The organism is Embleya sp. NBC_00888 (assembly GCF_045207655.1).
Lineage (GTDB): Bacteria > Actinomycetota > Actinomycetes > Streptomycetales > Streptomycetaceae > Embleya.
Genome location: NZ_CP108785.1, coordinates 3,280,881 through 3,396,223, shown reverse-complemented (window position 1 = coordinate 3,396,223; position 115,343 = coordinate 3,280,881). Strand labels below are relative to the sequence as shown.

The following is a 115,343-nucleotide window of genomic DNA, read 5'->3' as shown; positions in this document are numbered from 1 at the left end:
GAAGGCCAAGGTCACCTACGCCGGCGACATCGCGCCGACCGACCTGGTCGCGCAGGTCGAGGCCGCAGGCTACACCGCCGAGCTTCCCGCCCCGCCCAAGGCCGCCGGCAGCACCGGCGAACCGACGCCGGACGCGGACCCGGACGGGGGCAGGGTCCGCGCCCTGCGCGATCGGCTGCTCGTCTCCGCCGTGCTGACCGTGCCGGTGATCGCGATGGCGATGGTCCCGGCCCTGCAGTTCACCAACTGGCAGTGGTTGTCCCTCGCCCTGGCCTGGCCGGTCGTCGCCTTCGGCGCCTGGCCGTTCCACAAGGCCGCGTGGACCAACCTGCGACACGGCACGTCGACCATGGACACCCTGGTGTCGATGGGCACCCTCGCCGCGCTCGCGTGGTCGGTGTACGCCCTCTTCTGGGGCACCGCCGGCACGCCCGGAATGACCCACGCGTTCTCCTTCGCCATCGAACGCGGCGACGGAGCGGGCAACATCTACTTCGAGGCCGCCGCCGGGGTGACCACCTTCATCCTCGCAGGCCGCTACTTCGAGGCCCGCGCCAAGCGCCGCTCCGGCGCCGCGCTCAAGGCGCTGCTCGAGCTCGGCGCCCGGGACGTGGCCGTGGTGCGGAACGGGCGCGAGGAACGGGTCCGGGTCGAGGAGTTGGTCGTCGGAGACCTGTTCGTGGTGCGCCCGGGCGAGAAGATCGCCACCGACGGCGTGATCGAGCAGGGCACCTCGGCCGTGGACGCCTCGATGCTCACCGGCGAATCGGTCCCGGTCGAGGTACGCCCCGGCGATCTCGTCACCGGCGCCACCGTCAACGCCGGCGGCCGGTTGGTGGTCCGCGCCACCCGGATCGGCGCCGACACCCAACTCGCCCGGATGGCCCGCCTGGTCGAGGACGCGCAGAACGGCAAGGCGCAGGTGCAGCGCCTGGCCGACAAGGTCTCCGGCGTCTTCGTGCCGATCGTCATCGCGCTGGCCGCCGCCACTCTCGGCTTCTGGTGGGGCACCGGGCAGGGAGTCGCCGGCGCGTTCACCGCCGCCGTCGCCGTACTGATCATCGCCTGCCCGTGCGCCCTGGGCCTGGCCACCCCGACCGCGCTCATGGTCGGCACCGGGCGCGGCGCGCAACTGGGCATCCTGATCAAGGGCCCGGAGATGTTGGAGTCCACCCGCCGCGTGGACACCGTCGTCCTGGACAAGACCGGCACCGTCACCACCGGCCGGATGACCCTGCTGGAGACCCACCTCGCCGCCGACGAGCGGATCGAGGAGGTGCTGCGGCTCGCGGGTGCCCTGGAGAACGCCTCCGAGCACCCGATCGCCCAGGCCATCGCCAAGGGCGCGAGCGAGCGCGTCGGCGACCTGCCCGACCCCGAGGACTTCGCCAACGTCGAGGGGCTCGGCGTCCAGGGCATCGTCGAAGGCCACGCGGTGCTGGTCGGCCGCACCCGGCTGCTCACCGAGTGGGCCCTGGACCTTCCCGTCGAGCTCGAACGCGCCATGGCCGACGCCGAGGCACTCGGCCGGACCGCCGTCGCGGTGGCCTGGGACGGAAAGGCCCGCGCCGTCCTGGTCGTCGCCGACGCGGTCAAGCCAACTTCCGCCGAGGCCATCCGCCGCTTCCGCGAGCTGGGCCTGACCCCGATCCTGCTCACCGGCGACAACACCACCGTCGCACGCACCGTCGCCGCGCAGGTCGGCATCGATCCGGAGCACGTGTACGCCGAGGTGATGCCGCAGGACAAGGTCGACGTGGTCACCCGACTCCGGGCCGAGGGCCGGATCGTGGCCATGGTCGGCGACGGCGTCAACGACGCGGCGGCGCTGGCCACGGCCGACCTCGGGCTGGCCATGGGCACCGGTACCGACGTGGCGATCGAGGCCGCCGACCTGACCCTGGTCCGCGGCGACCTGCGGGCCGCCGCCGACGCCATCCGACTCGCCCGCAAGACCCTGGCCACCATCAAGTCCAACCTGTTCTGGGCGTTCGCCTACAACGTCGCCGCTCTCCCGCTCGCCGCCGCCGGCCTGCTCAACCCGATGCTCGCCGGCGCCGCGATGGCCTTCAGTTCGGTCTTCGTGATCAGCAACAGCCTTCGCCTGCGCGGCTTCAAGGCACTCGCCGACGAAGGCCCCGCCACGAACGCGGCCTGAACCACCCGCACGACCCGACCCCCGCCGGCATCCCGCCGGCGGGGGTCGGGTGGGTGCCGGTGTCCCGATCCTTCGACCGGCCGCCCACACCAGCGCGGCGCTCGGTGACCTCCGCTGCCGGCAGCACACCGGCCGAACGGTCGTGCGCCCGGCGTCCGTCGCGGACGCCGGGCGCACGACGCGGTGGTCAGGCCGGTGCGGGCGACGTCGCGTTGATCACCGCGAAGGCGCCGCCCTGCGGGTCCTGGACCACGGCCATCCGACCCGCCATCATGTCGAACGGCGGCTTGAGCACATTGCCGCCGGCCCGGATCAGCGCGTCCACCGTGCTGTCGGTGTCGTCGACGGAGAAGTACGTCAGCCAGTGCGCGGGCGTACCGGGCGGCAGCCGGTCCAGCCCCTGCATGCCGCCGATCACCCGGCCGCTCGCGCTCAGCGACGAGTAGCCCTCGGCACCCTCCATCTCGGCGGCCTCCAGGCCCACCGCGGCCGAGTAGAACGTGGACGCGGCGGCGGTGTCGGCGGTGTTGAGCTCGCTCCAGATCACCGCGCCGGGCTCGTTGACCACCTCCGCGCCGCCGAAGTCCCGTGCCTGCCAGATCCCGAACACGGCGCCCGTGGGGTCGGCGATCACGCCCATCCGGCCGAGCGTCATCACGTCCATCACCGGCATCACCACCGCGCCGCCGGCCTTCGTGACCGCCTGTTGGGTGGCGTCCGCGTCGGTGGTGGCCAGGTAGGTGGTCCACGCGGGCGGCGGAATCTCCCCGCCGTCCGGGGACATCGCGGCCATGATGCCCGCGACCGGCTTCCCGTTCAGCAGGCACACCGAATAGCCGCCGGTCTCCGGCGGCCCGACCTCGCCCTGCCAGCCGAACAGATCGCGGTAGAAGTCGAGGGCGGCCTGCTGGTCGGGGACCATCAGGTCGACCCAACAGGGGGTGCCGGGCACGTAGGGCTTGGTGACCACGGGCATGACGTGAACCTCCAGAGAAACCGACAAGGAACGCCCCCGTCCCCTCATCGTCGGCGCCCTCGACGCGGCCCGCCACCGACGTGACCCATTCGTCGACCCGGGGCATCGTGCGGGTGCGACGCGCTGTCAATACACCGTATCCTCTGTGTACATTGTCTACTACGGATACAACGTACGCAGCGTCGTCGCCGGCCATGAAGCGTCCGCCAGGGGTGCCGTCGGCCATGGGTGCCATCGGCCGTCGACGCCGCCGGCCATGCGTCGGCCACCGTTGTCGTCAGCCCAGGGAGAACACGTGACCAGCCACCCGCCGACCACGACCGTCGATCAGGTCCAGCCGCTGTTCCGCCCGTTCGCCGTCGGCGGCCTGGCACTGCCCAATCGCATCGTGATGGCGCCGATGACCCGCGGGTTCTCGCCCGGCGGGGTGCCCGGGGCCGATGTCGCCGACTACTACGCCCGCCGCGCCGCCGGTGGCACGGCGCTGATCGTCACCGAGGGCACGTACATCGACCACGCCACCGCCGGCTGGGGCGAGCGGGTGCCCCGCTTCCACGGCGAGCACGCTCTCGCGGGCTGGCAACACGTCGCGCGGGCCGTGCACGCGGCGGGAGGGCGGATCGCGGCGCAGCTCTGGCATGTGGGAACCAGGCTCGACCACGGGATGCGGCCACCCGCCGGCACCCGGATACTCGGCCCCTCCGGCCTCGGTGCGGACGGCCGACCGATCGCCGGTGGGCGGGCGATGAGCGAAGCGGATCTGGCCGACGTGATCGCCGCCTACGCACGGGCCGCCGGCGAGGCCGAACGGCGCGGCTTCGACGCCGTCGAGATCCACGCCGCGCACGGGTACCTGATCGACTCGTTCCTGTGGAGCACCACCAATCGGCGCACCGACGGGTACGGCGGCGACCTGCACGGCCGCACCCGCCTCGCCCGCGAGGTCGTCGCCGCCGTGCGCGGCGCGGTCTCCCCGACGTTCCCGGTGATGTTCCGTTTCTCCCAGTGGAAGATGGACGACTACGCCGCCCGTCTCGCGCACACCCCGCACGAGCTCGAACGCCTGCTCACGCCGCTGGTCGAGGCCGGAGTGGACGTGTTCCACGCGTCCACCCGCCACCACCTCGCGCCGGAATTCGAGGACAACGAGCTGACGTTGGCGGGCTGGACCCGCAAGCTCACCGGCCGGCCCACGATCGCGGTGGGTTCGGTCGGCCTGAACATCGACTTCATGCGGGCCCTGGCCGGGGCCGAGGACTCGCGCACCGACCTGGACGGTCTGCTCGCCCGCCTCGATCGCGACGAGTTCGACCTGATCGCCGTCGGCCGCTCACTCCTGGCCGACCCGGGATGGGCCGAGAAGATCCGTACCGGGAGACCCGACCGGGTCACCCCCTTCACCCGGCCCCTCCTGGGCACGCTGCACTGACCCGACATCGCCGGCGGCGCGCACCAGCAGGCCGGTGAAAGCGTGCGCCGGCTCGGTCAGCACGCGCCGCGCCGGGCCGTGTTCGACCACCCGCCCGTGCTCCAGGACCGCGATGCGATCGCCGAGCAGGCCCGCGGCCGCCAGGTCGTGGGTGATGAACACCAGGCTCAGCTCGGCGTGTTCGCGCAATCGCCCGAGCAGGTCCAGGATCGCGAGCCGGGTCGGCGCGTCCAGCCCGGAGGTGATCTCGTCGCAGACCAGCACCCGGGGCCGGGCGAGCAGCGCACGAGCCAGCGCGGCGCGCTGCACCTCGCCTCCGGACAACGCGCCCGGCCGGCGGCCCGCCGTGTCGGCCGGCAGCCCCAACTCGCCCAGCGTGTCCAGCGCCTGCGCGCGGGCCGCGTCCGGCTCGACACCGCGCAACCGGACCGCCGTGCGGGCCACCTGCTCGAACACCGGCCGAAATTCGTCGAAGGAGGTCCGCGCGTCCTGGAACACATATTGCACGGCGGCCAGTTCGGCGCGGGTACGGGCGCGCAGGCTGCGTCGCAACGGCGTGCCGTCGAGCAGCACCCGCCCGTCGTAGCGGCTGTGCAGCCCGGTCACACAGCGCCCCAGGGTGGTCTTGCCACTGCCCGAACGCCCGACCAGGGCCAGGCATTCGCCCGCTTCCACCGACACGCTCACCCCGTGCAGCACGGCGCTCGCCCGCCCGCCCGCGCGGTGCCGGGCGACCACGTCGCGCACCTCGAGGCGGGGCACGGCCGCCGCCCGGGTCGAGGGCACCGGCCGGTTCGGCCGATCGACGAGCCCGCCCGGCCGCCGCGCGGTGAGCGACACCCGGTCCGGCGGACCGGACTCGACCACCCGCCCGTGCGCCAACACCACCACGTCGTCGGCCAGTCGGCGCACCACGTCGAGGTCGTGGCTGAGCAGGATCACGGCGATGCCCTGTCCGGCCACCGCCGCCAACCGCTCGACCACCCCCTGCTTGGTGAGCGCGTCCTGCCCCGTGGTGGGCTCGTCGGCGACCACGGCGCGGGCCCCGAGCAGGAGAGCCTGGGCCAGCAGCACCCGCTGCTGTTGCCCACCGGAGAGTTGATGCGGGAAACGCCGCACCGTCTCCTCCGGATCCGGGATCCGAGCCGCTCGCAGCGCGTCGTGGACCCGCGCCCGGATCGCGGCGCGCCCGCCTCCCGCCGGCCGGGCGATGTCGCGCAGCAGCGCCCCGACCCGACGGGCCGGGTTGAGCGCGGCGGCGGGATGTTGCGGGATGTAGCCCACGGGACCCTCCCCGGCGACCCGTATCCCGCCCGTCACCCGGGCGCCGGGCGGGAATTCGCCGAGCAGGGCCAGACCCGTGGTGGTCTTGCCGCTGCCGGACGCGCCCACGAGCGCGGTGATCCGCCCGGCACGCGCGGTCAGGCTCACCCCGTCCACGATCGCCCGCCCGCCGACCTCCACCCGCAAATCGGATACCGCCACCACCGGCTCCGGATCACTCATCGGTGCTCTCCCGTCCGCTCTCGGGGGCCTTGCAGCGCCGCGTCGAACAGCAGATTCGTGCCCATCGACAGCGCCACGATCAGCGCCGCGGGTACCACCACCGCCCACGGCTGGAGGAACAGGCCGACCCGGTTGCGGTCCACCATCACCGCCCAGTCCGCGGCATCCGGTGCCACGCCCACGCCCAGGAACGCGGCGGTGGCCACCAGGTACAGCGCTCCCGCCAGCCGCGTGCCCAGGTCGGCGGCGAGGGTACGCCGCATCGACCGGGCGACGTGGCCGACGGCGATCCGCCACCACGACTCGCCTTGCATCCGCAGCGCCTCCACCACCGGACGCGAGGCGATCTCGGTGGCCGCCGAGACCACCACGCGTGCCGCGTCGGGCACGGTCACCAGGGCCACCACCGGCACCAGTTCGCCCGGTCCCGGGCGGAACAGCGCGGCCACCAGCAGCACGAACAGCAGCGAGGGCACCGCGAGCAGCACGTCCAGTGGGCGGATCAGCAGTTCCGCGAGCCAACTCCGTCCGGTCAACGCCGCGGCCAACCCCAGCGGGATCGCCACCAGATAGGCCAGCACGGTCGCGGCGACCGCCACGACCACCACCGAGCGCCCACCCAGCAACACCTGTCGCCAGACGTCGCGACCGGCGAAGTCGGTGCCCAGCCAGTGCCCTCGGCCGGTGGTGAAGGACACGGCCCGAGATTCGGGCGCACCCGCGAACAGCGGCCCGAGCACCGCGAACAGCAGGGGCACGGCGATCAGTCCCAGCGCGAGCGCGTACCGCCACGCCATCCGCCGGCGGGAGTCGATCCCGTCGCGAAGCCCGTCCCGGGCGGCGAGGTCGCTCATGCCGCCGCCTCCGCACGCGGGGCGAGTCGGCGGGTGACCAGGTCGGCGCCGAGGTTGACCACGACGGTGACCACCCCGAACACCACCGCCAGGCCCTGGACCACCGGGATGTCGCGCGCCGCGACCGCGTCGATCAGCACCGTGCCCAGTCCCGGGATCACGAACAGGGCCTCGACCACGATCACGCCGCTCAGCAACCAGTCGCAGGTCCGGGCGAGTTGCTGGCCCGCCGGGGCCAGCGCGTTGGGCAGGGCGTGGGTCCAGCGCACCCGGGCCGCGGACAGGCCCTGCCGCCGGGCGTGCGCGACGTAGGGCGACGCCATCGCGTCGATCATGCCCGCCCGCACCAGGCGACTGATCGTGCACACCGGCCGGGAGAGCAACACCAGCACCGGCAGCACCAACACGGCCGGGTGTGCCCACAGATCGCCGCCGGTGCCGACGGCGGTGGGCGGCAACCAGCCCAGGCGCAGCGCGAACAGCGTGGTCAGCAACACCCCCAGGGCGAACTCCGGGACGGCGTGCACGGCCGATGTCAGCGCGCTCACGGTCCGGTCCAGCGGACCGCCCTCGCGGCGCGCGGCGAGCACGCCCAGCCCCACCGACAGCGGCACCAGCAGGATCGTGGTGACACCGGCCAGCGTCAGGGTCGGGCCGAACCCGTCGGCGAGCAGGTCGGTGACGGGTCGGCCGGAGATCAGCGACGTACCCAGATCGCCGCGCGCCAGGGCGCCGCACCAGTCGAGCAGTCGTTCGGCGGCGGAGCGGTCCAGGCCCATGGACTCGCGGATCCGGGCGATCCGTTCGGGATCGGGCTGGTCGCCGGCCAGCGCCACCGCCGCGTCGCCGGGTAGCGCCTCGATGAGCGCGAAGATCAGTACGACCAACGCCGCCGTCTGCCCCACGCCCAGCAGCAGTCGGCGGCTCAGCCAGCTCCGGTCCGGGCTCACGCGAGCCAGACCCGGTCGAATCGGGCCCAGTCCAGGGTGTTGGCGGGCGCGGTCACCGCCACCCCGCGCACCCGGTTCGCGGTGGCCACGATCCAGTCCGCGAACCCCCAGATCAGGAAGCCGCCCTCGGCGTGCAGTCGGCGCTGCATGCGCTCGTAGAGCGCGGTGCGCAAGCCCTCGTCGTGGGTGGACTGGATCTGCTGGTAGAGGTCGTCGAAGTCCTTCGCGTGCCACTGCGTGGCGTTGGTGGTGGATCCGCTCAACAGCCGCTGGGAGACGTGGGATTCGATGGGCATCGCGCCCGAGCGGTAGGAGGCCAGGGTGCCGCCGGTCAGGATGTCCTTCCAGTAGGTGTCCTTGTTGCCGACCCGGACCTCGACGGTCACCCCGGCCTTGGCGGCCTGTTCCTTGAAGATGCCGGCCGCCTCGACGAATCCGGTGGCGGCCGGCGCGGTGTCCAGGGTGACCCGCAGTCCCTCCGCGCCCGCCTCGCGCAACAGCTCGCGGGCCTTGGCGAGATCCTGGGTGCGCTGCGGGATACCGGCCGCGTAGTAGCGGTATCCCTTGCCGAACAGGTCGTTGCCCACCTCGCCGGCGCCCGACAGCGCGCCGTCGACGAGTTCGCGACGGTCGGCGATCAGGAAGAACGCCTGCCGGACCCTGGGGTCGCCGAACGGCGGCCGGTCGGTCTTCATCACGAAGCCCTGCATCGCGCTGTTGCGCAGCCGCAGCACGGTGATCCGGCCCTTGCCCTCGTGTACGCGCGCGGTGGCCGGATTCAACTCGTGTGCGTACTCGACCTGTCCGCCCAGGAGCGCGTTGGTGCGCGCCGACTCCTCGCCGGCCACCACGAACTCCAGTTCGTTCAGGTGCGGCGCTCCTTCCCAGTACTTCTCGTTGCGCCGCAGCAGGAGCGAGCTCCCGGGCTTGAACGAGACGAAGGTGAACGGGCCCGAGCCCACCGGTCGTTCGAAGGAGTCCGTGTCCTTGGGCACGATGTAGGCGCCGAACGCGGCCAGGGTGTTGGGGAATTCCGCGTAGGGCCGTTTGAGGCGGAACTCCACCGTGCTCGGGTCCGGGGCCGAACTGGCGTCCAGGTCGATCGGTTCCAGGGAGGCCTTCGCGCGGAACGCCCGTTTGGGGTCGGCGATGCGGCGGAAGCTGTACAGCACGTCCTCGGCGGTGACCGGCCGGCCGTCGTGGAAGGCGGCCGGGCGCAGCCGGACCCGCCAGGTGACCAGGCCCGGGTCCGCCTCCCAGCCGGCGGCCAGCCGGGGCACCGGGGCCAGGTCCGCGCCGTAGTCGGCGAGTTTGTCGAACAGGGCCTTGGCCCGGGCCACGTCGACGAACAGATTGGCCAGGTGCGGATCGAGGTTTTCGTTGGCCCCGCCGCCGGGGAAGGCCGCGCGCAGTCTGCCGCCGCGCCTGGGGGTGCCCTCGGCCTGGGCGCCGGCGGCGCGCGGGCCGGGGTCGGCCGATCCGCCGCTCGCGCAACTCACCGCCAGGGTCAGCGCTCCGGCGCCGCCGGCGGCGAGGAGGACGCGACGCGAGGTGCCGGGCGGGCGCTCGCCGAACGGTATGGCAGGGCTGGTGCGACTCATGGGTTGTGCTCTCCGTGATGGTGATGGCGATGGTGGTGGGGCTGTGGCGGGGTGTCAGTCGAGCCGGCGGGCGACCACGTGCAAGCGGTCCGAGTCGGCGCTGTCCGCCGGCGGTGCGCCCTCGGTCCACGGCGGGTCGGTGCGCGGTCCCGGGCGGTCGTACAGGGCGAGCACCTCGAACCCGGCGACCGTGAGGAAGTACCGCAGTTCCTGCGGGAACAGCAGCCGCCACGCGGAGTACTGCGCGTGGGGCGGGGTGCCCCGGTCCGAGGTCCACACCCGGCGTCGGCGCAGCAGTTGCGCCGCGTGGTCGACCCACAGCGTGGTGTGCGAGGTGTGAGTGACGCCGTCGTGCACGACGGTGTCCACGCGGGGTGTCGCCGGTTGCCGGGCGCCGTCCGCGCCGCGCAGGAAGTAGGCGCCGTTGCGCAGTTCGGCGATCAGCAGGCCGCCCGGCGCCAGGTGTCGCCGGGACCGGTCCAGGAACGCGGTCAGTTCCGCGTTGTCGTGGCAGTACAGCAGGGCGCTGTCCAGGCAGACGACGGCGTCGAAGGTGCGGCCGAGGTCGAAGTCGCGCATGTCGGCAAGGCGGTAGTCGGGGCCGGGGTGCCGGCCGCGGGCGTGGTCGAGCATCGCCGCCGAGGTGTCGATGCCGACCACCTCGCGCGCCGCGTGCCGGTGCAGCCAGGCCGCGTCCCGCCCGGTGCCGCAGCCGACGTCGAGCACGCGCGGCCCGGCCCCGTGGCGGCGCAGCGTCTCCTCGGTCCAGCGGGCCGCGACCCGGTCCGGATCGGGGAAGCGCCGTTCGTAGAGTTCCGGCGTGTCGGTGAGGAGGTTGCGGGTGCTCATCGCGGCTCGCTCTCGGCTCGGGGGCGGTCGCCGACGGGCGCGGTGGTGGGCTCCTCGGCGGCGCCGGCGGGCGGGGTCGCCCGCCTCTCGGCGACGATCGTGGGCGGCGTGGGCAGCGCGCCCCTGCGGTGCAGCCAGGCGACCGCGAGGGCCGAGCCCAACCCGAGCAACACGCAGCACACCCACGGCAACCACGCGCGGTCGCTGCGCGCACCGCTGTCCATCGCCCATCCGATCCCGGCGTTGCCCACGGCGGCGGCGATCCCGGACGCCCCGTAGAACAGCCCGAATCCGGTTCCGGTCAGCCCCTCGCGGCCGAACGCGGGGATGAGTTCGAGCACGAACGGCTGGGCGATCATCACTCCGACGTGCAGCAGCAGCGCGCCCGCGAGCAGCGGCAGCAGGCGCAGCACCGCGTCCGCGGCCCCGTCCGGTCCGGTGCCGCCGGCCACCAGGATCGGCGGGAGGAAGGCCAGGCCCATCAGCGCGGTTCCGGCGGCGATCCAGCGGGCCCGGTCGCCGCGCGCCTGTAGGTACCGGGTGATCCGCAGTTGCAGGAGCAGATTGGCCGCGGTGCCGATCACGAAGAGCAGGCCGACCGCGCTCTCGCGCCCGGTGGCGTGCCGCACACCGTCCGGGAGCAGCAGGTAGAGCTGCGTCTGCAGGCCGTACATTCCGGCCATCGCGATCGAGAACGCCACGAACGCGCGGTTGCCCAGGACTTCGCGCCAGTCGGCGAGCACCGATCCCTGTGGCGCGGGGACCGGCCGGGCGGGCAGTACGGCGGCCTGGGCGAGGGTGAGCACGGCGAACAGCGCCGCCGCGGTGAGCGCCGCGGTGGTGAAGTTCACCAGGAGCAGCAGGCTGCCCAGCAGCGGGCCGAGCAGCGCGCCGGTGGTGGCGAACACGTTGAACAGGGCGAACGCCTCCGCCTTGCGTTCGCCCGCCTCCTGCGCGAGATAGGTGCGTACGGCGGGGTTGAACAGGGCCCCGGCGAGGCCGCTGAGCACGGCCGCCGCGATCAGGATCGGCAGGCCGTCGCCGAGCGCGAACAACGCGAATCCCACGGTGCGCAGCGCGCATCCGGCGATGATCACCCCGCGTGCGCCGAGCCGATCGGCCGCGGAGCCGCCGACCACGAACAGGCCCTGTTGGCTGAGGTTGCGCACGCCCAGCACGATGCCGACCACGGCCGCCGATTGCCCCAGGTCGTCGGTGAGATGGGTGGCGAGGTAGGGGATCAGCAGGTAGAAGCCGGTGTTCACGCCGAGTTGGTTGACCAGGAGCAGGCGCACCGCGAGCGGGAAGCTCGCCACCGCGCGCAGGGTCCTCATCGGCGCTCCCGCGCGGGTGCGGGTCGCACGCCCAGGCCGGCGGCGTCGGCGGCGCGTACGGTGCCGTCGAGGCCGCCGATCCCGGTCCACGGGTCGTGCGCCAGCAGCAGGTGGCCGTCCAGGTCGACCCAGCGGGCCCGGTCCAGGATCTGCACGGCCGGCGCCAGGCCCAGCGAACTGCCGGTCAGGCAGCCGAACATGATCTCGGTGCCGCTTCCGCGCAGCGCCTCGACCAGGCGCAACGCGGCGCGTGCGCCGCCGCATTCGGCGAGTTTCAGGTTGACTCCGGGCACCCGGCCGGCCAGCCGCAGGACGTCCTCGGGGGTGACCGCGTCCTCGTCGGCGATCACCGGGATCGGCGCGTGTCGGGCGATCCGGGCGAGCAGGTCGGGTCGCCCGGGTGCGATGGGTTGTTCCACGGCCTCGACGCCGAGCGCGGCGAAGCGCGGGAGCAGATCCAGGGTGCGGGCCTCGGTCCAGCCGCCGTTGGGGTCGAGCAGCAGCCGGGCGTGCGGGGCCGCCGCCCGCACGGCCGCGACCCGGTCCAGGTCGTGGACGGGGTCGGGCGAGCCGGCCTTGATCTTCAGGACGGTGAAGCCGAGCGCGGCCAGCCGGCCCGCCTGGGTCCCGGCGCGCTCGGGCTCGACGATGCCGATGGTGCGGGCGGTCGCGGCGGCGGGCGCCCGGTCGGCGCCGAGCAGTCGGTGGACGGGTCGATCGGCACGCTTGCCGACGAGATCCCACAGGGCCGCGTCCAGGGCCGCCAGGACACCGGCGGGCAGGCCGTCGGGAGCGGCGGTGTCCAGGAGCGCCGAGGCGCTCTCGGGTTCGGCGAAGCGCGCCAGCCACGGCCGGGCCACGCTCTCCAGCGCCGCCACGATGGTGCTCGCCGACAGGCCGAGCCGCGGGCTGCCGAGCGCCTCGCCGCTGCCGTACCCGCCCTCGTGTTCGATCGTCACCCACACCGCGTCGCGACTCGCCGTCACCGAGCGCGATATGCGCAGCGGTTCGGCCAGTTCCAGACGCGCGGTGCGCCACGTGAGCCTCATGCCGTTCCTCGGGTCGCGGTCTCGGGTGCGGGCGCGGACATCGGCGCCTGCGGGGTCGGCGGCGCGGGTGTGCGCCGGGATGGTCGCGGATCGTCGACCCTGCGGCAGCGGGCCCAGCCGGCGACCTCGACGGCGCGCGGGTGCAGGATCTCCACCGGATGGGTGGGGACGACGGCATGGTCCAGGCCGTGGGTGCGGCAGAAGTCGTCGTCGTAGACGGTGCCGAGGTAGCGGTGCGGACCGTCCGGGAAGACGCCGACCACGGTCGCGCCCCGGTGTACCCGGGCCGCCCAGGCGGCGACCAGGGCGACCGCCCCGGTGCTCCAGCCGCCGCTGACGAAGCTGCCTCGGGCCAGCCTGCGGCACGTGTCCACGGCGGCGGCCGGGCCGACCCAGTGCACCTCGTCGAACGCGTGGTGGGCGACGTTGCGCGGATGGATGCTGCTGCCCAGTCCGCGCATCAGCCGAGGCCGCGCGGGTTGGCCGAAGATGGTCGAGCCGACCGAGTCGACGCCGATCACGGTCAGCGCGGGCCAGCGCCGACGCAGCGGTCCGATCAGCCCGGCGCTGTGCCCGCCGGTGCCCACGCTGCACACGAGCACGTCCACGTGCTCCAGGCCGTCGACCAGTTCGGCCGCCATCGAGGCGTACCCCGAGGGGTTGTCGGGGTTGTTGTACTGGTCGGGCCAATAGGCGTCGGGCGTGCCGCGCAGGATCTCGCGCACCCGGGCCAGCCGGGCCGCCTGCCAGCCGCCGGTGCTCGCGGGTCGATCCACCACCTCCAGCGCGGCACCGTGGGCCCGCAGCAACTGCCGCATGGACGGCTCCAGTTCACCGTCGCAGACGAGCCGTACCGGGTGACCCAGGGCCTGGCCGGCGAAGGCGAGTCCGACGCCCAGCGTGCCCGAGGTGGACTCGACCACCAGCGCGCCGGGGCGCAGTTCGCCGCGCCGCCGGGCGCCGCGCAGCATCGACACGGCGGCGCGCGCCTTCATGCCGCCCGCGCTGAGGTATTCGAGCTTGGCCCAGAAGCCGGGTTGCGGACAGGGCAGTGCGGTGCCGATCCGGACGAGCGGTGTCCGGCCGAGCAGCGCCAGCAGGTCGGGGTTCGCGACGACCGCCTCGGCCGGGCCGGGCGCGGGACGCGGTGCGGGAACGGTATTCACGAGGCACCCTCGCCGTACCGGTGCACGATTCCCGGGCCGCCGTCCAGCCAGAAGAACGGGTACGGCTCGGCGCACACCGCGCTCACTCCGGCGCCGAGGAACAGCGGCAGCACCGCGCTGCCGGTCTGGGCGAACATCACCAGCGGCTTGCCGGTGCTCGCGGCATGCGCGCGCAGCGGCTCGAAGGTTCCGTTGCCCAGCGTCATCCCCGATGCCAGGATCGCGTCGCAGTACGCCAGTTCCGCGTTCGCGTCGCGGCGGATCGGCTCGCCCCACTCGGTCGTGCCGCCCTTGAGGTCGCACGGTACGCAGCGCAGGCCGAGCGCGCGCAGCCGTTCCAGGAGCGAGTTGACCACGCCCACCACCAGGACCGTGCCCGGGCGTTCCACCGGCAGCAGTTCCACCACCGCGTGGGCCCGGGCCCGCGACTTCTCCAACGAGGTGCCGGCGGGCAACGGGTGGGATCGGGCGCCGTGTTCGGCGGCGTGCGGACGGCAGCGCATCAGGTAGGCGTCCAGCGCGGCGATCCGGACCGGTGCGAGCGGGTGGGCCAGGAGTTCGGCCACGCTCGCCCCCACGCAGTCGTCGATCGTGTCGGCGGGCAGCGTGCCGGGTTCGGCCGCGCACGAGCCGACCGCCGCGCCCAGTCGCAGGCTGAGCACCTCGTTGCGATAGCCGCCGGAGCGCCCGGTGTGCCGAACCGCCTGGATGGTGCGGAACGCGGTGCTCACCCGCTCCCCGGCGGGGTCGGGTCCGTACCGGCCGGCGGCGACCCGGGCGAGCAACTCGTCCAACGAGCGCACGGGTCGGGACCGGGGCGCGCTCATCCGGACACCACCGTCGGGTCCGCGTAGCGCGGACGCAGTCGGGACAGCAGCCACTCGGCCGACTCGCGCGCGGCGCCGCCTTCGGTGTCGGCGGTCATCACGTGGCCCAGGTAGTCGTTGTTGCTGGTCGCGGCACGCACCGCGCGGCCCGGTTCGGTCAGGGTCAGTTCGACCACGTCGGGTCGGTGCCGGACGGCGTCCGCGCCGTCGATGCCCACGAGCGTGCCCTCGCCACCCGCGGGCAGGTCCTGCTCGTTCGGCAGCAGCAGGCCGATCGCCGCGCTGCGCATCCCGGTCGGGCGTTCGGCGAGGTCGGGTCGTCGGCCGAGGGCGACGTCCACGCACGCCGCGACCAGGTCGACGCCGGTGACGTGACGGACCAGTTCGGTGATGCGGTTGCCCGCCGGTCGCGGATTGACCTCCACCACCCGCGGGCCGTCCGGGGTCAGCTTGATCTCGGTGTGCGCGACCACGTGGTCCAGGCCGAGCGCCTCGACGGCCCGCACGGCGGTGTCCGCGGCGGCCCGGGCCAGGTCCGGGTCCACCGCCGCCGGGAACATGTGCCCGGTCTCGACGAACCACGGCGCGCCGCCCAGGCTCTTGTCGGTGACGCCGACCACGTGGGTGTGCCCGTCGAAGGTGACGGTCTCGACGCTGACCTCGGGGCCGGTGAGGAACTCCTCGACCAGCACGACGGGCACGCGTTCCTGTCCGCGCGCGTTCACCGGGAAGTCGACCGACGCCCGGTGGGCGTGCGCCGCCTCGGCGTCGTCGTGCACCTTGCGCACCAGCATTCCGGCGCACAGGTCCACCGGCTTGACCACCACCGGATAGCCGATCTCCCGGGCGGCGGTCCGGGTTTGCTCCCGGTCCCGACACAACGCGAAGCGCGGGCCGGGCACGCCCGCCTCGGCCAGCCGCACCCGGGTCAGGTCCTTGCGACAGGCCGCCTCGACCGCGACCGGGTCGGGGGCCGGCAGGCCCAGCCGAGCGGCGATCCGGGCCGTGCCGGGCAGGTAGTAGTCGCACGCGGAGACCACCCCGTCGAAGCCGAACACCTCGTGCAGCCGCTCCGCCAGGGACGGCAGTTCGGCCGTGTCGTTGGTTTCGGCGGTGACGATGTTGCGCGCGGCCAGCAGCGGATGGGGGGCCACGTCGGACCCGGGGCGCGCTCCGTTCGGCGTCGAGCGCAGGTAGTGGTGCAGGTCCCGGGTCAGGAAGGTGAACTCGTGCCCGCCCTCGTGGATCGCTCTGGGCAGCAGCCTGCTCATCGCCCCGACCCAGCTTTCGACAACCAGCAGATGACCCACCGAACTCCCTCTCCGACTGCGGCGACGGCTCTCTCGCAGAGCGTCGACCCGCCGCACCGTATCGGGAATGGTTTTCATTATCAATGCTTGACTAATGAAAGTCGTTTTCAGTTATGGTGGTCATCGAGCCGCGCCGGAACAGCCCGGAACAGCCCCGAAACGCCCACACCAGCCCTGCGCCGGGCCACCTCGGACAGGGACGGAGCAAGCCAGGGCGGAGCGGGCGAGGGAGTGACCGGACCGAATCGGCCCAGGCCGCCCCGTCAGCCCGCCCGCACCAGTTCGACGATCTCGTCGTGCCGCGCGCACGGCGGACACGGCACGCCGTCGATGGCGGTCACCCGCGCGGCGAGCCGGACGCTGGAGATCAGCCACACCCCGTCCCCGGCGCGCAGATCGGCCACCGACAATCGCGCGAAGCCGCACTCCCATCCGGCGCCCGCCGCCGCGTCGAACAGCCGACGCAGCGTGATACTCGGCAGGATGCCCAGGTCGAGCGCCGGCGTCAGCAGCCTGCGCCCCTTCGCGATCAGCACGGCCGCCGTCGGCGCCTCCAGGACCGTGCCGTCCTCGGTCAGGAAGATCGCGTCCTCCGCGTCGTGCGCACGGGCCCACCGCAGGGCGGCCGTGTTGACCGCGTACGACAACGTCTTGGCCCCGGCCAACAACCACGGCGCCCGCGCGGGCGGGGCGGTGACGACACCCCGGGTCAGGGTCACCGTACGCACCCCTTCGGCGCGCGCCCGCCAGGTGCTCGCCGGGATCGGGTCGACCAACACGTAGCCGGTCTGCGGGCCGCCGCCCTCCGGTCCCCGAGTCAGCACCAGACGCGCGTAGCACTCGCCCACCGCGCCGTGCCGCTCGATCGCGACGGCCAGGCAGTGCCGCCACGCGTCGGCGGCCGGCGCCGCCAACCCGAGCGCGGCGGCCGAATCGGCCAGTCGGGCCAGGTGTTCGTCCAGGTGCCTGGGTCGACCGTCGAGCACCGACAACGCCTCGAAGACGCCGTCCCCACGCAGCGCCCCCAGGTCGTCGGCGCGCAGCGCCGGTCGGGCACGGTCGGCGACGCTTCCGTCGAGGCGTACCAGCGTCCCCGGGGCGGGAGCGGGCGGCTCCGGCGCGGCGGTCACCGCAACGCCGCCGAAGTGAGCGTCAGGGTACCCGCGTCCGCGTCCAGGTCGGCCTCGACGCCCAGGGGCATGGTGAGTTGGCGCCGCCCGTGGCCGAAGTCCAGCCCCGTCAACACCGGGACGCCCAGCGGCGCCAGTCGATCGCGGAGCACGGCCTCGATCTGCTCGATCGGCCCGCAGTCCATCCAACTCCCGGTCGCGATCCCGGCCACCCCCGCGAACCATCCCGAGCGCAGCAGTTGGGTGAGCAAGCGATCGATGCGATAGGGCTGTTCCCCGATGTCCTCGAACAGCACGATCGCGCCGCCGGCGGACGACGCCTCCGGGCATCCCAGCGAGCAGGCCACCAGACTCAGCGTGCCACCCGTGGTGACCCCGCGGGCACGACCGGCCACCAGGGAACGGGCCTCCGCGGAGCCCAACTCCATCGCGTCCTCCGGGCTGAACAAGGTCGCGCGCAGGTGGGCGAGGGTGGCCGCGTCGGGCGGTACGCCGTCCACCGCGCCGAACCCGGCGGTGGCGGGCATCGGCCCGAACAGGGTGACCACACCCAACCGGGCGGCGAACGCGGCATGCAGCGAGGTGACATCGCTGGATCCCAGGAAGACCTTCGGCTCCACCGCCGCCATCGACTCCCAACACAGCAGGTCGAGTATCCGCGCGGCACCGTAGCCGCCGCGCGCGCAGACGATCGCGTCGATATCGGGATCCCGCCACGCGTCCTCCAGGTCGCGCGCCCGATCCCGGTCGGTGCCGGCGAGATACCCCGGCCCCCGCCCGTCGAGGACGTGCGCGCCCGGCACCACCTCCAGCCCCAGGTCGGCCAGTACCGCGCATCCCGCGCGCAACCGTTCGGCCTCGACCGGACCGGCCGGGCACACCACCGCGACCCGGTCGCCCGGCCGCAGCCGACGCGGTCGACGCGACGCCCGCCCGCCGGGCGACAACGGATCAGGCTCGACCGGCCGCGTCACCACGAGCCCCGCCCTCGGTCGGAATCGGCCGCCGGCCCCGATCGCCGCGCCCCCGCGACCACCTCCGACAACCACGGAGGCGTCCCTGCTCGTTCCCCGCGCGAGGCGCGCCGGTCGTGCTTGGCCAGGTCATGGCCCGTCCCGTCGTGGGTCGTCCGTTCAGCCTTCATACCTCGCATCATGCCCAGCGTGACCGGGGCAACCAGCCCGCGTTCATCTCATCGAGTGAATGGCCTCCGCGCCCGGCCCGGATGACCCGAGCGGGCGGGTGACATCGCGCGCCCTGATCGCGACCGCCACTCGTCGAGGTCGCTCGCCGACGGCGTTCGCGCATGCGCCCGCGCGCCCGCGGAAGTCGCCGAATCCATCGGAACACCCGCCGCCGCGACCCCGGAAAAACCCGTTCACGAAGCCGGCTTCCCTACACCATCGGAGGCCTGAGTTCATCACACTTGGATACCGCCGCCCCATGGAAACGGGTTTCGGTGGATCATGGGCGCAGTGCGGGTGGGAAGTCCCCACCCGCCGGAAGGGTACATGGCCGCCCCGACAACGGGTCGCGTTCGCCCTTCCAGCGTCCCAGTGGCATGAGAAGGAGTCGCCGGATGGTCGCATCGTCTGTGGACGAACTGCGGATTTCTTTGGAAGAGGAGGCAAGTGAACTGGCCGGGAAGCGAGACCGGCTGCGCGATGAACTGGCAGATGTGGAACGGCAGTTGGCGGCCCGGCTGAGCGCGGTGGAGCACCTCGCGCTGATCCGCCCGCTGGTGCCGCTGCCCCGAGCCGAGGCCGACCCGGTCGCACCGGTCGAGGTCGCTCCGGTCGAGGCCGAGCCCGTCGCGGAGGCGCCGGTCGAGGTCGCTCCGGTCGAGGAAACCCCGGCCGAGGAGGCTCCGGTCGAGGAGGCGCCGGCGGAGGAAGTCGTCGCGGAGGAACCGCCGGCTCCCGCTCCGGCCACGCGTCGCAAGCGCAAGACGGTTCCGGCAACGAAGGAAAAGACGCGGATACAGGCCGCGTCGGCGCGCAAGGCCCCCGCGGCCAAGCCCGCCGCCAAGCCCGCCGCCAAGAAGAAGACCACCCGCGCGAAGGCGGCTCCGGCCAAGGTGGCCAAGTCGGTCGCAGCGGTCGAGCCGGTCGCACCGGTCGAGCCGGTCGCGCCCGAACCGGCGGCGGCTCGCCCGGTCCGCTCCCACCTGCGCGACGAGATCGCCGCGTTGTTGGAAGGCACCGGCGAACCCATGAACGTCCGTCAGCTCACCGAGGCCCTGGGTGAGACCGCCACCAAGAGCCGCATGGAGAGCGTGCGTACGTCCACGGAGGGTCTGGTCAAGGCCGGCCGCGCGATCAAGGCCGGTCGCGGCCTGTTCACCGGCCCCGGCGCCTGAATCACCTCCGGGAACCCCCGGATTCACCGACCACCGCCGGCCCGACACCGCCCCCCGGGGCAACGTCGGGCCGGCGGTGTCGCCCACATGCGGAACATCCGCGGTCCCGCGGTGGAACTCATGCGGATCCGGTTGCCCGTCCAGCAGCACCTACCCGAACCCCTCACCTGCGGCCGGGAGTTCCGTTACACGGAGAAGAAGGCCTGACCTCGGCGACCCGACCGATCCGTCCCGACCGAACCGGCTCGGCGGCGCCCTTGTCGCCCCACGACGGATGCCGCCCCGGCGCGACCCGACGACCCCTGCCCCACCCGGCCGGCACGCGTCGGGTGTCGCCGCTCGGAAGGTTTGCCCAACGTGATGAAACGTTCACCGAGACGCCTGCCGGCCCGGTGTATGGGCCCCTAGATTGGCCTGGACCACCCCACACGGCATCCGGAGATGAGAGTTCGTGTCCGAGTCCATACTCGACGCAGAATCGGCTTTACCAGAGCGGAAGATCGACACCGAGGTGGCGCACACCGCCCGCGTGTGGAACTACTGGCTGGGCGGCAAGGACAACTACCCCGTGGACCGCGAGACCGGCGATCAGATCGCCGCGATCCACCCGGGAACGCGCGACTACGCCCTCGCCGACCGGCAGTTCCTGGGCCGAGCGATCCGCCATCTGGCCAAGGATCTGGGCATCCGTCAGTTCCTCGACATCGGCACGGGACTGCCGACCGCCGGGAACACCCACGAGATAGCCCAGGCCGTGGCTCCGGAATCGCGGATCGTGTACGTCGACAACGATCCGCTGGTCCTCGTGCACGCCCGGGCCCTGCTCACCAGCAGCCCGGAGGGGGCGACCCGCTACATCGACGCCGACCTGCGCGACGCCGACGAGATCCTGGTCCGCGCCGCCAAGACGCTGGACTTCGACCAGCCCATCGCACTCGTCCTGCTCGGCGTGATCATCTTCGTCAACGACGACGACGAGGCGTACGGGACGGTCCGTCGACTGCTGGACGCGCTTCCCTCCGGCAGCCACCTGGCGCTGTCGCACACGGTGACCAGTCCACCGGCACCGCCGGACGTGGACGACGCGGTGGCGTTCTGGAACGCGCACGGCACGCCCAAACTCAAGCAGCGCTCACCCGAGGCCATCGAACGTTTCTTCGACGGCCTGGAGTTGCTGGAACCCGGCGTCGTCTCCTGCTCCCGGTGGCGGCCCGATGCGGGTGACAAGACCCCGGACGTGGCCATGTACGGCGCGGTGGGCCGCAAGCCGTAGTCGCCGCGAGCACAGCTGCCACACGTGCCGGGGAGAGACTGCCGGACCGTCGAGGAGGGTGTCGATCGGTCCGGCCGGGGCGGCCCCTCGGATCCGTCCGTATCGGAGGGGCCGCCGGTTCAGCGGTGTCGAGCGCTATCGCCGGAGGACGAGCCGCGCCGACGCGTCAGCCCTGGTGGCCGCCGCCGTGCTGCTGCGGGGCCTGGTGCTGGGCGTGCCCACCCTCGTGGCCACCCTTGTCGTGGTCGCCGTCGATGTTCGCGCAGACGTTGCCGACCGTCGGGTTGAAGAAGCCGAGCAGGTTGAGGCTGTTGCCGCAGATGTTGATCGGCACGTGGATCGGCACCTGGAGGTTGTTGCCGGACAGCACGCCCGGCGAGCCGACGGCCGCACCCTTCGCCTCGGAACCGGCGTTGGCGACGCCCGCGCCCGACACGACGAGCGCGGTGATGCCGACGGCCACGGCCGCGGTCTTCTTGAACGTGTTCATGTGATCTCCGTTTCGGATGGCGCCGCGGGTGGCGCGACGTCCGGTGCAACGAGCCGAATCCCGCCCGGGCAACTGCTGATTCGCGGGTTTCACCCGGGTGGCGGCACCCGCCCGGACGCAGCGGGCGCCGAGTCCGGCCGGCGTGTTCGGCGCGGCCGGCGCGGGGTACTCACCGCCGAACCACGCCGGTCCCACCGGCGGGGGAAGCCTCATCGCGAGCCGACTCCAGGAAGCAGGGCCGCACCGTGCCTGTCCCGTCCCACCCGACCCGCCGCGCCCTGCTGTTCGGCGCGGTGGGCAGCGTCGCCCTGCTCGGCGCCGGCACCCGGGCGCCGCTGCGCACCGGCGCCGCGCCGCGACCCGCGATCCTCGTCGCCGACGCCGCCGTGCCGCTCGACGCGGCGCCGGTCACCGTCGACCTGGGCTCGCGTACCGTGCGCACGTGGGCGTACGGCGACCGGGTGCCCGGCACGGAGATCCGGGTCACCGCGGGCGGCACGGTCTCCGCTCGGCTGCGCAACGGCCTGCCGCACGAGACCACGGTGCACTGGCACGGCGTGCGGATCGATGCGGCGATGGACGGCGCCCCGGGACTCAGCCAGGTCCCGGTCGCGGCCGGCGACACCTTCGACTACCGCTTCACCGCGCCCGATCCGGGCACGTTCTTCTACCACTCGCACGTGGGCACCCAACTCGACCGCGGGATGTACGGCGTGCTCGTGGTCGAGGACCCGGCCGAACCGCTCGGCTACGACGCGGAGTGGACGGTCGTCCTCGACGACTGGCTCGACGGCACCGGCACCGACCCGGACACCGAACTGGGCACGATCCGCGACACGCCCCGGCCGGCCCGCACCCTACGGAGCACGCTGCTGGGCGGGACGGCGGGTCACATCGACTACCCGCACTACCTGATCAACGGCCGCACACCGCAGGCCCCCGAGGTGTTCACCGACAGCCCCGGTCGGCGGATCAGGCTGCGGTTGGTCAACGCCGGGGCGGACACCGCGTTCCGGGTCGCGTTGGGCGATCACCGGCTGACCGTCACCCACACCGACGGGTTCCCGGTGCTGCCGGTCACCGTGGACACGCTGCTGATCGGGATGGGCGAGCGCTACGACGTGCTGGTGACCCTGGCCGACGGGGTGTTCCCGCTGGTCGCCGCGGCCGAGGGCAAGGACGCCCGGGCGTTCGCCGTGGTGCGTACCTCGGGCGGGGACGCCCCCGATCCCTCGGTCGCGGTACCCGAGTTGGATCGCCGCCTGCTCACCCTCGCCGACCTGGTCGCCGACCCGTCGGTGGACCCGGGCGACGCGCCCGCCCGTGCGGTGGATCTCGTGCTGGGCCACGGCAGGAACGGGACGGGTTGGACGCTCGGTACGGCCGCCGCGCCGGACGTGACGCCGCTGCGGGTGCCGGTCGCCGTCGGCGAGCGGGTCCGACTGTCCTTCACCAACGCGACCCGCATGTGGCATCCGGTCCACCTGCACGGGCACACCTTCCAGGTGCGCGGCGACGAGGGCCGGGGCCCTCGCAAGGACACCGTGATCGTGCGTCCGAGGGAGCGGGTGACGGTGGACGTGCTCGCCGAGAACCCGGGCGAGTGGATGTTGCACTGCCACAACCTGTACCACAGTGAGCTGGGCATGATGGCCACCCTGGGCTACGGCGACACCCCACCCGCCGCACCCGATCCGTCCATGGGGGGCATGTCGGGGGCGGGCTGATTCCGGCCGCCACCAAGTCCCCTGCCTGCGCCGGGAGTCGAAATGGTCGAGCCCGGCGTCGGCACCGAGTCCGGTGCCGACGCCGGGCATCGCATCCGGTCAGCAGTGCCCTTCCGGCTCCGAGCGGCCACACACGTTCGCGGTGAACGTGTTGACCGCCTTGCCGTCCCGGTTCGCCAGGTCGGCCGGCTCGTTGCGCAACGCCTCGTTGTCCTGGATCACGTTGTTCGTGGTCGGGCCGCCGGCGAAGCTGGGCACCATCACGATGCCCCCGGACATCGGCGACTCGCCCCGGTTGTCCCGGACCTGATTGTCCGTCACCCGGGTCTCCTGGGCACCGGTGAGCACGATGCCCGAGCCCTGGATGTACGCCAGCCTCGAATTCCCCTCGCAATACTTGTTGTTCTCGTCGATCCGGTTGCGGCGGATCGCCAGCGACCCGGCGACCGGCTGCGTCTCGTCGCCGACCACGAACACCCCGGCGCAGTTGCCGGTCAGCTCGTTGTACTCGATCGACAACTCGCGCCCGCGCCGGATCAGCACGCCGAGCCGGTTGCCCGACGCGTGGTTGCGGGCGATGCTCGCGCCCAGGGCGTCGGCGGTGTCGGCCAGGAACAGCCCCGCCTGGGCGTTGTCGTTCGTGGTGTTGTCGGTGAACGCGCCGCGGGTGGAGTTCTCTTGGCCGATCCCGTGCTCGCCGTTGTCGTGCGCGAACACCCGGCGCACCCGCATGCCTTCGGTGGCGTTGCCCATCACCCCGGTCTTGCCGAAGCCGGTGACCGCCAGCGACTGGATCCGCACGTCGGACACCGGATCCTCGGCCGTGCCGAACACACAGATGCCGTGTCCGGCCGCCGCGCACGCGTTCGCCGTCGACTCGCCGGGCGTGATCACCGTACGCTCGCCCGCGCCGCGGATCGTCAGGCCGTCCGTGCCGATGAGCACACTGCCGGGGTAGGTGCCGGCCAACACCTCGATGATGTCCCCCGGCGCGGCCGCGTCCACCGCCGCCTGGATCGATTCGCCGGGATGGACCACGTGCCGATTGTCCGCGTGCGCGACCGGTGCCAGGATCGAGCCCAGCACGGTCAGGGCGGTGACGCCGGCGAGGGGAAGCAGCCGTTGTACGTGCATGAGCGCTGATCTGCCTTCGTGGGAGAGGGATGGGAAACGGTTCAGGAAACGGGTACGGGCGGCCGAGCCGGGGCGGTCTCGGCGACATCGGAGGTCATCGTTTCGACGAGCCCCGTGGTGTGCTCGCCCGCGCGGAACACGGGGTGGGCGAGCAGCCCGCGCAGGAAGTCCAGGGTGGTGTGCACGCCGCCGCCGGCCACTCGGAACTCGCCCAACGCCCGCTCGGCGCGCGCGATGGCCCGATCCCGGTCCGGCGCCCAGACGATCGCCTTGGCGAGCAGCGAGTCGTAATCGGGCCCCACCGTCCAGCCCGGGTACGCGTGTGTGTCGATCCGCACGCACGGTCCGCCGGGCGGCACGAACTCGGTGAGCCGACCGGGAGTCGGGGCGAACCCGCGGGTGGGATCCTCGGCATTGATCCGGCATTCGATCGCCACTCCGCGCGGCACCACATCCTCCTGACCGAAGGTCAGCGGCGCGCCGGCGGCGATGGTGAGTTGTTCGCGCACGATGTCGACGCCGGTGACCATCTCGGTCACCGGATGCTCCACCTGGATCCGGCAGTTGATCTCCAACAGATGGAAATGGTGCGTGGGGGTGACCACGAACTCGAAGGTCCCGGCGCCCACATAGCCGACGGCGGACGCGCCGCGCAGCGCCGCCGCGCACATCGCGTCGCGCACCTCGGCCGGCAGGTGCGGGGCCGGGGACTCCTCGACCAGCTTCTGGTGCCGCCGCTGTACCGAGCAGTCCCGCTCGCCCAGGTGCACCGCGCCGCCGTGCCGGTCGCACAACACCTGGACCTCGACGTGCCGGGCGTCGTCGATGTACCGCTCCAGGTAGAGCCGTTCGTCACCGAACACGGCCCGCGCACGGGCGCGGGTGTCCTGGTACGCCCAGGCCAGTTCGTCCGGGTCGCGCACCACGCTCATGCCGCGACCGCCGCCGCCCGCGACCGCCTTGAGGATCACCGGGTAGCCGATCCGGGCGGCGATCTCGGCCGCCTCGACCGGCGACGTCAACGCGCCGTCGCTGCCCGGCAGCACCGGCAGCCCGGCCGCGGCCATCACCGCGCGCGCCTCGCTCTTGTCGCCCAGGCGCTGCATGACCTGCGGCGGCGGCCCGATGAAGGTGATCCCGTGCGCCTCGCAGATCTCGGCGAAGTCGGGGTCCTCGGACAGGAATCCGTACCCCGGGTGGATCGCCTCCGCGCCGGTGCTTCGGGCCGCCTCGATCATCGCCGGCATGTTGAGGTAGCTGGATCGGGCGGGTGGCGGGCCGATGTGCACGGCCTCGTCGGCGAAGCGCACCACGGCGGAATCGCGGTCCGCGGTCGAGTACACGGCCACGGTGCGGATGCCGAGTTCGCGGCAGGTGCGGGCCACCCGCAGGGCGATTTCCCCCCGGTTGGCGATGAGCACGGTCGAGAACACGTGGACCACCTCGGTCGATGTCGGCGCTGGGTGTTCGGACCGCGACGGCCCGGACTGGGACTCGCGTCAGGGGGTGCGGTCGGAACCGCATGCGTGATCGGCGCTCCCGTCCGGGCCCACCGCGCGCGGTTCGATCGCGATCAGCGGTTGCTGGTACTCCACCGGGTGCGCGTCCGGCACCATCACCTCCACCACCTTCCCGGACACGTCGGCGGTGACGGTGTTCATCATCTTCATGATCTCCAGGATGCCCACCGTCTGACCGGGCCGGACGGTGTCGCCGACGCGGACGAAGGGCTTCGCGCCCACCTCGGGGGCGTGGTAGAACGTGCCGACCATCGGCGCGCAGACGAACCGCCGTCCGCCGTCCGGCTCGACCCGCTCCTCGACGGGCGTGGTGGCGACGGGGTCACCGGACGCCGCGTGCGCCGCGCCGCCCGTCGCGGCGGGTTCGGGCCACTCGATCTCGAGGGTGGTGTCGCCGCAGCGCAACCGGATCAGGCGCGGCGGCACCGAACCGGTGCGCGTCTGCCGCGGCTCGTCGCCCGAGACCTGCGGGGGCGACTGCGGGTGCGGCTGTGCGGGGTTCAGCGGCTTGACCCACCGTTCGTCCGCGTAGCCGGCGTGGTTGTTGAGGTGCTCGCCGGCGTGCGCGTCGCGCGCTTCGGCGGATCCGTGGGGTGGGGTCATGACGCACTTCCTTCGGCACGGGTATCCGGCGTGACGCCGAAGCTCCGGAATCGTTCACCGCGTTCGCGCAGGAGCCGGGTCTCGTCCAGCGCGAGCAGTTCCTCGACGACCGGGATCAGGGCCGCGCGCAGCAGCGCGGCGGCCCGGCCCGGGTCGGTGTGCGCGCCGCCGGGGGGTTCGGGCACGATGCGGTCGACCACGCCCAGGCGCAGCAGTTCGCGGGGGCGCATGCGCAGCGCCGCCGCCGCGGCGGGTGCGGCCGAGGGGTCCTTCCACAGGATGGCCGCGCAGCCTTCGGGGCTGATCACCGAGTAGACGCCGTGCTCGCCGATCAGCACCCGATCGGCCACCGCCAGGGCGAGCGCGCCGCCGCTGCCGCCCTCACCGGTGATCACGGTGACGATCGGGGTGGGCAGCCGGGCCATCAGGCGCAGGTTCTCCGCGATGGCGACCGCCTGTCCGTCCCGTTCGGCGTCCGGCCCGGGGTTGGCCCCGGGTGTGTCCACCAGCGTGATCACCGGCAGGCCCAGCTTGGCGGCGAGTCGCATCAGTCGGGCGGCCTTGCGAAAGCCCGCCGGGGTGGCCATGCCGAATTTGCGGTGTTGGCGTTCGGCGAGGTTGTCGCCGCCCTTCTGGTGTCCGATCAGCATCACCGCCAAGCCGTCGAGCCGGCCGATGCCGCCGACCACGGCGGGGCAGTCGGCGCCGATCCGGTCGCCGTGCAACTCGTGGAAGTCGTCCAGCAGTCGGCTCGCGTAGTCGAGCGTGGTGGGGCGGGCCGGGTGCCGGGCCAGCCGGACGGCCTCCCACGGGTCGCCCTCGTCCGACGCGTGCGCCGAGGACTCGGGCGGGGCGGATGTCTCGGCGGGCACGTCGTCGGAACGCTCCTCGCGGGGCTCGTCCAGGGCGAGGAACTGCCGGAAGGTCGCGCGCAGCGCCGGTCGGGGCACGATCACGTCGACCATGCCGTGCTCCAGCAGGAATTCGGCGGTCTGGAAGCCGGTGGGCAGCCGTTCGCCGATGGTGTGTTCGATCACCCGGGGGCCGGCGAAGCCGAGCCGGGCGCCGGGTTCGATCAGGATGACGTCGGCGAGCGTGGCGAAGGACGCGGCCACGCCGCCGTAGGTGGGGTCGGTGATCAGCGACAACACCAGGACGCCGGCCTCGTGCAGTTCGGCCAGGGCGTACGCGGTCTTGGCCATCTGCATCAGCGAGAGCACGCCCTCCTGCATGCGGGCGCCGCCCGAGGCGGTGACCAGCAGCAGCGGGGTGCGGGTGCGCAGGCTCTCGTCGGCGGCCTCGGTGACCAGCGCGCCCACGGCGCAGCCCAGACTGCCGCCCATGAAGCGGAAGTCCATCGCGGCCACCACGACCGGCCGGCCGTGGATGGTGCCGCGCGCGCACAGCACCGCCTCGTCCATCCCGGTCTCGGCACGGGCCTCGGCCAGTCGTTCCGGGTAGGGGCGCGAGTCCACGAAGCCCAGCGGGTCGGGTGGGGTGGGGCCGACCGTCAGCGGCGTCTCGGAGCCGGGGTCGAGGAGTTGGTCCAAGCGTTGACGCGCCGTCAGCCGGGCGTGGTCACCGCAGTCGGGGCACACCCGCAGGTCCCGGGTGAAGCGTTTGCCGTATACGAGTTCGGCGCAGCGCCCGCACTTGACCCAGTCGGGTCGGGTGCGGACGGTGGGCCCGAGGTCGGTCTCGATCATGGGGGCAGGTCCTTGGACGGAGGGGCCTTGGACGATGGGGCCGTGCGGCGCGGGGCCTTGGACGCAAGGGCTGCGGAGCGACAGGGACCCGCGGAAGGCGGGCTCCGGGGGCGAGAGTTCGCGTACGGGCCCCAGGTCGCTGCGCTACTCGGTCGTGCTGCGCTCCCAGCGGTAGAACTCGCGGGCCATCGCGTCCTGCGGCGACCGCCAGGTCTCCGGGTCGTACGCGTTCACGTGCTGGGCCAGTCGTTCGCTGATGTCGCGGAACTGCGGGTGTCCGGTGACCTTGGCCACGGCGGGCCCGGGCGGGCGGTCGGCCTCGATCAGATGCAGGTACAGGTCGCCGAATTGGAACAGGCTGCGGCCGGTGACGCCCACGAGGTGCGGGAGTTCGCCGGTGTCGGAGTTGGCGAAGATGTCCGCGATCCGGGTTGCCGATTCGGGCTTCATCCGGGCCACGATCAGGGTGCGGTGCATGCGTACGGGTCCTTCCCGGTGAGTGGGTGGGGTGGTCGGCGGGGTCGCGAAGCGCGCGGCCCCGCCGACGGGGCGCGTCGTCGTCGGCCGGGCCGTCGACGACGCGCGGGTCACCAGGTGCGCGCGGCGGCGGGCTCGCCGCCCATCTCCCGGGCGCGCTGCTGGATCTTGTCCCGGATCAGTTCCAGTTGCACGCGCGAGTTGCGGTTGATGTTGTCCGTCATCCACGCGTCGTCGACCGGGGCGGTCTCCTTCATCGCGAAGTCCTGCACCCAGCGCATCCGCACGCCGCCGGGGACCTCGTGGTACTCCCAGCGGATGTGCATGTGCGCGAACGGCCCGGTCTCCACCCGGCGGGCCCACACCGTGCGGGTCTCGCGGTCGGCCTCGCGCTCGGACACCCAGCTCCACACCTTGCCGTCCCGGTCCGGGTGCATGGTGAGGCGGAAGGTGACCTTGGCGTCCTCGCGGGAGAGGATCTCCACCGACGCGTACTCGCTGAACAGATCCGTCCAGTGCTCCACGTCGTTGGTCATGTCCCAGATCAGGTCGATCGGGGCCGCGATCACGATGTCGTTGTCGGTATGCCCGGCCATGTCACACTCCAGAGGTCAGTTGGGAGTTGGTGGTTTCCAGGAACTCGCGCGGGGTCTTGCACTGGTCCGCGTCCGCGCCGAGCGGGAACTTGTAGCGCCGCTCCACTTCGGAGACGATCCCGAGCAGGCCCAGCGAGTCGAGTCCGAACTCCTCGAACGTCGCGTCCGGGCGACTCATGTGGTCCGGATCGGCGGTGACGCCGGCGCAGGACTTCATCAGCGCGGCGAGTTCCTCGTAGGTGAATGGTCCGTTCATCGCAGACTTCCTTTCGGGGGGACGGCTACGGGGTCGGGAAGGGCGTCCCGGGCCGACCGTCGCCGCGGCGCAGCACCAGGGCGGCGTTGTGGCCCATCAGGCCGCGGCTGAGCACCAGGGCGGTGCGCAGTTCGGCGGTTCGGGCCCGACCGGTGACCAGGTCGAGGTCGTGGCAGACGTCGAAGACGCCCGGGGTGGGCGGCAGTACGCCGTGTTCCATCGCCAGGATCGCGGCGGCGCAGTCCAGGACGGGCGCGCCGCAGTAGGCGCGTCCGATGCCGGCCTTGGGGGCGGTGACCGGCACCCGGGCCGCGTACGGGCCCAACGCGTCGGCCAGGGCCAGTACTTCGGCGTGGTCGGCCTCGCGCACGCCGAGCGCGTCGGCGAAGACCACGTCGATGTCCTGCGGGGCGCACTCGGCCTCGGCCAGCGCGTCCCGGATCGCCCGGGCGAGTCCGTGCCGGGATGGCCCCCAGCCCGAGGTGCCGGTGAACGTGGCGCCGTGTCCGGCCACTTCGGCGTGCACGCGGGCACCGCGCCGGTGGGCCGCCTCCGCCTCCTCGACGACGAACATCGCGCCGCCCTCCGCGGGCGCGAATCCGCACGCGGCCGAGGTGAACGGGAGGTAGGCCTGCTCGGGTTCGCGGGCCAGGCTGAGCGCGTCGTAGCCGAGCTGGCACACCATGGAGTACGGCGCGAGCGGGGCCTCCGCCGCGCCGACCACGACCGCGTCGGTGCCGCGCCGGATGGTGCGGGTCGCGTGCGCGATCGCGTCCAGGCCGCCGGCCTCGTCGTTGGCCAGCACCGCGCACGGCCCCTTGAAGCCGCCGCGGATGGAGACCTGGCCGGTGGTGGCGGCGTAGAACCAGGCGATGGACTGGTAGGGCCCGACGAAGCCGGGACCCTGGCCCCACAGGTTCTGCAGTTCGCGCTGGCCGAACTCGCCGCCGCCGGAACAGCTCGCGGTGGTCACCCCGACGCCGAAGGTCGGCATCGGGCCGAGCGCGGCGTCGGCGAGTGCCTGATCCGCGGCGACCATCGCGAAGTGCGTGAAGCGGTCGGTCTGGACCAGGAAGCGCTCCTCGACCACGGTGGCCGGATCGAAGTCGCGCACCTCGCCGGCGACGGCCAACGGCAGTTCGCCGCAGCCCTCGCGGGTGATCCGGTCCAGGACGCTGCGGCCCTCCCGGGTGGCCTTCCAGAACACGTCGACGCCGACGCCGTTGGGCGCGACGACGCCGACACCGGTCACCACGGTGCGTCGGGGTGCTGAGGTCTTCACCGGGGTCTCCTTTCCCGGCGATCCAGCACCACGGCGGACTGGAAGCCGCCGAACCCGCTGCCGACCGACAGCACCGTCTGCAGTGCCATCGGCCGGGCCGTCCCCGGCACGTAGTCGAGGTCGCACTCCGGGTCCGGGGTCTGGTAGTTCGCCGTGGGCGGCACCGCCTTGTGCTCCATCGCCAAGGCACACGCGGCCAGTTCGATCGCGCCGATCGCGCCGAGCGAGTGGCCCACCATGGACTTGATCGAACTCATCGGGGTCTTGTACGCGTGCTCGCCCAGGGAGCGCTTGACCGCCGCCGTCTCGTGGCGGTCGTTCTGCTTGGTGCCCGAGCCGTGCGCGTTGACGTAGTCGATCGCGGTGGGGTCGACCTCCGCATCGGCCAGCGCGCGGTCGATCGCCTCGGACATCTCCAGGCCCTCGCGGGTAAGCCCGGTCATGTGGTGCGCGTTGCCCCGGGTGGCGAAGCCGCCGACCTCGCAGTAGACCCGGGCGCCGCGCCGCCGGGCGTGTTCGAGTTCCTCCAGGACGAGCACGGCGGCGCCCTCGCCCAGGACGAAGCCGTCCCGGTCCGCGTCGAACGGCCGGGAGGCGTGGGCCGGGTCGTCGTTGCGGGTCGAGGTCGCCTTGATCGCGTCGAAGCAGGCGACCGTGATCGGCGAGATCGGCGAATCGGAGGCACCGGCCAGGTACACGTCGGCCCGGCCCTCCTCGATCGCGTGCGCGGCGTAGCCGATCGCGTCCAGTCCCGAGGTGCATCCGGTGGACACCGTCTGCACCGGGCCCCGGGCGCCGAACTCCTCGGCCACCTCGGAGGCCAGGGTGCTCGGCGAGAACGCCCGGTGCAGGAACGGGTTGGCCCGCTTCGGCTCCACCGCCCAGTTCCGACCCGAGTCGCTGACCGCGACGTAGTCGTGTTCGAGCCGGGTGGTGCCACCCACCGCGGTGCCCAGCGAGACGCCGAACCGCCAGGGGTCCCCGCCGTCCCGGTCCAGGCCGCAGTCCGTGACCGCCTCCGCCGCCGCCGCGAGCGCGAACTGCACGTAGCGGTCCGCGCGTTGCGCCCGATCCTGGTCGACGCCGCAGGCGATCGGGTCGAAGTCGCATTCGGCGGCGATCCGGGAGCGGAACCCGGTGGGGTCGAAGAAGGTGATCCCCCGGGTCGCCGTACGGCCGGCCATCAGCAGATCCCAGAACGCGGTGACACCCACGCCGCCGGGCGCCACGACGCCGACGCCGGTGACCGCCACCCGGCGCCTCAAGAGTCGGCGCCCACGGTCTCGGCGGGCTCGATCCCCTCCGTGTCGACGTGCCCCAGTTCCGGTCGGGGCGCCAACGGGGCGATTTGGAAGACCATCCGCGCCTGGGTCCGACCGACGTTGCGGAACCGGTGCCGCATGTTCTTGGGCACCATCAGGCCCTGGTCGGGACGGAGTTCGTAGGTGACGCCGTCCAGGTCCACTTCCAGCGCACCGGTGACGACGTGGATGAACTCCTCGGAGTACGGGTGGTAGTGCTCGGTGATCATGTCGCCGGGCTCGATGATGGCCAGGCCCATGAAGCCGCTGGTGCACCCCACGGTCGCCGGACCGAGGGTGACCCGGAGTTCACCGCCCCGGCGCCGGTTGGGCTCGACCTCGTCGACGTTGACGATGCGTACGGTCTGCGTGGTCATGTGTGCCACCTCCAAGTGGCGGGCGGCGCCCGAAGGCGCCGCCCGGGGGATCAGGCGTCGCGGTCGGCGCGACGGTCGGTGACCAGGGTCGTCTCGGCCGAGGCCAGCAGGTGCCGCAGGCCCTTGTCGGTGTCCAGCGCGCCCTCCTCACCGAGGTCGAGCAGCCGGCTCAGCCGGGCCGCGGACTCCTCGCGGTCGATGCCCAGCACCATCGCCGGGTCGTTCGAGTCGCCGCGCAGGTCGAGCACGCGCACCAGGGTGTCTCCGCGCAGGAAGACCGAGCTGCTCGCGATCGGCCCGGATCCGGACGCGATCACCCGTTCGTCGTGCCGCTGGAGCACGGTGGCGGCCGATTCGCCGCAGCCGTGCCGCACCGGGTACAGCAGCGCGCGGCGGGTGGTCCGCGCCTTCGCCGACTTGCCGGAGGCGGGCGCGGTCAGGTGGTACACCTCGGCCAGCGAGGAGCGCATGAAGAACGCCCGTGCGGCCTCGGAGTCGTTCAGGTCGCGGGCCTCCTCCAGGTGCGGGTTCAGCGCCTCCTCGGCGGCCCGCACCTGCGGCTGCTCGGCCACGTGCCGCAGCGCGGCCCGCAGGTCGCCCTCGACCTCGATCGCGCGCACCACCCGGTTCCCGAGCATGAACACCGACGTGCGGCGCAGCGACGTGGTGTCGTTCACCCGGGCCGCGGGCGACTTGTAGCCCGCGAGGATCTTCGCCACCTCGGCCTCGCTGCCGGGCTTGACGGTGAAGGTGAGCGCGCAGCGGACCACGCCGGGCACCGCCGGAGCCGCCGCGCGGGCCTTGTCGCTCGCGCCCGCCTTGGCCTTGGCGCTCCCCGCCTTGACCTTGTCGGTCGCGCCCGCCTTCGCCTTGGCGCCGGCGCCCGCCTTCGCCTTCGCGCCCCGGGCGCCCTTGGTGATCACCGGGCCGGCCTGGTCCGCGTGCAGGTCGGTCTCGCGGGCCACCGCAAACCGCAGCGAACGGGTGCCGCGCACGCAGCCGTGCAGCGGCTGCACCATCATCTGGTGCTCGGGGCTGTCCACCCAGGCCAGGTATTCGGAACTGCCCTCCCACTCGCTGGTGATCAGCCACTGGGTCGGGTCCTCGATCGACTGGCAGAGCTGGTCGCGCAGGTGGCCCGGTACGGCGGCCACCTGGTGCCGGATGCGCTCGTAGGCTTCCAGAAAGCGCTGCTCCGAGTCTTCGTGCAGCTCCAGCATGAGCAACACCCGGAGCTTGGACGAAGTGTCGAGGGTGGGATTCGCCGCGGAGTGGACGAGGGTGTCCATGTCATTCCTTTGGTCTTGGGATTCGGCCTGCGTGGTGCTGCCCGATGCGGGCAATCCCGGGGGAACCGGGCCGCGCCGAAGCCGCCCGGGGGACGGGGATACGAGGGTGCCGGGATGCCTCCCGCCGGTCGCGCGAAGCACTCGGACAACCAACCGATCCGTCCGTCGGGACCCGGCCTCGACTTCGAGCGTGGCGGCGAATCATCACCCTCTGCATCTTTTGATGGCATATGAGTGACATTCGGCACAGCGAACGGCCCACCCGGGATCAGCGGGAACAGGAGGACACCCACGGACCATCGGCCGTCCACCGCGGCGGTCGGCGCGTCCGCAGTCCTCGCCAACGCAGGAGAAGAGAACTGATGAACCCCGAGATCGAACACCGGGTACCGGTCCTGGTCGTGGGCGGCTCGCTGGTCGGGCTGTCCACGTCCGTGTTCCTGGGCCGCCTGGGCGTGCCGCACATGCTGGTGGAGCGGCATGCCGACACCTCGCGGCACCCCCGCGGACGCGGCAACAACGTACGCACGATGGAACTGTTCCGGACCGCGGGGGTCGAGGACCGGGTACGCGCCGCGTCCGCGGTGCTGGCCGACAACCACGGCATCCTGCAGGCGGACACGATCGCCGGGGACGACCAGGAATGGCTGTTCAAGGAGATCGACCCCGGCGGCGGCCTGGCCAAGTTCAGCCCCAGTTCGTGGTGCCTGTGCAGCCAGAACGACCTGGAACCGGTGCTGGCCGACTACGCCCGCGAACTCGGCGGCGTGTTGCGCTTCGGCACCGAACTCGTCTCCTGCGAGCCGGACGAGGACGGGGTCACCGCGGTCGTGGAGACCCGGTCGACCGGCGAGCGGCAGACGGTGCGCGCGGACTACCTGGTGGCCGCGGACGGGCCGCGCAGTCCGGTACGCGAACGACTGGGCATCGAGGTGACCGGACCCGGCGACCTCTTCCACAACGTGAGCGTGACCTTCTCCTCCCGCCGGCTGGCCGAGTTCGTCGGCGAACGGCGGTTCATCGTCTGCTACCTGACGAATCATCACGGCGAGGGCGCGCTGCTCCCGGTGGACAACCGCGACCACTGGGTCTTCCACCTGCCGTGGCACCCCGAGCGGGGTGAGCCGATCGAGGCGTTCACCGACGAGCGCTGCGTCGAACACATCCGCGCCGCCGCCGGCGTGCCCGATCTGGACGTGGAGATCACCGGAAAGGCCCCGTGGCACGCGGCCGAACGGGTGGCCGAGCGCTACCGCGTGGGCCGGGTGTTCCTGGCGGGCGACTCCGCGCACGAGATGTCCCCCACCGGTGCGTTCGGCTCCAACACCGGCATCCAGGACGCGCACAACCTGGCCTGGAAACTCGCGGCCGTGCTGAACGGGCACGCGGGCGCCGACCTGTTGGCCACCTACGAGGCCGAGCGCCGGCCGGTGGCCAGGGCCACGGCCGCCCGCGCGTCCACCCGTTCGGCCGAACACAGCCACCCGGGATACGCCGCTCCCCCGGTGGCCGGCGGCGGCAAGCAGCCCGGTGTGCTGGGCGTGGTGCTCGGCTACCGCTACGCCTCCGACGCCGTGCTCGGCGCGGATCCCGAAGTCCCGGTGCTGCCCGAGCGGTTCCGCCCGCCCGGCGGCGACCCCGGCACCCGGGCGCCGCACGTATGGCTGCGCCGGGGCGACACCCGGGTATCCACGCTGGACCTGTACGAGACCTCGCTGGTGCTGCTGGTCGGCGCGGGTACGGCGGGCGAGGTGTGGCGGCAGGCGGCGCGGCGGGCGAGCGAGCTGCTCGGGGTGCCGGTGACGGTCCACCGGGTGGGCACCGAGGCGGAGTCCGCGATGGTGGACCTGGTCACCGCGCCCGACCTCGACTGGGCGCAACTGCACGGTGTCACCGACGAGGGGGCGGTGCTGATCCGACCGGACGGATTCGTCGCGTGGCGGGTGCCGGCCGTCGAGTTGGACCCCGAGGAAACCATGGTCACGGTGCTGCGCGCGGTGGCGTGTCGGGCCGAGGCGGACGCCGAAGTGGGCGGCGAACTCGACCGGTAGGCAGCCACGACCGGGTGGACGACCGCGACCGGCGGGCATCCGAAACGGCCGGCCCCGGAGAGGAATCCGGGGCCGGCCGCGGTGTGTTCGCGTTGCGCCGCGCGTGAGGTGTTCGCGGACCGTGTGTGCGGCCACGGGGTGCCCACCCGCGCGGCATCGGGCCGGCGCCTACGTGGGTGGCAGCAGGTGGGCGAACACGACCACGTTGTCCTTGTAGTCCTTGGACTTCTTGTCGTACACCCCGCCGCAGGTGATCAGCCGCAGTTGGGCGTCGGTGGTCTTGCCATAGACCCGCTCGTCCGGGAAATCGTCCTTGGGGAATGCCTCGACCGAGTCCACCGCGAACTTCGCCACGCTGCCGTCGAAGCGCTCGATCTCCACGGTGTCGCCGGGCTTGAGACTGCCGAGCCCCCAGAAGACCGCCGGGCCCATCATCGTGTCGACGTGCCCGAGCACGATCGCGTTGCCCCGGGCGCCGGGGGTGATTCCGTCCTGGTACCAGCCGGCCAGGTTGCGGTCCGCGGGGGGCGGCACCTGCAACACGCCGGAGGCGTCCAGGCTCAGTCCGATGAACGGCGCGTCCACCTTGATCCTGGGAATCTTGATCCGCAGCGGCTGCGAACGCTTCATCACCGGCGACCCCTGCTCGGGGCTCGGGCTCGCCGAGCTCGCCGAGGGCACCACCGGTGCGGGCGTGCTCGGTTGCGCGGCGGCGGGCATCGGCTGCGGCGGCGGGCCCGAGTCGGTGCTCAGGTCGTGCTTGATCATCAGGACGCCCAGCAGAACGGCCGTCGCGGCGATCAGCATCAGTTTCCCGGCGCTGGTGCGGCGGGGCTCCGGTTGTTGTTCGGACGTGTCCGTGGGCGGTGCCGGGTCTCGCAAGACGTTGCCTCTCTCCTGGGCGCTCGTGGGCCGCGGGTCGGGCGGCCGGCGACGACGACAGCCGTGGCCACCGCCCTGGTGAGGGCGGTGGCCACGGCGCGTGTTGCCTGGGCGAGGACGGGTCAGGCCTGGGCCGCCGCCGCCGCACCCGGACGACGACGCAGGGCGTAGACGCCCATGCCGATGCCGCCCGCGATCAGGGCCGCCCCCGTACCGAGCGCGGCGCCGTCGTCGAGGAAGGCGCCACCGATGCCGGTGTGCACGCCACCGTGCGGGCTCTTGTGCTCCTTCCAGGACTTCTCGTGCGAGGAGCCCTCGTTGCCCTTGCTCTCGTGGCTCTTGTCTTCGGAGCCCTTGCTTTCCCCACCCTTGTCCGACTTCTCGGTGCTGTGCTCGGAGTCCTTCTCGGGCGTCCACTTCTCCTCGCCGGACCAGGACTTCTCCGAGTCGGGAGCGGCCGGGGCGGGCTCCGGCTTCACCGGCGCCGGAGCGTCGGCGTAGGCGGACGGAACCGCCAGGGTCAGGGCGGCGAAGCCGAGGGCGGTACCGGCGACAAGAGCGCGTACACGACGCATCGTGATATTCCTTCCGGCGCTTCGCGAACTGCCGACGGGCATCGGCACACGGGGATCGGCGAGGCGCCTTAATCACCATCGAACGACCCCCGTGACCCCGCGACCCGCGTGACTGCATTCGAGGGCCGTCCCTGGGCCTCCCGAGCGGATATCGCGGCCGGCTTCACTCGCCGGGAGCAGTCCGAGGTTTAGCACAGGGTTATGGAATGTCACTTTAAGTGGCTTTTCGGGGGTTCGACGGGCCGTGTTCGAAGGTTCGGCAGGCCGCGCCGGGCGGACGGCTAGGCCGGCACCGTGCACTCGAACATGTGCAGCGACGGGTTCACCGCGCGGACGTCCCGACCACGCAGGCCCGCCTGCTCGATCAGGGTCAGCAGGCTGTCCTTGGTGTGCTTGCGACCGCCGACGTTGAGCAGCAGCAACAGGTCCATCGCGGCGGTGAACCGCATCGACGCGGTCTCGTCGACCAGGTTCTCGATGATCACGACCCGAGCGCCGGGGGCGGCCGTCGCGACGACGTTGCGCAGCGTGCGCAGGGTGCTGTCGTCGTCCCATTCCAGGATGTTCTTGATGATGTACAGGTCGGCGCGGACCGGGATGTCCACCCGGCAGTCGCCGCCCACCAGGGTTGCCCTGGAGGCGAGTTCGCCGCCGTCGCGGAGTCGGCGGTCGGCCGCGGCCACCACGCCGGGCAGGTCGAGCAGAGTGCCGCGCAGGGTGGGGTTGCGCTCCAGCAGGGTGGCCAGCACGAGTCCCTGGCCGCCGCCGATGTCGGCGACGCTGTCGATGCCGGTGAGGTCGAGCACCGCGGTGACGTCCTGGGCGGACTGCCGGCTGGACTGGGTCATCGCCCGGTCGAAGGCGGCGGCCGACTCCGGCGCGTCCTCGTGCAGGTAGTCGAAGAAGTGCTTGCCGTGCAGACCCGGGAAGACGCTCTTGCCGGTACGGACCGCCTCGTCCAGACGCGGCCACACCTCCCACGTCCACGGCTCCGTGGTCCACAGCGCGACGTCGCGCATGCTGCGCGGGGCGTCGACGCGCAGCAGCCGGGACGCCTCGGTGTGCGTGTACCGTCCGTCCGGCTCCTCGGCGAAGATGCCCTGGCACGCCAGCGCGCGCAGCAGTCGGTGCAGGGCGCCCGGGTAGGCGGACACCGCGGTCGCCAACTCGTCCACGGTGGCCGGGCTCTCGCCCAGCGCGTCCGGCAGGCCCAGGCGCAGCGCGGCGCGCACCGCGGCGGCGGACATCGCGCTGAACGCCAACTCGCGCAGCCGGGTGGCGGCCTGCGGGGAGCGGGTGACGTCGGTTTCGGTCATGCTGATCGCCTCTCAACCGGTGGACCATCCGGGCCGGGCCGGCGGAACTCGACCGCAACGACCCGCGCACCGACGTCCCGGCGGTCCGCGCCGGGGCTGCAACGACTGTGACCCACACTCGCCGACCCGCCGCCGAGGCGCGGCCGGTCCGGGCGAAGACTCGCCCGGGAGTCATCCGGATGGGTGCAGACCCGCGGGGCGGGCGGGCGCGGGCGCGGGGCCGGGCGGCACGGGGCCGGCTGCACAGGGCCGGATCGCACGATGGCGGGCCGCGCGGGGCCGCGGGGGGCCGGGCGGCCCGGGGTCGGATCGCACGATGGCGGGCCGCGCCGTGCCGGGTGGTGCGGATCCGCCGGGGTGCTCCGGAGTGGGCCTAAGGCACTTCCTTGAGGGCCAGGAGGAGTTCGCGGGCGGTCAGCGCTGCCTGGAGTTGGAGGGTGACCTCCGGGTCGAGCGGATTGGCGCCCAGGAGCTCGCGGATCTGGCCGATCCGGTAGCCCACCGAGTTGCGGTGCAGGTGCAGCAGTTCGGCGACCGCGGCGCGGCTGCCGTTGGTGGCCAGCCACGCGCTGAGCGTGGCCACCCACTCCTCGCGCTCCAGGATCGGTCCCAGGTGCTGGTCCACGAACGCCTGGAGCCGGGCCGGCGGCACCCCGAACAACAGCTGGGCCAGGCCCAGCGAGGAGAACATCAGTTGCACCTCGCCCGGGCGTCGGCGCAGCAGTCCGAGCACCGTCTCCGCGTCGTGGAAGGAGCGCGCGGTCCCGCGCGGGTCGCTGACCGTGGGACCGGCCGCGGCCAGGACGGGGACGTCGCCGACCATGCCCTGCAGCCGGATCCGGATCCGGCTGATCTCCCGCTCGATGTTGCCCGAGAGCACCGCGAGGCCCAGCTCGCCCTCCTGGCGCACCGGCATCTCCAACCACGACAGCGCGGTGGTCCAGGTGCGCTGGTTGGGTCCGGCGTAGGCGAACACCACAGCGGAGTGAGGGCGATCCAGATGCAGGCCGAAGCGCGCGGCGGTGCGGGTCACGTCGCCGAGGTTGCGCAGCGCGCCGTAGCGCAGTTCGTCGATCAGCCGGCCGGCCGTCTCCGCGGTCGCGGTGGCCACCGCGTCCCGGCGGATCGCCTCGATCGCCACCGCCGTCACCGCCGCCCGCAGCAGGGGTTCGTCGTCGTCGGCGCCGTCCGGCTCGCCCAACAGCAGCAGCCCGACCCGGCGTTGCGCCACCCGTACGGCGAGGGCGGAGGCCCGCCAGCCCTCGTCGCAGGTGACCTCGACCACCTTGTCGTCGACGAACACGTGCGCTACCGCGACCGGGGTCATCGACTCGGTGCCGTCGTCGGTCGCGGCGAGCACTCCGCCGTGCACGCCCACCAGTCGAGCGGTCCTACCGGTGCGTTGCGCCAGCGCTCGCAGGATCGCGAGCCAGCCGTCGCCGGAGAGGGCGAGCACGTTCAGTTCCCGCTCGAACGCCTGTGCGCGGTCCGGCACGGGGGTCCGGTTTTCCGTGACTTCTACCTTGTCGATCATGGATTTCCGCACCTTATCCGGTCGTTGTTACGCGGAACAGATACTTCGATCGGTCACTTCCCGTTACGTCTTTCCTGGGGCAGGATGCGCGCATGCGAGCCTTCGACCTCGCGGCCGGCGCAAAGGCCGCTGCCCAGGCGGCGGTGCAAGCCGCCGCCCCCGATCTGGTTGCACTCAGTCACCGACTGCACGCCCACCCCGAACTCGGCTTCGCCGAGGAACGCGCGTGCGGCTGGCTGGGCGAGCAATTGAGCGAGCACGGCTTCACCGTCACCCCAGGGGTCTGCGATTTGCCGACCGCCTTCGTCGCCGAACGCGGCAGCGGACCGCTGGTGCTGGGGATCTGTGCCGAGTACGACGCGCTGCCGGGCATCGGGCACGCCTGCGGGCACAACGTGATCGCCTCCGCCGCGACCACCGCCGCGCTCGCGCTCGGCGCGCTGGCCGACGACCTGGGCATCACCGTGCGGGTGCTGGGCACCCCCGCCGAGGAGAACGGCGGTGGCAAAGTGCTCATGCTCGAGCGCGGCGCGTTCGCCGGGGTGCACGCGGCGATGATGGTGCACCCCTCGCCGCGCGAGCGCCTGGACCCGACCTGCCTGGCCCGCGCGCAACTGCACGTCGAGTACGACGGTCGGGCCGCGCACGCCTCCGCGTGTCCCGAGGACGGCGTCAACGCCGCCGACGCGCTGACCGTGGCCCAGGTGGCGATCGGGCTGCTGCGCCAGCACATGACGCCGGATCAGCGGGTGCACGGGATCACCACGACCGGCGGGCAGGTGCCGAACGTGATCCCCGAGCACACCGAGGCCGCCTATTACGTGCGGGCCGCGACGCTGGCCGGGTTGACCGATCTGGAGGCGCGGGTGCGCGAGTGCTTCCAGGCGGGCGCGGTGGCCACCCGGTCGCGGCTGACCATCTCCTCGACCTCGCCCGCGTATTCCGAGTTCCGGCACGACGGCGACCTGCTGGCCGCGTACGAGCGCAACGCGCTGGCCGCGGGGCGCGAGTTTCCGCCGGTGACCGCGGCCGACGACCGGCAGGCGGGCTCCACCGACATGGCCAACGTGTCGCTGGCGATTCCCGCCATCCAGCCGCTGGTCTCGATCGACTCGGGCACCGTCGGGCTGCATCAGGCCGAGTTCGCCGCGTACGCCGCGCGGCCCGCCGCGGATCGGGCGCTGCTGGACGGCGGTCTGGCGATGGCCTGGACCTGCGTGGACGCGGCGCTGGACCCGGGCCTGCGCGAGCGACTGCTCGCGGGCGCGCCGGCCGGGGGCTGACCCGCCGATGGGCTCCGGGGCGATCGCCCCGGAGCCCATCGGTCGCGTGCGGCTCGACACCCACGCTCACGCGTCGGCGACGGTCACCGGCAGGGCCTTGAGGTACGCCTCGGCGTTGCGGCGGGTCTCGGCCACGCTGTCCCCGCCGAACTTCTCCAGGACGGCGTCCGCGAGCACCAGTGCGACCATCGCCTCGGCGACCACGCCGGTGGCGGGCACCGAACACACGTCGCTGCGCTGCGCGATCGCCTTGGCCGGGTCGCCGGTGCGCACGTCGAAGGTGGCCAGCGCCCGGGACAGGGTGGAGATCGGCTTCATCGCGGCGCGTACCCGCAGGAGTTCACCGGACGTCATGCCGCCCTCGATGCCGCCCGCGCGTCCGGTCTCGCGGCGCACCCGCGCGGGTCCGGGTCGGCCGGGGGCGACCGGGGTGATCTCGTCGTGCGCGACCGAGCCGCGCCGGGTCGCGGTGGTGAAGCCGTCGCCGACCTCGACCCCCTTGATCGCCTGAATGCCCATCAGCGCCGCGGCGAGCCGGGCGTCCAGGCGCCGGTCCCAGTGCACGTGGCTGCCCAAACCCGGCGGCAGGCCGTACACCACCACCTCGACCACGCCGCCGAGCGTGTCGGCGTCCTTGTGCGCGGCCTCGATCTCGGCGTTCATCGCGGCGGCGGTGTCGGGATCCACGCAGCGCACCGGGTCGGCGTCGATCGCGTCTCCGCTGCCGGGTTCGGGCACCAGCGCCTGGGGCAGCGCGACCGCGCCGATTCGCACCACGTGGCTGAGGATCTCCACGCCCAGCGTCTGGGCCAGGAACGCGCGCGCCACCTCGCCGATGGCCACCCGGGCAGCCGTCTCGCGCGCGCTGGCCCGCTCCAGCACCGGGCGGATGTCGTCGAAACCGTACTTCTGCATGCCGGCGAGGTCGGCGTGCCCGGGCCTGGGCCGGGTCAGCGCGGCGCCGCGACCGCGGTCCGGGAGCCGGCCCGGTTCGTCGTAGCGGCGGCCGTCGGCGTCGGTGGGGTCGGGGGCCATCACCTCGGCCCACTTGGCCCATTCGGTGTTGGCCACCCGCAGCGCGACCGGGCCGCCCTGGGTCACCCCGTGCCGGACGCCGCCGTTGAACTCGACCTCGTCGCGTTCGAAGCGCATCCGCGCACCCCGACCGTTGCCCAGACGGCGCCGGGCCAGCGCCCGGGCCAGATCGGCGGAGGAGATCTCCACCCCGGCGGGCAGTCCCTCCAGGACGGCGGTGAGCGCGGGTCCATGCGATTCACCTGCGGTGAGCCAGCGGAGCATGGGGGTCCTTCTTTCCGGGAGACGGATCGGTCGGTCGGCTGGGGGGTGCGGGCGGCGGGGGGGGTGGGTTGTGGGCGAGGGCGCGTTGTGGGCGGGCGGAGCCTTGTGGGGGGCCGGGTCGAGCGGGCGGGGCGGGCGGGGCCGCGGGGGACGAGAGGTCGGACGGCCGGGGAGGTGGGCGCTACGGGTGGCACGGCGCGTCGTGGGTGGGGGTGCGTCGTGGGTGGCCGGGTCGAGCAGGCGGGGTGGCTCGGGTGAGTGGGACAGGGCGGAAGGTGAGTGCACGGGCTCGCGGGTGCGTCTGGGGGTCGGGCGGCGGCGGCGTTGTGGGTGGCTGGGTCGAGCGCGTGGGACGGGTCGGCGCGTGGGACGGGTCGGCGCGTGGGACGGGGAAGGTGGGCGGACGGGGAGCGGGCGGATGCGACTGGAGGGCGGGCGGGCTGGATGCGTGGAGGGGACCGGGGGCGGGTCGGGGTTGGGTTGGGGGGTCAGGTGAGCAGCAAGGCGATCCCTACCGCCGTGCCGACTACGACCACCAGGGTGCGGAGAATCGGGGCCGGGACCCGGCGGCCGAGGAGTGCGCCGAGGCGGCCGCCGGCCACCGAGCCCAGGGCGAGCAGGAGGACCGGGATCCAGGCCACGTCGGCGGTGAGGGTGAACAGGAGCGCGGCCACCAGGTTGACCAGGGCCTGGAGCAGGTTCTTCAGGCCGTTGAGCAGGTTCAGGTCCTCGTCGAGCACGGTGGCCAGCAGAGCCAGCAGCAACACGCCCTGCGCGGCGCCGAAGTAGCCGCCGTACACGCTGACCGTGAACACCGCGGCGGAGAGGGCCGGGCCGACACCGGTGCCCGTGCCCGTGTCGTGCTCCGGGCCCGCGTGGCGCTCGCGACGGGCGCGCAGGCGCCGGGACAACCACGGCTGTACGGCCATCAGCAGCGCGGCGAGCAGTACCAGGGCCGGTACCACCGCGCGGAACGCCCCCGGTGGCAGGCCGAGCAGGAGCAGGCCGCCACTGGCCCCGCCGAGCACCGCGGCGATCGACAGCGGCAGCAACCGGGCCGACTGCGCGGCCAGTTCGCGCCGATATCCGAGCGCGCCGCTGATCGAGCCGGGGGTGAGCCCGACCGTGTTGGACACGTTGGCCACCACCGGCGGGTAGCCGAGCGCGAGCAGGACGGGAAAGGTGAGCAGCGAGCCGGAGCCCACCACGGTGTTGACCGTGCCCGCGCCGAGGCCCGCCACGAGCACGAGCAGGGCCTCGGCGGGGCTCATGCCGAACTGCCGGGCAGCAGCGTGATCTTGCCGAACGCGGCGCCGCTCGCCAGCCGGCGATGCGCCTCGGCGGCGTCCGCGAGCGGGTAGGTGGTATCCGGGACCGGGAACAGTCCCCGCTCCAGACAGAACCCGATCATGGTCTCGAAGTCCGCCGCGCCGCACGAGCCCGCGCCCAGCAGCGTGACCCCGGTGTGGAAGGCGTGCGGCAGGTCGAAGGTCGCCTCGGTGCCGGTGGTGTCCCCGCAGAACACCAACCGGCCGCGCGGGCGCAGCGCGTGCAGCGACGCCTGGAACAGCGCCGGACCGACATGGTCGAGCACCAGGTCCACACCCGCCCCGCCGGTCGCCGCCCGGGCCTGGGCGACCAGGTCCGACCTGCGGGTATCGATCAGCACGTCGGCACCGAGCGCCGCCATCCGGTCCAGTTTGGCCCGGGAGCCGGAGGTGACCACGACGCGGGCGCCCAGCGCTCGGGCCAGTTGTACCGCGGCGATGCTGACCCCGCTGCCCGCGCCGTGCACCATCAGCGTCTCGCCCGCGCGCAGGCCGCCGCGCACGACCAGGCCCTGCCAGGCCATGCCGTACGCGGTCGGCAGGCTCGCCGCGGCCTCGTGTGCCCAACGCGCCGGGATCGGGTGGGTGCGGCCGGCGGGCACCACCATCAACTCGGCGTAGCCGCCCGGCCGGTTGCCGCCGACCACGCGCAGCGCCGCGCACCAGGCGTCCTCCCCCGCCCGGCACGCGGCGCATCCACCGCAGTGCAGCGCCGGATTGACCAACACCCGATCGCCGACCCGGCGTTCGCGCACCCCTTCGCCGAGGGCGAGCACGTCGCCGGAGACGTCCATCCCGGGCACGTGCGGGAGGGTGAAGCCGGGCAGCAGGCCGGGACCGCGGCGTTGCAAGAGGTCGAGCCGGTTCACCGCGGCGGCGCGGACGGCGATCAGCACTTCGCCCGGGCCCGGTTCGGGATCGGGCAGTGACGTCGCTTCCAGGATCTCGGGGCCGCCGTGTCCCCGGTGCAGAACGGCCCTCACACGATCCCCCGCACGAACGGGGCCCCGAGTGCGGCCGGTTGGCGGTGGGTCTTGGCCAGGAACATCATCGCGAGCAACGCCAACAGGTAGGGCGCGGCGATCAGCAGTTGCGAGTTGAGGTGCACGCCCAGCGCGGGCAGCGCCAGCCGCATCGCGTCGGCGGCACCGAACACGAGGCAGCCGGCCATCGTGCCGCGCAGCGTCCAACCGCCGAAGATCACCGCGGCGATCACCACGAAGCCGCGACCCGCGGTCATGTTCTGGTTGAACGCGCCCACTTCGCCGACCGCGAGGTAGGCGCCGCCCAGTCCGGCGAGCACGCCGCACAGGAGCACGCTCTGCCGACGCCGGCGGCGCACGTCGATCCCGGTCACGTCGGCCGACTGGGGGTTCTCACCAGCGGCGCGCAGTTCCAGGCCGAAGCGACTGCGCTGGACCAGCCACCACACCAGCGGGATCACCCCCACCAGCAGGTAGGCGGGCCAGCGGTGGGCGAACAACACCGGTCCCAGCAACGGCAGGTCGGACAGGATCGGGATGTTCACCGCGTCCACCTGATGCCCGGTCAGGTCGACCGAGTCGAGCAGGAAGCTGGTCAGGCCGAGCACGAGCGCGTTCAGGGCGAGCCCGACCACGTAGGTGTTGACCGACAGGCGATGGCTGAACTCGGCGTGCACGAACCCGATGACCAGGCCGGCGACCATGCCGAAGGCCAGGCCGAAGGACGCGGATCCGGTCAACGAGGCACCCCATACGGCGTTGAACGCGCCGCCGAGCATCATCGCCTCGACCGAGATGTTGATCGTGCCGGCCCGTTCGGCGATGTACTCGCCGCACGCGGCGAAGGCCAGTGGCACGGTGAGTCGGACCGAACTGACGAGGACCATGGCAAGGTCGTCGATCATGTCAACCTCCCGGTCTCAGGCCGCACCGACGGCGCGCCGGCGGCGCACCTCGGCGTAGGCGGCGGGAAAGACCGTGGCCAGCACCAGGAGCGCGGTGACCACGGCGACGATGTAGCGCGGCACGCCCGTCGCGGACAGGAAGCCGCCGCCGGCGCGCAGTGCCCCGAAGAACAGCGCGACGGGCACGGCCAGCATCGGCTTGTCCCGGGCCACCAGCGCGACCAACAACCCGTCGAAGCCGACGTTGTCGGCGAAGCCGTCCTGCATGCGGTGGCCGCTGCCGGTGAGCATCACGCCACCGGCCAGGCCGGCGAACGCGCCGGAGGCGAGCAGCGCGCCGCCGCCGATCAGCACCGCGCCGACCCCGGCCCGGTGCGCGGCCTTGGGGTTGAGCCCGAGCATCCGCACCCGGAAGCCGAGCCGGCTGCGCACCAGGACCACCGAGGTGCCGACCGCGAGCACGAGCGCGATGAAGATGCCCGCGCCGATGTTGAAGTTCGGGTACTCGCCGATCCGGGGCAGCCAGACCGACTCCGCCAGCATGTCCGACTGCGATGTGGTGACCTGGCCGGGCACCGCCTTCTCGCGCAGCAGCGACGGTGAGTTGACCGCGTACGAGACGGCCTGGTTCGCCACGAAGATCAGCAGCAGGGTGCTGATCACCACGGCGACGCCGCGCCAGTAGAAGAGCAGGGCCGCGATGGCCGCCCACAGGGCGCCGCCGACCGCCGCGCCGAGCAGGGCCAGAATCAGTACGAGCGCGCCGGGGCCGGGGGTGAACAGGGCGATCGCGGCGCCGACGCTCGCGCCGACCAGGAGTTGGCCCTCCTGGCCGATGTTGAAGATGCCCGCGCGGGCGGCGATCACCGAGCCGATCGCGACCAGGAGCAGCGGCGCGGCCTGGTCGATGCTCTGCCCGATGGCCGCGCCGTCGGCCAGGCTGCCGTCGTACATCGCGCTCGCCGCGTCCCACGGGGACTGGCCGACCAGCGCGATCAGCAGGCCGGCCAGGACGAGTGCGGTGGACAACGACGCCGCGTACAGCAGCGGGGTGCCCAGGTCGGTGATCCGGGGTCGGCGGCGCGGGCCGGCCGGCGGGGCGGCGACGGCCGGGGCGCGTTCGGATGTCAGGGTCGGGGTCATGCCGCCTGGCCTCCCATCAGCAGGCCCAGTCGCTCGGTGTCGACGTCGGCGCGGTCCATCTCGCCGACGACGGCGCCTCGGTGGATGACCGCGACGCGGTGCGAGAGGGTGAGGATCTCGCCCAGTTCGGTGGACAGCAGCAGCACCGCGATGCCGGAGCGGGCCGCGGCGTGCAGCCGTTCGGTCATGTACTCGATCGCGCCGATGTCCAGGCCGCGGGTCGGCTGGGCGGCGACCAACACCTTGGGCTGGGCCGCCAGTTCGCGGGCCAGCACCACCTTTTGCTGGTTGCCGCCGGACAGTTGCCGCATCGGGGTGTCCGGCGAGGGGGTGGCGATCTCGAATTCCTCGATCAACTGCCGGGCGCGGGCCGCGATCCGGCGCCGACTCAGCAGTCCTTTGCGGGTGACCGAGGCCAGGTCGGCCAGGACCAGGTTCTCCGCGACGCTCATGTCCAGCACACAACCGGACACGTGTCGGTCCTCGGGCACGATGCCGACCCCGGCGGCGTGCATGGCGCCGGGCCGGCCGGCGGCCACCGGCGCGCCGCACACCTCCACCCGGCCGGCGCTGAGCGGAAGCAGGCTGGAGAGCAGGTCGCCCAGTGCCGCTTGGCCGTTGCCCTCGACGCCGGCGATGCCCAGGATCTCGCCGGCGCGCACCTCCAGGGTCAGCCCGCGCAGCAGCGGGCGTCGGTCGGTGGTGCTCGCGTGCGCGTCGCTGATCCGCAGCCGTACCTCGCCGGCCGGCGGCCTGGGCTCCGGGGCGGCCTCGGCGGCGGGTTCGCGTACGTCCAGCAGCGCTCCCCCGCCGGTCGGGGTGCCGGTGCCGGGCTCGATCAGCGCGTCCAGCGCGCCGACCGCGGACGCTGCGGTCCACTTGGACAGTTCGCGCCCGACCATCTCCCGGGCCAGCGAGCGCACATCGGTGTCGGCGGTGGCCCGCCGGGCCACCACGCGCCCCTGGCGCATGATGGTGACCCGGTCGGTGGCGTGCACGATCTCGTCCAGCTTGTGGCTGATCAGGATCACCGCCTTGCCCTCGTCCGCGACCACCCGGCGCAGCACGGTGAACAGTTCGCGCGACTCCTCCAGGGTCAGCACCGAGGTCGGCTCGTCCAGGATCAGCACGCCGGGGTCGCGGCGCAGGCACTTGACGATCTCGACGCGTTGGCGCTGGCCGGTGGACAGATCCTCGACGCACGCGTCGGGGTCCACCTCCAGGCCGTAGCGCCCGCCCACGTCACGCACCAGCGCACGGGCCCGATCCCGGTCCACCCGGCCCCGATCGCCGAGCACCACGTTCTCCCACACGCTGAGCCGGTCCACCAGGCTGAAGTGCTGGTGCACCATGGAGATTCCGTGTGCCGCGGCGGCCGAGGGGTCGGTGATCGTGGCGGGTTCGCCGCGCAGCAGGATGCGCCCGGTGTCCGGCACGACCAGGCCGAGCAGGATCTTCATCAAGGTGCTCTTGCCCGCGCCGTTCTCGCCGAGCAGGCCGTGGATCTCGCCGGCATGCACCCGCAGCGAGACGTCCTCGCACGCGCGCACCGCGCCGAACCGCTTGCCGATGCCGAGCAGTTGCACGACGGGGACGGTGAGCATGGACGGCAGGGCCGGGTGCTCGGCCGCGGCCCGGGGTCGTGGGTCGGGGGTGGTCACGGCGGTGTCACTTGCCTGCGGCGACGGCCTCATCGACCTTCACCTTCCCGCTGCCGATGTCCTGGATCAGGGTCTTGAGCTGCTGCTCCTGGTCGCCGGTGGGCTTGCAGAGCTTGACCGTGGGCACCGGGTCCTTGCCCAGGTGCCATTCGCGGGCCACGCCCATCCGCAGGGTGCCCTTCTTGAAGTCCTCCAGCGCGCCGGCGAAGTAGGCGCCGGGGCTGAAGATCACCGACACCGCGTACTGCGCGCCGGGCGTCGAGCAGCGGTCGGTGCCGGGGGTGAGCGCCGGGACGCCCTTCTCGTTGGCGAGTTGGGTGACCACGTCGGTGGCGCCGCCGAGGTAGGGGTAGATCACCTTGACACCCTGGCTGATCTGCGCCTGGGCGGCCTCCTTGGCCTTGCCGGAGTCGTTGAAGTCGCCGGTGTAGGTCTGCACCATCTCGGCGTCCGGGACGACCTTCTTGATGCCCGCCTCGAAGGCCTTGGCCACGTCCCGGGCGAACTGGAGGTCGGGGCCGGTGATGTAGCCGGCCTTCTTGCCGCCGTTCTCCTTGAGGATCAGGCCGGCCGCGTAACCGGCCACGTACAGCGACTCGTTGATGTAGTCGAGGGACTGGGTGAACTCGGGGGTCTGGGTCACGCCCTGGCCGCCGCTGATGTACCAGGTGATGCCCTTGCACTGCGGTTCCTTGGCCGCGCTGAGCGCGTCCTTGAGCTCGCTGGCGCCGATCGCGATCATGTCGACCTTCTGCCGACACAGGTTGCGGGCCTGCTGGACCGCGTTGGCCGGGTTGATCTTGTCGACCACGACCAGCTTCCACCCGTTGGCGTCGGCGTAGCCGTTCGCCTCGTCGACGAAGCTCTGGTAGTAGCCCTTGTCCTTGGTGTCGCCGGGGCTCATCACCCCGATGACGACCTTCTTGTCCTTGTTGACGTCGGGTTCGTTGGCGGGGAGGGTGCCGGCGCCGGGCGCACCGGCCGAGGCGGGCGCCCCGGCGGAGGTGGAGGAGGAAGAGGAGCCACCGCCACAGGCGGTGACGAGCAGTCCCGGTACGATGACCGAGGTTGCGATGACTCGAACCATGTTCTTCATCGGAAGGTCTCCAGACGAATCAGGGCGCGTTGGTTCGACACGGACCGACGGGTGCGCGGCGACCCGGGCGGGCACGGTGGGCGTGCCGGGCTCGGGTGTTCGGTGCCGCGGGCCGGGGTTGTGGGATGTCGGTCCGGCGGAGGGGCCCGTTCCGGTTGCGCGGGGGATTCCGGCCCGGAAGCGGGTGGGGGTCGGTGCGCGGCGCCTGGGGCGATCGCTACCGTCCGACAGTGGTGTGGTGGTGCGGAGTTGCCTGTTCGCGAGCCCGCGAGGGTGCGGGGCCGCGATCGCTGCCGTGGATCAGCCGTTGCGGTATTCGTCGCGCGGCGGGGTGAAGATGTCCAGGATCCAGGTCTCGCCGTGCTCGGGGTCGCCGATGAACAGGCTGTCCCCGTGGTCGCAGCCCTTGGGCGCCCAGTAGACGTCGCCCGGGCCGAGCACCTGCCGCTCGTCCGAGTCGATCCGGAAGTCCAGCTTGCCCTTGAGCACCATGCCGTACTGCTCGTGCTCGGGATGGTCGTCATAGGGGGTGGGTCCGCAACCCTCGCGGATCCGCCACAGGGTCAGCATCATCTCGTCGCCGGTGTAGACCCGGCGCCGGAATCCAGGCTTGACCTCGACGAACTCGCTGTCGTCGAAGGCCCAGACGCGTTGTACCTCGCTCATGTCGGGACCGTCCTCTCCGGTTGATGCGCGCAATGGTTCCTCGGGCGGGCCGGCCGTCGTGCCGACCGCGCTAGAACATCCGGGCGGTCATCTGCCGCTCCACCTCGCCGAGGTGGTCGGCGGCGGCGCGTGCGGCGGCGTCGGGGGCGCGGGCCGCGACCGCCTCGGCGATGCCGCGATGTGAGCGGCAGGACTCGGCGATCACCTGGCGCACCGCCTCGGCGTTGCCCTCGGCGTCGAGGAGCGAGGCGAAGTCGCCGGACGCGAATACCGCGTCGAGCACCTTCGCGTACAGCTCGCGCAGTGTGGTGTTGCCACACGCGCGGGCCAGCGCCGCGTGGAAGCGGCGGTCCTGGCGGCGGAACGCCTCCAGGGTCATCTGTGCGTCGAAGCCGGCCGCGAGTTCGCTGATCTCGGCCCGTTCGTCGGGTGCGGCCCGGATGGCGGCGAGGCGGGCGATGGCCACCTCGGTCACCTGCCGTACCTCGAACAGTTCGGACACGCGCAGCTTGCGGCCGTCGTCCTCGTCGAAGGACACCCCGGGCAGTCGCTCGGCAACGTAGAACCGGTTGCCCCGCTTGACCAGGCAACCCAGCGAAACGAGTCCTTGGATCGCCTCCCGCACCGAGGTGCGGGCCACTCCGAACTGCTCGCACAGGGTGCGTTCCGGGGGCAGTTGGGCGCCGGGGCGCAGGTCGCCCTCGCGCACGCTCGCCAGGAGCGCGTCACGGACCTCCTCGGAGATCGTGCGGCGTGCGACCTTGGCGAACGGGATCCGGTCCCCCGGTGCCCGCAAGGGCACTACGCGCCCGCCAGGGCCGCGAAGCGCTCGCGCTCGGCGTCCAGGTCCAGCGGCCGGATGATCGCCTCGTGCTCCTCGTCGCCCCAATACGCGGGCGGGACCAGCCACATCACCTCGAACTCGAGGCCGTCGGGGTCCTTGGCGTACAGGCTCTTGTTCGCGCCGTGGTCGCTCGCGCCGATCAACGCGCCCGCCGCCACCAGGCGTTCGCGGGCCTCGGCCAGTGCGTCGAGCGAGGGCACCTCCCACGCGACGTGGTACATCCCCACGGTGCGCCGGCCCGCCTGCGAGTCGCCCGCCTCGGCACCGATCGTGAAGAACGCGATGTCGTGGTGGTTCTCGGAGGCGGGGGCCCGCATGAAGACGTAACTGCCGGGCGGGCCGTCGATGACGGTGATGAAGTCCAGCACCTCGTTGTAGAACCGGGCGGTCCGGTGTGCGTCGCGCACGTACAGCACCGCGTGGTTCATCCCGGTAACGGCCACGATCGGGCCTCCTCAGGGTGTGGGTCAGGCTGTTGGTCTGACAATCAGAAGGTATGAAGCTCGGTCAGGTGTGGTCATTGGTCTCCCAGCACAACCCCACGCTTCACCCGCTGTGCACCTGGACGTTCACCGCCTTGGTGCGGGTGTACGCGTCCACGCCGGTCCGGGCGAACCCGCTGGCCCGGCGCGGCTCGCCGCGTCCGCCGTTCATGTCCGGCGCGAAATGGCAGTTCACGTTGACCTCGCCGCAGTCCAGCGCGTCCGAGAAGCGGAACGCGCGCTCGATGTCGCGGGTGAACACCGTGCCGTTGAGGCCGTACTGGGTGCCGTTCGCCAGGGCGATCGCCTCGGCCTCGTCGCGGAACGGCATCGCGGCCAGCACCGGACCGAACACCTCCTGCTGCTCCACCTCGCACCCACGGCGCACCCGGCCCAGCACGGTCGGCGCGACATAGGTCGGCAGGAGGCCGTCCGGAAGGGCGGGTTTGCCCACCACCGAGGCGTCGCCCGCGTCCAGTGCCCGGCTCACGAAGCCGCGGACCCGGTCCGCGTGGCGCTCGTTGATCAGGGGTCCGATGAAGGTGTCCGGATGCAGCGCGTCGCCCACCGGCAGCGTGGCAGCCGCCGCCGCGACCGCCTCCACGACCTGGTCGTAGACCGATTCCTCGACCAGCAGCCGGCTGCCCGCGACGCACACCTCGCCCATGTTCACGAACGCGGCCATCATCGCCCAGCCCACCGCCTGGTCCAGGTCGGCGTCGGCGAACACCACCACCGGCGACTTGCCGCCCAGTTCCAGATGTACGGGGGTGAGATTGCGCGCGGCGGCGGCCAGCACGTGTCGGCCGGTCTCGGTGCCGCCGGTCAGGCTGATCAGGTCGATCCGCCGGTCGGTGATCAACCGCTCGCCGACCGTCGAGCCCGGGCCCAGCACGATGTTCAACACGCCCGCCGGCAGCCCGGCGGCGGTCAGGATCCGGCCCAGCTCGACCAGCGTCACCACCGCGTCCACCGGCGGCTTGGCCACGATCGAGCAGCCGGCCGCGAGCGCCGAGGCGATCCGCTGGCTGCCCGTCATCAGCGGCCCGTTCCACGGCAACAACTCGGCCACCACGCCGGCCGGCTCGCGCAGCCGCAACGTCAACAGGTCCGGGCCGCCGCCGGGCAGCAGGTCCGGCGGGAAGGACGAGCGGCGCACGTCACCGTGCGTGGTGCGACAGATCGCCGCCGCGTACGAGAACGCGTTGGCCGCCTCGTACACGTCGTTGGTCAGCGCCCCCGAGACCGCCTTCCCGGTGTCCATCGCCTCCAGCGCGGCCAGCCGGGGCGCGTCCGCGCGGATCGCCGCGGCCGCCGCCTCCAACACCTCGGCCTTGCGCGGGCCCGGCATGCGCTGCCACACCTTCGCGTCGAAACTGGCCCGCGCCGCGGAGATCGCGCCCTCGACCTCGGCGTCGCTCGCCGCCAGATAGGAAGCGACCTGCCCGCCGGTCGAGGGGTCGAACACCGGCCGCGCCGCACCGTCGAACGACTCGCGCCCGCCGATCAACTGCGGATACGGGTCCGGGCGCAGCCAGTCGGCGCGGATGCGCGGCTCGCTGGTGGTGGTGTCGGACATGCGGCAACTCCCTGGACGCGGCGGACGAACCTTCGAGCCGTACGCCGTGCCGGGCGCCGCAACCTGGTATGCCTCGCCCGACACGGCACCGGTGCCGCGCCGGCGAGGGTCGCCCGGCGCCGGGCGCGGCACCAGGCCAGGTTTGCCCTCGTCGCCCTGTGCTCGCATTGTGTCCCCGGCATGTACTGGGCCCACTTGATTGTGCTCCCGGCCACGATGCCTGCGGACGGCGCCGGGCCTAGTGTCCCCAGACATGGTGAGTTCGCAGGTGAGAGCAACGTGAACGGCGCCGGGCCGACGCGGCCCGACCTGTTGGTCGTGGGCGGTGACGTGGTCACCATGAACGCGCGCCGCGAGGTGTTGCTGGGCGGCACGGTCGCCGTCGCGGGCGAGCGCATCCTGGCCGTCGGCGCCACCGGCGAGCTGCGGGCGCGCTGGCCGGGCACCCCCGAACTGGATGCGCGCGACTGCGTGGTCACGCCCGGCATGGTCAACGCGCACCTGCACCAGACCGGCGACCCGCTGGCGCGTGCGCGGATCCCGGACGACCTGCCGCCGGGCGCCTCCGTCGACACCTGGGCGGTACCGCTGCACGCGGCGCACCGACCCGCCGACGACACGCTGTCCGCGCTGCTGGCCGGCGTGGAGAGCGTGCGCAACGGCGTCACCACGATCATCGAGGCGGGCACCGTGGCCCACCCGCACCGGGTGGCCGCCGCGATGACCGAGGTCGGTGTGCGCGGCGGGATCGGCGCGTGGGGCTGGGACGTGCCCGGCGCCCCGTTCGCCGCGCCCGCCGCCGAGGTGCTGGATCGGCTCGCCGCGCTGGTCGACACCTACCCGGCGGGCGGCCCGGTCGAGGCCTGGGTCACCCTGGTCGGGCACGGCCTGGCCTCGGACGAACTGCTCGCCGGCGCGGCCGACCTGGCCCGCGGCACCGGCGCGCGGATGACGATGCACCTGTCGCCGTCCGGCGCCGACCCCGACGACTACCTGCGGCGCACCGGGCGCCGGCCCGTACTGCACCTGGCCGACCTGGGGGTATTGGGCCCGCACCTGCTGCTCGCGCACGCGGTGTGGCTCGACGACGCCGAGGTCGAGGCGCTGTTGGCGAGCCGTACCGCGGTCGCCTACTGCCCGTGGGCGTATCTGCGGCTGGGCCAGGGCGTCTCCCGGGCCGGGCGGCACGCCGAGTTGCTGCGCCGCGGCGGCCGGCTCGCGCTGGGCACGGACGCGGGCAACGCCGCCGACTCGGCCGACCTGCTGCGCACCGCCGCGCTCGCGGTCGGCCTGGCCAAGGACATGGCGATCGACCCCACCGGCCCCGGCGCCGCCGAGGCACTGGAATTGGCCACCATCGGCGGCGCCGAGGCGGTCGGCATGGCCGATCGGGTCGGCTCGCTGGAGCCCGGCAAGTACGCCGACCTGGTCGTGCACGACGCCACCGGCCCCCAGTGGACCCCGCGCGGCGACATCGCCCAGCAGTTGGTGTGGTCCGGCGACGGCCGCTCGGTCCGCGACGTGCTGATCGGCGGACGGGCCGTGGTCCGCGACCACGTGTGCGTCACCGTCGACGAACGCGCGCTGCGCACCGAGGCGGCGCGCGCGTCCCGGGCGCTGCTCGCCCGGGCGGGCGTACCGCTGCGGTCGCGGTGGCCGACGCTGCCCGCGTACTGAGTGCCGGCGCGACGCGAACCGGGTGCCGAAGCCGCCCGCGACCCGGGTTCCGACGCCGCCCGCGTACCGAATTCGCACGCCGCCCGCGTACCGATTTCCGCACCCGCCGTTGATCGCCACCGAATCCCCCACCGAGGAGCCCCACATGCGAGTTGCCGTAGTCACCGCCCCCGAGCAGGTCGATCTGCGCGAGGAGCCGGTCCCCGAGATCGGGCCCGAGGACGTGCTCGTGCGGGTCGGGCGCACCGGCCTGTGCACCATGGAGCGCCGGCTCTACCTGGGCACCAAGCCGATCTACCCGGTCGCTCCCGGCCACGAGGTCGCCGGCGAGGTGGTCGCGGTCGGCGACGCCGTCGCCGGGCTGCCCGGGGTCGCGGCCGTCGGCGACACGGTCACCGTCGACCTGCTCACCCGGTGCGGCACCTGCACGTCGTGTCGGCGCGGGCGCAGCGCGCTGTGCAAACGACCGCAGGGCGGTGCGCTGGCCGACGGCACCATATCGATGGGTGCCGGCTTCGCCGAGTTCGTCAAGGTCAAGGCGCTCCAGGCGTTCCGCACCGGCGACGCGCCGATCGCGCACGCCGCGATGGGCGAGCCGCTGGCGTGCGTCGCGCACTCGGCCCGTTTGGGCGGACTGCGCGCGGGCGACCGGGTGGCGGTGATCGGCGCCGGCTACATGGGTCGCCTGCACCTGGCCCTGGCCCGGTTCAAGGGCGCCGCGTCGGTCGGACTGATCGACATCAGTCGAGAGCGCCTCACCCAGGCCCGCGAGGCCGGCGCCGATTGGGCGAGCACCCCGGAGGAGGCCGCCGCCGGCGGGAAGCAGGACGTCGTCTTCGTCACCGCCGGTGCCCCGGGCGCGCTGGAGACCGCGCTGTCCCTGTGCGACGACGGCGGCACCGTGGTGCTGTTCGGCGCCTTCCCGAAGGACGTCCTGGCCGGGGTCGGCCCGGACCACGTGCACCACCACGAACTGAGCATCGTCGGCGTGTACAGCCAGGAGCCGCAGGACTGGACCGAGGCCGCCGCGATCATCGCCTCGGGCCGGCTCGCCGCCGAACTGGACGCGTTGGTCACCGCGACGTACCCGCTCACCGACGTCGACGCGGCCTTCCGACTGGCCGCCGAGTCGCCGGTCTATCGCGTCCTCGTGGGCGGCTGAGCGTGGCCGGCACCCCCGGGGTCGTCGTCGGCGTCGACGTCGGGAGCAATTCGGTACGCGCCCTCGCGCTCGACCCGGACGGCGCCGTCCTGGGCGCGACCACCGCCGGCTACCCCGGCGCGGCGACCTGGCGGCCCGGACACGCCGATCCGTACGCGTGGTTCGCGGCCACCGCGCAGGCGCTCGCGAAGTTGCGCGCGCTCGTGCCCGGCGCGGCCCGTCCCGCCGCGCTGTGCCTGGGCGGGCAGAGTCCGACCACCGTTCCCGACGGTGTGCCGCACACCGGTTCCGACGCCGCGCTGACCTGCCGGCACCCGGCGGGCGCGACCGGCTCACCGGTCGAACAGCACCACGCGCAGCACGCCGCGCTGCGCGCCGCGCACGGACCCGACGTGCGGGCCTGGCAGCTCTACGACTGGCTGGCCGCGCGGTTCGGCGCGGAGCGGGCGCAGGCCCGCTGGCCCGGCGATCCGCCGCTGATCGACTACGGACCGATCGTGGCGACCGGATCGGTGGTGGGCACGGTCGGCACCGGGCACGACGTCGCGGCGGGCACCCCGCTGGTGGCCGGCGCGCAGGACGCGTACCTGGCGTTCTGGGCGGGCGGCCTGGATCGGCCCGGCCGGGCGATGGACCCCGGCGGGCGCACCGGCGGCCTGGCCGTCGCGGTGGCCGCCGGCTCACCCGCCGCGGACGCCTACGCGCTGCCCTCGGCGGTGCCCGGCGTCGACATCGTCGGTGGCCCGGTCGCCGCGCACGGCCTGATCCTGGAGTGGCTGCGCGACCTGACCGGGCGCGACGTGCGCGACCTGCTCACGCTGGCCGCCGCGGTACCGCCCGGCGCGCGCGGCGTGCTGGTGCTGCCCTATCTGGAGGGCGAACGCGCGCCCCGATGGAACCGCGAACTGCGCGGCGAGGTCTTCGGGCTGAGCGCGGGCGCGGGCCCGGGCGAGTTGGCCCGCGCCGTGCTGGAGGGCACCGCGTACGGTCTGGCGCACATCGCGATGGGGCTCGGCGCGCAGGGCGCCCGCCTGGACACGCTGGTCTGCGCCGGTTCGCCCGCGCGCAGTCCGCTGTGGTGCTCGATCAAGGCCGCCGTGTTGGGTGTGCCGGTCGAGGTGCCCGCGGAGACCGACCTCGCCGCCTACGGCGCGGCGCTCGCGGCCGGCGCCGGGGCGCACTGGTGGCCCGCGCCCGGTGCCGGGTCGGCGGGCGACTGGCCGCGACCGGAGATGACCGTGCTCGAGCCCCGACCACACCCCGAGTACGCGGCCGGCCTGCGCCGCTTCCTCGAACTGGGCGACGCCGCACAGGCGCGCCTGGCCGCATCACCCGCATCGTCCGACACCCCCGTTCCGACCCCCTCCGAGGAGCCGACGTGCCCAATCCGGTGATCTTCATGGACCTGCCGACGCCCGACGTGGAGGCCACCTCCGCGTTCTACGCGGCGCTGTTCGACTGGGACTTCAAGCGGCGACCCGCAGGCGAGTTCAGCGAGGTGCTCCCGGGGGTCAAGCCCAACCTGGGGATCCGCCGCGAGTCGCGCCCGGCGGTGGGGCCGGTGCCGCGCATCTACGTGATGGTCGACGAGCCGCCCGTCTACCTCGACAAGGCGGTCGCGGCGGGTGCGAGCGTGTTGTGGGAGGAGAAGCCGTGGGCCGAGTTCGAGGCCCGCTACGCGGCGTTCCGCGACCCGTGGGGCAACGAGGTCGTGCTGTGGCGCGACAAGGGCACCTACTTCACCCACGGGCACGCCCACCAGGTCTGAGCCCGCGTCGGCTCCCGAGTCCGATGCCGCGTCACATCCCGTTCGGTACACCCGAGTTCCCCCCGGAAAGGACCCCCGCATGACCAACACCCTGGTCTTCGTCGACATGCCCACGCCCGACGTCGACGCGACCACCGAGTTCTACCGCGAGTTGTTCGGCTGGACCATCAACCCGCGCCCGCAGGGCGTCTTCCACCAGATAGTCCCCGGCGAGGGACTGCACCTGGGCCTGTACGACGAGGTCGCCCAGGTGCCCGACCCGGCGCCGCTGCCCCAGCAGGCGCGCGCCGGTCTGCACGCCCGCGTCTACATCCTGGTCGACGCGGCACCCAGCGAGTACCTGAACAAGGCCGTGCTGCTGGGCGCGACCGCGCTGTGGGAGCAGTGCTTCTGGGAGGAGTTCGGCGGGCACCACGCCTCGTTCCTGGACCCGTGGGGGAACCAGATCGTGATGTGGGAGAAGTGAGGTAACGCCGCACCCGGACGGCCGTACGCCCGTACCCGCGATCCGCACCGGATCGCGGGTACCGGCGTATCGAGGCCCCGCGGATGCACGCCCCGCGGATCCGTACCCCGGCAGGGTGCGGCGCCGGGCGTCGACGGTTCGCATACTCGACTGCATGAACACCAACGGGCATCTCGCCGACTTCCTCCGCGCCCGCCGGGGCCGCCTGCGACCCGAGGACGTCGGGCTGCGGACCTACGGTGAGCGGCGTCGGGTACCGGGGCTGCGGCGCGAGGAGTTGGCGCTGCTCGCGGGCATCAGCGCGCCCTACTACGCCCGCCTGGAGCGCGGGGAATCGCGCAACGCCTCGCGGGAGGTGCTCGACGCCATCGCACGCGCCCTGCGACTGAACGACTCCGAGCGGGCCCACCTGCACCTCCTGGCCACCGCCCCGAGCCGGAGCAGAACCGCCGGCCGGCCGCGCCCGGAACGCGTCACCCCGGCAACCACCGCGCTGCTCGCCGCCCTCGACGGCACACCCGCCCTCGCGATCGACCGGAGCGGCGACGTCCTGGCCTGGAACCGGCAGGGGCACGCGCTGTTCGCGAGCCATCTCGACCCGAACAGCCCGAACGAGCCGAGTCGACGGCCGAACATGACCGCCCTGGTGTTCCTCGACCCGCACACCCGTGACCTGTACGCCGACTGGCAGGCCAAGGCCAGGACCGTGGTCGGCAATCTGCGCCTGACCGCCGGGCGCCATCCCGAGGACGCCGCACTGGCCACCCTGATCGGCGAACTGACGATACGCAGCCGGGAGTTCGCCGCGATGTGGGCGGACCATCGGATCGTCGCCTGCCATGTCGCCGACTACGAGATGCGCCATCCCCTGGTCGGGACGCTGACCGTCACCCAGCAGACGTTGCAGAGCCCACAGGGCACCGGACCGGCGTTCGTGATGGCCACGGCCGCCCCCGACTCCCCGTCGGCGACCGCGCTGGCCCTGCTCGCGCACGCCACCGAACCTCGCGACCCGGCCCCGGCGCGCCGGGACACGGGCGCGGCCCGCACCGGCTGACCCGAGGCTTCTCCCTATCCGCCGTCTCCGCCGAGGGCGTCCGCGGCGAGTGCCATCTCGATGCCGCCGGTACGCCGGGCGGTCTCGCGTCAACCGGTCACCGGGCCCGTACGCCCGGCGATCCCGCTCACCCGACCGGCACGCCCGTGCGCCGGCGATGCCGCACTCGGCCACCGCCCCATCGCGTGCCATCCCCCGATCACGGCGCCGTACCTCGGCCGCCGCATGCCCGAAAACAGTGAAGGAACCATGTCCCAGCGAAAGTTCAAGCTCACCTTGGCGGCCGTCGCACTGGCCGCGACCACCTTCGTCACGGCCGCCCCGGCCGGTGCGGCGCCGGTGACCGGCAGGCCGCTGACCGATGTCCGGATCGCCGCGCACTTCGACCTGGCCGCAGGGCAGCAGGCGGAGAACATCAGCCTGTCGCCCGACGGCTCGGCGTACGTCACCTTCGCCCGCAGCCGCCAGGTCGCCCGGGTCGACGCACGCGGCACGACCCGCATTCTGGCGACCCTGCCCGCGCCCGCCGACGGCGGCGCACACCCGCCGGCCCTCGACGCGCCGATGGCCACCGGCATCGTGCGCACCTCCGACGGCACGGTGTACGTGTTGTACGCGGCCGGCACCGCCGACCTGACCGGGCTGTGGCGCATACGCCCCGGCGGCGCCCCCCGGCGCATCGCGGCGTTGCCCGCCGACGGCGTGCCCAACGGCCTGGCCCTGGATCCGCACGCCAAGCGCTTCTACATCGCCGACTCGGTGCTCGGCACGGTCTGGACCGTCCCGGTCGGCGGCGGCACGCCGACCGCGTGGTCCACCGCCCCCGAACTCGCCTCGGCCGGCTTCCTCGGGGCCAACGGCGCGAAGGTCCACGACGGCGCGCTGTGGGTGACCAACCTGGACCGGGGCACCCTGCTGCGCATTCCGATCCGCGCCGGCAACCGCGCCGGAACGCCGCAGGTCAAGGCATCCGGTCTGGTCGGCATCGACGACATCGCGTTCACCGGGAACGGCGACGAGCTGCTCGCCGCGGTCAACGCCCCGAACCGGGTCGTGCGAGTGCGATCGGACGGCGCCGTGAGCACCGTCCTGGTCGCCGGCGACGGGCTGCAGAACCCCACGTCCGTCGCGGTGCGCGGGCGCGAGGTGTATGTGCTCAGCGCGGCCTTCTTCACGGCCGCCGATCCCAACCTGCTGCGCGCCCGCCTGGGCGGTCGGCGGTAGACGGCCGGCGGTAGGCAGTCGGCGGTAGGAGGCTGCCGGACCGGCAGAGGCATTCCCCCCACCCGGGCGGGCCGGAACTCAGCCCCGGTGCAGAATCGGGCGCGGGTAGGGGGAATCCGCCGGGTTGACGTCCGTGCCGGGGGGCACCAGGGCGTCCAGGCGGGTCAGCGTCTGTGGGGTCAACCGCACGTCGCAGGCGCCGAGTTGGGACTCCAGTTGCTCCTCGGTGCGCGGGCCGATGATCGCCGACGTGACATTCGGGTGGGCCAGCGCGAAGGCGAGCGCCAGTTCCGGCAGCGAGCACCCGGCGTCCCCGGCGATCGCGGCGAACTCCTCGACCAGCGCGGTCTTCGCGGCTCGTACGGCGGCGTCCGCGTGGTCGAAGTGCTCGGCATTGCGCACCGCCCGTGAATCGGCCGAAACGGCTTGTCCCGCACGGTACTTGCCGGTCAGCCAGCCGCCGTTGAGCGGACTGAACACCAGCACGCCCAGGCCGTACCGCCCACACGTGGGCAGTGCGGCCGTCTCCGCGTGCCGGGCGAACGCCGAGTACGCGAGCTGCTCGACCGTGAAGCGCTCGTGCCCGCGCCGTTCGGCGATCCACTGCGCCTCGACGACGGCCTCCGCGGGCAGTGCGGAGGAGCCGATCGCGCGCACCTTGCCCTGGCGGATCAGGTCGCTCAGCGCGCCGAGCGTCTCGTCCGGGTCGGTGCTCGGGTCGGGGCGGTGCATTTGGTAGAGGTCGAGGTAGTCGGTGTCCAGGCGGCGCAGGCTGTCCTCGACCGCGCGGATGATCCAGCGGCGGGAGGCGCCGCGGCGCAGCGGCGCGTCCGGGTCCATCGCCTCGCCGAACTTGGTCGCCAACACCACGTCGTCACGCCGGCCCTTGAGCGCCTTGGCCAGGATCGCCTCGCTCTCGCCGAACGCGTACACGTCGGCGGTGTCCACCAGGTTGATCCCGGCGTCGAGCGCGCGATGCACCATCCGGACGCACGCGTCGTGGTCCGGGTTGCCCCACGCGCCGAACATCATCGTGCCCAGGCACAGCCGGCTGACCCGCATGCCGGTGCGACCGAGCGAGGTGTACTCCACGGGTGCCCTCCAAAGGTGATCATCGGACGTCCTCCCCCGAGGCTGGCACGGCGGCGCGTGTGCACCGATGTGGTCCCGGCGCAGCGCACCGGCCGTTTGTTCGTGCCTCAAGCACATATCGGGGCCGTTTCCCGGCGCCTACCTTCGGTCGTATCGCAAACATCCCAGGTGACGGGGAGGAAGCTGTGCCGACTGACCAGCTTGGGGCTGCGGAACTTGCCCTGGACGAGCGGGTGGCGGAACTTCGCCGGACCGCGGCGGCGCGAGAGGGCGACGGGCTCGTGGTCGCTCCCCTGCCGAGCGAGATGTTGCAGCCGTGGGAGGTCTGGGACCGGGACCTGTTCGACCTGGAGATGATCCGGGTGTTCGCCCGCTCGTGGGTGTGGCTGGGCGACACGGAGGACCTGCGCCGGCCCGGCGACTTCATCACCGGACGGATCGGCAGCCAGTCGGTCCTGGTGGTCAAGCAGCGGGACGGCTCGATCAAGGGCTTCCTGAACAACTGCCGGCACCGTGCCTCGGGCGTCGCGTTCGACGCGGCGGGCAACTGCGGCAAGGCGTTCGCGTGCCCGTACCACGCCTGGACCTACGGTCTCGACGGCAAGCTGCTGTCGATTCCGGACATGAACCGGATGTACGGTCCGGACTTCCCCGTGCAGCAGTACGGCCTGGTGCCGATCCGGGTGCACGTGGCCTTCGACAAGCTGGTCTTCGCGTGCCTGTCGCACAAGGCGCCGACGTTCGAGGAGTGGATCGCGCCGCTGCTGCCGCGCTACACGGCGTACAGGATCGGCGAGTACCACCGCTACCACCGCGAGTTGGACGAGGAGTACCCGTTCAACTGGAAGGCGTTCGTGGAGAACTCCAACGACGACTACCACGTGCGGTTCGTGCACCGGCGGCTGAACAAGGTGCGCAAGCAGATGGACACCATCGTGCGCTTCGAGGGTCGGACCACCAGCGGGTACAAGCCGCACAGCGACGCGTACGACATGTCGCTCGGGCGCACCGACCTGGGCGAGGAGGACCTGCGCGGCAGCTACGCGGAGTTCATCTATCCCAATCTGACGCCGCTGCCCTACGCGTCCCAGCTCATCATGGTCCGCGCGGACCCGCTCGCGCCGGACCGGACCCGGCTGTTCTCCCGGATCTACGGGCTGACCGACGACATCGAGCTCCAGGAGCGCGAACTGGTCAACCTGGAGCTGACGAACAAGGAGGACACGGACATGGTGACCGTGCTCATGGAGAACCTGCGTTCGCCGTTCTATCGGGTCGGTCCACCCAGCGCGTGGGAGGGCCGTGCCCAGCACATGATGCGGCAGATCCGGCAGGACGTGGCCACCCCGCTGGCGGCCGACGAGTTCGACGGGCCGATCGAGTGAGCGGTCGACGGTCTGCCGACCGATCGGCCGCCGGTCGGTTCGCCGATCGACTGCGGTGGGCTTAACCGATCGACCACGGTCGGTTTCACCGATCGGCTGCGGTCGGTTTGACCGATCGGCCGACGGACGATTGGCCCATCGACCGAGGTCGATGACGTCGACCGCCCCCGCGTGCGTCTCGCCGCAGAGTGCACCAACCCCGACACACCGGAACGTGAGAGGAGCCACCGCGATGGAACCGACGCTGACCGAGGCCCGCTGGACCCATATCGCGCTGCCGTCGTCCGACCTGGAGGCGGCGATCGAGTTCTACACCTCCTTCACCCCGCTGGTGGTGGTCTCGCGGCACAGCGATGCCGCCGGCTCGAACGCGTGGTTGTCCAACCCCAACCAGGTCCAGACCCCGTTCGTGCTGGTCCTGGTCGCCTTCGACAAGGACCGGGGCAACCCCCAGCCGCAACTGACGCCGTTCGCGCATCTGGGCATGGAGGTGGCTGCCCGCGAGGACGTGGACGCCATCGCGGACCGGGCCCGCGCGGCCGGATGCCTGCACTGGGAACCGATGGACGTGCCGCCTCCGGTGGGCTACATCTGCGCACTCAAGGACCCGGACGGCAACGTCGTGGAGATCTCGCACAACCAGCGGGTGTTCGCCGAGGTCCGCGAGCTGTGGGGCGACCGAGCGGACCGGGACGATCGGGTGGGCCAGGGCGACCGGGCCGACGCGTGAGCGACCCGGCGCGGACCCGGGAGGCCGTCGAGGCATATGTCGCGGCGCTCAACTCCGGTGATCCGGAGCAGATCACGGCGTGTGTGAGCGAGGACTTCCACAACGAGCACACCTCGGCAATGGGCCGGAGCCTGCGCGGGCGCGCCGCGTACCGCGCGCGACTGCCGGTGTTCCTGGCCGAGTTCGAGGGTCTGCGGTACGCCGTCGAGGACCTGCTCGTGGACGGCGATCGGGCCGCCCTCGCGTACACCATGACCTTTCGCCCGCGCGGTTCGGCGGCCGGTGAACCGGTGCGGATCCGTGGGGTGTTCCGACTGCGTGTCGTGGCCGGCCTGATCGCGCATCGCGTGGACTACTGGGACGGCGCCGAATTCGAGCGGCAGATCGCCGCTACCGAGAACCGCTGATCACTGCCGACAACCACCGACCATCGACTGTCGACCATCGAAGGGAACGATTGTGCACACCTTTTCCGCCACTGGGGCAGGCAAGCTCCGCCGGATGCGCCGGATGTTCGGCGCGGACGGCCGCGCCGTGTTCGTCGCGATAGACCACGCCGCCTACATGGGCGAGGGGCCGCCGCTGGGCGAGCCGATGGCGCAGATCGCAGCCGGCGGGCCGGACGCGGTGTTGGCCACCTGGCATCTGGCCCGGGCCTACGCGGACACGTTCGCCGATTCCGGGCTGGTGTTGCGGATCGACGGCGGGGCCTCGGAGTTGGGCGACTTCGCGCCCGGTGACGTCACCGACATCATGCACCTGCCCGAGCAGGCGCTGAAGCTGGGCGCGGACTGTGTGGTCGTGCTGGCGTTTCCCGGCGCGCCCGACGAACACCTGTCGCTGCAACGGCTGGCTCGGCTCACCTCGGAGTGCGAACAGCTCGGCCTGCCGGTGATGGCCGAGATGATCCCCGGCGGGTGGGGCAAGGCGGTGCCGTGGACCACGGAGAACGTGGCCCGCGCGGCGCGGATCGGCGCGGAACTGGGCGCGGACATCGTCAAGACGGTGTGCCCGGGCCGGCCCGAGGAGTTCGCCGCCGTGGTCGCGGCGTGTCCGGTGCCGGTCGTTGCACTGGGCGGGCCGAAGTCGGACAGCGAGGACGAGGTCGTCGCGCTGGCTCGCGGGGTGGTCGAGGCGGGTGGTGCGGGGGTGGCCTTCGGCCGGAACGTGTGGGGGTCGGCCAAGCCGCAATTGCTGGTGGAGCGGTTGCGCGATGCGGTTCACCGCGCAGCGGTGGGGGGTTGATTTTGGGCTGCGGGCCGGTTTGTCCTCAAACACGTGTCCTCACGCGCCGGACGGGCTGGATGGATGCCGGGCCGGGTGAATGGGCCGGCCTGCTTGTCCTCAAGCGCCGGACGGGCTGGGTGGATGGCCGGCCTGCGGCCTGCTTGTCCTCAAACGCCGGACGGGCTGGATGGGTGCCGAACCGGGTGAATGGGCCGGGCCGCATGGATGGCCGGCCTGCGGCCCGCTTGTCCTCAAACGCCGGACGGGCTGGATGGGTGCCGAACCGGGTGAATGGTGCAGGACCGGTTTGATGGGTGCAGGGCCACTTTGATGGGTGCCGGGCCGGCTTGATGGGTGCAGGTCGGCTTGATGGGTGCAGGGCCACTTTGATGGGTGCCGGGCCGGGTCGGTTGTTGTCGGGTGGGTTGGGTTTTGCCGGGGCGGCTCGGTTGTTGTTGGGGCGGGTTGGTGGGGCGGGCGGGTTGGGTTGGTTGGCCGTCCGGGGCTTTCTTTCTTTTGTGCCAGGTGTTGTTTTCGCCATGCCTGTGATCAGGAGTCGCGATCATGTCTCAACAGGTCATATCCGTATCCCGGGTGGTCGTTCGGTTCGCCGGTGACTCCGGTGACGGTATGCAGCTCGCCGGGGATCGGTTCACCGCGCAGACCGCGCTGTTCGGCAACGCCGTGTCCACGTTTCCCGATTTCCCGGCCGAGATCCGTGCCCCGGCGGGCACCTTGCACGGGGTCTCCGCCTTCCAGGTGCAGTTCGCCGACCATCGGGTCTCCACTCCCGGCGACGCGGCCGACGTGCTGGTCGCGATGAATCCGGCCGCGCTGCGGGTGAACCTGCCCGATCTCCCGCGCGGTGCGCAGATCATCGCGGACGCCGACGAGTTCACCTCGCGCAATCTGGTCAAGGCGGGCTACCCGGCGGGCACGAACCCGCTCACCGACGACTCGTTGGCCGGATACCGGCTGCACGCGGTGCCGTTGACCGGCCTGACCGTCGAGGCGCTGCGCACGTTCGAACTGCCGCGCAAGGACGCCGAGCGGGCGAAGAACATGTTCGCGCTGGGCCTGGTGTCGTGGTTGTACCACCGCCCGACCGAGGCCACCGTGGCCTTCCTGCGGCAGAAGTTCGCCGCCCGTCCGCAACTGGCCGACGCGAACATCGCGGCGTTCACGGCCGGTTGGAACTTCGGCGAGACCACCGAGTCGTTCGCGGGTGGATATCAGGTCTCGGCAGCCCCGCGCACTCCCGGACGGCATCGTACGATCACCGGCAACCGCGCCCTCGCCTACGGACTGATCGCCGCCGCCGACCGGGCCGAACTCCCGTTGTTCCTGGGCTCGTACCCGATCACTCCGGCCTCCGACATCCTGCACGAGCTGAGTCGGCACCGGCACTTCGGGGTGACCACGTTCCAGGCCGAGGACGAGATCGCCGGTGTCGGGGCGGCGCTCGGCGCGGCCTTCGGCGGCGCTCTGGGGGTGACCACCACGTCCGGCCCCGGGCTCGCGCTCAAGGCGGAGACGATCGGACTGGCCGTCTCGCTCGAACTGCCGCTGGTGATCGTCGACGTCCAGCGCGGCGGTCCCTCGACCGGGCTGCCCACCAAGACCGAACAGGCCGACCTGTTCCAGGCGTTGTACGGCCGCAACGGCGAGTCGCCGGTGCCGGTGCTGGCCGCCTCCTCGCCCGGCGACTGCTTCCACGCGGCGGTCGAGGCGGTCCGGATCGCGGTCACCTACCGCACGCCGGTCGTGCTGCTCTCGGACGGCTACCTGGCCAACGGATCCGAGCCGTGGCAGGTCCCGGACCTCGAGAAACTGCCCACGATCGACCCGGCGTTCGCCACCGGGCCGAACGCCGTCGACGCGGCCGGCCGGCCGTGCTTCCAGCCCTATCTGCGTGATCCGCACACCCTGGCGCGACCGTGGGCGGTACCCGGCACGCCCGGTCTGGAGCACCGGGTCGGCGGCCTGGAGAAGGCCGACCGCACCGGCGAGATCTCCTACGACGCGGCCAACCACGAGTACATGGTGCGCACCAGGCGGGCCAAGGTGGACGGGATCGCCCGCGATCTGCCCCCGTTGACCGTGGAGGACCCGGACGGGACCGCCGAGGTACTGGTGCTCGGGTGGGGCTCCACGGCCGGGCCGATCGCCGCCGCGTGCGCCGAGGTTCGCGCGGCCGGCGGCTCGGTGGCCCGGACCCACCTGCGCCATCTCGACCCACTGCCGGCCGACCTCGGCGACCTGCTCGCCCGGTACCGGCGGGTCTTGGTCCCGGAGATGAATCTGGGTCAGCTCGCGCAACTGCTGCGCGCCCGGTACCCGGTCGACGTCGAATCCCTCACCCAGGTGCGCGGCATGCCGTTCAAGGTGGCCGAACTGCGCACCGCGATCGAGAAGGTCGCCGCCGATGTCTGAGTCACCACTCCTGACCATCGCCGGGCCGACGGCAAAACCGTCGCTGTCCGCCCGCGACTTCCGCAGCGACCAGGAGGTGCGTTGGTGTCCCGGTTGCGGGGACTACGCGATCCTGGCCGCCGTGCAGGGCTTCCTGCCCGAACTCGGGTTGCGCCGGGAGAACATCGTCTTCGTCTCGGGTATCGGCTGCTCCAGCCGCTTCCCGTACTACCTGGACACGTACGGCATGCACTCGATCCACGGCCGCGCCCCGGCGATCGCCACCGGACTGGCCGTATCCCGACCGGATTTGAGTGTCTGGGTGGTCACCGGTGACGGCGACGCGCTCTCGATCGGCGGCAACCACCTGATCCACGCGCTGCGGCGCAACGTCAACCTGAAGATCCTGCTGTTCAACAACCGGATCTACGGCCTGACCAAGGGTCAGTACTCGCCGACCTCGGAAGCCGGCAAGGTCACCAAGTCCACCCCCGCGGGCTCGCTGGACCACCCCTTCAACCCGGTCTCGCTCGCGCTCGGCGCCGAGGCGGGCTTCGTCGCCCGCACCATCGACTCCGATCGCAAGCACCTGACCTCGGTGCTGCGCGCGGCGGCGGCGCACGAGGGCACCGCACTGGTGGAGATCTACCAGAACTGCAACATCTTCAACGACGGCGCGTTCGAGCAGCTCAAGACGCCCGGCATCCGGGACGACTTCCTGCTGCGGCTCGAACACGGCGAGCCGATGCGCTACGGGCCGGACGGCGCCCGCACGGTGGTGCGCGACCCGGGCGGCGGGTTGCGGCCGGGCGGTCCCGAGGACACCGCCGTGACGCACGACGCGCACACCGTCGATCCGGTGCCCGCGTTCGCGCTGTCCCGGTTGCCGGAGGCGGGCGGGCCCACTCCGATCGGGGTGTTCCGCAGCGTGCGGCGGCCCGCGTACGACCGCCAGGTGCTCGAACAGGGCCGGCGCGCGCTCGCCGAGCGCGGGCCCGGCAGTGTCGCCGACCTGCTCGGCGGCGGCGACACCTGGACGGTGCCCGAACCGAGATCGGCCGGAGGTGATCCCGCGTGACCTACGTCATCGGCGCGAACTGCGTGGACGTCAAGGACCGCACGTGCGTGGCGGAATGCCCGGTCGACTGCATCTACGAGGGCGACCGCATGCTCTACATCCACCCCGAGCAGTGCGTGGACTGCGGCGCGTGCGAGCCGGTCTGCCCGGTCGAGGCGATCTACCACGTGGACGACCTGCCCGCCGACTGGTTGTGGCACCTGGACGCCGCCGGGGAGGCCACGGCGGGCCGCGAGGACGCGGAGCCGGTATCCGACCCGCCGGCCGTGACCGCGCTGCCCGCTCGGGCGGCGAGCGCATGAACACCACCGGCTCGGGCGGCGAGCGCGCGAGCGGCACCCGCTCGGGCGCCGAACGCGTGGACCCGCCCCGACACACCGAAACAACACTCCGGACACACCGAGAAGAAGAGGAGGCCTGACGTGACCGACTGGCGCCTTGCCGTAGACATCGGTGGCACCTTCACCGACGTGGTCCTGTTGGATGCCGACACCGGCCGCGTGGTGGTCGAGAAGACGCTCACCACCCCGTCCGCCCCGCTCGGCGGGGTCCGCGTGGGCGTGACCTCCGCACTGACCAAGGCCGGCATCACCCCGGCCGACATCACCCGGCCCATCGTGCACGCGACCACGCTGATCACCAACGCCCTGATCGAGGGCAAGACCGGCCGGGCCGCGCTGGTGACCACCTCGGGCTTCGGCGACACGCTGGAGATCCGCAACGAGCACCGCTACGACATGTACGACCTCCAGATCGAGTTCCCCGCCCCGCCCATCCCGCGCGAACTGGTCTTCGAGATCGACGAGCGCACCACCGCGACCGGCGAGGTCCGTACCGCGCCCGCCGAGGCCGAACTCGACGCACTGGCGGTGCGGTTGGCCGCCGACGACGTCGAGGCCGTCGCGGTGTGCCTGCTCAACTCGTACGCCAACGCGGCCAACGAACGCGCGGTCGCCGAGGGATTGGCCAAGCGGCTGTCGGTGCCGGTGTGCGCGTCGCACGAGGTGACCCCGCAGATCCGCGAGTACCCGCGCATGGTCACCACCGCGTGCAACGCGGCCACCATGCCGGTGATCGGCCCCTACCTGGCCGAACTCCAGGCGTGGCTGAGCGCCGAGGGCTTCGGCGCGTCGGTGCTGATGATGCTCTCCAACGGCGGTGTGGTCTCCGCCGACGACGCCCGCCGGGTACCGATCCGACTGGTCGAGTCCGGTCCGGCCGCAGGCGCTCTGGCCGGCGTGTGGTACGCCCGACGGCTGGGCGAGGAGCGGCTGTTCTGCTTCGACATGGGCGGCACCACCGCCAAGTCCTGTCTGATCGAGGACTATCGGCCGGAGTTGACCAACGCGTTCGAGGTGGCCCGGGTCTACCGGTTCAAGAAGGGCTCGGGCTACCCGTGCTCGATCCCCTCGGTCGACCTGGTCGAGATCGGCGCGGGCGGCGGAAGTCTGGCCCGGGTGGACGAGTTGGGTCTGCTCAAGGTCGGCCCGGACTCCGCCGGCGCCGACCCGGGTCCGGTCGGTTACGCCCGGGGCGGCACCATCCCGGCGACCACCGACGCGGACCTGGTGCTCGGCCTGCTCGACCCGCAGTACTTCCTCGGCGGCGAGATGCCGCTCGATCTCCCCGCCGCCCGGGCCGCGTTCGCGCCGCTGGCCGAGCGGCTCGGCGCGGGCTCGGACGCGGATCACGTCGCGGTCGGGGTGTACGAGGTGATCAACCAGAACATGGCCGCGTCCGCGCGGATGCACGCGGTCGAGCGCGGCATCGACCTGCGTGGCGTCGCGCTGATCGCGTTCGGCGGCGCCGGACCGGTGCACGCGTGCGGGGTGGCCACGCTCCTGGAGGCGCCTCGGGTGATCTTCCCGGTCAACGCGAGCGTGTTGTCCGCGTTCGGCACCCTGGTCAGCCCGGTGCGCATCGACCTGGCCCGGAGCATGGTCCGCACCCTGGACGAGAGCGTGTCCGCCGACCGGGACACGCTGCTCGCGGACATGCGGCAGGAGGCGCGCCGGGTGCTCGCCGCCGCCGGTGCGCAGGCGGGCGACGTGAGCTTCCGCTACGGCCTGGACGCCCGCTACGAGGGCCAGGGCAACGAGATCACCCTGTGGGTCGGCGAGGGCGACGCGTGGCCCACCTCGCTCGCGGACACCGTCGAACAGTTCCACACCGAGTACCAGAAGATCTACGGCCTGCGGATCCCCGACGTCGGCGTCGAGGTGGTCACCTGGCGGGTCGCCGCGTGGTCGGACGCACCCGGCTTCGAGGTGCCCACGGTGCCGGTCGGCACGGGCAGCCCCACGCCGAACCGGCATCGCGCGGCCCGCTTCCGGCTCGGTACGCCCGCCGTGGACGTACCGGTCTACCGGCGCGCCGAACTGGGCGCGGGCGATCGTTTCGTCGGACCGGCGCTGGTCGAGGAGCGCGAGACCACGTCGGTCATCCCGGACGGCTGGTCCTGCGAGGTCGCGCCGGACGGTTCGATCATCGCCACCGCCACCACATCCGCTGCCACCACGACCGCCACGACCGCCACGACCGAGGAGGGATCCGCGTGACCCGTACCTTCGACGCGATCGAGCTGGAGGTCCTGTGGGGCTCCCTCGTCGCCACCGTCAACGAGCAGGCCAAGGCCCTCCAGCGGGCCGCGTTCAGCCCGATCGTGCGTGAGGCCGGCGACCTGGCGAACGCGCTGTTCGACCGGCGCGGCCGGATGGTCGCCCAGGCCGTCACCGGTACGCCGGGCCACATCAACTCGCTCGCGATCGCGTGTCGCAACATCCTGGACCGGCATCCGGTCGACTCGCTGACCCCCGGCGACGTGCTGGTCACCAACGACCCGTACCAGACCGCGGGCCAACTCCTCGACGTCACCGTCCTGGTGCCGGTCTGGCGCGGCGGGCGGGTGATCGCGTTCTTCGGCTCGACCATCCACCACACCGACGTCGGCGGCTACGGCATCGGCGCGGGTGCCCGGGACGTGTTCGAGGAGGGCCTGTGGATCCCGATCAGCAAGCTCATGGTCGGCGGCGAACGCAACGAGCCGGTCTGGGACTTCGTGCTCGCCAACGTCCGGCAGCCCACCCACATGGCCGGTGACCTGCACGCCCAGATGGCCTCCGGCGAGGTGGGCGCGGCGCGACTGAAGACGCTGCTGGACGCGTACGCGCTGGATGACATCGAGGACCTGGGAGACGAGGTCATCCGCCGCTCCGAGGAGGCCACCCGGCGGGCGATCCGAGCGCTGCCCGGCGGCACGTACGAGGCCGCGTCGATCCTCGACCTCGCGGACGGCTCGGAGATCACCATCAAGGTCGCGGTCACCATCGACCCCGACGCCGGCGAGATCCTGGTCGACTACGCGGGTTCGTCCGGCGCGAGCCCGTTCGGGATCAACGTGGTCAAGAACTACACGCACGCCTACACCACGTTCACCCTGCGCAGCCTGCTCAACCCGGACGTGCCCAACAACGCCGGCTCGCTCGCGCCGATCAAGGTGGAGGCACCGCTGGGCAGCATCGTCAACGCGGTGTCCCCGTCGCCGTGCACCGCGCGGCACGTGGTCGGCATGTTCCTGCCGATGCCGCTGCTCAACGCGATGTCGCAGGCGCTGCCCGAGGCGGTGATGGCCGAGGGCTCGGCGGCCGTGTGGACGATGCAGGTGAGCGGGCACGACGCGGAGGGCAAGCCGTTCATCACCGCGATGTTCACCTACGCGGGCGGCGTCGGCGCGCGGGCGGGCAAGCCGGGCCTGTCCACCACGTCGTACCCGACCGGCGTTTCCGCCGTGCCGCTGGAGGTGGTCGAGGCGTCCGCCCCGATTCGTTTCCTGCGCAAGGAACTTCGGCGCGGCTCGGGCGGCGCGGGCGCGCAGGAGGGCGGGATGGGGCAGACCATCGAGTTCACTGTCGACTCGCCCTCGCCGTGGGTGCTCAACGCGGTGGCCAGCCGCCTCGCCCGCGGCCCACGCGGAATCTTCGGCGGCGGCGAGGGCGCCACCGGTCGGTTCCTGGTCAACGGCGAACCGGTACGCACCCAGGCTCGGATCACCCTCCAGCCGGGAGACGTGGTGCGACTGGAGCTGCCGGGCGGGGGCGGCTACGGGCCCCCGGTCGGGGAGACGGGTGTTGTGGGTGCGCATGCGGGTGTGAGCGCGGTGTAGGACGCCGACGCGAGGGGATCGCGGCGCGCGGCTCGGGTCGCGCGCCGCGTGGTGCCCCGGCGGTCGGCCTGTGGTCGTCGGGGTGTGGGTCCGTGGGACGGGCGTTGGTTGGGGCAGGCGGGTGTGGATCCGGGTGAGTGTGGGCGGGGCGGGTATGGGGGTGGACTGCGAGGCTTGGCTGGTGTTGGTTTTCGGTTTTTCCCTTGCTTGGTCGATGTTCTGGAGGTCGACATGGCGTCCGTTCCGCCCACCTTCGCGGCGCGTTGGTCCGACACGGTGGCGGCCCACCCGTACGCGCCCTTTTTGATCTGGGAGGCGCCCGACGGGGCGGTGACGCGCTGGGATTACGCCGAGTTCGACGCCCTCGTCGCGCGCGTGGCCGGCGGGCTGATCGCGCGGGGCGTCCGGCCCGGCGACCGGGTCGGCATCGCGTTGCGCAACTGCCCGGCGTACGTCGCGCTGTGGCTCGCGCTGGTCCGCCTCGGCGCGGCGATGGTGTGCTCCGACCCTTCCGCGCGAACCCCGGAACTGGCCGCGCACCTGCGCCGGACCGAAGCCCGGCTCGGCTTCTGCGCGCCCGAACGGGCCGCCGACTACCGGGCGGCCGCTGCCGAGACCGGCACGACCGTGGTCGAGGTCGCGGAGGACGACACCGACCTGACGCTCCTGCTGGGCCGGCCCCCGAGCGCGGGTACGCCCGCACCCGGCCCGTACGACCTGGCCGGGTTGATGTTCACCTCCGGCACCACGGCCGAGCCCAAGTGCGTGATGGTCACCCAGGCCAACTACGCCTTCACCGGCACCGTGATGGCCGAGGCCGCCGAACTCGGGTCCAGGGACCGCCAGTTCGTCGTACTGCCGATGTTCCACGCGAACGCGCAGTACTACTCGTTCGCCGCGGCCATCACCGTCGGCGCGAGCGTCGTACTGCTGCCCGCGTTCTCCGCGAGCCGGTTCGTCGCGCAGGCCGCGCGGCACGAGGTGACCCACGTGAGCCTGTTCGCCGCGCCGATCCGGATGATCCTGGCCCGCACCGGCGCCCGGAACGCGCCGCCCGGGCTGCTGGTGCGGCACTGCTGGTACGCGCAGAACGTCACCGACGACCAGTACGAGCGGTTCGCGGCGCTGCTCGGGGGCTGCCGGCCGCGCCAGTTGTACGGGATGACCGAGACGATCCCGGCGGTGCTGAGCAATCCCGCCGGCGCGCCGGTCCCGGGGTCGATGGGTCGGCCCACACCCGGCTGCGTGGTGGCCGTGCACGACGCGGCCACCGGGGCACCGGCGGCGGACGGCGAGATCGTGGTCGGCGGCGAGCCCGGGGTGAGCCTGTTCGCGGGCTACCTCGACGACCCGGCCGCGACGGCCGCCGCCTTCCGGGACGGCTGGTTCGTCACCGGCGACCGCGCCCGGGTGGACCGGGACGGCCACTTCCACTTCGCCGGGCGGCGCGGCGACGTGCTCAAGGTCGCCGGGGAGAACGTCTCGGTCGTGGAGATCGAGGCGGTACTCGCCGAGCATCCGGCGGTGTTGGAGGCGGCCGTGGTGGGCGCGCCGGACGAGGTCCGCGACGAGGTGCCGGTCGCGTTCGTGGTGGCGGTGCCCGAGGCCGGCCCGGCTGCGCTCGACGATCTCGGCGACTGGTGCGCCGAGCGGCTCGCCAAGGCCAAGCGCCCGGTGCGCTTCGAGCGGGTGGCCGAGTTGCCGAGGACCTCCGTCGGCAAGATCCGCAAGTTCCTGCTGACCGAGAGGACCACACCGTGACCGGCACGTCGTCGCCGCCTGCCACCGCCGCACTCGCCGACCTGCTCCAACTTCGGGGCCGCGCGGGCTGGTTGACCCCGCCGCTGCGGCCGTTCCATCGTGGCGGCGCGGCGGTTCTGGGTGTGGCCCGCACGGTTCGGATCGCGGCCGGCGCCGGCGCGCACGGCCTCAAACCGCTGCACGCGCTGCTCGCGGAGGACCTGACCGGCCGGGTCGTGGTGATCGCGGGCGCGGACGCGGCTCCCGGCGCGGTGTGGGGCGAGATCCTCTCCGCCGCCGCGCTGGGCCGGGGGGCGGTCGGTGCGCTGGTCGAGGGCAGCGTCCGGGACGTACCGGCGGTGGCCCGGCTGGGGTTGCGGCTGTGGGCGCTGGCGGAGGCGACGGCGGGCCCGGGGGGCGCGGTGCACGTCGCGGAGATCGGCGGTCCGATCGAGATCGGCGACACCGCTATCGCGGACGGCGATCCCATCCTGCTGGACGACGGCGGCGCGGTGGCGCTGCCGGCCGCCGACGCGGACACGTTGCTCGCCGACGCGCTCACCTACCACCGGGCGGAGGAGGAGGTGCTGGCGGCCCTGACCGCCGGCCTGCGCCTGCCCCGCGCCTACACTCCGAAGGCCGAGGCGATCACCCGCCTCCGGAGCCGCTGACCCGGGCGAGGCGGTGCTCGCCGACGCGGCAGCGGCAGCCCGGTCGAGTCCGGCCGAACACAGGCGGGCCGGGCGGTGCTCCCGACCCGGCGGGCCGATCGAGTCCGGCCGCGCACGGGCCGGGCGCTCGTGCCGAGGGGCGAATTCTCGAACACGACGATTCCGCTCGCCCTTTGTCCGGCGACCCTGATCCGCGCACGCCCGCACGGCCAATGGCAAGCCGCCATCGCCGCGCGACGCCGATTCCGATGGCCGTCGCCGGTTTTCGGCAGTACGTCGACGCTTGCCGATCGGTGCCCTACGGTGAAAGCACGGCGTCATCGTGCGGTATATCCGGAGGTGGGGATCGTGATCGACGACCGGTTGAAATGCGCGGCCGAGAAGGTGGCCCGCGAAGTACCGACTCCGTTCCATGTGGTGGATCCCGGCGGCGTCGAACGGGATTTCGTGGCGATGGACAAGGCGTGGCGCGAATTCTTTCCTCGCTTCTCTCTCGCGTACTCGTACAAGAGCAATCCACTCGTGGCGTTCACCCGGCTGCTGCGTTCCCTGGGGGCGCTGGCCGAGGTTGTTTCGGGACCCGAATTACAGGCCGCGCTCGACGACGGTTTCGCGCCGCGGGACATTCTTTTCGACGGTCCGGTGAAAAGCCCCGCCGAGTCGGCGTTCGCCGTGGCGCGCGGCGTGGGACTGCAGATCGACTCGTCGGCCGAGGCCGAGCACCTGGCCGCCGCCACGCGCGATTCGGGCGGCGCGCCGCGGGTGTGTCTGCGGCTCGCGATGCCCACCGACTCGGGGCGGTGGTCGCGCTTCGGCCTGCTGCCCGACGAGGCGCCGTACGCGTGGCGGCTGCTCGCCGACGCCGGCGTCGTGGTGCGCGGCGTACACCTGGGCGTGGGCACGCTTGTTCGCGATCCCGAGACGTACCGCGCCGCGATCCGGCTGTGGCGGCGGACGATCCGAGCGTGGGCCGCGGCGTCGGACGAGCCGTTCGTCCTGAATCTGGGCGGCGGTTTTCCCCCGCGTCGGGAGGCCGCCGATCCCATCGCCCCCTGGCGGGACTTCGCGGCGGGTGCCGCCGAGGAGTGCCGGTCGATCGGTCTGCCGCCCGAGGACGTGCGACTGGTGATCGAGCCGGGGCGCAGCCTCGTCGAGGAGCACGGCGTGCTCGTCGCCCGCGTGGCTGTGCGCAAGCGGCGCGCCGAGGGCGCCGACCTCCTGGTACTCGACGCCGGCACCAACCTCGCCCGCACGGTCAAGTCGCGCCCGCACCCGATCGAGTTCGTGCGGGCCGATCCGCCGTCGCCGACCGGGGCGCCGCCCGGGACGGATGCGTTCGACCTGTACGGCAACAACTGCTACGAGGAGGACGTGTTCGCCCGAGGGATGCGCGGGCCCGCGTCGCTCGCGCCGGGGGATCTGGTCCTGGTGGGGTGTGTGGGTGCGTACGACATGCCGTTCTCCCACGTGTGGGTTCGTCCCCGGCCCCCGGTGTTCGCGGTGAGCGACTCCGATGACCACGTCGTGGTCCGGGAGAGGGGCACGCGGATCCGGTGATCGGGCGGCGTCCGGCCGGTCGGGGTCCCCCGATCGGCGGGGCGCCCCGCGATGCCTGGGTTCGCGCCTCACCGATCCGGGCTCCCTTCCCGCGCGAACGTCCGGTGGTAGTGGATGTAGCGCCCCAGCACGGCGGCGTCGATCACCGGCGGCTGCCATCCGATCCGGCGCGCGAGGCCCTCGGCGCGCGTGATCGAGAACCGCGTGGTGCCGTCCTGGAAGACGTCGGCCAGCCCGCCGGCGCGGGTGGGGTCGTGCCCGTTCGTGCGCCCCGCGGCGCCGGGCGCCGGCAGCAGCGCGAGTGCGCCGGCGAGTGTGCGGTCCTCGGGGTCGGTACGCACGGTCCGGGCCAGCAGGTCGTGGAAGGTCGCGTACTCGACCGGCCGCAACGCGAACGCGGCACCGAACTCCCCCAGCAACGTGCCCAGTCGCAGGGCTCGCGGGTGCAGCAGGTGGAACCAGCCGCGTTCGTGGCGGGTGACGGCCGCGGTGAGCAGCGCGCCGACGGCGTCCACCGGCGTGTAGTCCACGGACAGGGCCGCGTCGGCGGGGTGCGCCCCCACGCGCAGGCACGCGCGGATGAGCAGATCCGTGCGCGAGCCGGGGTTGGGCACGCCGGTGTCCGTCGCGGGCATCACCTCGCCGAGCCGGTGCACCGCCACCGGCAGGCCGCGCTGCGCGGCTTGGAGAACGAGCTGTTCGGCGACCCATTTCGAGTGCCCGTAACCGGTTCTCGCCGCGACCGAGGCGGGCCACGGAGCCTCGGGCACCCGGTCGTCGTCGCCCGGCGCGGCCGGTCGAAGCGGCGGGTCGGCACGTGCGGCGAGGGTGGAGACGAAGTGCAGCGCCTTGGGGTGGTGGACCGTCGCGAAGCGCAGGACCTCCACGGTGCCCGAGACGTTGGCCGGTCGATGGGCCGGGTAGCCGCGGACGAGGTTGACCAGCGCGCCCGCGTGCACGATCGTGTCGACGTGCTCGGCGAGGCGGACCGCGTACGCGGGCGCGAGGCCGAGTCCGGGTGCGGCCAGATCGCCGGTCACGGCCGTCAGGCGCGGTGCGTACTCGGGGCGCCACAGTCGATAGTGCCGCAGGGTCGCCTCGACGCGTCGCCGGGCGGCCCGCGCGTCGTGCGCGCGCACGAGGCAGTATGCCCGGACGTCGGGCAGCCGCAGAATGTCACGCAGCACGTGCGCGCCGACGAATCCGGTCACGCCCGTGAGCAACACGTGGCGTACGCGCGGCGGTTCCTCGGGCACCGCGGGCACGCGGATGCCCGGGTCCAGGACGAGGTCCGCGCCGACCCGGCCGCCGACATCCCGGCGCGCCTCGGACGCGGTGCCGGCGCTCGTGCCGACGTGCCGGGCTCCCGCCCGGTGCCCGGCGGGGTGGGCGAGTGTGCCCAGTCGCGCCAGTTGCGCGGCCACGGTCGGGGCCGCGACCACGTCGCGCACCGAGAAGCGGGCCCGGAAGCGGGCCGACACGGCGAGCGCGAGCCGCTGCGCGCTCAGCGAGTCGCCGCCGCTGTCGAAGAAGTCCTCGTCGGTGCCGGTGACCGGCTCGGGCAGCACGCGTGCCCACAGCTCCAGCAGCGCGGGCAGCTCCTGCCCGGGCGGGGGAACCCCGCGCGGGTCGGCGGAATCGAGTTCGTGCGCATCGCCGTTCGCCGGTCGGACGAGCAGGTCCGCGAGGGCGCCGCGATCGGCTTTGCCGTTGCCGTTGACCGGCAGCCGATCGAGGATCAGGAACCGCTTGGGGACCAGTTCGACCGGCAGCGCCGCACGCGCGTGCCGGGCCAACTCGGCGCCCGACGTGGCGCCGGCGACGGTGACGAAGGCCGCGAGGTACGTCGCGCCACCGTGTTCGTGGGCGATCACCTTGACCTCGCGCACGTGCGGATGGGCGGCGATCGCGTGCTCGACCTCGGCGGATTCCACCCGCACTCCGCCGATCTTGAACTGTTGATCGCGCCGACCGTCGAAGAACAGCACGCCGTCCCGGTCGTGGTGCCCGAGGTCGCCCGTGCGGTACATGCGCGATCCGGGCAGTTCGGGAAACGGGTTGTCCACGAACGCCGCCGCGGTGCGCGTCGCGTCGTCGAGGTAGCCGAGGCCCAGACACACGCCGCCGATGTGGATCTCGCCGATCTCGCCCGGCTCGACGGGCCGTGCGCGGTCGTCCAGGACGATGGCCCACGTGTTGTCGATGGGCCGCCCGATCGGCAGCGGCACGCGGTCGTCCCGGCTGACGTCGTGGAAGACCGACCCGATCGCGGCCTCGGTGGGACCGTACGTGTTGACGATCTCGACCCCGGGCAACATCGCGCGAAAGCGCCGCACGGCACGCGCGTTGATCTCCTCGCCGCCGATCAACAACCGGCGCAGGCAGGTTAGCGGCGGTATCAGCCGCGGTTCGGAGTCGAGGAGTTCGACCAGGCCGTTGAAGATCGTGGGCACGAAGTCGGTCATCGTGACCTGGTGGCGCTCGATCACGCGCACGGTGGCGGTCAGGTCGAGCATGTGGCCGGGCTCGGGGATCACGACGGTTCCGCCGTGCGTGAGGGGCCACAGGAGCTGCCACAACGACGAGTCGAACGTGTGCCGGCTGTTCTGGAGCACCCGGTGCGGGGCGCCGTCGACGAAACGTCGGGTCATGTAGAGGAAGCGGTTGAGCAGGCCCCGGTGCACGTTCAGGGCGCACTTGGGTACGCCGGTGGAACCGGATGTGTAGAAGCCGTAGGCGAGGTCCCGGGGACCCGGACGGGCGCCGCGTGGTCGGGCGTCGGCTTCGTCGAGCCGCTCGACGTCGACGACGAGCGTCGCGGGCCCGCCGTCGCCGTTCGACCAGGTCGTCGCGGGAGCGGGCCGCTCGCCCGGCGCGGCGATCGACACGACGACCCGGGGCGCGCACGCGCGCACCATGTCGTGCAGGCGCGGGGCCGGCCACCGCGCGTCCAGCGGGAGGAACGCCGCGCCCGCCGCCAGCACTCCGAGCATGGCCACCGGCAGAGCGGGGCCGTTGTGGGCGACCAGCGGTACCAGATCCCCCGGCCCGACACCGAGGTCGTGCAGATCGCGGGCCACCGCGTTCGCCGCCCGCGTCACGCGCCGGTAGTCGAGGGAGCGGCCCGCCCACTCGACCGCCGGCGCGTGCGGGGTGAGCGCCGTTCGGGCCTCGACGAGGTCCAAAACGGTGTGGTCCGCGGGCAGCGGGACGACCCGTCCGAGAAACCGTGCAACCTGTGTCTCACGCAACATACGCATGTCGTTGAAGCCCCTGTCGCATCGTTTCGTGGGCCGGGGCGTGCGGCGGCCGCGGTGTTCGACCAGGCGGGGGCGGGATCGCGGGTCGACGCGAATCGAGCCGCGATTCCCGCCACCGACGCCGGATCAGACCTCGGTCGCCACCCAGCTGATGTACCAGCCGTGGCTCACCGCGTACTCCACGCTCAGGGGTCGCCCGTCCTGCCAGCGCACGTAGATGCGAAAGCCCTTCGCGGTGGGCGTGTAGATGGTGTTGCCGCCGGTGGTCGTCCACATCGAGTCGCGGCCGCACAGGTTCGCCGTGTACACCGGGGTCTCCGCGAAGTTGCCCGCGCTGGTGTCCACGTCGATGTAGATCCCGGTGCCGTTGTCCTCTTCCACGTGCTGCTGCCAGTCCCCGACGGGCGTATTACCGGCGATAAACCTCGGATTGGTCACGTCGATCCTTTCGACGAAGAATGAACACACACCGGACCGGCGGCGTCCGATGTCGAGTCTCAGCGATCGGTTCCGAAGATCACAAGGCGCCGAAGTCAATCTTCGTGGAATTAAGTTGAATGATCTCCTCCGATATAAATGATCTCGACACGGAGACGATCATTCCCACGTCGGCGAACACACCGGGCGTCGCCCTGCCCCTTTTTCTCGAAATGCGAGAGGAGCCTTGACAGTACATCCGTGCGGTGTGAAGCATGGCTAACGGTCGAGCGCCGGGATCGAATTGCCCGATCGGCCGCTGCCGATAATCACGCATTTCCGAATGCGATGTCGCCGGACCGGGACATCGATTCGATCATCCCCTCTGTCTGTGAGGTGTGCCCGCTCGTGGATCAGACGCGCCTGCGTACCGAAGAATACGAATTCGGTGTCCCTGATTCCTGGGACCGATTCGCCGACGTCGTGGCACGGGCCTATGGCGGCTACGACGCCGCCCCCGCGTACCGGGCGGTCGTCGCCGAGGTGTTCGAGCCCAAACGCTCGCTGTTCGTGCGCCGCGACGGCCGGCCGTGCGCCACCCTCGCGCTCTACTCGTTCGACATGGGCGTCCCGGGCGGCCGTCGGCCGATCGCCGGTCTCGGCTACATCACCGTGGACCCCACCCACCGGCGCCGCGGGCTGATGCGCGGCATGATCCAACGCACACTCGCCGGCCTGCACGAACGCGGCGAGGAGCCGGTCGCCGCACTGCACACCACCGAGCCGGCGATCTACGGCCGTTTCGGGTTCGGCGGCGCCACTCGCGCCGTCCATCTGGAAATCCCGCGCCATGCACGGGAGTTGACGATCTCGCAGCTCGAACCGCTCCTCCCGGTACGCGTCGCGGAGCCCGCGGAATGCGTTGCGCACATCGCGCGCATCCACGACGGCGAACCGGACCGGCACCCCGGCACCTTCCACCGCGACGACGCGTGGACCCGCCGCGCCCTGTCGGACCTGCCCGAGCGTCGCGGCGGCGCCGGTCGCATGTTGTGCATGCTGGCCGAGGACTCGGACGAAGGCGGCCGGCCGCGCGGATACGCCCTGTACGCGCTGACCGCCCGCTGGGTGGACTCCTATCCCCGCTACGACGTGCACGTGCGCGAGGTGTTCGCCGAGGACTCCCTGGCGTACGCGAGCGTGTGGCGTGCGCTGCTCGACATCGACCTGGCCGGAACGGTGATCGCCGACCGGCCCGTCGACGACCCGATCCTGGCCCTGCTGGCCGATCCGCGCAGCGCGGTGCCCGTCGTGCGCGACCAGCTCTACACCCGCGTCGTGGACCTCGAACGCGCCCTTCCACAGCGCGGGTACGCGGCCGAGATCGACCTGGTGCTCGACCTCATCGATCCGGACTGCCCCTGGAATCACGGGCGTTGGCGACTACGCACCGGCGCGGACGGCGCCTCGTGCGCGCGCACGGCCTCACCGGCCGAGCTGTCCCTTTCGGCCCGCGAGTTGGGCGCCGTGTATCTGGGAGGCACCTCCCTCGTACAACTCGCCGCGGCCGGCCGGGTGATCGAGCACCGCGCCGGCGCGGTGCGGGCGGCCGCGCGGGCGTTCCGGCACGACCCCGCGCCGTTCTGCCCGATGGTCTTTTGACCCGGGCGAATCGGCGGCCACGTATACGACGTGAGGAGGCGCTCGCATGCCCGGTCCCGGGTACGCGTGGTTCGGTGACGAGGAACGCCGCAATATCGCGGAGGTCCTCGACGCCTGGCAGAGCACGATCTCGGTCCACTCCCAACCCCTGTCCGACGACTCGCAATGCCGCCGGCTGGAACGCGAGACCGCCGACCTGCTCGCGACCACGCACTGCCTGACGCTCAACAGCGGCACCTCGGCGCTGCTCGCCGCGCTCGCCGCCCTCGGTATCGGTCCCGGGGACGAGGTGATCGTGCCGGGATACATGTATGTCGCCTGCCTGGCCGCGATCGCCTACAGCGGTGCGACGCCCGTACTGGCCGAAATCGACGAATCACTCACGCTGGACCCCGAGGACGTGCTGACCCGGATCACTCCGCGTACCCGCGCGATCATGGCCGTGCACATGCTCGGCGCGGCGTGCGACATGGACGCGCTCACGCGCATCGCGCGAGAGCACGACCTCGCGCTGATCGAGGACGCGGCGCAGGCATGCGGTGGCGAGTACCGCGGCCGCCGCCTGGGCACACTCGGCGACGTCGGGGTCTTCTCCCTCAACGTGTTCAAGGTCGTCACCGGCGGCGACGGCGGCCTGCTCGTGACCGAGGACCCCGAGACGTTCCAACGCGCGTACTCCTTCCACGACCACGGCTGGTTCCCCTACCGCCGCCAGGACGGCCCCGGTGATGTGCTGCTGGGTCTGAACCTGCGCATGACCGAGTTCACCGCGGCGATCAGCCGTGCCCAACTCGCCCGCCTGGATGCCGTCCTGGCACACATCCGCGGGCTCGAACGACAGTTGACCGAGGCGATCGGCACGCGCGACGGACTCACCCGGCGGACCCTGCACGACGCCGACGGAAACTGCGCGACCGTCGCGGTCTACCTCTTCGACGACCGCGAAGCGGCCGACCAGGTCGCCGCCGGTTTGGGATCGAAGACGTTGCTGCACTCGCCCAAGCACCACTACGGCGGCCTGCCCGAGTTGCGCGCCCTCGCCGACCCGCGACACCCGTCCTGCCCCTTCCGGCCGGTCGAGTCGCCCGCGCGCGGGCACACGTATCGCCCCGGCGCGCTGCCGCGTACCGACGACGTGCTCGCCAGGTCGGTGGCTCTGACGGTCGGGCTCACCGACACCTACCTCGGTGCCGACTTCGGAGTCGACGTCTTCAGCCGCCCGCACGACATCGCCGCCGCCGCCGACAAGTTCCGGGCGACGGTCGACGCGGTCCTGGGCTGAGCCAACGGAGCGGAGTACGCATCGTGTCGCAACGAAACCCGGGGACGCCCACGGCGCCGCACACACCGCTGATCAGCGTCGTGGTGCCGTGCTACAACGAAGAGGAGGTGATCGCGCGCACGCATCGCCGGATCTCGAAGGTGATGGCGGCCCTGGAGGCCACCGAGCACGAGATCGTCTTCGTCGACGACGGCAGCCGCGACCGCACGTGGGACGTCCTGACCAGCGTCGCACGCGCGGATCCACGCGTGCGCCTGGTGCGATTCACCCGCAACTTCGGCCAACAGCCCGGCATCATGGCCGGTCTGCGCGAGGCGCGCGGCGACGCGGTGATCACCATCGACGCCGATCTGCAGGACCCGCCCGAACTCATCCCGGAAATGGTCGAGCGCTGGACCCAGGGCTGGGCCGTCGTCTCGGGCCGGCGTACCGAACGCCTCGGCGACTCCCGGTTCAAGGTCGGCACCGCGTACGCCTTCTACCGGGTGCTCGAGTTGCTCGCCGACCACCCCGTCGCGGTGGACACGGGCGACTTTCGCCTGCTCGACCGCGCCGTCGTGGAGACCCTGACCGGGCTGCCCGGCGACCCGAGCTACATCCGCGGGCTCGTCGGCTGGGCCGGCTACGCCGAGACCAGCGTCGAGTACGGCCGCGAACCGCGCTCGGCCGGCCGGTCCAAGTACACGCTGCGCAAGATGGCGGCCCTGTCCCGCTGCGGCCTGATGACGTGCAGTACCGCTCCGGCACGGCTGCCCGCCGCCGTCGGTGTCGCGTGGCTCGGCGGGACGGCGCTCACCAGTGTGCTGCGCCGTCGACCGATGCCGGTCGCCGCTTGGACGTTCGGGTGTGAGGCGGTGCTCCTGGGCGTGCTGGGCGAGTACCTGCGCATGGTCCACCAGGAGGCACGTGGACGCCCGGCGTACGTGGTCGGCGGGCGTATGTCGCAACCCGCCGTCAAGCCCGTCCCCGTGCTCGCCGACTCGGAAGGACAGGTGTCGTGACCCCCCGCGGCCCCCGCCGGTTCGACGTCGTGGTGGTGGGAGCCGGCTTCACCGGGCTCGCCGCGGCGCACGAACTGGGTCTCGCGGGCCTGAAGACCCTGGTGATCGAGGCCGAGGACCGCATCGGCGGCCTGGCCGGCACCTTCGACGTCGCGGGCGGGCGCCTCGAACGCTTCTACCACCACTGGTTCGAGTCCGACCACGACATGTTCGGGCTGCTCACCGAGCTCGGCAGCGCCCACCTGATCGAACGCCACCCCGCCCGCACGGGCTTCTATCACGCGAACACGATCCACCGGCTGTCGAGCCCACTCGACGTGTTGCGCTTCGCGCCGCTGCCGCCCGCGGACCGGGTGCGCCTGGGGCTGATGGTCGTGCGCGCGGCGCGCGTGCGGCACTGGCGCCAACTGGAGGCGCTCACCGCCGAGGAGTGGCTCGTGGGCATCGGCGGCCGGCGCGTGTACGAACGTGTGTGGCAGCCGCTCCTGGAGGGCAAGTTCGGCGCGTACGCCTCCCAGGTGGGCGCGACGTGGATGTGGACGAAACTGCACCTGCGCGGCGGCAGCCGGGGCAGGTCCGGCCGCGAGATGCTGCTCTACCTGCGCGGCGGATGCGGCGCGCTGCTCGACGTGTGGCGACCGCGGCTGTGCCAACTCGGGGTCGACCTGCGCCTGCGCAGTCCGGTCGGTGCCGTGGAGGTCGACCACACCGGAGTCACCGGCGTACGCGTGGGCGACGAGGTACTCGCCACCCGACGCGTCCTGGTGACCACCGCGCCCGGCCTGCTCGCCGACATGCTCGACGGTCAGGACGACGCCCACCTCGCGGTGCCCGCCGTGCGCCGACGACTGGGGAACATCCCCTATCTCGCGAACATCTGCCTCGTCCTGGAGAACACGCACGCGCTCTCGGACACCTATTGGCTCAACGTCGACGACCCCGAGTTCCCCTACGTGGGGGTCATCGAGCACACCAACTTCGACGACCCGGGACGCTACGGCGGCCGGCACATCGTCTACCTGTCCAAATACCTGCCCGCCGACGCGGAGCTGTATCGGATGAGCGACGCCGAGGTACTCGCCTACAGCCTTCCGCACCTGCGTCGGATGTTCCCCCGCTTCCGCGACGCCTGGATACACGACTACCACGTGTGGCGCGCGGACCACGCGCAACCGGTGATCACCGCGAACTACTCACGCGTCGTGCCGGAGGTGGAATGCGAGATCCCCGGTCTGTACATGGCCGGCATGGCTCAGGTCTTCCCCGAGGACCGGGGCACCAACTACGCCGTACGGCAGGGCAGGAACGCGGGCAGGCTGATCGCGGACCGGGCCCGCACCCGCCGGCGCACCGGCCTGGCGAGTGTACGAATCGGAGGCGACACGTGAGCGAACTGCTCGATGCGCAGGCGTGCGAGCGGCTGTCGATCGACGAGGTCCACGACCTGTATCGCCGCCACGTCAGCCGCAGTCAGGTGTCGCTCATCGGCGCCTTCGGGTTCGGCCGTGAACTCGTCGATCACGCCGAGGGTGCCTGGATCACGCTGCGGGACGGCCGCCGCGTGCTCGATTTCACCGGCGGTGTGGGCGTGTTGAGCCACGGCCACAACCATCCGCGTATCCTCGCCGCCCGGGAGCGCTTCGCCCGGCGCCGGGCCATGGAGGTGCACAAGAACTTCCTCTCCCCCTACGTGGCCGCACTCGCGCACAACCTCGCCGCGTTGCTGCCCGGTGACCTGGACATCGCCTATTTCCCGAACTCCGGCGCCGAAGCCGTCGAGGGCGCGGTGAAGCTCGCGTACAAATACCACGGCGGCCGGCGCGGCACGATCCTGCACACCGACATCTCCTTCCACGGCAAGCTCCTGGGCGCGGGCAGTCTGACCGCGTCCCCCGAGGTGCACTTCCCCTATCCCCGCCTTCCGGGCACCGACCACTTCGCCTTCGACGACCTCGACTCGTTCGAACTCGCCCTGGACCGGCACCGCACGCGCGAGGGCAGCGACGTGTACGCGGTCGTCCTCGAACCGTTCAGCGCCTCCGCCGTCCGCGAGTGCTCCGAGGAGTTCCTGCGCGCGGTACGCCGTCGGTGCGACGAACTCGACATCGTGCTCGTCTTCGACGAGGTGTTCACCGGCTGGGGGCGCACCGGCACGCTGTTCCACTTCATGCGCCATCCGGGTCTGATCCCCGACGTGGTCACGATGTCCAAGTCCTTCGGCGGCGGGAAGGCGTCGATCTCCGGCTACGTCGCGCGCGAACCGCTCTTTCGCCGGGCGTACGACAACCTGGCCGACGCGACCCTGCACAGCACCACCTACTACGGCTTCGGCGAGGAGACCGTCACCGCGCTGGAAGCCGTCGCGATCGCGGTCGAGGACGACTACCCCGCGCGCGCCCGCCACATCGGCGAGCGACTCGGGCAGGGTTTGGCCAAACTGGCCGATACGCACAGCACGCTCGTCGCCGCCACCACCGGGCGCGGCGGGCTGCACGGCGTGTTCCTGAACGCCGCGCCGACCCGCCTGGACCGGTTGGTGCGCCTGCTCCCCGCGTCCTTCGCGCGCGACCCGCAACTGCGCGCCAAACTCGTCACGGGAGCCGTGGTCGGCGCGCTGTACCGCGACCACGACGTGCTCACCTACTTCGGCTCCAACCACGGCCTGCCGTTGATCGTCGCGCCGCCGCTGATCGTCGAGGACCGCGAAATCGACCTGTTCCTCGCGGCCCTGGACAGCGTGCTCGACAAGGGCGCCGCCCGCCTGGTGGCCGCGTTCGTGAAGGAACGGGCAAGCGCGTGAGCCGGCTCGCGCGGGCCGCGCGGGCCCTGCGCGCGGGCGGCCTCGAACGCGTGTGGGCCGCGCGATATCCACCGCTGCGCGAACCGGACGCCGCCGAAGCCGCACGCACGCACGTCGTCGGCAGCGTCGCCGCGCTCTCACCGCCCTATCGCGGCGCGTTCACCCTGGCACTGCGCATGGTCCCGCTGTGCTTTCGGCTCGTGACCGGACGCCGCCTGGCCGGCGCGCCGGCGCAGGTCCTGCTGGTCGGAGCCACCCGTCTGGAACGGGTGCCGCTCGTGGGCACGGTCGTGCGCGCGAGCGGCACCCTCGCCTGCTACGGCGGCCTGGACGGGCTGCCGACCGCCGCGCGGGATCCCCTCCCCGCGGCCGGCACGCCCGACGATCCCCGGGAGCGGACATGGACCGACGCCGCACGGTGATCGAGTGCGACTCCCTCGTCGTCGGTTCGGGCGCCGGAGGTGCGGTCGCCGCACGCGAACTCGCGCTCGCGGGCCGCGCACCCGTCGTGGTGGAAGAGGGTCCCGAAGCGCCCGACTCCGATCTCGCCGCACGTTCCCCGGCCGAGAACATGCGCCGGCTGTACCGCGACGCCGGACTGTCCCCGATCCACGGCCGACCCGCGATCGCCTTCGGCGAGGGGCGCTGCGTCGGCGGCACCACCGTCGTCAACGGCGGCCTGCTGTGGCATCCGCCGGCCGACCTGCTCGCCCGCTGGGCGCGGCGCTTCGGCATCGACGGCTACCTGGCCGAACACCTCGCGCCGCACGCCCGGGAGATCACCCGTCGGCTGTCGGTGCACACCCACCCCGAACGCGCCCCCGCCAACCGCGACTCGCACCTGCTCGCCCTCGGGGCCGACGCCCTGGGATGGCACACCGACGGCGCCCGGCGCGCGATCCGGGAATGCCGGCACAGCAACCGCTGTGCCACCGGGTGCCCCACCGGAGCGAAACAGAGCATGGCCCTGACCTACCTGCCCGAAGCCCGGCGCGCCGGTGCCCGGGTGCACCCGAACACCCGCGTCGTCCGCCTGGTCCACCACGCCGGCGTCGTCACCGAGGTGCACGCCGTCGGCCCCGGCGGCCGACTCCTCGCCTACCGGCCCGAGGTGGTCTTCCTCGCCGCCGGCGCGCTGTGCACACCCGTGCTCCTGCAACGCAGCCGCGTGCACGAACGCACGGCCGGCCGGCACACCGCGTTCCACGTCAACGTCCGCCTGAACGCCCGTTTCGCCGAGCCCGTCCGGGCGCGCGACGCGACCATCTTCACCACCCAGCTTCGCGAGTTCGCCAAGCTGGGCATCCTGGTCATGCCCGCCAACCTCACCCCCGGCACGCTGGCCGCCGGATTCGCCGGTCATCCGCCGCACGTACTGGAAGGCATGCTCGCCGACATCGACCGCGTCGGGACGTACACCGCCCAGGTGCGCATGTCGGGGCCCCTGCGGATCCGCGCGCTGCCCGGCGGGGGCCGACTCCTGCGCCACCGCATCCGCGCGAGCGACCGCGACCTGCTGCGTTTCGCGGTGGAGCAGGCCGCGCGAGTGCTGTTCGCGGCGGGCGCGGTGGAGGTGTACGCCCCCGAGCGGCAGGTGCTGCGCGGCGTCGACGACGTGGACACGTTCGCGGCCCGCGCCGACCCGCGCCGGTGGGACCTGGTTTCGGTGCACGCGATGGCCTCGTGCCCGATGGGCGGCGCCGACCGCGGCGGGATGTGCGACCCGTACGGCCGACCCTACGGCCTGCGCAACCTGCACATCTGCGACGCCGCCGTGCTTCCCGGTGCGACCGGTGTGAGCCCGCAGGGCACGATCATGGCCTTCGCGCACGAGATCCTCGCCCGGCACATCTGCGCGCCCGCCCCCGTTTGGCGCTGACCCACCCGTACCCGTACCCGACGGCGCCGGCCGCACCACCCTCACGACGGAAGGGACCTCACCCGCATGCCGATTACCGCCACCTCATCCCTGCCCGGGCTGCTGCGACCGGACGGCGACCTCGTGCGCTGCGACATCGCGATCATCGGCTCCGGCATGGGCGGAGGGACCCTGGCCTACGCGCTGCGCGAGAGCGGAGCGAGCGTCGTGGTGATCGAGCGTGGCGACTTCCTGCCGCGCGAATACGAGAACTGGTCACCCGAGGCGGTGTTCACCCGGGGCCGCTACCGCAGCGACGAGCAGTGGTACGACGGTGCGCACCAACCCTTTCGGCCCGGCGTGCACTACTACGTCGGCGGCAACACCAAGGTGTACGGGGCCACGTTGCCGCGTTTTCGCGAACACGACTTCGAGGCCGTCGAACTCCACGAGGGCGTGTCGCCCGCCTGGCCGATCCGCTACCGCGACATCGAACCGCACTACACCGACGCCGAATACCTGTACAACGTGCACGGCACCCGCGGCCAGGACCCCACCGATCCCTGGCGATCCGGCGACTACCCCTTCCCCGGCGTCGCGCACGAACCCGCCATCGCGCGCCTGGCGGACGCGCTGCGTGCCCAGGGCCTGACCCCGTTCGACATGCCGATCGGCATCGACCTGCGCCCGGGCGGCGCGTGTGTGCGCTGCGCGACGTGCGACGGCTTCCCCTGCCTGCTCGACGCCAAGAGCGACGCCGACGTGTGCGCGATCCGCCCGGCGCTGGCGAGTGGCAACGTCGAACTGCTCACGCGCACCACCGTGACCCGGCTGCGGACCGACGCGAACGGCACCCGGGTCACCGAGGCGCTCGCCACGCGCGACGGCCGGCCACTGCGCATCGTCGCGCACCGCTTCGTGCTCGCCGCGGGGGCGGTCAACACGGCCGCCCTGCTTCTGCGTTCGGGCCCGGCGCCGGGGCGGGGCCTCGCCGACGGCTCCGGCCGCGTCGGCGCCCACTACATGGTGCACAACAGTACGTTCGCGGTGGCGGTGGATCCGCGGCGACGCAACGACACGGTGTTCCAGAAGACCCTCGGGCTCAACGACTGGTACGCCGACTCGAAGAGCGGGTACGGCCCGCTCGGCAACGTGCAGACACTCGGCAAGCTCCAGGCACCGATGGCCCGCGTGCTCGGTCGCGCGGTACCGAAGCCGATCCTCGCGCAGGTGGCCGGACACAGCGTCGACCTGTACCTGACCAGCGAGGATCTGCCCACCACGGCGAATCGGGTGGCCCTGGACCACGCCGGACGCGTCGTCGTGCACTGGTCGCCCAACAACCTCGCGCCGCACCGCGAACTCGTCCGGCGCACCACCGACGCGATGCGCCGGGCCGGCTACCCGCTCGTGTTCACCCGGCGCATGGGGGTGGCCGTCAATTCCCACCAGTGCGGCACGGCGGTCATGGGCGAGGACCCGGCCACGAGCGTCGTCGACCCCTTCGGCAGGGCGCACGAGGTGGCGAACCTGTGGATCGCGGACAGCGCGGTCTTCCCGTCCTCGGCCGCGGTCAATCCGGGTCTGACCATTGCCGCGAATGCCTTCCGCGTCGCCGCACACGGTCAACTGACCGCCTGAGCGGGCGAATTCAGTGCGCGGCGGGGCGGGCGGGCGCGGGCGGGGCGGCCAACAGGTCCCAGGCGAGCAACCCCGCGCCCAGCGAACCCGACTCGTCCGCGAAGCGCGCCGGCAGCAGCAGCGGCATCACCTGGAACGTCAGGCGCCGTTCGAGTTCCGCGCGCAGCGGGCGCGACAACAACTCGCCCGAGCGGGCGATCCCGCCACCGAGGACCACGGCGGAGGGATCGAGCATCGACACGGACGCGGCCAAGGTATCCGCGAGCGCCTCGATCATCTCGTCCCATACCCGACCCGCGATCGGGTCGTCGGCGGCGGCGAGGCGGGCCACGTCGGCGGCGTCGACGCCGCGCGTGGGGTCGTCGGTGAGTTCGCCGTATCGCCGCTCCATGGCGGGTCCGCCGGCCACGGTGCTGACGCACCCACGCTGCCCGCACCCGCACCGCCTGCCGCCCGGACGCAGGACCATGTGCCCCATCTCGCCCGCCTGCCAGTGCGCTCCGACGAACGGGCGACCGCCGATCATCACGGCCGCCCCCACGCCGGTGCCGATCGGCACGAACAGGAACACGTCGTGCCCGACGCCCGCGCCCAACCGCGCCTCCGCGACACCGCCGGCCCGTACGTCGTGCCCGAGGGCCACCGGCAGCCCGAGCCGCTCCGCCAGCCGCTCGCGCAGCGGCACGTCGCGCCACTTGTAGGCCGCCGAGAAGACCGCGACCCCCGCCGCCTCGTCCACCACTCCACACGAGGCGACCCCGACCGCACGCACCACCGCGCCCCGCCGGCCGGCCTCGGCCACGGACTCCGCCGCGTGGTCGAGGATGCCGGCCACGACCTCTTCGGGCCCCGCCGCGCGCTCGGGCCGGTGGCGGCCGACGAACTCGTGGGTGCCGTCCCGCTCGATGAGCGCGGACTTGAAGGTGGTGCCTCCGAGATCGAGCCCGACCACGACGTCACTGCCGTCGAATGTGCGCATGTGCGCGACCCCTCACTCGCAGGCGCTCGCCGTCGCCGCCGGTGCGCGCGACCCGCCGTCACGATACAAGGGGCCGCGACACGTGCGGCTCACCGCGCGCCGCGCAGCCGCGCGGTGCTGAAGGGCACCGGGACGCGGTGGCTGACCAGACCGCGGTGCACGGGATGACCGTCCGGGTGCAGCAGCGAATACGCGTCGATGTCGGCGCGGTAGAGCCGATTCGGCGCGGCGCCGCGAAAGTCGTCCGGCGGGCGCGAGCGCTGCGCCCGCACGGCCGGATCGGGATATCGCCGCTCGTAGTACGTCGCGCACCCCTGCGCCGTCTCCTCGTCGTCGAGCATCCGCGCCGTCCCGCTGCCGAACAGGGCCTGGTCCGCGCCGGTCGCGCCGAGGTCGAAGACCAGCACCGACACGGCGGGGTTCTCCTCGATGTTGCGCGAGTGTCGGGCGTCGGCCGGCGACATCCAGTAGAACGCGTCCCGGTGATCCCACGCGTGCGCGAGCGGCGTCATCCACGACGCGCCGCCGCGCGACGCGGTGCCGAGCGTCAGGTAGCGGACGGATCGCAGGACGTCCGCCGCGATGTCACACAGATCCTCATCGGACAACGACATTGGCGCCTCCGTCGACGAAAGGAAAAGGAAGGGCACCGGAAACCTCGTCCGCACCTCGGAACCCTTCCGCCACTGTAATGACGCACCAATATCCACAAAACCCCTTTCATCATTCGATAAGCGGAATAGGGGCATCCCTGTTCGCCCCACGACCGGACGTCGGGCGGGTCGGCTCGCCCCGTCAGGCGCCTCGCTGCGGCAGGGCGGGCCAGTAGTGCTCGGTGAACAGGCGCGCCACCAGCGCGCCCCGGCTGGAGACGGCGGCCTTGGTGAAGACGGTCTCGAGGTGGTCGCGGACGGTGTGCGGGGAGATGAACAGCGTCGCTGCGATCTCGGCGGTGGTCAGCCCGCGTGCGACGAGCCGGGTGATCTGGAGTTCACGTGAGGTCATGCCGTACGCCTCGGCGATCAGGACCGACAGGTCGGCGAGCGTGGCGGTCTCGATGACGAGCGCCACCGAACCGGGGCGGCCCCCGACACCGGCGAGGCACGAGGCATGGCAGGTCAGCCGGCGGCCTTCCACGGTCCGGATGCGGATGCGCGCGTCGCCGTGGTCGCGGCCGTCGGCGACGGCCCGCGCCTGGAGGGCCGTACCGATCACCCAGATGGGCAGCCGCAGACCCAGCGGTGACGGGAAGGACGGCCCCGCCGGCAGCAGGGCCAGGTGCTGCCGGGCCGCGTCGTTGATCGACGTGGCCTCCCCCGACTCGTCGAACAGGATCAGGCCGGGCCCGGGGGCGTCGGTGGCGCGTACGGACGCGGCCGGCCTGGCGAACCCGCGCAGCCGCTCGGCCATCGGGCGGGACAACTCGGCGAGCACCGCCGTCTCGTCGGGGCGGAAGGCGTCGGCGGTGCGGAACAGGCTCACCAGGCCCCACGGCCGATCCCCGATCCGCAGTACGGCGTGCAGTTCGTCGTGTACACCCCCCTTGGCCAACAGCCGTCGGAAACGGGTGCTACGGCCGGGCAGGTCTCCGGTGGCCGCGCGCAACGCGGCGGCCGGTACGGACGCGCGGGCGAGGTCGCGGAACGGCAGGACGTTCTCCTCCAGGAGCTCGCTCTCCCAGTACGCGGCGCAACCCTCACCGGAGCCGAGGTCCTCCACCGGCATCGGCGCGGTGATCAGGCCGGTCTCGGAGTCGGCGGCGGTCCACACGGCACAGTCGAACGGCACCCTCCGCCGCAGCCCGGCCGGCTGGGTGGTACGCCTCGTGCGTGCCCGGGTGACCGGGGCTGTGCGTTCAGCGGCCCGTCTCGTACTGCGTACACACGACGCGCAGGAACACGAAGTCACCGACGTGGCGCTGTGCGTGGGCGGTGGAACGCCCGCGGACCTGTACGGTCTCGCCGGCAATCCCGGCTTCACCGCCGACCCCTACCCGCTCGCCGACACACTCGACCGCGTTCGGGCCGAGGACGAGGTGGCGGTCATCGGCAGTGGCCTGACCGCCGTGGACGTCGTCGTGGCGCCGGCCGCACGCGGCCACACGGGCCGGATCACCATGCTCTCGCGGGGCGGTGTGCTGCCGCACGTCTGGCAGCGCCCGACCGACAGGCGCCCGCGGCACGTGACCGCCGACCGGGTGACCGAGCTGCGCCGGGCGCGGGGGCACGTCTCGCTCGACGACCTCATCGGCCTCCTGCGCGCGGAACCGGCGGAAGCGGGCGAGGATTTCGATGAGTTCGCCGCCGTGCTGGCCAGCTCCGCAACCGAGGATCCGGTCCGGCGCCTCCGACGCCAGATCGCGTCCATCGACGATCCGCGAGTCGGCCGCCGCGTCCTGCAGGAGGCGGCGCACAGCGTCGGCCCCTACGCCTGGCGGCTGTTGCCCGAGTCCGACCGCACGTGGCTGCGCCGCCACGTGCGCACGGTCAACAGCGTGGTGTCGCCCATGGTTCCGGTGAACGCGTCCATCCTGATGGGGCTGCTGGATTCCGGCCAACTCGCCGTCACACGCGGCGTCGACGCGATCGAGCCGGCCGACGGGCGGTTCCGGGTGCGCACCGGCAGCGGCGAGCGAACCGCGACGACCCTCGTCAACGCCGTGAACCCGGCACCGCAGGCCGTCCCCGCCGCGGCCCGGCAACTGGTGCGCTCCCTGGTGGACACCGGACTGGCCACGCGCCATCCGGCCGGCGGGCTGGCCCCCGTCGACCCGCACGTGCATGTGGTCGGGGACTTGGCGGGCGGTGGGTCGTTCATCACCTCGAGCATCCCCGCGATCGCCGCCCAGGCGTCCAGGACCGTCCAGGCACTGCGGGGACAGGGCCGCGAGGCCGCGCGGTCCTGAAGCCGCGGATGATCGCCGGGCATCCGAGGCGCGGTCGTGGGACTCGGGCCGCCTGGGACGACGCGGCCGGTGAGCACGCACGACTCGTCCCGTACGGGACCACCCGGCCGCGCGGCGCAGCGGGCGGGTGGTTGGGCCGATCGGTCCGATTCCGGCCTTCGTCGGCGGGCCGGGTGCCTCGGACACCGCCGGTGTGCAACAGGGTCGGACGATGAGCACAGCCTCGGCCACGCGCACTCGCTTCGCGGGCGTCCTTGCCGCCACCCTCGTACTGACGACCGGCGTCGCGGGCGCCGGAGCCGACTCCGCCGCACCGGGCTCCCGATCCGCGCCATCCGCCGCACCGGCGCCGACACCCGCACGCGTCACCTCGGCCTGGCTGCCCTACTGGGGCGGCGGACCCGGGATGCCGGGTTCGAGGTGCGATTGGGGGTGCGGACGCCGGATCGGGACGGGAGGTCACGGCGCGGTCGAGGGGTCGGTCGGAGGGGGCGGTCGGTCAGTTGTGGGCCTCGGCGGCGAGGAAGGTTTGGATGGCTTCCGTGACGCGGTCGGGGAAGTGCACGTGGGCGTAGTGGCCCGCGCCTTCGACCAGTTCGAGCCGACCCAGGCCCTCGGGCATGGCCGCGACGATGCCCGCGCCCTCGGCCTCGGCGGAGGGCCAGTCGGGGTCGAGCGTGCCCTCGATCACCAGGGCCGGGCAGCGGATGTCGCCCAGCACGGCGCCGGCATCGGTGGGCGCGGACTGGCCCATCTTGGCAACCACGGCCATCCGGCCGGGACGGCTCAGTTCGGTGTCCAAGGTGGCGACGTGTGCGGCGTAGCCGGCGGGCTTGGGGTCCGGGTAGGCGTGGTCGAGGTAGCGCTTCCACAGGCCGACATTGCGCAGTACGGCGGTGCCGATGAGCAGGGTCATGCCCTTGCGGTAGCGGCCGTTGCGCAGCAGGGCCTTGGCGTCGACCTTCTGGGCGCGGGTGAAGGGGGCGATCTCCACGATCGCGTCGACCAGTTCCGGCTCCCGCGCGGCGGCGATGGTGGCCGAGCCGCCGGAGAAGGAGTGGCCGACGATCACGGCGGGGCCGCCCAGGTGCCGGATCAGCGCGAGCAGGTCGCCGGCGGTGTCGGTACGCGTGTAGGAGGCCCATCCGACGGTGGATTCGCCGTGGCCGCGCAGGTCCGCGCAGGCGACCCGATATCCGGACGCCTTCAGTCGCTCGGCGACCGCACGGTAGGCCGATCTGTTGTCGCCCATGCCGTGTGAGAGCACGATCAATCGACCCTGCCCGCTCACGTCGTAGGCGAGCCGGCCGCCGTCGACCTCCAAGAACTCCGTCATGTCTTCCCCCGTGCGTCCGTGTGGTGATGCCTTCCGCCGCAGAGCTAACACCGTTAGCCACTGCTCTGTCAAGCAACCACCCGCCGGGTGTCGGGGAGGACGCGTCCGTGCACACCCCCTCCCCGACACCCGGTCGGATCACCCGAACCGCACGCTGTGCGGCACCGGCGGACCGAAGTCCCCCGCCGTGCCCGGCGGGAGAGATGCCATGGGTTCCTCACAACCCCGATCGCCGTACAACTGCGCGAGGGTGTCCGTGCCGTTGTCCACCCACGTGGCCCCGTGCAACAGCAGGTAGCACTCCCCGTTCTCCGGATCGGACAGGGTGAAGTCGTCCCCGGTCACCGACACATAGGTCAGCGTCCCGGTGGCGGCCTGGGCACTCGTGACGCAGGTGACGCCCAGCGTGAGGGCGACACCGACGGTCAGGGTGATGCGGCCGAAGTGTTCGAGTAAGCGCATCGATGCTCTCCGATTCCCGGGCAACGAACCCTCCACACAGGCGAGTTCGAGATCAGTGGAACCCCGCCCTCGATCGGTCGGCGAGACGACCCGGGCGCGGTGGAACCTCGTTCCGATGGGTCCCTCCCCAACTGGTCGGCCGGGCAACAAAAGTTCACCCGTTCAGCGGCCCATCTCGCACCCGACCCGCGATCGCACCATCGGCGCCCCCTCGGGGACCGGCCCATCCGACACGACACACCGTCGACGGCACCCCAGCCGGGGCAGATCCCGCCCAACCACGACCCGCAAGACCGAATGGGCGTCGCCGGCGCGCGTTCCGGTCCGACCCCGGGCCAAGGACACCGCCGGCGGCGCGGACTCGGCCGCGGACGGGTCGGTCCTGGGCGGCTGCGCTCCGGGAGGTCGAACGGGCTGCGCCGGCCGGGGCGCCGGCGTGCGGCTCGGGTGTCCGAGCCCAACAAAACCGGCGGCGCGGGCGCGGTCGCGGCGAGGCCGGTGCCGGGCGGCTGCGGTCCGGTGGAGCCGACGCTCGGACCGACGAAGCTCTATCCGGGTCGGGGCACCCGGGTCGCGCTCCGGGCGACCAGGACCGCGGCGTTCCGGGCTCGTGGTGCCGGCAGTGGGACGCCTCCCGCATCCATCGGGGCGAGCACGTGGGCGGAGACAGCGATTTGAGCGAGCACGCACAGCGCGGCGTCCGCAGAGTCGGCGCGGAGGGGGTGATCACGGCGCGAACCTGCGCGTGTGGGCCTCGACCGGGCGCTGACGCGAGATCCCGATCATCAGATCGGCCCGACCCAGGGATCCCCAGGCCCCGATCCCGCCGGCGGCACGCGCACCATCCGCCCCGTCGCGCCGGTCCACTCGGGTGGCGCGGTGCGACGGGGCGGGTGGGGTCAGGCTGCGGCGGCCTCGGCGGCGGCCAGCTTGACGCAGATCGCGACGGCTCGCATCGCGCGGCGGACCTCGTCGACCGTGGGGTAGCTCGGCGCCAGCCGGATCTGGTGGTCCCGCGGGTCGTTCCCGCCGGGGAAGGCCGCACCCGCCGGGGTCAGCGCGACGCCGACCTCCTTGGCCAGCCGCACCACCTCGGCGGCGCAGCCGTCCGGCACCTCCAGGCTGACGAAGTAGCCGCCCTCGGGGCGCGTCCAGGTGGCGATACCCAGCGGGCCGAGCTCGCGCTCCAGCTCCTCGTAGACCGCCCCGAACCGCGGCGCGAGCAGGTCGCGGTGCAGCCGCATGTGCGCCACCACGCCCTCGGTGTCGCCGAAGAAGCGCACGTGCCGGAGCTGGTTGATCTTGTCCGGGCCGATCGTCTGCTTGGCCAGCAGCCCGGTCAGCCAGGCGACGTTGGCCTCGGACGCACCGACGAACGCGACGCCGGCGCCCGCGTAGCTGATCTTCGACGTCGAGCCGAAGACGAACGCCCGGTCCGGGTTCCCGGCCTCGGCGCACGCGTCCAGGATCGACAGCAGCTCGACCGGGGTGTCGGTCAGATGGTGCACGGCGTACGCGTTGTCCCAGAAGAGCCGGAAGTCCGGCGCCGCCGTCGGCATCGCGGCCAGCCGACGCACCGTCTCGTCGCTGTAGGTCTCCCCGGTGGGGTTGCTGTACTTGGGCACGCACCACATGCCCTTGATCCTCGGATCGGCGGCGACCAGCGCCTCCACCTGGTCCATGTCCGGACCCGCGCCGGTGAGCGGAACCGGCACCATGCCGATGCCGAATCGCTCCAGCACCCCGAAGTGCCGGTCGTAGCCGGGCACCGGACACAGGAACAGCACCTCGGGCTCGTCCACCCAGCGGCGCTCCGCCCCGGGCACCCGGGACAGCAGTGCGTTGGCGATCACGTCGTGCATCAGCGTCAGGCTCGCGTTGCCCAGGGCCAGCAGTTGCTCGGCCGGTACCTGGAGCAGGTCGGCGAAGATCGCGCGCAGCTCGGGCAGACCGTTGAGCCCGCCGTAGTTGCGGCAGTCGGTACCGTCGGCGGCCTTGAAGTCCTCTCCGCCGGGCAGCGTGAGCAGGTCGTTGACCAGGTCCAACTGCTGCGGCGAGGGCTTGCCTCGGGTGAGGTCGAGGCGCAGTCCCTCGGCCGCCAGGGCGGCGTACTCCGCCCGAGCGGCCGCGAGGTCGATTTCCGGAATGGACACGGTGGTGCTGTGCGGCACGGGATCCCCAAAATAGGCGGAAGCCGCAGTCACTTGCGGCGGGGCCAATCTAGCAACACGCCGAGGTGCGCCGGAGCCGGCGGCCTTTCCCGGCCGGGCGTTCCGTTCACTCCACGTTCACCGCGGCGTCGACTCGGCTGCTCACTCCGCCTGCCTGCTTCGCGGTCGACGCCGCCGTGCACTCCTTCGGCCATGGTCCGGTCGTGCTTCCGGTCATTCCTCCGACCGGTGCTCCGGACAGTCCTCCGGGCATTCCTCCGGCCAGTGCACCGAACATTCCTCCGGTTCGTCCGGGGTCCACCCGGTCGTCGGGAACTCCGTCGCCACGAAACGCAGCTCCAGATGCGCGCGGTGATCGTTGATCAGACTGTGCGAGTCCAGGGTGAGACTCTGCGCGTCCCCGCCGACCCGGCCCGCGTAGCGCACGGTGCCGCTCGGGCTGGTCACGTCGAACGAGATCGACGTACCGCGCAGCTCGTAGGTGCCCTGGCTGCACCCGGCGTGCTCGGGCCCGAACCAGCGGGCCACCAGGTGCTCGGCGCCGGCGACGGAGGTGACGGCGGACACCAGATCGGGGGCGGTGAACCGGATGTAGCGGCAGTAGCTCTCCTCCGCTTTGTCCGCACCGGATGCCTCACTCGCACCGGACGCTCCACTCGCACCGGATGCTCCACTCGCACCGGACTCCTCATCCGCATCGGAGACCCCGCCCGACCGGTCGACGCCGTCCGGCCGGATCGCCACGTACAACCCGTCGTAGCGCGGGTGCGTTCCGGTCGCCGGGATCGACGCCGCCTTCGGGTCCTCGGCCGCGGATCCGTCGAACTCGCCTGCGGTGCGCACCGGTTGCCTCCTCGGTCGATTCGGGCTCGCGGGCCCGACGGGCGAAAGCGTCGAGCGTACGTCACCCGACCGACGGCAGGTCGCTTCGTCCCGGGCGTGCCGACCCCGTTCCCGTACGACCGGGGCGATCCCGTACGGCCACGACGCCCGCGCCCGACCGCACCAGCCGGCCCGCACGATCCGCCCGCACCGATCCGCCGCTCCCCGCACCCCAGGCGTCGGCGGCGCCTACCATCGGCGGGGACACCCTCGATCCGGGAGTAGGACCCATGAGCTCGTGGCGCACGCCCAGGCGATTCCGGCAAGGCGGCGGCGCGGTACCCGCGCCCGACGCCGGGGCCTCGCGCGCGCCCGTCGTGGTGGACTGCGCGCTCTACGACAAGGGCGTGCGGCGTCCGGGCAAGGTGGCACTGCGCGACGCGCTGGACGCGGCCGAGGCCGGCGAGGACACGTTCGTGTGGATCGGGCTGTACGCCCCGCTCGCCGAGGACCTCGCCGGCATCGCCGACGCGTTCGACCTGCACCCGCTGGCCGTCGAGGACGCGGTCGAGGCCCACCAGCGACCCAAGCTGGAGTACTACGACGACACGTTGTTCCTGGTCCTGAAGACCATCGTGTACGTCGAGCACGACGCGCTCACCGCGACCAGCGAGGTGGTCGACACCGGCGAGATCATGGTCTTCGCCGGCGAGAAGTTCGTCGTCGTGGTCCGGCACGGCAGCGCGCCGCCGCTGGTCGAGCTGCGCCAGTCGCTGGAGGCCGACCCGGCGATGCTCGCGCATGGGCCGGCCGCGGTCGTACACGCCATCACCGACCGGGTCGTCGACGACTACCTGCGTGTCGCGGACAAGGTCGAGGACGACTTCGAGCGGCTGGAGGTCGACGTGTTCGCGCCCCGGCCGAGCAACGACGCGGAGCGCATCTACCAGCTCAAGCGCGAACTGATCGAGTTCAAGCGCGCGGTATTGCCGCTGGCCCGACCCCTGGAGCGACTCTCCGGCGGCACGCTGCCCGGTGTCGGCACCGGCTTCGACGCCTACCTGCGCGACGTCGCCGACCACCTGGCCCAGGTCCGCGAGCGGCTGGCCGCGTTCGACGAATTGCTGGACGGCATCCTCTCGGCCAGCCTGGCCGGCGTGACCGTCCGGCAGAACACCGACATGCGCAAGATCGCCGCCATCGCGGCCATCCTGGCCGTCCCGACGCTGATCGTCGGGATCTACGGGATGAACTTCGAGCACATGCCCGAGTTGAAGTGGACGTACGGCTACCCCGCCGTGCTGGTGGTCATGGTCACCGCGTGTTCGTTGATGTTCCGGGCGTTCCGCCGCAACGACTGGCTGTGACCCCGGCGGCGGCGTCCGCTCGCGGGGTGTCGGCTCCGTGCGCGCGGCGTTCGGTTCCGTTCGGGCTGCGTCGGCTCCTTCGCGCCGTATCGACCCGTGCGCGGGTGTCGATCCGTTCGCGCGGTGTCGCGTGCAGCGGGTGTAAAAGCCGCGTACGGGCCTTTGGTCGGTGCGTCAGGGGGGCGTGAAGGCCGGTCTCGAACGGGTGCGCGGCGGATAGCTTCGATCGCCTGGCACGACCCCCGGGACCCGCTCGCGGCGCGTCACCTCAACGACGGGCGCGAGGACGGGACGGACGGTCCTCGGGGGTCGTGCCCGATGCCGGGTGTCGGCGTCGGGCACCGCGAAGGAGAACACACCATGAAGGTGACCGGCCTGGGCATCGCCGCCGTGGGGAGTTGTACGTCCGCCGCGCCGATGTCCGCCCTGTCCGTGGACGAGGCCGCGCTGCGCGACACCTTGGCGCGCGGCGGGCTGATCGGCGAGGACCTGGACGACCAGTACTGCCTGCTGTGCGACCGAGCCACCGCCGGCGCGCCGATCGCGCTGTCCGGGCGACTGGTCCTGGACCGCATCGGCGTCGGGCGGATCCACGCCTACCACGCGGTGCACTGCGGCGATCATCCGCTGTCCGCGCTGGGCACGCTCGCGGCGCACCTCGCGGTCGATCCGGCGGCGCGGCGCGGCCTGGTGCTGGCGCCCGCGCACGAGTCGCGGCCGGCGGCGGCGGGATTGGTACTGGAGAAGGGGCTGACCCGGCATCGCCTGCTGGCCGTCTCCGCGCGCGACCACCGGGCGAGTACCCGTCCGCACCCGGACGTCCGGGTCGTCCCCGGGCCGGCGCGTGCGCGAGTCGGGGCGGTCGGTGGGACGGGTGGTGGGACGCGAGTCGTGGCGGGTGGCGAGATACGTCGACACGAACCGGGGCGGTCGGCGGTGGCCACGATGGTGGACCGGGTCAACGCCTCCTGGCGGGAGCACCACGGCGAATGCCTGCGGGACGCGCCGATCGCGGTCTCCGCGGTGATCGCACAGACGCTGCGCCAGGCCGGGATCGCGTGGTCGACCATCGACCACGTCGCCCTGCACACGCCGTCCGCCGAGACGAACCGCGCCTTCCGCCGCCACTTCGGCCTCCAGCGCCACCGGGTCACCGACATCGGCCCGGAAACCGGCCACCCCCGAGCCGCGGGCCTACTCATCGCAACCCGCATGGTCCTCGAGTCGAACCACCCAACCGGCACCCGCGTCCTCCTCACCTCCCTCGGCGGCACGGGAGCGGTGGCCGCCGCCGTCGTCGAAATCTGACCCCGGGTTCGCCGAGACGGCGGTCCGTTCGCCGTCGACGTGCGCCGGCAAGTCGGTGGTCACGTGGCGGGCGTGCTCCCCACAGCGTCGGCATCGGCCCATGCGTGGACATCGCGACCCATACGTTGGCGAGGCCAACATTGGCTATGCCAACGATGTATCGTGGCCGTCGTGGAACGGATCCCCGCGCAGATGGCCGCGAAGCCGAGTTGGCTGCTCACTCAGGTGGCGGTACACGCCCACCGCTTGGCGTCCGAGGGCTTCGGGGAGGTGGGCGCGCGCGGGTACCACTACCGGATCCTGGCCGCGCTGGACGAGTTCGGCACGGCCAGCCAGGTCGAACTCGGTCGCCGGTGCAATATGGACCGCAGCGACGTCGTGGCGGCGATCAACGAACTGGCCGAGGCGGGATACGTCGAGCGCACACCGGACCCCGACGACCGAAGGCGCAACCGGGTCACCCTCACCACCGCGGGTCGCCGGCAACTGCGACGCATGAATCGCACGCTCGACAGGGTGCAGGACGACCTGCTGCAACCGCTCTCGGCCGAGGACAGGCAGACCTTGACCCGCCTGCTCACCCAACTGTTCACGCACCACCAACAGCGAGCCTGACGCCGCCGCCGACAACCCGGGCGCGATCCGCGTGCCCGGGTGCACCGGCCCGTGCACCGGCCGCCTCGATCGCACCCGGCGGATCACCGCGCCGCGCCCTCCCGTGCGAGCCGATGTCGCGCGGCCCGGCGGTCGGCCTGCCGCGCCGGATCGGGCACCGGCGCGGCGAGCAGCAGGTTGCGGGTGTAGGGGTGCGCGGGCTCGGTGGTGATCCGCCGCGCGGAGGCGCATTCGACGATCGCGCCCTTCGACATCACCGCGACGCGGTCGCTGACGTGGCCCACCACCGACAGGTCGTGCGCGATGAACAGGTAGGCCACGCCCGTTCGTTGCTGGAGTTCGACAAGCAGGTTGAGCACCTGGGCCCGGGTGGACAGGTCCAGTGCGCTGACCGGCTCGTCGCAGATGATCAGGCGCGGCCCGGGCGCCAGGGCCCTGGCGATGGCGACCCGTTGGCGCTGCCCGCCGGACAATTCGCGGGCGAGCCGGTCCGCCGTGTCCGCCGGCAGGCCCACCGCGTCCAGGAGTTCGCCGATCCGGGCCCGCGCGGCGGCTCGGCTGTGCGTCCGCCCGGCGGTGAGCGGTTCGGTGAGGATGTCGCCGATGGTCATCGACGGGTTCAACGAACCGTACGGATCCTGGAAGATCACCTGGATGTCCCGGCTCAGCGCGCGTCGGGCGCGCCGGGCCAGGCCGTCGATTCGGCTCCCGTCGAAGGCGATCGTGCCGGACGCGACCGGGACCAGGCCGAGCACCGCACGGCCCAGGGTGGTCTTGCCCGAGCCGGATTCACCGACGAGGCCCACGGTTTCGTGCGGACGCACGTCCAGGCTCACCTCGTGCAGCACCCGCAGCGGCGGCTTGCGCCGGTCGGCGGTGCGGTATTCGACCACCAGGTTCTCGATGCGCAGGAGCGGATCGGGGGCGGACTTCGTGCCGTTCGACGCCGCCGCGTCGGATTCCCGCCGCCTCAACTTGTCCATGCGATCACCTCGTTCTGCACCCGGGCGCAGCGCACCGCGCCGGTTCCGTGGCTGCTCGGTTGCGGGTGGACGGCGCATTCGGGTGCGGCGTACGCGCAACGCGGCGCGAATCGGCAACCGGTGGGCCGGTCCCGAACCGAGGGCACCCGGTCCGGGATGGTGCGCAGCGGGCCCCGGTCGGCGCCGCCCTCGGCGGGCGGGATCGCGGCCAACAGCGCGGCCGTGTACGGGTGGGCCGGTCGGGCGAACAGGTCCGCCGAGGTCGCCGTCTCGACGATCTCGCCCGCGTACATCACCGCGACCCGGTCGCACAGGTCGGCGACCACGCCGAGGTCGTGGGTGACCAGCACGACGCCCATGTCGTGCTCGCGCTGGAGCGATCGCAGCAGGTCGAGGATCTCGGCCTGGACGGTGACGTCGAGCGCGGTGGTGGGCTCGTCGGCGATCAGCAGGTCGGGCTCGCACGCGACGGCGCACGCGATCAGCACGCGCTGGGCCATGCCGCCGGAGATCTGATGCGGGTAGGCGTCGAACACCCGGGGCGGGTCGGTGATGCCCACCCGGTCCAGCAGTTCCAGCGCGCGTCGGCGGGCGGCGTCGCGGGAAAGGCCGAGGTGGGCGCGCAGCGGCTCGGTGAGTTGGCCGCCGATCCGAAAGCTCGGGTCGAGGTTGGACATCGGGTCCTGCGGGATGTAGCCGATCCGGCGCCCGCGCAGCGCGTTGACGCCGCGTTCGGAGAGCGTGGCGAGATCCTGGCCGTCGAACTCGACCCGGCCGGCGCGGATCGCGCCGCCCGCGGGCAGCAGGCGCAGCACGGCCAGCGCGGTCTGCGTCTTGCCGCACCCCGATTCGCCGACCAGGCCCACGATTTCGCCCCGGTGCACGGTGAGCGAGACCGTGTCGACGACGGCGGCCTCGCCGTCGGGAGTGGGGTAGGCCACCCGCAGTCCTTCGACCGAGAGCAGTACGTCGGTGCCGACCGTCGTCGTGCCCGCCGGCGTCGCCACCCCGGTCGACGCCGCCTCGGTCGCCCGGCCCGGTCCGCGCGCCGCCCCTCGGATCGTCCGGCGGCGCGGTGCCCGGACCGGCCGGGGAGCGTCGCCGAAGGCGTCGCGCAGGCCCGCGCCCAACAGGGTGACCGCGAGTACGGTCAGCGTGATCGCCGCGCCGGGCCACACCGACAGCAGGGCGGTGTCGTAGACGTGGGTGGAGGCGTCGCCCAACATCGCGCCCCAACTCGCCCGATCGGCCTCGCCGAGGCCGAGGAAGGCGATGCCGGATTCGATGATCATGGCCAGGCCGAAGATCAGCGAGGCCTGGGTGATGATCGGGACTCGCACCACACGCAGGATGTGTCGGCGCATGATCCGCAGATCGGACAGGCCCGCGACGCGCGCGGCGTCCACGTACGGTTCGCCGCGCACGCGCCGCACCTCGCCGCGGACCAGGCGGAAGACCGGCGCGGCGGTGAGCACGCCGAGCACGATCATCGACACGGCCAGGCCGGGGCCGTGCACGGCGACCAGGGCGAGCAGCACCACGATGCCGGGTAGCGCGAGGAACACGTTGGCGACCCAGCTCGACACCGTGTCCCACCAGCCGCCGACGTAGCCGGCGACGAGTCCGGTGGGGACGCCGATCAGCAGCGCGACGCACGTGGTGATCGAGCCGGCCAGCAGGCTGGTCCGGCTGCCGTACAGCAGCCGGCTGAGCACGTCGCGCCCGGAACCGTCGCCGCCCAGCGGGTGCTTCCCGGACGGGTCGGCCAACACCGCGTGCAACGCCGCGCTGTTCGGCCCGTGTTCGGCGATCAGGCCGGCACCCGCGCCGGTGACGACGACGAACAGCAGGACGGCCGCGGCGGTGACCGCGACCGGGTCCCGGGCGAAGCGCCCGGCGGGGCCGCGCCGGCGGGGTCCGGCGTGCGGTGCGCCGGGAGCCGGTTCGACGCCGACCGCCGGGGCCGGCGCCGGGAGCACGGCGGTCGGCGGGGCGACCGAGGGGGCCTGGTTGTCGTTCATCGCATGCCGACTTTCGGATCGAGCGCGCCGGTCGCCAGGTCGACGACCAGGTTGACGGTGACCACGACGCAGACGCTGACCAGGACGACCCCCTGCACGGTGGGTACGTCCGATTGCGAGGTCGCGCCGATCGCCAACGAGCCCAGGCCGGGCAGCGCGAAGATCTGTTCGATCACGAGCGCGCCGCCGAGCAGCCCGATGAACTGCAGGCCGACCACGGTCAACGCGGGTGGGGTGGCGTTGCGCAGCACGTGCACGAACAGCACCCGCCGGGCGGGCAGTCCGCGGCTGCGCAGGGTGCGGATGTAGTCGCGTTCCAGTACCTCGGCGACCGCGTTGCGGGTCTGTTGGGCGATCGCCGCGACGCCCGCCACCGCGATCGTGGCCACCGGGAGGACGAGCGAACGGGCCCAGTCGCCGGGGGATTCGGCGAACGGCACGTAGCCGGTCGCGGGCAGCACCTCCAGGCGGACCGCGAACAGCGTGACGAGCAGGATGCCCACCCACAGACCGGGCACCGCGAAGCCGGCCACCGCCAGGATGTGCACGCAGCGGTCCACGACGCCGCGCCGGATCGCCGCGAACAGCCCGAGGCCGATGCCCAGCAGCGCACACACCAGCGTCGCGGTGAGGGTGAGCGACAGGGTCACCGGCAACTTGGTGCCGATCGAGTCGCTCACGTCCAGGCCGGTGGTCCACGAGGTGCCCAGATCGCCCCGCACGGCGGCGCCCAGCCAGTCCAGCCAGCGCACCACGACCGGCCGGTCCAGGCCCAACCCGGCTTTTTTGGCGGCGAGTTGTTCGGGCGTCGCGGAGACGCCGAGGATGCCCTGCCCGGGGTCGGGCAGCAGGTCCATCAGGAAGAAGGTCAGCGCGGAGACCACCAGCAGGAGTACGACGGCCGACAGCACACGTCGGGCGAGGAAGCCGATCATCGCGCGGCTCAGGAGGCGGGCTGGTAGTCGGTCAAGGACATGAACGTCTGCCCGGGTCGGTTGCTCAGGCTGACCGACTTGGCCGAGAAGAGCACGTTGTCACCGCGGAACAGCGGCGCGAACCAGGCCTGTTCGACGACGTGGGCGTTGAGTTGCCGGTACAGCGGGCCCTGCGCGTCGTCGGGGGAGGTCGCGATGCGCGCGAGCAGGTCGGTGATCACCGGGTCGGCCACCTTGAACGGGTTGGTGGGCATCGCCGGGGACAACAACGCGAACGCGTCGATCCAGTTCTGCGACGTGCCCCAGACATACATGAACGCCGGGAAACGACCGCTGAAGTACTGCTGGGAGAGCTGGTTGGTGCTGACCGGCGTGTACTCGACCTTGATCCCGACCTGGTTCAACTGCTCGGCGAGCACGGGGTACAGCGCGGGCACGAACGCGTTCTCGCTGGGCAGGGTGAGCTTGAAGCCGTCGGCGAAGCCCGCCTCGGCGAGCAACTGCTTGGCCCGGGACGGATCGTAGGGGTAGGCGCGGTCCAATTCCGGGTCGTAGGCCGGGGATCCGGCGGCGAACATCTGCGTGGTGGGGCTGCCGACGCCGGCCATGATCGCCTTGAGGATGCCGGGGCCGTCGATCGCGTGGTTGATCGCCCGGCGCACCCGGGCGTCCCCCAGCGGCGGGGCGACCTTGCCCTCGCGATCGACCAGCCACATGCCGGTGACCTGGCCGGGCTGGCGGGTGACGTTGAGCCCGGCGTGCTTGGCGGCGTCCATCCGGGCGGGCGCGCCGAGTCCGGCGTCGGCCTGGCCGGTGAGCAGCGCGGTGGTGCGGGCGTTGGTGTCCGGGATCGCCTTGATCACGATCTTCTCGAACGGGTACCCGGCATGGTCCTGGCGACGCGGGTTGCGGGTGTAGGTGTAGCGGTCGCCGCGGGTGGTGTGCGCGGTGTCCAGGATGTACGGGCCGCTGCCCACCGGTTGCGCGTTCGCGTCGCCGAAGGCCTTCGGGCTGAGCATCATCCCGGCGACCAGGCCGAAGTTGTACAGCAGCGACGGGTCCGGGGTCTTCAGGGCCAGTTCGAGAACCATGGGACCGGTCACGGTGATGCCGGCGATCGCGGCGACGGCGAACGAGGACGGGCCGTTGGCGGCGGCGGTGCGTTCCAGGTTCTGCTTGACCACGGTCGCGTCGAAGGGTGTGCCGTCGGAGAAGGTGACGCCCTCGCGCAGGGTCATCCGCAGGTGTCGGCGCTCCGGGTCGGTGTAGGCCCACGAGGAGGCCAGTCCGGGGCCCACGCTCTGGTCCGGGTTGACCGTCGTGAGCGAGTCGTACAGCGGTTGCAGGTAGGCGAGTCCGTTGCCGCCGGCGCCCTTCGCCGGGTCCAGGCTGGTCGCGTCGGCCGCGGCGGCCAGCGTCAGGGTCTTGCCGCGGGTGGACTTCGAGGTGTTCGAGCCGCCGCAACCGGCGACGGCGGTCGCCACGAGTGCGGCGGTGGCGAGGGCCGCTACGCGGCGGCGTCCCAGGATGGTCATGACTGGTCCTTAGTCGAATTCGCGGGACGAATTCGGAAATCGAATTCTTCGATCCGATGGGTCGGCCGAAATGGTGGCCGCCGTGGGTCCGACCCCATGGCTCCGGGCATTTCGGCCGACGTTTTGCGGCATGCTCGAATCACCGTCCGAGCGGCTCCGGGATATGGGTCCGCTCGGCGGTCGACCGCGTGCCTTTCTCGGGTGCGGCGGGCGGCTAGCCGGGGTGGGCCGCGCGCCAGGTGCTCGCCTGTGTGCTGATCAGCGCGGACAGGTCGCCCATGGCGAGGTTGTAGTCGACCGTGTGGGTGCCCAGCACGGCGGACAGGCCGGCCTGGGGGAACAGGCCGTCACCGCCGGTGACATCGAGCCGGCTCGCGGTGCCGGTCGAGTCCTGGGTGAAGGCGCAGCGCGCGCTCACCTTGTTCGGATATCGGGTGTAGCCGGACGGGTCGTCGGCCAGGTCGTACGAGCTGAGCAGGTGGCCCAGGTGGCCGCGCGGGTTGAGCCAGTTGCCGCTCACGAGCCGTCTGGTCGGCATGTACATGTCCACCGGCGTCACGCCGTCGGCGGGTGCGCCGCGCAGCACTGCGGCCGGGTTGACGCAGGCGATCCGGTGACCGGGCACCGTGGAGCGCCCGAAGGCGGATCCGGCGGGCAACGGTCCCCCATCGGGCAGCGCGTAGCCGTTGTAGGCGACCACGCACCCCGTCGGGATCGGCGCCTGGGGGCCGGATCGGACGCAGGTGGGGATGCGTTGGAAGGTGGACGCGGAATCGTCGCCGCCGCCCTGGGTGCCGCCGATCGGCACCTGGATGTAGCCGCCGAGCAGCACTGCCGACACCAACCGGTCCTGTACGGCCGGGTTGCCGTCGATTTCCTGCTGCATCATCCGGGTCAGCACGCCGGTGCCCTGGGAGTGGCCGAGGATGACCACGCCGCGCCGCTTGTGGGTGACGGGGTCGGTGTTGTGGTTGGCCCAGTAGTCGCGCCAGGCGCCGCGTACGTCCATCGACCCGGTCTCGGCGTCCGGTGGGATGCCCAGGCCGCCTACCAGGAGTTCGGACAGCGACGCCTGTCGGTACACGGGGGCGAACACGCGGCACGTGTCGGTGAATCGGCCGAGTTGCATCAGGGTGCCGGCGAGTTCGCTGTTCGAGGGGATGGGCGGCAGCGAACCGAGGCGCAGCAGCGGGTTGGGGAGCAGATCGATGGTGGGGTACGCGTAGAAGCAGTCGACCTGGGGGTCGGTGGGGCCGGCGAAGGGCTCGGGGGTGCGCGAGCCGTCGGGGTGCACGGCGGTCGCGTCGAGGGTGGTGGTCGCCCCGTTGAAGTAACGCGCCGTGAAGGCGCCGCCGGGTCCGGGGGTCTGCGGATTGCCGGCGAGGTCCTGGTTGCAGGGGTTGGTGGGCAGGCCGGGTCGACACAGCCAGACCGTCTCGGCCAGGGGGCTGGTCAAACTCTTGTCCGATTGCCCACCCCCGGCGGAGGCGGTCGGTGCGACGGTCAGGGTCAGGGTCAGCGCGGCCAACGCGAGGACGAGTCTCGATCTGCTCATGGCGTGAGCTCCGATCCAGGATGTCGTGGACTTTCGACAGGGAAGGAACTTACTAACAACTAAGTAAATAATCTAGAGTGGCGATGTGACTGAGAATTCGGATGCACGTAAACCCACCGTCGGCCGCGCCCGGGCGGCCAAGGCGGCCACCGCGAAGGGCGCCGAACGGCGGCGGGAGATCGTCGCCGCCGCGTCCGAGCTGTTCGCCCGCGCCGGCTTCCGCGGCACCGGCATGACGGAGGTGGCCCAACGCGTCGGCATCACCGAACCCGGCCTGCTCTACCACTTCGGCAGCAAGCAGGGCCTGCTTCGTGCCGTGGTCGAGCACCGGGACCTGCAAAGCCAGGCGTTCGCCCGGGACATCGCCGAAGTGGGCGGGCTCCAGGCGCTGCGCGAGATGCCCGCGTTCGCCCACCGCAACCGCGATCAGCCGGGCCTGGCCAAGCTGTTCGCGGTGCTGCTCGCGGAGAACCTGGACCCGGGCGACCCCGAACACGACTTCTTCGTACGCCGCTACCGCGACATGCGCGCCGTCGTCGCCGAGATGATCCGCGACGGCCAGCACGGCGGGGAGATGCGCCCCGACGTCGACCCGGAGCTCAAGGCAATCGAGATCCTCGCGACGCTGGACGGCATCGCCTCGCAGTGGCTGCTCGACCCCGAGATGGTCGACCTCGTCGTCTGCATCGAGGAGTACTCCCGAACCCTGATCCGGGATCTGGCCGCCGACACCGAGCCGGTCACCGCCGGCACACCCGAGGAGGAGGTACAGGGATGAGTACACCCGGCACACGGGACCTCGCGGAACACGGCTGCCCGGTGGGGGACTTCCCGATAGCGGACTTCCCGGTACGGGACTTCCCGGCCGACTTCCTGTGGGGCGCGTCCACCGCGGCCCATCAGGTCGAGGGCGGTCAGGGCGCCAACGACTGGGTCGACTGGGAGAACGCCGGACATACCGCCGAGGTCAGCGGCCCCGGGATCGCCCAGTGGGAGCGCTGGCCCACCGACATCGCGCTGCTGGCCGAACTCGGGCACAACGCGCACCGACTGTCGATCGAGTGGTCCCGGCTCGCCCTCGGGCCCGGGGTGTGGGACCTCGCCGCCTTCGACCACTACGCCCGGGTGCTGGACGGGCTGCGCGGGCACGGCATCACCGCGTTCGTCACGCTGCACCACTTCACCCTGCCGCGCTGGTTCGCCGCGCGCGGGGGCTGGCTCGCCGACGACGCCGCCGAGGTCTTCGGCGCCTTCGCCGAGGAGGTCGGGCGCCGCCTGGGCGATCGGATCCCGTTCGCGTGCACGATCAACGAGCCGCAGATCGTCGCGTTCAACGGCTACCTCAAGGGCAACCACCCACCCGGGCACCGCGATCGGGGCGAGACCGTCGCGGTCAACCACACGCTGATGCGCGCGCACGACGCCGCGGTGGCCGCACTGCGGGCGACCTCGCCGGACACCCGGGCGGGCGTGTGCCTGCAACTCCCGTTCATCCAACCGGCCGACCCGGACAGCCCCCGGGACGCCGAACTCGCCGACTGGTTCCGGGACGTGCTGGTCCAGCGGCACCTGGAGCACCTGCGCGACACCACCGATCCCGGCGACTGGGTCGGCGTCCAGTACTACACGCGGGCCCGGGCGGACGCCGCCGCCGAGCACTCCGACCTCGGCAACGCGCCGCCGGGCGCGCCCACGACACAGATGGGCTGGGAAGTCTACCCCGGGGGCCTGACCGAGATGCTCCGCCAAGCCGGCAAGGTCACCGGTCTGCCGATCTACGTCACCGAGAACGGCATCGCCACCACCGACGACACCGAGCGCGTCGCCTATCTGGACGGCCACCTGCGGGCGGTACGGGCCGCGCTCGCCGACGGCGTGGACGTGCGCGGCTATCTGCACTGGTCCGCGTTCGACAACTTCGAGTGGACGCACGGCTATCGGCCCCGCTTCGGGCTGGTCGGCATCGACCGCGACGACGACCTGCGCCGGATCGTCCGCCCCAGCGCACGCGCCTATCGGCGGGTGATCACCACCGGGCGGATCGACGCCCTGCACGAGCGGGATGCCGCGACCGAGGTGCAGACCGATGCGCCGACCGATGCGCCGACCGATGTGCCGACCGATGTCGAGAACGGCGCCGAGCACGGTGCCGCGACCGGCATCGATCGCGGCGCCGAGAGCGCCGCCCGTGTCCCCACCGACCCCGGCTCGACGGCCGGTTCAGCGAAGGAGAAGCCCATGATCATCGACCCGCCCGTGCGCCGGCTCTTGGAGCGTGTCGCCGCCGGAGCCCAGCCCGAGAGCGCCGACCTGAACGTGCGGCGCGCGCAGTCGGCCGCCGTGATGACCCTGGTCAAGTTCCCGTACGGTCCCGACCTCGAGGTCACCGAGCACCTGGTTCCGGTCACCGACGGCACCATCGCCGTACGGGTGTTGCGACCCAAGCAGCCGGAAACCCCGGTGCCCGCCTACTTCTTCCTGCACGGCGGCGGCTGGGTGCTGGGCAACCTGGACACCGCCGAGGCCGAGTGCGGACCGGTCGCCTCGCTCGTCCCGTGTGCCGTGGTCAACGTCGACTATCGGCTCGCCCCCGAACACCCCTTCCCCACCCCGCTGGAGGACTGCCTCGCCGCCTACGCGTGGCTGCTGGAGAACGCCGCCGATGTGGGCATCGACGCGACCAAGGTGGCCATCGGCGGCGCCAGTGCGGGCGGCAACCTCGCCGCCGCGATGTGCCTGGCGCTGCGCGATCGGGGTCTGCCGCAGCCCAGCCTCCAAGTGCTCGACGCCGCCGCCGTCGACCTGACGCCGATGGCGTCGGAGCCGGTCGTGCCCGGCGCGCCACGCAAACCGGGCCTGACGCCCACCGAGTTCAACATATTCGCCCGGCACTACCTGGCCGACTCCGCCGACGCGACCGACCCGCTGGTCTCGCCGCTGCACGGCACCGATCTCTCGGGATTGGCCCCGGCGTTGATCTTCGTCGCCGAACACGACCCGCTGCGCGACCAAGCCGAGGAGTACCTGGCCCGGCTGCGCGCGGCCGATGTGCCCGCCGCCGGCATGCGGGTACTCGGCCACCTGCACGGCGGCTGGGTCGTCCCGGGCACCGTCACCCAGACGCTGGTCGCCGAGATGCGCGCCGCCGCCCTGCGACACGCCTTCGCCGGCACCCTGGTCGGCCCGCTGCCGCCGGCCCTGCTCGACCGGTTGACCGAGGTGGAACGGGCGGTCGAGGCGAAGCAGGCCGCCGAGGCGACGGACGACGAGACGACAGGGGCATCGGAGCCGGAGCGCGCGACCGAACCCGCCTGACCCTGCCCCGGCGGCACACCCCCGCACCCCCGGGGCCGACGCACCGGCGCGCCGGTCCCGGGCTCGGCCCGCAAGCGGCCGATCGGCGCCCGATCGCCGCCTGATCGAGGCCCGATCGGCGCCCGTTCAGCGCCTGTTCAGCGCACCGTGACCTCGTCGACGAAGATCGGAGCCGTGCCGGATCCGCCGTCTCGGCGCTCGAATTGCACGCCGATCTCCCGGACATCGTGGAGGGAGCCCACGGCGGCCAGGTTGAGGGTGAGCGTGCGGGGTTCGGGGCCCAGCGGGACGGCGCCCGCGTCGTACCAGGTGTTCGAGGCGGTGGTCTTGACGTAGAGCTTGGCGGTGCCGCCCGAGGCGCCGGCACGGACCGTGGCGGCGAGTACCCGACGTCCCGTCAGGTCGAGGACAGCCCGGCGGTTCAGGTAGGACTCGGGCGCGGCCAGGTCGATCTCGGCGCGCAGCGAACGGGTGCCCTCGCTCGCCCATTCGGTGCTGCTCGCCGGCGCGGTGCCGGTCAGGTACCCGGTCCAGCCGTCCGTCCCGGACTCGAAGCCGGACACCACGGTCGGCGGTGCGATCGCGGCAACGTCGTCCACGTACACCGCTGTTCGTCCGCTCGCGCCCGGTGCCGAGGTGAACAGCACGCCGATCTCGCGCACGTCCCGCAGGTCGGTGACCCGGCCGAGGTCCAGGCGCAACACGGCGCCGTCCGGGCCGATCCGGACCGCTCCCCCGTCGTACCAGGTCATCCCGGCGCCGGTGCGCACGTAGAGCTTGGCGGTGGTACCGGCCGCGTGGTTGCCCCACTCGGCGGTGCGCACGGTCGCGGTGAGCGCCCGGTAGGCGGACAGGTCGCGTGGCGCGACCCGGTTCAAGTAGGCCTCGGGGGCGGCGAGGTCGATGTCCGCCTTGAGGGATCGGCTGCCCTGCGCGGCCCATTCGGTCACCGACCACGGTCCGGCGAGCACGCGATAGCCGCCCCAGCCCTGGGTGTCGGCTTCGAAGTCGGCGAGCGGAACGGGTGTGCCGACCGGCGCGGGTGCGCCCTCGGTGCGCGCCGCGGTCGCGATCTCGCCGCGCACGATCGTCCACGGGTCGGTCATCAGTCGGCCGGCGCCGATGTTGGCGGTCGGGCGCCACTGGTCGTTCCACGCCATGAAGTAGGCGGTGGCCGGGAATCGGGCGCGGATCGCGTCGATCCACTTCCCGTAGTCGAGCGGCACCTCGATCGAACCGCCGGGACCGCTGCGCGGACCGATCTCGGCGAACGCGAACGGCTTGCCCAGCGCGACCAGTTCGTCGTAGCCCTGGACCGCGGCGGGCTCGCGGACGTAACAGTCGAGGCCGACCACGTCGGTGTACGCACCGCCCGCGTAGTAGGACGAGCGTTTGCCGTAGTTGCAGTCCGGCGCGTACACCCACAGCAGGTTGTGCAGGCCCTTGACGTCGGTCAGGTAGGCGTACATGTCCCGCCACACCTCGGCGAAGGTCTGCGGGTTCTGCGCGCTCCACCAGAACGAGTCGCCGTTCATCTCGTGCAGTGGCCGGAACAGCACCGGCACGTTCGCGTCGGCGAGTTCGCGCAGACCCTCGGCGACCCGATCCAGCTCCGCGTGCCAGCGCTGTCCGGTGCCGGTGCCGCGGTCGGTGAGCCGGTCGAAGGTCGGCAACTTGGTGAACAGCCCGTTCCAGTCCGGCTGATCGGGGTTGGGCAGATGCGCGCTGACGGTGACCAGCCCTCCTGCGGCCGACCAGTCCTTCAGGGTCGCGTTGCAGGTGTGGTCGATGGTGTTTCCGTCGTGCCCGTAGTCGCAGCCCAGCAGCCCCGGATTCGCGCCGGTCTGCGCCTTCAGCTCATCCACCTGGGCCAACGAGAAGGTCTTCCCGCTGTACCCGGCGAACTGCCCGGACACCACCCGGTTCTGCGCCCGGTTGGGCAGATGCGTCAACCAGTCCCGCACGTCGCGCGTCGCCGCACTCGCCTGCGGATCACTGGGATCCGTCGTGTGAGCGCGCGCGGCAGGCACCCCCGCGAAGCCTGCGGTGAATGTCATGGCCAGTACGGCCGTCCAGCCACGCCATCGTGATCCCATGCGTTCGCCACCCCCGTGGTTCGTGATCTTCACGATCGCACGAAGAATAGCCCTCGTTCGCGCCTGCCACCGGAGCGGCCGAATGGGCTGCGTGCGGGTGCCATGCCGTCCACCGGTGCCGTCGGCGTCGGCGTCAGCGTCGACGTCGGCGGGCGGCACCGGGTCACCGCTCTGCCTACTTCGGCGCCTGCTCGGTGCAAGCCGCCCGGATCTCCGCCAGCAGCTCCGGGTAGTGCTCGCCGTACGTATGCAGCGCGTGCCACACCGCGTCCAGTGCCGCCCTGAGCGGGACGGGATCGGCGGCGGCGAGCACGGCGGGGAGCGCGAAGTGAGGCTGTGAGATCGGCCCGGGGACGTACGGCGTGGCTACTTGGACGGTCACCAAGCTGACCTGCGCCGGGTCTATCGGCGGGCAGTACGGCGGTCGCTCGGGAGGCATCGCCCCGAGCACCG

The 115,343-nt window shown here is 72.5% G+C and carries 97 protein-coding genes (2 of these 97 cut by a window edge); 40 read left to right on the top strand and 57 right to left on the bottom strand.

Going from position 1 to position 115,343, the window contains the following annotated elements; all coding sequences use genetic code 11:
* Positions 1–2,158: the 3' portion of a heavy metal translocating P-type ATPase gene (locus tag OG948_RS49160; RefSeq protein ID WP_331771550.1), read on the top strand. 152 nt of this gene lie to the left of the window's left edge; 2,158 of the gene's 2,310 nt are visible here — the last part of the coding sequence; its start codon lies beyond the left edge, outside the window; its stop codon occupies positions 2,156–2,158.
* A 187-nt stretch (positions 2,159–2,345) separates the two neighbouring features.
* On the opposite strand, the gene OG948_RS49155 is transcribed toward OG948_RS49160, so the two are convergent.
* Positions 2,346–3,134 (bottom strand): VOC family protein, encoded by a 789-nt coding sequence (locus tag OG948_RS49155; RefSeq protein WP_331771549.1) that lies wholly within the window; start codon positions 3,132–3,134, stop codon positions 2,346–2,348.
* A gap of 295 nt (positions 3,135–3,429) precedes the next feature.
* Between OG948_RS49155 and OG948_RS49150 the strand changes: the two genes are divergently transcribed.
* On the top strand, positions 3,430–4,563 hold the full coding sequence (locus tag OG948_RS49150; RefSeq protein WP_406300683.1) for an NADH:flavin oxidoreductase: 1,134 nt from the start codon (positions 3,430–3,432) through the stop codon (positions 4,561–4,563).
* Here OG948_RS49150 and OG948_RS49145 read toward each other — a convergent pair.
* From OG948_RS49145 to OG948_RS49090, 12 genes are all read right to left on the bottom strand, one after another.
* Entirely contained in the window at positions 4,465–6,069 is a 1,605-nt protein-coding gene (locus tag OG948_RS49145) for an ATP-binding cassette domain-containing protein (RefSeq protein ID WP_331771548.1), read from the bottom strand. The genes OG948_RS49150 and OG948_RS49145 overlap by 99 nt on opposite strands.
* Positions 6,066–6,866 (bottom strand): ABC transporter permease subunit, encoded by an 801-nt coding sequence (locus OG948_RS49140; RefSeq protein WP_331773556.1) that lies wholly within the window; start codon positions 6,864–6,866, stop codon positions 6,066–6,068. The genes OG948_RS49145 and OG948_RS49140 overlap by 4 nt, the downstream gene beginning before the upstream one ends.
* Positions 6,867–6,919: 53 nt before the next feature.
* Positions 6,920–7,873, bottom strand: coding sequence for an ABC transporter permease (locus tag OG948_RS49135; protein WP_331771547.1), 954 nt, complete (start codon positions 7,871–7,873; stop codon positions 6,920–6,922).
* Positions 7,870–9,474 carry an ABC transporter substrate-binding protein gene (locus tag OG948_RS49130; RefSeq protein ID WP_331771546.1) on the bottom strand — a complete coding sequence of 535 codons (1,605 nt, stop codon included), beginning with the start codon at positions 9,472–9,474 and terminating at the stop codon, positions 7,870–7,872. Before OG948_RS49130 ends, OG948_RS49135 begins: the two co-directional genes overlap by 4 nt.
* A gap of 54 nt (positions 9,475–9,528) precedes the next feature.
* Entirely contained in the window at positions 9,529–10,323 is a 795-nt protein-coding gene (locus tag OG948_RS49125; RefSeq protein ID WP_331771545.1) for a class I SAM-dependent methyltransferase, read from the bottom strand.
* Positions 10,320–11,657 (bottom strand): MFS transporter, encoded by a 1,338-nt coding sequence (locus OG948_RS49120; protein ID WP_331771544.1) that lies wholly within the window; start codon positions 11,655–11,657, stop codon positions 10,320–10,322. Before OG948_RS49120 ends, OG948_RS49125 begins: the two co-directional genes overlap by 4 nt.
* Positions 11,654–12,706 carry a dipeptide epimerase gene (locus OG948_RS49115; RefSeq protein WP_331771543.1) on the bottom strand — a complete coding sequence of 351 codons (1,053 nt, stop codon included), beginning with the start codon at positions 12,704–12,706 and terminating at the stop codon, positions 11,654–11,656. Before OG948_RS49115 ends, OG948_RS49120 begins: the two co-directional genes overlap by 4 nt.
* A complete protein-coding gene (locus tag OG948_RS49110) occupies positions 12,703–13,872 on the bottom strand; it encodes a cysteine synthase family protein (protein ID WP_331771542.1) in 1,170 nt (389 codons plus the stop codon). Before OG948_RS49110 ends, OG948_RS49115 begins: the two co-directional genes overlap by 4 nt.
* Positions 13,869–14,699 carry a Rossmann-like domain-containing protein gene (locus OG948_RS49105; RefSeq protein ID WP_331771541.1) on the bottom strand — a complete coding sequence of 277 codons (831 nt, stop codon included), beginning with the start codon at positions 14,697–14,699 and terminating at the stop codon, positions 13,869–13,871. Before OG948_RS49105 ends, OG948_RS49110 begins: the two co-directional genes overlap by 4 nt.
* Positions 14,696–16,009 carry an ATP-grasp domain-containing protein gene (locus OG948_RS49100; protein ID WP_331771540.1) on the bottom strand — a complete coding sequence of 438 codons (1,314 nt, stop codon included), beginning with the start codon at positions 16,007–16,009 and terminating at the stop codon, positions 14,696–14,698. The genes OG948_RS49105 and OG948_RS49100 overlap by 4 nt, the downstream gene beginning before the upstream one ends.
* Positions 16,010–16,272: 263 nt before the next feature.
* Entirely contained in the window at positions 16,273–17,139 is an 867-nt protein-coding gene (locus tag OG948_RS49095) for an aminodeoxychorismate lyase (RefSeq protein ID WP_331771539.1), read from the bottom strand.
* On the bottom strand, positions 17,136–18,113 hold the full coding sequence (locus OG948_RS49090) for an LD-carboxypeptidase (protein ID WP_331773555.1): 978 nt from the start codon (positions 18,111–18,113) through the stop codon (positions 17,136–17,138). Before OG948_RS49090 ends, OG948_RS49095 begins: the two co-directional genes overlap by 4 nt.
* Before the next feature lie 605 nt (positions 18,114–18,718).
* On the opposite strand from OG948_RS49090, the gene OG948_RS49085 reads away from it, so the two are divergent.
* Together OG948_RS49085 and OG948_RS49080 are read left to right on the top strand one after the other, a co-directional pair.
* Positions 18,719–19,498 (top strand): hypothetical protein, encoded by a 780-nt coding sequence (locus OG948_RS49085; protein WP_331771538.1) that lies wholly within the window; start codon positions 18,719–18,721, stop codon positions 19,496–19,498.
* 451 nt (positions 19,499–19,949) lie between these two features.
* A complete protein-coding gene (locus OG948_RS49080) occupies positions 19,950–20,771 on the top strand; it encodes an SAM-dependent methyltransferase (RefSeq protein ID WP_331771537.1) in 822 nt (273 codons plus the stop codon).
* Between the two features lie 166 nt (positions 20,772–20,937).
* Here the strand turns inward: OG948_RS49080 and OG948_RS49075 are convergent, their stop codons facing one another.
* A complete protein-coding gene (locus OG948_RS49075) occupies positions 20,938–21,261 on the bottom strand; it encodes a chaplin (protein WP_331771536.1) in 324 nt (107 codons plus the stop codon).
* A gap of 245 nt (positions 21,262–21,506) precedes the next feature.
* On the opposite strand from OG948_RS49075, the gene OG948_RS49070 reads away from it, so the two are divergent.
* On the top strand, positions 21,507–22,988 hold the full coding sequence (locus OG948_RS49070) for a multicopper oxidase family protein (RefSeq protein WP_331771535.1): 1,482 nt from the start codon (positions 21,507–21,509) through the stop codon (positions 22,986–22,988).
* A 99-nt stretch (positions 22,989–23,087) separates the two neighbouring features.
* Here OG948_RS49070 and OG948_RS49065 read toward each other — a convergent pair whose 3' ends face one another.
* The 11 genes from OG948_RS49065 to OG948_RS49015 all read right to left on the bottom strand — a co-directional run bounded on the left by OG948_RS49065 (position 23,088) and on the right by OG948_RS49015 (position 33,529).
* On the bottom strand, positions 23,088–24,122 hold the full coding sequence (locus OG948_RS49065) for a right-handed parallel beta-helix repeat-containing protein (RefSeq protein WP_331771534.1): 1,035 nt from the start codon (positions 24,120–24,122) through the stop codon (positions 23,088–23,090).
* A 41-nt stretch (positions 24,123–24,163) separates the two neighbouring features.
* Positions 24,164–25,555: an acetyl-CoA carboxylase biotin carboxylase subunit gene (locus OG948_RS49060; RefSeq protein ID WP_331771533.1), complete on the bottom strand. Its 1,392-nt coding sequence runs from the start codon at positions 25,553–25,555 to the stop codon at positions 24,164–24,166.
* A gap of 66 nt (positions 25,556–25,621) precedes the next feature.
* On the bottom strand, positions 25,622–26,245 hold the full coding sequence (locus OG948_RS49055) for a biotin/lipoyl-containing protein (RefSeq protein WP_331771532.1): 624 nt from the start codon (positions 26,243–26,245) through the stop codon (positions 25,622–25,624).
* Positions 26,242–27,951, bottom strand: a complete 1,710-nt coding sequence (gene accD / locus OG948_RS49050; RefSeq protein ID WP_331771531.1) for an acetyl-CoA carboxylase, carboxyltransferase subunit beta — start codon at positions 27,949–27,951, stop codon at positions 26,242–26,244. The genes OG948_RS49055 and accD overlap by 4 nt, the downstream gene beginning before the upstream one ends.
* A gap of 144 nt (positions 27,952–28,095) precedes the next feature.
* Positions 28,096–28,428 (bottom strand): TcmI family type II polyketide cyclase, encoded by a 333-nt coding sequence (locus tag OG948_RS49045; protein ID WP_331771530.1) that lies wholly within the window; start codon positions 28,426–28,428, stop codon positions 28,096–28,098.
* A 110-nt stretch (positions 28,429–28,538) separates the two neighbouring features.
* Positions 28,539–29,024, bottom strand: a complete 486-nt coding sequence (locus tag OG948_RS49040) for an SRPBCC family protein (protein WP_331771529.1) — start codon at positions 29,022–29,024, stop codon at positions 28,539–28,541.
* 1 nt (position 29,025) lies between these two features.
* Complete coding sequence (locus tag OG948_RS49035) at positions 29,026–29,280, bottom strand: acyl carrier protein (RefSeq protein WP_331771528.1); 255 nt, start codon at positions 29,278–29,280, stop codon at positions 29,026–29,028.
* Positions 29,281–29,305: 25 nt separating this feature from the next.
* Complete coding sequence (locus tag OG948_RS49030; protein ID WP_331771527.1) at positions 29,306–30,562, bottom strand: beta-ketoacyl synthase N-terminal-like domain-containing protein; 1,257 nt, start codon at positions 30,560–30,562, stop codon at positions 29,306–29,308.
* Positions 30,559–31,827, bottom strand: coding sequence for a beta-ketoacyl-[acyl-carrier-protein] synthase family protein (locus OG948_RS49025; RefSeq protein WP_331771526.1), 1,269 nt, complete (start codon positions 31,825–31,827; stop codon positions 30,559–30,561). Before OG948_RS49025 ends, OG948_RS49030 begins: the two co-directional genes overlap by 4 nt.
* Positions 31,824–32,240, bottom strand: coding sequence for a cupin domain-containing protein (locus OG948_RS49020; protein WP_331771525.1), 417 nt, complete (start codon positions 32,238–32,240; stop codon positions 31,824–31,826). Before OG948_RS49020 ends, OG948_RS49025 begins: the two co-directional genes overlap by 4 nt.
* Before the next feature lie 50 nt (positions 32,241–32,290).
* Complete coding sequence (locus OG948_RS49015; RefSeq protein ID WP_331771524.1) at positions 32,291–33,529, bottom strand: SchA/CurD-like domain-containing protein; 1,239 nt, start codon at positions 33,527–33,529, stop codon at positions 32,291–32,293.
* A gap of 362 nt (positions 33,530–33,891) precedes the next feature.
* Here OG948_RS49015 and OG948_RS49010 point away from each other — a divergent pair, with 362 nt between their 5' ends.
* Positions 33,892–35,580: an FAD-dependent monooxygenase gene (locus OG948_RS49010; protein WP_331771523.1), complete on the top strand. Its 1,689-nt coding sequence runs from the start codon at positions 33,892–33,894 to the stop codon at positions 35,578–35,580.
* A 168-nt stretch (positions 35,581–35,748) separates the two neighbouring features.
* Here the strand turns inward: OG948_RS49010 and OG948_RS49005 are convergent, their stop codons facing one another.
* The 4 genes from OG948_RS49005 to OG948_RS48990 all read right to left on the bottom strand — a co-directional run bounded on the left by OG948_RS49005 (position 35,749) and on the right by OG948_RS48990 (position 39,887).
* A complete protein-coding gene (locus OG948_RS49005) occupies positions 35,749–36,462 on the bottom strand; it encodes a class F sortase (RefSeq protein ID WP_331771522.1) in 714 nt (237 codons plus the stop codon).
* Positions 36,463–36,584: 122 nt separating this feature from the next.
* Positions 36,585–37,037, bottom strand: a complete 453-nt coding sequence (locus OG948_RS49000; protein WP_331771521.1) for a hypothetical protein — start codon at positions 37,035–37,037, stop codon at positions 36,585–36,587.
* A 281-nt stretch (positions 37,038–37,318) separates the two neighbouring features.
* Entirely contained in the window at positions 37,319–38,353 is a 1,035-nt protein-coding gene (locus OG948_RS48995; RefSeq protein ID WP_331771520.1) for a methyltransferase, read from the bottom strand.
* Positions 38,354–38,726: 373 nt separating this feature from the next.
* Complete coding sequence (locus OG948_RS48990; protein WP_331771519.1) at positions 38,727–39,887, bottom strand: helix-turn-helix domain-containing protein; 1,161 nt, start codon at positions 39,885–39,887, stop codon at positions 38,727–38,729.
* A gap of 92 nt (positions 39,888–39,979) precedes the next feature.
* Between OG948_RS48990 and OG948_RS48985 the strand changes: the two genes are divergently transcribed.
* Positions 39,980–41,170 carry an amidohydrolase gene (locus tag OG948_RS48985; RefSeq protein ID WP_331771518.1) on the top strand — a complete coding sequence of 397 codons (1,191 nt, stop codon included), beginning with the start codon at positions 39,980–39,982 and terminating at the stop codon, positions 41,168–41,170.
* Between the two features lie 66 nt (positions 41,171–41,236).
* Here the strand turns inward: OG948_RS48985 and aroC are convergent, their stop codons facing one another.
* The 11 genes from aroC to OG948_RS48930 form a co-directional block, all read right to left on the bottom strand.
* The gene (aroC, locus tag OG948_RS48980) at positions 41,237–42,469 is read right to left on the bottom strand and encodes a chorismate synthase (protein ID WP_331771517.1); all 1,233 of its coding nucleotides are present in this window, start codon (positions 42,467–42,469) and stop codon (positions 41,237–41,239) included.
* 488 nt (positions 42,470–42,957) lie between these two features.
* A complete protein-coding gene (locus tag OG948_RS48975; RefSeq protein ID WP_331771516.1) occupies positions 42,958–43,740 on the bottom strand; it encodes a sulfite exporter TauE/SafE family protein in 783 nt (260 codons plus the stop codon).
* Positions 43,737–44,780, bottom strand: a complete 1,044-nt coding sequence (locus OG948_RS48970) for a zinc-binding dehydrogenase (protein ID WP_331771515.1) — start codon at positions 44,778–44,780, stop codon at positions 43,737–43,739. Before OG948_RS48970 ends, OG948_RS48975 begins: the two co-directional genes overlap by 4 nt.
* The gene (locus tag OG948_RS48965) at positions 44,777–45,685 is read right to left on the bottom strand and encodes an ABC transporter permease (protein WP_331771514.1); all 909 of its coding nucleotides are present in this window, start codon (positions 45,683–45,685) and stop codon (positions 44,777–44,779) included. Before OG948_RS48965 ends, OG948_RS48970 begins: the two co-directional genes overlap by 4 nt.
* Before the next feature lie 15 nt (positions 45,686–45,700).
* Entirely contained in the window at positions 45,701–46,828 is a 1,128-nt protein-coding gene (locus OG948_RS48960; protein ID WP_331771513.1) for an ABC transporter permease, read from the bottom strand.
* Complete coding sequence (locus OG948_RS48955; RefSeq protein ID WP_331771512.1) at positions 46,825–48,522, bottom strand: ABC transporter ATP-binding protein; 1,698 nt, start codon at positions 48,520–48,522, stop codon at positions 46,825–46,827. Before OG948_RS48955 ends, OG948_RS48960 begins: the two co-directional genes overlap by 4 nt.
* Positions 48,497–49,576, bottom strand: coding sequence for a BMP family ABC transporter substrate-binding protein (locus OG948_RS48950; protein WP_406300682.1), 1,080 nt, complete (start codon positions 49,574–49,576; stop codon positions 48,497–48,499). Before OG948_RS48950 ends, OG948_RS48955 begins: the two co-directional genes overlap by 26 nt.
* 309 nt (positions 49,577–49,885) lie before the next feature.
* Positions 49,886–50,251: a cupin domain-containing protein gene (locus OG948_RS48945; RefSeq protein ID WP_331771510.1), complete on the bottom strand. Its 366-nt coding sequence runs from the start codon at positions 50,249–50,251 to the stop codon at positions 49,886–49,888.
* Positions 50,252–50,321: 70 nt separating this feature from the next.
* Positions 50,322–51,047 carry an FCD domain-containing protein gene (locus OG948_RS48940; protein ID WP_331771509.1) on the bottom strand — a complete coding sequence of 242 codons (726 nt, stop codon included), beginning with the start codon at positions 51,045–51,047 and terminating at the stop codon, positions 50,322–50,324.
* Positions 51,048–51,052: 5 nt separating this feature from the next.
* Positions 51,053–51,538: a VOC family protein gene (locus OG948_RS48935; protein ID WP_331771508.1), complete on the bottom strand. Its 486-nt coding sequence runs from the start codon at positions 51,536–51,538 to the stop codon at positions 51,053–51,055.
* A gap of 103 nt (positions 51,539–51,641) precedes the next feature.
* Positions 51,642–53,156: an aldehyde dehydrogenase family protein gene (locus OG948_RS48930; protein ID WP_331771507.1), complete on the bottom strand. Its 1,515-nt coding sequence runs from the start codon at positions 53,154–53,156 to the stop codon at positions 51,642–51,644.
* A gap of 279 nt (positions 53,157–53,435) precedes the next feature.
* On the opposite strand from OG948_RS48930, the gene OG948_RS48925 reads away from it, so the two are divergent.
* From OG948_RS48925 to OG948_RS48895, 7 genes are all read left to right on the top strand, one after another.
* The gene (locus OG948_RS48925) at positions 53,436–54,833 is read left to right on the top strand and encodes an amidohydrolase family protein (protein WP_331771506.1); all 1,398 of its coding nucleotides are present in this window, start codon (positions 53,436–53,438) and stop codon (positions 54,831–54,833) included.
* A 145-nt stretch (positions 54,834–54,978) separates the two neighbouring features.
* Positions 54,979–55,995, top strand: coding sequence for an alcohol dehydrogenase catalytic domain-containing protein (locus OG948_RS48920; RefSeq protein ID WP_331771505.1), 1,017 nt, complete (start codon positions 54,979–54,981; stop codon positions 55,993–55,995).
* A 2-nt stretch (positions 55,996–55,997) separates the two neighbouring features.
* The gene (locus tag OG948_RS48915) at positions 55,998–57,389 is read left to right on the top strand and encodes an FGGY-family carbohydrate kinase (protein ID WP_331771504.1); all 1,392 of its coding nucleotides are present in this window, start codon (positions 55,998–56,000) and stop codon (positions 57,387–57,389) included.
* Positions 57,374–57,763 carry a VOC family protein gene (locus OG948_RS48910; RefSeq protein ID WP_331771503.1) on the top strand — a complete coding sequence of 130 codons (390 nt, stop codon included), beginning with the start codon at positions 57,374–57,376 and terminating at the stop codon, positions 57,761–57,763. Before OG948_RS48915 ends, OG948_RS48910 begins: the two co-directional genes overlap by 16 nt.
* A 79-nt stretch (positions 57,764–57,842) precedes the next feature.
* On the top strand, positions 57,843–58,229 hold the full coding sequence (locus tag OG948_RS48905; RefSeq protein WP_331771502.1) for a VOC family protein: 387 nt from the start codon (positions 57,843–57,845) through the stop codon (positions 58,227–58,229).
* A 154-nt stretch (positions 58,230–58,383) separates the two neighbouring features.
* Complete coding sequence (locus tag OG948_RS48900) at positions 58,384–59,286, top strand: helix-turn-helix transcriptional regulator (protein ID WP_331771501.1); 903 nt, start codon at positions 58,384–58,386, stop codon at positions 59,284–59,286.
* Between the two features lie 249 nt (positions 59,287–59,535).
* Positions 59,536–60,510 carry a hypothetical protein gene (locus OG948_RS48895; RefSeq protein ID WP_331771500.1) on the top strand — a complete coding sequence of 325 codons (975 nt, stop codon included), beginning with the start codon at positions 59,536–59,538 and terminating at the stop codon, positions 60,508–60,510.
* A 78-nt stretch (positions 60,511–60,588) separates the two neighbouring features.
* Here the strand turns inward: OG948_RS48895 and OG948_RS48890 are convergent, their stop codons facing one another.
* Positions 60,589–61,602 (bottom strand): aldo/keto reductase, encoded by a 1,014-nt coding sequence (locus tag OG948_RS48890; protein ID WP_331771499.1) that lies wholly within the window; start codon positions 61,600–61,602, stop codon positions 60,589–60,591.
* A 185-nt stretch (positions 61,603–61,787) separates the two neighbouring features.
* Here OG948_RS48890 and OG948_RS48885 point away from each other — a divergent pair, with 185 nt between their 5' ends.
* The 12 genes from OG948_RS48885 to OG948_RS48830 all read left to right on the top strand — a co-directional run bounded on the left by OG948_RS48885 (position 61,788) and on the right by OG948_RS48830 (position 76,564).
* Positions 61,788–62,987, top strand: a complete 1,200-nt coding sequence (locus OG948_RS48885) for an aromatic ring-hydroxylating dioxygenase subunit alpha (RefSeq protein ID WP_331771498.1) — start codon at positions 61,788–61,790, stop codon at positions 62,985–62,987.
* 232 nt (positions 62,988–63,219) lie between these two features.
* On the top strand, positions 63,220–63,717 hold the full coding sequence (locus tag OG948_RS48880) for a VOC family protein (protein ID WP_331771497.1): 498 nt from the start codon (positions 63,220–63,222) through the stop codon (positions 63,715–63,717).
* Entirely contained in the window at positions 63,714–64,124 is a 411-nt protein-coding gene (locus OG948_RS48875) for a nuclear transport factor 2 family protein (RefSeq protein WP_331771496.1), read from the top strand. The genes OG948_RS48880 and OG948_RS48875 overlap by 4 nt, the downstream gene beginning before the upstream one ends.
* Positions 64,125–64,218: 94 nt before the next feature.
* The gene (locus OG948_RS48870; protein ID WP_406300681.1) at positions 64,219–64,962 is read left to right on the top strand and encodes a class I fructose-bisphosphate aldolase; all 744 of its coding nucleotides are present in this window, start codon (positions 64,219–64,221) and stop codon (positions 64,960–64,962) included.
* A gap of 546 nt (positions 64,963–65,508) precedes the next feature.
* Positions 65,509–67,377, top strand: coding sequence for a 2-oxoacid:acceptor oxidoreductase subunit alpha (locus OG948_RS48865; RefSeq protein WP_331771494.1), 1,869 nt, complete (start codon positions 65,509–65,511; stop codon positions 67,375–67,377).
* Positions 67,370–68,434, top strand: coding sequence for a 2-oxoacid:ferredoxin oxidoreductase subunit beta (locus OG948_RS48860; protein WP_331771493.1), 1,065 nt, complete (start codon positions 67,370–67,372; stop codon positions 68,432–68,434). Before OG948_RS48865 ends, OG948_RS48860 begins: the two co-directional genes overlap by 8 nt.
* Positions 68,431–68,736: a ferredoxin gene (fdxA, locus tag OG948_RS48855; protein ID WP_331771492.1), complete on the top strand. Its 306-nt coding sequence runs from the start codon at positions 68,431–68,433 to the stop codon at positions 68,734–68,736. The genes OG948_RS48860 and fdxA overlap by 4 nt, the downstream gene beginning before the upstream one ends.
* Before the next feature lie 120 nt (positions 68,737–68,856).
* Positions 68,857–70,992, top strand: coding sequence for a hydantoinase/oxoprolinase family protein (locus tag OG948_RS48850; protein WP_331771491.1), 2,136 nt, complete (start codon positions 68,857–68,859; stop codon positions 70,990–70,992).
* Complete coding sequence (locus OG948_RS48845) at positions 70,989–72,596, top strand: hydantoinase B/oxoprolinase family protein (protein WP_331771490.1); 1,608 nt, start codon at positions 70,989–70,991, stop codon at positions 72,594–72,596. The genes OG948_RS48850 and OG948_RS48845 overlap by 4 nt, the downstream gene beginning before the upstream one ends.
* Positions 72,597–72,827: 231 nt before the next feature.
* Positions 72,828–74,357: an AMP-binding protein gene (locus tag OG948_RS48840; RefSeq protein WP_331771489.1), complete on the top strand. Its 1,530-nt coding sequence runs from the start codon at positions 72,828–72,830 to the stop codon at positions 74,355–74,357.
* Positions 74,354–75,007: an RraA family protein gene (locus OG948_RS48835; RefSeq protein WP_331771488.1), complete on the top strand. Its 654-nt coding sequence runs from the start codon at positions 74,354–74,356 to the stop codon at positions 75,005–75,007. The genes OG948_RS48840 and OG948_RS48835 overlap by 4 nt, the downstream gene beginning before the upstream one ends.
* 348 nt (positions 75,008–75,355) lie before the next feature.
* The gene (locus OG948_RS48830; protein ID WP_331771487.1) at positions 75,356–76,564 is read left to right on the top strand and encodes a hypothetical protein; all 1,209 of its coding nucleotides are present in this window, start codon (positions 75,356–75,358) and stop codon (positions 76,562–76,564) included.
* Positions 76,565–76,632: 68 nt separating this feature from the next.
* Here OG948_RS48830 and OG948_RS48825 read toward each other — a convergent pair whose 3' ends face one another.
* Both OG948_RS48825 and OG948_RS48820 read right to left on the bottom strand, forming a co-directional pair.
* Positions 76,633–79,818: an amino acid adenylation domain-containing protein gene (locus OG948_RS48825; RefSeq protein WP_331771486.1), complete on the bottom strand. Its 3,186-nt coding sequence runs from the start codon at positions 79,816–79,818 to the stop codon at positions 76,633–76,635.
* Positions 79,819–79,950: 132 nt separating this feature from the next.
* Entirely contained in the window at positions 79,951–80,262 is a 312-nt protein-coding gene (locus tag OG948_RS48820) for a hypothetical protein (protein WP_331771485.1), read from the bottom strand.
* 387 nt (positions 80,263–80,649) lie between these two features.
* Here OG948_RS48820 and OG948_RS48815 point away from each other — a divergent pair, with 387 nt between their 5' ends.
* From OG948_RS48815 to OG948_RS48780, 8 genes are all read left to right on the top strand, one after another.
* A complete protein-coding gene (locus tag OG948_RS48815) occupies positions 80,650–81,903 on the top strand; it encodes a GNAT family N-acetyltransferase (protein WP_331771484.1) in 1,254 nt (417 codons plus the stop codon).
* Between the two features lie 46 nt (positions 81,904–81,949).
* Positions 81,950–83,185: an aminotransferase class I/II-fold pyridoxal phosphate-dependent enzyme gene (locus OG948_RS48810; RefSeq protein ID WP_331771483.1), complete on the top strand. Its 1,236-nt coding sequence runs from the start codon at positions 81,950–81,952 to the stop codon at positions 83,183–83,185.
* Between the two features lie 23 nt (positions 83,186–83,208).
* Complete coding sequence (locus OG948_RS48805; protein WP_331771482.1) at positions 83,209–84,186, top strand: glycosyltransferase family 2 protein; 978 nt, start codon at positions 83,209–83,211, stop codon at positions 84,184–84,186.
* Positions 84,183–85,574, top strand: coding sequence for an NAD(P)/FAD-dependent oxidoreductase (locus tag OG948_RS48800; protein WP_331771481.1), 1,392 nt, complete (start codon positions 84,183–84,185; stop codon positions 85,572–85,574). Before OG948_RS48805 ends, OG948_RS48800 begins: the two co-directional genes overlap by 4 nt.
* On the top strand, positions 85,571–86,986 hold the full coding sequence (locus tag OG948_RS48795) for an aminotransferase class III-fold pyridoxal phosphate-dependent enzyme (protein ID WP_331771480.1): 1,416 nt from the start codon (positions 85,571–85,573) through the stop codon (positions 86,984–86,986). Before OG948_RS48800 ends, OG948_RS48795 begins: the two co-directional genes overlap by 4 nt.
* On the top strand, positions 86,983–87,408 hold the full coding sequence (locus tag OG948_RS48790) for a hypothetical protein (protein ID WP_331771479.1): 426 nt from the start codon (positions 86,983–86,985) through the stop codon (positions 87,406–87,408). Before OG948_RS48795 ends, OG948_RS48790 begins: the two co-directional genes overlap by 4 nt.
* Positions 87,387–88,865: a GMC family oxidoreductase N-terminal domain-containing protein gene (locus tag OG948_RS48785; protein ID WP_331771478.1), complete on the top strand. Its 1,479-nt coding sequence runs from the start codon at positions 87,387–87,389 to the stop codon at positions 88,863–88,865. The genes OG948_RS48790 and OG948_RS48785 overlap by 22 nt, the downstream gene beginning before the upstream one ends.
* A 66-nt stretch (positions 88,866–88,931) precedes the next feature.
* Entirely contained in the window at positions 88,932–90,485 is a 1,554-nt protein-coding gene (locus OG948_RS48780) for a GMC family oxidoreductase (RefSeq protein WP_331771477.1), read from the top strand.
* 10 nt (positions 90,486–90,495) lie between these two features.
* On the opposite strand, the gene OG948_RS48775 is transcribed toward OG948_RS48780, so the two are convergent.
* The 3 genes from OG948_RS48775 to OG948_RS48765 form a co-directional block, all read right to left on the bottom strand.
* The gene (locus tag OG948_RS48775; protein ID WP_331771476.1) at positions 90,496–91,464 is read right to left on the bottom strand and encodes an ROK family protein; all 969 of its coding nucleotides are present in this window, start codon (positions 91,462–91,464) and stop codon (positions 90,496–90,498) included.
* Positions 91,465–91,553: 89 nt separating this feature from the next.
* The gene (locus OG948_RS48770; protein ID WP_331771475.1) at positions 91,554–92,078 is read right to left on the bottom strand and encodes a pyridoxamine 5'-phosphate oxidase family protein; all 525 of its coding nucleotides are present in this window, start codon (positions 92,076–92,078) and stop codon (positions 91,554–91,556) included.
* A gap of 181 nt (positions 92,079–92,259) precedes the next feature.
* Positions 92,260–93,234 (bottom strand): helix-turn-helix transcriptional regulator, encoded by a 975-nt coding sequence (locus tag OG948_RS48765; protein ID WP_331771474.1) that lies wholly within the window; start codon positions 93,232–93,234, stop codon positions 92,260–92,262.
* A 79-nt stretch (positions 93,235–93,313) separates the two neighbouring features.
* Here OG948_RS48765 and OG948_RS48760 point away from each other — a divergent pair, with 79 nt between their 5' ends.
* The gene (locus tag OG948_RS48760; RefSeq protein ID WP_331771473.1) at positions 93,314–94,369 is read left to right on the top strand and encodes a hypothetical protein; all 1,056 of its coding nucleotides are present in this window, start codon (positions 93,314–93,316) and stop codon (positions 94,367–94,369) included.
* Positions 94,370–94,868: 499 nt separating this feature from the next.
* On the opposite strand, the gene OG948_RS48755 is transcribed toward OG948_RS48760, so the two are convergent.
* The 4 genes from OG948_RS48755 to OG948_RS48740 form a co-directional block, all read right to left on the bottom strand.
* Entirely contained in the window at positions 94,869–95,705 is an 837-nt protein-coding gene (locus OG948_RS48755; protein ID WP_331771472.1) for an alpha/beta hydrolase, read from the bottom strand.
* Positions 95,706–95,843: 138 nt separating this feature from the next.
* Positions 95,844–96,167 (bottom strand): hypothetical protein, encoded by a 324-nt coding sequence (locus OG948_RS48750; protein WP_331771471.1) that lies wholly within the window; start codon positions 96,165–96,167, stop codon positions 95,844–95,846.
* Between the two features lie 899 nt (positions 96,168–97,066).
* Positions 97,067–98,320 carry an aminotransferase class I/II-fold pyridoxal phosphate-dependent enzyme gene (locus OG948_RS48745; RefSeq protein ID WP_331773554.1) on the bottom strand — a complete coding sequence of 418 codons (1,254 nt, stop codon included), beginning with the start codon at positions 98,318–98,320 and terminating at the stop codon, positions 97,067–97,069.
* Positions 98,321–98,551: 231 nt separating this feature from the next.
* Complete coding sequence (locus tag OG948_RS48740; RefSeq protein ID WP_331771470.1) at positions 98,552–99,181, bottom strand: hypothetical protein; 630 nt, start codon at positions 99,179–99,181, stop codon at positions 98,552–98,554.
* 269 nt (positions 99,182–99,450) lie between these two features.
* Between OG948_RS48740 and corA the strand changes: the two genes are divergently transcribed.
* From corA to OG948_RS48725, 3 genes are all read left to right on the top strand, one after another.
* Positions 99,451–100,527: a magnesium/cobalt transporter CorA gene (gene corA, locus OG948_RS48735; protein ID WP_331771469.1), complete on the top strand. Its 1,077-nt coding sequence runs from the start codon at positions 99,451–99,453 to the stop codon at positions 100,525–100,527.
* 360 nt (positions 100,528–100,887) lie between these two features.
* Complete coding sequence (locus OG948_RS48730) at positions 100,888–101,835, top strand: 3-oxoacyl-[acyl-carrier-protein] synthase III C-terminal domain-containing protein (RefSeq protein WP_331771468.1); 948 nt, start codon at positions 100,888–100,890, stop codon at positions 101,833–101,835.
* A gap of 171 nt (positions 101,836–102,006) precedes the next feature.
* Positions 102,007–102,450 carry a MarR family transcriptional regulator gene (locus OG948_RS48725; protein WP_331773553.1) on the top strand — a complete coding sequence of 148 codons (444 nt, stop codon included), beginning with the start codon at positions 102,007–102,009 and terminating at the stop codon, positions 102,448–102,450.
* Between the two features lie 83 nt (positions 102,451–102,533).
* On the opposite strand, the gene OG948_RS48720 is transcribed toward OG948_RS48725, so the two are convergent.
* The 5 genes from OG948_RS48720 to OG948_RS48700 all read right to left on the bottom strand — a co-directional run bounded on the left by OG948_RS48720 (position 102,534) and on the right by OG948_RS48700 (position 109,479).
* Positions 102,534–103,433: an ATP-binding cassette domain-containing protein gene (locus OG948_RS48720; RefSeq protein WP_331771467.1), complete on the bottom strand. Its 900-nt coding sequence runs from the start codon at positions 103,431–103,433 to the stop codon at positions 102,534–102,536.
* Positions 103,421–105,454, bottom strand: a complete 2,034-nt coding sequence (locus OG948_RS48715) for a dipeptide/oligopeptide/nickel ABC transporter permease/ATP-binding protein (protein WP_331771466.1) — start codon at positions 105,452–105,454, stop codon at positions 103,421–103,423. The genes OG948_RS48720 and OG948_RS48715 overlap by 13 nt, the downstream gene beginning before the upstream one ends.
* Positions 105,451–106,389, bottom strand: a complete 939-nt coding sequence (locus OG948_RS48710; protein WP_331771465.1) for an ABC transporter permease — start codon at positions 106,387–106,389, stop codon at positions 105,451–105,453. The genes OG948_RS48715 and OG948_RS48710 overlap by 4 nt, the downstream gene beginning before the upstream one ends.
* A gap of 8 nt (positions 106,390–106,397) precedes the next feature.
* Positions 106,398–107,924, bottom strand: coding sequence for an ABC transporter substrate-binding protein (locus OG948_RS48705; RefSeq protein WP_331771464.1), 1,527 nt, complete (start codon positions 107,922–107,924; stop codon positions 106,398–106,400).
* 214 nt (positions 107,925–108,138) lie between these two features.
* Entirely contained in the window at positions 108,139–109,479 is a 1,341-nt protein-coding gene (locus OG948_RS48700) for a DUF3089 domain-containing protein (RefSeq protein ID WP_331771463.1), read from the bottom strand.
* Positions 109,480–109,564: 85 nt separating this feature from the next.
* On the opposite strand from OG948_RS48700, the gene OG948_RS48695 reads away from it, so the two are divergent.
* Both OG948_RS48695 and OG948_RS48690 read left to right on the top strand, forming a co-directional pair.
* On the top strand, positions 109,565–110,257 hold the full coding sequence (locus tag OG948_RS48695; protein WP_331771462.1) for a TetR/AcrR family transcriptional regulator: 693 nt from the start codon (positions 109,565–109,567) through the stop codon (positions 110,255–110,257).
* Positions 110,254–112,794 (top strand): family 1 glycosylhydrolase, encoded by a 2,541-nt coding sequence (locus OG948_RS48690; protein ID WP_331771461.1) that lies wholly within the window; start codon positions 110,254–110,256, stop codon positions 112,792–112,794. The genes OG948_RS48695 and OG948_RS48690 overlap by 4 nt, the downstream gene beginning before the upstream one ends.
* 137 nt (positions 112,795–112,931) lie before the next feature.
* Here OG948_RS48690 and OG948_RS48685 read toward each other — a convergent pair whose 3' ends face one another.
* Positions 112,932–114,851, bottom strand: a complete 1,920-nt coding sequence (locus OG948_RS48685; RefSeq protein ID WP_406300680.1) for a glycosyl hydrolase — start codon at positions 114,849–114,851, stop codon at positions 112,932–112,934.
* A gap of 214 nt (positions 114,852–115,065) precedes the next feature.
* Positions 115,066–115,343 carry the end of a hypothetical protein gene (locus tag OG948_RS48680; protein WP_331771459.1) on the bottom strand. It continues 1,021 nt past the right edge of the window, so only the last 278 of its 1,299 coding nucleotides appear in the window; its start codon lies off the right edge, out of view; it ends in the stop codon at positions 115,066–115,068.

Bases quoted from the DNA above. Each gene is read 5' to 3' on its own strand.
- OG948_RS48960 (WP_331771513.1), bottom strand. From the start codon at position 46,828: ATGACCCCGACCCTGACATCCGAACGCGCCCCGGCCGTCGCCGCCCCG.
- OG948_RS48990 (WP_331771519.1), bottom strand. From the start codon at position 39,887: ATGATCGACAAGGTAGAAGTCACGGAAAACCGGACCCCCGTGCCGGAC.
- OG948_RS48975 (WP_331771516.1), bottom strand. From the start codon at position 43,740: ATGAGCCCCGCCGAGGCCCTGCTCGTGCTCGTGGCGGGCCTCGGCGCG.
- OG948_RS48995 (WP_331771520.1), bottom strand. From the start codon at position 38,353: ATGACCGAAACCGACGTCACCCGCTCCCCGCAGGCCGCCACCCGGCTG.
- OG948_RS49015 (WP_331771524.1), bottom strand. From the start codon at position 33,529: ATGGACACCCTCGTCCACTCCGCGGCGAATCCCACCCTCGACACTTCG.
- OG948_RS48770 (WP_331771475.1), bottom strand. From the start codon at position 92,078: ATGTCGTTGTCCGATGAGGATCTGTGTGACATCGCGGCGGACGTCCTG.
- OG948_RS49145 (WP_331771548.1), bottom strand. From the start codon at position 6,069: ATGAGTGATCCGGAGCCGGTGGTGGCGGTATCCGATTTGCGGGTGGAG.
- OG948_RS49115 (WP_331771543.1), bottom strand. From the start codon at position 12,706: ATGAGGCTCACGTGGCGCACCGCGCGTCTGGAACTGGCCGAACCGCTG.
- OG948_RS48685 (WP_406300680.1), bottom strand. From the start codon at position 114,851: ATGACATTCACCGCAGGCTTCGCGGGGGTGCCTGCCGCGCGCGCTCAC.
- aroC (WP_331771517.1), bottom strand. From the start codon at position 42,469: ATGCTCCGCTGGCTCACCGCAGGTGAATCGCATGGACCCGCGCTCACC.
- OG948_RS49055 (WP_331771532.1), bottom strand. From the start codon at position 26,245: ATGACCCCACCCCACGGATCCGCCGAAGCGCGCGACGCGCACGCCGGC.
- OG948_RS49035 (WP_331771528.1), bottom strand. From the start codon at position 29,280: ATGAACGGACCATTCACCTACGAGGAACTCGCCGCGCTGATGAAGTCC.
- OG948_RS49140 (WP_331773556.1), bottom strand. From the start codon at position 6,866: ATGGCGTGGCGGTACGCGCTCGCGCTGGGACTGATCGCCGTGCCCCTG.
- corA (WP_331771469.1), top strand. From the start codon at position 99,451: ATGAGCTCGTGGCGCACGCCCAGGCGATTCCGGCAAGGCGGCGGCGCG.
- OG948_RS48785 (WP_331771478.1), top strand. From the start codon at position 87,387: ATGGACCGACGCCGCACGGTGATCGAGTGCGACTCCCTCGTCGTCGGT.
- accD (WP_331771531.1), bottom strand. From the start codon at position 27,951: ATGATCGAGACCGACCTCGGGCCCACCGTCCGCACCCGACCCGACTGG.
- OG948_RS48880 (WP_331771497.1), top strand. From the start codon at position 63,220: ATGGAACCGACGCTGACCGAGGCCCGCTGGACCCATATCGCGCTGCCG.
- OG948_RS48945 (WP_331771510.1), bottom strand. From the start codon at position 50,251: ATGAGCGAGGTACAACGCGTCTGGGCCTTCGACGACAGCGAGTTCGTC.
- OG948_RS49065 (WP_331771534.1), bottom strand. From the start codon at position 24,122: ATGCACGTACAACGGCTGCTTCCCCTCGCCGGCGTCACCGCCCTGACC.
- OG948_RS49155 (WP_331771549.1), bottom strand. From the start codon at position 3,134: ATGCCCGTGGTCACCAAGCCCTACGTGCCCGGCACCCCCTGTTGGGTC.
- OG948_RS48900 (WP_331771501.1), top strand. From the start codon at position 58,384: ATGAACACCAACGGGCATCTCGCCGACTTCCTCCGCGCCCGCCGGGGC.
- OG948_RS49085 (WP_331771538.1), top strand. From the start codon at position 18,719: ATGGTCGCATCGTCTGTGGACGAACTGCGGATTTCTTTGGAAGAGGAG.
- OG948_RS48810 (WP_331771483.1), top strand. From the start codon at position 81,950: ATGCCCGGTCCCGGGTACGCGTGGTTCGGTGACGAGGAACGCCGCAAT.
- OG948_RS49000 (WP_331771521.1), bottom strand. From the start codon at position 37,037: ATGCGTCGTGTACGCGCTCTTGTCGCCGGTACCGCCCTCGGCTTCGCC.
- OG948_RS48700 (WP_331771463.1), bottom strand. From the start codon at position 109,479: ATGAGCAGATCGAGACTCGTCCTCGCGTTGGCCGCGCTGACCCTGACC.
- OG948_RS48750 (WP_331771471.1), bottom strand. From the start codon at position 96,167: ATGCGCTTACTCGAACACTTCGGCCGCATCACCCTGACCGTCGGTGTC.
- OG948_RS49040 (WP_331771529.1), bottom strand. From the start codon at position 29,024: ATGGCCGGGCATACCGACAACGACATCGTGATCGCGGCCCCGATCGAC.
- OG948_RS49120 (WP_331771544.1), bottom strand. From the start codon at position 11,657: ATGAGGACCCTGCGCGCGGTGGCGAGCTTCCCGCTCGCGGTGCGCCTG.
- OG948_RS49020 (WP_331771525.1), bottom strand. From the start codon at position 32,240: ATGACCACGCAGACCGTACGCATCGTCAACGTCGACGAGGTCGAGCCC.
- OG948_RS48920 (WP_331771505.1), top strand. From the start codon at position 54,979: ATGCGAGTTGCCGTAGTCACCGCCCCCGAGCAGGTCGATCTGCGCGAG.
- OG948_RS48780 (WP_331771477.1), top strand. From the start codon at position 88,932: ATGCCGATTACCGCCACCTCATCCCTGCCCGGGCTGCTGCGACCGGAC.
- OG948_RS48865 (WP_331771494.1), top strand. From the start codon at position 65,509: ATGTCTCAACAGGTCATATCCGTATCCCGGGTGGTCGTTCGGTTCGCC.
- OG948_RS48705 (WP_331771464.1), bottom strand. From the start codon at position 107,924: ATGACCATCCTGGGACGCCGCCGCGTAGCGGCCCTCGCCACCGCCGCA.
- OG948_RS48895 (WP_331771500.1), top strand. From the start codon at position 59,536: ATGTCCCAGCGAAAGTTCAAGCTCACCTTGGCGGCCGTCGCACTGGCC.
- OG948_RS48825 (WP_331771486.1), bottom strand. From the start codon at position 79,818: ATGTTGCGTGAGACACAGGTTGCACGGTTTCTCGGACGGGTCGTCCCG.
- OG948_RS49130 (WP_331771546.1), bottom strand. From the start codon at position 9,474: ATGAGTCGCACCAGCCCTGCCATACCGTTCGGCGAGCGCCCGCCCGGC.
- OG948_RS49105 (WP_331771541.1), bottom strand. From the start codon at position 14,699: ATGAGCGCGCCCCGGTCCCGACCCGTGCGCTCGTTGGACGAGTTGCTC.
- OG948_RS48930 (WP_331771507.1), bottom strand. From the start codon at position 53,156: ATGTCCGACACCACCACCAGCGAGCCGCGCATCCGCGCCGACTGGCTG.
- OG948_RS48955 (WP_331771512.1), bottom strand. From the start codon at position 48,522: ATGAGGCCGTCGCCGCAGGCAAGTGACACCGCCGTGACCACCCCCGAC.
- OG948_RS48985 (WP_331771518.1), top strand. From the start codon at position 39,980: ATGCGAGCCTTCGACCTCGCGGCCGGCGCAAAGGCCGCTGCCCAGGCG.
- OG948_RS48690 (WP_331771461.1), top strand. From the start codon at position 110,254: ATGAGTACACCCGGCACACGGGACCTCGCGGAACACGGCTGCCCGGTG.
- OG948_RS49045 (WP_331771530.1), bottom strand. From the start codon at position 28,428: ATGCACCGCACCCTGATCGTGGCCCGGATGAAGCCCGAATCGGCAACC.
- OG948_RS48730 (WP_331771468.1), top strand. From the start codon at position 100,888: ATGAAGGTGACCGGCCTGGGCATCGCCGCCGTGGGGAGTTGTACGTCC.
- OG948_RS49125 (WP_331771545.1), bottom strand. From the start codon at position 10,323: ATGAGCACCCGCAACCTCCTCACCGACACGCCGGAACTCTACGAACGG.
- OG948_RS48905 (WP_331771502.1), top strand. From the start codon at position 57,843: ATGACCAACACCCTGGTCTTCGTCGACATGCCCACGCCCGACGTCGAC.
- OG948_RS48755 (WP_331771472.1), bottom strand. From the start codon at position 95,705: ATGACGGAGTTCTTGGAGGTCGACGGCGGCCGGCTCGCCTACGACGTG.
- OG948_RS48950 (WP_406300682.1), bottom strand. From the start codon at position 49,576: ATGGTTCGAGTCATCGCAACCTCGGTCATCGTACCGGGACTGCTCGTC.
- OG948_RS48840 (WP_331771489.1), top strand. From the start codon at position 72,828: ATGGCGTCCGTTCCGCCCACCTTCGCGGCGCGTTGGTCCGACACGGTG.
- OG948_RS48715 (WP_331771466.1), bottom strand. From the start codon at position 105,454: ATGAACGACAACCAGGCCCCCTCGGTCGCCCCGCCGACCGCCGTGCTC.
- OG948_RS49010 (WP_331771523.1), top strand. From the start codon at position 33,892: ATGAACCCCGAGATCGAACACCGGGTACCGGTCCTGGTCGTGGGCGGC.
- OG948_RS48965 (WP_331771514.1), bottom strand. From the start codon at position 45,685: ATGATCGACGACCTTGCCATGGTCCTCGTCAGTTCGGTCCGACTCACC.
- OG948_RS48775 (WP_331771476.1), bottom strand. From the start codon at position 91,464: ATGCGCACATTCGACGGCAGTGACGTCGTGGTCGGGCTCGATCTCGGA.
- OG948_RS48720 (WP_331771467.1), bottom strand. From the start codon at position 103,433: ATGGACAAGTTGAGGCGGCGGGAATCCGACGCGGCGGCGTCGAACGGC.
- OG948_RS48710 (WP_331771465.1), bottom strand. From the start codon at position 106,389: ATGATCGGCTTCCTCGCCCGACGTGTGCTGTCGGCCGTCGTACTCCTG.
- OG948_RS48860 (WP_331771493.1), top strand. From the start codon at position 67,370: ATGTCTGAGTCACCACTCCTGACCATCGCCGGGCCGACGGCAAAACCG.
- OG948_RS48870 (WP_406300681.1), top strand. From the start codon at position 64,219: ATGCGCCGGATGTTCGGCGCGGACGGCCGCGCCGTGTTCGTCGCGATA.
- OG948_RS49075 (WP_331771536.1), bottom strand. From the start codon at position 21,261: ATGAACACGTTCAAGAAGACCGCGGCCGTGGCCGTCGGCATCACCGCG.